This is a genomic window from Actinokineospora terrae, assembly GCF_900111175.1.
GTDB classification, from domain to species: domain Bacteria; phylum Actinomycetota; class Actinomycetes; order Mycobacteriales; family Pseudonocardiaceae; genus Actinokineospora; species Actinokineospora terrae.
Genome location: NZ_FOGI01000001.1, coordinates 173,015 through 288,357 on the forward strand (window position 1 = coordinate 173,015; position 115,343 = coordinate 288,357).

The 115,343-nt window shown below is 71.1% G+C and carries 105 protein-coding genes and 1 pseudogene (2 of these 106 running past the window's edge); 50 read left to right on the forward strand and 56 right to left on the reverse strand.

What is annotated here, in order from left to right; all coding sequences use genetic code 11:
• Positions 1-195: the 3' end of a hypothetical protein gene (locus tag BMY07_RS00680; protein ID WP_092774418.1), read on the forward strand. 1,488 nt of this gene lie to the left of the window's left edge; only the last 195 of its 1,683 coding nucleotides appear in the window; the start codon falls outside the window, past its left edge; its stop codon occupies positions 193-195.
• An 18-nt stretch (positions 196-213) separates the two neighbouring features.
• On the opposite strand, the gene BMY07_RS00685 is transcribed toward BMY07_RS00680, so the two are convergent.
• From BMY07_RS00685 to BMY07_RS00695, 3 genes are all read right to left on the reverse strand, one after another.
• On the reverse strand, positions 214-723 hold the full coding sequence (locus BMY07_RS00685; protein ID WP_092774419.1) for a hypothetical protein: 510 nt from the start codon (positions 721-723) through the stop codon (positions 214-216).
• A 39-nt stretch (positions 724-762) separates the two neighbouring features.
• Positions 763-1,263: a hypothetical protein gene (locus BMY07_RS00690; protein ID WP_092774420.1), complete on the reverse strand. Its 501-nt coding sequence runs from the start codon at positions 1,261-1,263 to the stop codon at positions 763-765.
• 104 nt (positions 1,264-1,367) lie between these two features.
• Positions 1,368-3,173 carry a chitinase gene (locus tag BMY07_RS00695; protein ID WP_092774421.1) on the reverse strand — a complete coding sequence of 602 codons (1,806 nt, stop codon included), beginning with the start codon at positions 3,171-3,173 and terminating at the stop codon, positions 1,368-1,370.
• A 764-nt stretch (positions 3,174-3,937) separates the two neighbouring features.
• Between BMY07_RS00695 and BMY07_RS00705 the strand changes: the two genes are divergently transcribed.
• On the forward strand, positions 3,938-4,873 hold the full coding sequence (locus BMY07_RS00705) for an alpha/beta hydrolase (protein ID WP_092774423.1): 936 nt from the start codon (positions 3,938-3,940) through the stop codon (positions 4,871-4,873).
• A gap of 5 nt (positions 4,874-4,878) precedes the next feature.
• Here BMY07_RS00705 and BMY07_RS00710 read toward each other — a convergent pair whose 3' ends face one another.
• Complete coding sequence (locus tag BMY07_RS00710; protein WP_218150555.1) at positions 4,879-5,952, reverse strand: alpha-hydroxy acid oxidase; 1,074 nt, start codon at positions 5,950-5,952, stop codon at positions 4,879-4,881.
• A 334-nt stretch (positions 5,953-6,286) separates the two neighbouring features.
• On the opposite strand from BMY07_RS00710, the gene BMY07_RS00715 reads away from it, so the two are divergent.
• The 9 genes from BMY07_RS00715 to BMY07_RS00755 are packed head-to-tail and all read left to right on the forward strand — an operon-like array spanning position 6,287 to position 14,594.
• Entirely contained in the window at positions 6,287-7,696 is a 1,410-nt protein-coding gene (locus BMY07_RS00715; RefSeq protein ID WP_245782106.1) for a class I adenylate-forming enzyme family protein, read from the forward strand.
• Positions 7,693-7,965, forward strand: a complete 273-nt coding sequence (locus BMY07_RS00720) for an acyl carrier protein (protein ID WP_092774426.1) — start codon at positions 7,693-7,695, stop codon at positions 7,963-7,965. Before BMY07_RS00715 ends, BMY07_RS00720 begins: the two co-directional genes overlap by 4 nt.
• A 2-nt stretch (positions 7,966-7,967) precedes the next feature.
• On the forward strand, positions 7,968-8,198 hold the full coding sequence (locus tag BMY07_RS00725) for a hypothetical protein (protein ID WP_245782107.1): 231 nt from the start codon (positions 7,968-7,970) through the stop codon (positions 8,196-8,198).
• Positions 8,191-9,237, forward strand: coding sequence for a beta-ketoacyl synthase N-terminal-like domain-containing protein (locus tag BMY07_RS00730; protein ID WP_092774907.1), 1,047 nt, complete (start codon positions 8,191-8,193; stop codon positions 9,235-9,237). The genes BMY07_RS00725 and BMY07_RS00730 overlap by 8 nt, the downstream gene beginning before the upstream one ends.
• The gene (locus BMY07_RS00735) at positions 9,234-9,746 is read left to right on the forward strand and encodes a hypothetical protein (RefSeq protein WP_092774427.1); all 513 of its coding nucleotides are present in this window, start codon (positions 9,234-9,236) and stop codon (positions 9,744-9,746) included. The genes BMY07_RS00730 and BMY07_RS00735 overlap by 4 nt, the downstream gene beginning before the upstream one ends.
• Positions 9,743-11,356 (forward strand): class I adenylate-forming enzyme family protein, encoded by a 1,614-nt coding sequence (locus BMY07_RS00740; protein ID WP_092774428.1) that lies wholly within the window; start codon positions 9,743-9,745, stop codon positions 11,354-11,356. The genes BMY07_RS00735 and BMY07_RS00740 overlap by 4 nt, the downstream gene beginning before the upstream one ends.
• Positions 11,353-12,636 (forward strand): beta-ketoacyl-[acyl-carrier-protein] synthase family protein, encoded by a 1,284-nt coding sequence (locus BMY07_RS00745; RefSeq protein WP_092774429.1) that lies wholly within the window; start codon positions 11,353-11,355, stop codon positions 12,634-12,636. Before BMY07_RS00740 ends, BMY07_RS00745 begins: the two co-directional genes overlap by 4 nt.
• Before the next feature lie 30 nt (positions 12,637-12,666).
• Positions 12,667-13,686 (forward strand): 4-hydroxyphenylpyruvate dioxygenase, encoded by a 1,020-nt coding sequence (gene hppD, locus BMY07_RS00750; RefSeq protein WP_092774430.1) that lies wholly within the window; start codon positions 12,667-12,669, stop codon positions 13,684-13,686.
• On the forward strand, positions 13,683-14,594 hold the full coding sequence (locus BMY07_RS00755; RefSeq protein WP_177215366.1) for a phytanoyl-CoA dioxygenase family protein: 912 nt from the start codon (positions 13,683-13,685) through the stop codon (positions 14,592-14,594). Before hppD ends, BMY07_RS00755 begins: the two co-directional genes overlap by 4 nt.
• Positions 14,595-14,739: 145 nt before the next feature.
• On the opposite strand, the gene BMY07_RS00760 is transcribed toward BMY07_RS00755, so the two are convergent.
• Genes BMY07_RS00760 through BMY07_RS00775 form a run of 4 tightly spaced genes read right to left on the reverse strand, consistent with a single transcriptional unit; the run spans position 14,740 to position 17,923 of the window.
• Positions 14,740-15,504 carry an ABC transporter permease gene (locus BMY07_RS00760; RefSeq protein ID WP_092774431.1) on the reverse strand — a complete coding sequence of 255 codons (765 nt, stop codon included), beginning with the start codon at positions 15,502-15,504 and terminating at the stop codon, positions 14,740-14,742.
• A 9-nt stretch (positions 15,505-15,513) separates the two neighbouring features.
• Positions 15,514-16,467, reverse strand: coding sequence for an ATP-binding cassette domain-containing protein (locus tag BMY07_RS00765; protein ID WP_092774432.1), 954 nt, complete (start codon positions 16,465-16,467; stop codon positions 15,514-15,516).
• Positions 16,464-17,642, reverse strand: coding sequence for a glycosyltransferase (locus BMY07_RS00770; RefSeq protein ID WP_092774433.1), 1,179 nt, complete (start codon positions 17,640-17,642; stop codon positions 16,464-16,466). The genes BMY07_RS00765 and BMY07_RS00770 overlap by 4 nt, the downstream gene beginning before the upstream one ends.
• On the reverse strand, positions 17,639-17,923 hold the full coding sequence (locus tag BMY07_RS00775; protein WP_143073289.1) for an acyl carrier protein: 285 nt from the start codon (positions 17,921-17,923) through the stop codon (positions 17,639-17,641). Before BMY07_RS00775 ends, BMY07_RS00770 begins: the two co-directional genes overlap by 4 nt.
• Positions 17,924-18,093: 170 nt before the next feature.
• On the opposite strand from BMY07_RS00775, the gene BMY07_RS00780 reads away from it, so the two are divergent.
• The 12 genes from BMY07_RS00780 (at position 18,094) to BMY07_RS00835 (ending at position 30,310) form a co-directional block, all read left to right on the forward strand.
• Positions 18,094-19,452: a condensation domain-containing protein gene (locus BMY07_RS00780; protein WP_092774435.1), complete on the forward strand. Its 1,359-nt coding sequence runs from the start codon at positions 18,094-18,096 to the stop codon at positions 19,450-19,452.
• Positions 19,449-20,381 carry a 3-oxoacyl-[acyl-carrier-protein] synthase III C-terminal domain-containing protein gene (locus BMY07_RS00785; protein WP_092774436.1) on the forward strand — a complete coding sequence of 311 codons (933 nt, stop codon included), beginning with the start codon at positions 19,449-19,451 and terminating at the stop codon, positions 20,379-20,381. The genes BMY07_RS00780 and BMY07_RS00785 overlap by 4 nt, the downstream gene beginning before the upstream one ends.
• 16 nt (positions 20,382-20,397) lie before the next feature.
• The gene (locus tag BMY07_RS00790) at positions 20,398-20,703 is read left to right on the forward strand and encodes a phosphopantetheine-binding protein (RefSeq protein WP_245782108.1); all 306 of its coding nucleotides are present in this window, start codon (positions 20,398-20,400) and stop codon (positions 20,701-20,703) included.
• Positions 20,703-21,566 carry a hypothetical protein gene (locus tag BMY07_RS00795; RefSeq protein WP_092774437.1) on the forward strand — a complete coding sequence of 288 codons (864 nt, stop codon included), beginning with the start codon at positions 20,703-20,705 and terminating at the stop codon, positions 21,564-21,566. The genes BMY07_RS00790 and BMY07_RS00795 overlap by 1 nt, the downstream gene beginning before the upstream one ends.
• A complete protein-coding gene (locus BMY07_RS00800) occupies positions 21,566-22,225 on the forward strand; it encodes a 4'-phosphopantetheinyl transferase family protein (RefSeq protein ID WP_092774438.1) in 660 nt (219 codons plus the stop codon). Before BMY07_RS00795 ends, BMY07_RS00800 begins: the two co-directional genes overlap by 1 nt.
• Positions 22,222-23,109, forward strand: a complete 888-nt coding sequence (locus BMY07_RS00805) for a class-II aminoacyl-tRNA synthetase family protein (RefSeq protein WP_092774439.1) — start codon at positions 22,222-22,224, stop codon at positions 23,107-23,109. Before BMY07_RS00800 ends, BMY07_RS00805 begins: the two co-directional genes overlap by 4 nt.
• The gene (locus BMY07_RS00810; protein ID WP_245782109.1) at positions 23,102-24,166 is read left to right on the forward strand and encodes a thiamine pyrophosphate-dependent dehydrogenase E1 component subunit alpha; all 1,065 of its coding nucleotides are present in this window, start codon (positions 23,102-23,104) and stop codon (positions 24,164-24,166) included. The genes BMY07_RS00805 and BMY07_RS00810 overlap by 8 nt, the downstream gene beginning before the upstream one ends.
• Before the next feature lie 15 nt (positions 24,167-24,181).
• On the forward strand, positions 24,182-25,159 hold the full coding sequence (locus tag BMY07_RS00815) for an alpha-ketoacid dehydrogenase subunit beta (protein ID WP_092774440.1): 978 nt from the start codon (positions 24,182-24,184) through the stop codon (positions 25,157-25,159).
• 2 nt (positions 25,160-25,161) lie between these two features.
• On the forward strand, positions 25,162-26,580 hold the full coding sequence (locus BMY07_RS00820) for a condensation domain-containing protein (RefSeq protein ID WP_245782170.1): 1,419 nt from the start codon (positions 25,162-25,164) through the stop codon (positions 26,578-26,580).
• 120 nt (positions 26,581-26,700) lie between these two features.
• The gene (locus BMY07_RS00825; protein WP_092774442.1) at positions 26,701-28,521 is read left to right on the forward strand and encodes an FAD/NAD(P)-binding protein; all 1,821 of its coding nucleotides are present in this window, start codon (positions 26,701-26,703) and stop codon (positions 28,519-28,521) included.
• Positions 28,522-28,529: 8 nt separating this feature from the next.
• Positions 28,530-29,849 carry a class-II fumarase/aspartase family protein gene (locus tag BMY07_RS00830; RefSeq protein WP_092774443.1) on the forward strand — a complete coding sequence of 440 codons (1,320 nt, stop codon included), beginning with the start codon at positions 28,530-28,532 and terminating at the stop codon, positions 29,847-29,849.
• Positions 29,846-30,310, forward strand: coding sequence for a DnaJ family domain-containing protein (locus BMY07_RS00835; RefSeq protein WP_092774444.1), 465 nt, complete (start codon positions 29,846-29,848; stop codon positions 30,308-30,310). Before BMY07_RS00830 ends, BMY07_RS00835 begins: the two co-directional genes overlap by 4 nt.
• Here the strand turns inward: BMY07_RS00835 and BMY07_RS00840 are convergent.
• From BMY07_RS00840 to BMY07_RS00880, 9 genes are all read right to left on the reverse strand, one after another.
• Entirely contained in the window at positions 30,307-31,200 is an 894-nt protein-coding gene (locus BMY07_RS00840; protein WP_245782110.1) for a TAXI family TRAP transporter solute-binding subunit, read from the reverse strand. The two genes, BMY07_RS00835 and BMY07_RS00840, sit on opposite strands and share 4 nt — an antisense overlap.
• Before the next feature lie 49 nt (positions 31,201-31,249).
• Entirely contained in the window at positions 31,250-32,590 is a 1,341-nt protein-coding gene (locus BMY07_RS00845; protein ID WP_092774445.1) for a sensor histidine kinase, read from the reverse strand.
• A 1-nt stretch (position 32,591) separates the two neighbouring features.
• Entirely contained in the window at positions 32,592-33,251 is a 660-nt protein-coding gene (locus BMY07_RS00850; RefSeq protein WP_092774446.1) for a response regulator transcription factor, read from the reverse strand.
• 2 nt (positions 33,252-33,253) lie between these two features.
• Complete coding sequence (locus BMY07_RS00855; protein ID WP_092774447.1) at positions 33,254-34,543, reverse strand: MFS transporter; 1,290 nt, start codon at positions 34,541-34,543, stop codon at positions 33,254-33,256.
• Positions 34,544-34,665: 122 nt separating this feature from the next.
• Positions 34,666-37,206 (reverse strand): LuxR C-terminal-related transcriptional regulator, encoded by a 2,541-nt coding sequence (locus BMY07_RS00860; RefSeq protein ID WP_092774448.1) that lies wholly within the window; start codon positions 37,204-37,206, stop codon positions 34,666-34,668.
• 70 nt (positions 37,207-37,276) lie between these two features.
• Positions 37,277-38,956, reverse strand: coding sequence for a condensation domain-containing protein (locus BMY07_RS00865; RefSeq protein ID WP_143073291.1), 1,680 nt, complete (start codon positions 38,954-38,956; stop codon positions 37,277-37,279).
• 126 nt (positions 38,957-39,082) lie between these two features.
• Entirely contained in the window at positions 39,083-39,805 is a 723-nt protein-coding gene (locus tag BMY07_RS00870; protein WP_092774450.1) for a VOC family protein, read from the reverse strand.
• 96 nt (positions 39,806-39,901) lie between these two features.
• Entirely contained in the window at positions 39,902-40,786 is an 885-nt protein-coding gene (locus BMY07_RS00875; RefSeq protein ID WP_092774451.1) for an AraC family transcriptional regulator, read from the reverse strand.
• Between the two features lie 17 nt (positions 40,787-40,803).
• Positions 40,804-41,451 carry a TetR/AcrR family transcriptional regulator gene (locus BMY07_RS00880; protein ID WP_092774452.1) on the reverse strand — a complete coding sequence of 216 codons (648 nt, stop codon included), beginning with the start codon at positions 41,449-41,451 and terminating at the stop codon, positions 40,804-40,806.
• A 116-nt stretch (positions 41,452-41,567) separates the two neighbouring features.
• Between BMY07_RS00880 and BMY07_RS35110 the strand changes: the two genes are divergently transcribed.
• Positions 41,568-41,873 carry an alpha/beta fold hydrolase gene (locus BMY07_RS35110; protein WP_245782112.1) on the forward strand — a complete coding sequence of 102 codons (306 nt, stop codon included), beginning with the start codon at positions 41,568-41,570 and terminating at the stop codon, positions 41,871-41,873.
• Here BMY07_RS35110 and BMY07_RS00890 read toward each other — a convergent pair.
• Positions 41,827-45,906 carry a tetratricopeptide repeat protein gene (locus tag BMY07_RS00890; protein WP_143073292.1) on the reverse strand — a complete coding sequence of 1,360 codons (4,080 nt, stop codon included), beginning with the start codon at positions 45,904-45,906 and terminating at the stop codon, positions 41,827-41,829. The two genes, BMY07_RS35110 and BMY07_RS00890, sit on opposite strands and share 47 nt — an antisense overlap.
• Before the next feature lie 70 nt (positions 45,907-45,976).
• On the opposite strand from BMY07_RS00890, the gene BMY07_RS00895 reads away from it, so the two are divergent.
• Complete coding sequence (locus tag BMY07_RS00895; RefSeq protein ID WP_245782113.1) at positions 45,977-46,750, forward strand: pentapeptide repeat-containing protein; 774 nt, start codon at positions 45,977-45,979, stop codon at positions 46,748-46,750.
• On the opposite strand, the gene BMY07_RS00900 is transcribed toward BMY07_RS00895, so the two are convergent.
• Positions 46,751-47,332 carry a hypothetical protein gene (locus BMY07_RS00900; RefSeq protein WP_092774456.1) on the reverse strand — a complete coding sequence of 194 codons (582 nt, stop codon included), beginning with the start codon at positions 47,330-47,332 and terminating at the stop codon, positions 46,751-46,753. It abuts the gene before it with no gap.
• Positions 47,333-47,861: 529 nt separating this feature from the next.
• Between BMY07_RS00900 and BMY07_RS00905 the strand changes: the two genes are divergently transcribed.
• From BMY07_RS00905 to BMY07_RS00920, 4 genes are read left to right on the forward strand one after another with little or no spacing between them, the layout of a single operon-like run.
• Positions 47,862-48,206: a YciI family protein gene (locus tag BMY07_RS00905; protein ID WP_092774913.1), complete on the forward strand. Its 345-nt coding sequence runs from the start codon at positions 47,862-47,864 to the stop codon at positions 48,204-48,206.
• The gene (locus BMY07_RS00910) at positions 48,203-49,372 is read left to right on the forward strand and encodes an RNA polymerase sigma factor (protein ID WP_245782114.1); all 1,170 of its coding nucleotides are present in this window, start codon (positions 48,203-48,205) and stop codon (positions 49,370-49,372) included. The genes BMY07_RS00905 and BMY07_RS00910 overlap by 4 nt, the downstream gene beginning before the upstream one ends.
• A 42-nt stretch (positions 49,373-49,414) precedes the next feature.
• The gene (locus BMY07_RS00915; protein ID WP_092774458.1) at positions 49,415-50,194 is read left to right on the forward strand and encodes a HipA family kinase; all 780 of its coding nucleotides are present in this window, start codon (positions 49,415-49,417) and stop codon (positions 50,192-50,194) included.
• Positions 50,178-50,567: a DUF3037 domain-containing protein gene (locus tag BMY07_RS00920; protein ID WP_092774459.1), complete on the forward strand. Its 390-nt coding sequence runs from the start codon at positions 50,178-50,180 to the stop codon at positions 50,565-50,567. The genes BMY07_RS00915 and BMY07_RS00920 overlap by 17 nt, the downstream gene beginning before the upstream one ends.
• Positions 50,568-50,582: 15 nt before the next feature.
• Here BMY07_RS00920 and BMY07_RS00925 read toward each other — a convergent pair whose 3' ends face one another.
• The 3 genes from BMY07_RS00925 to BMY07_RS00935 are packed head-to-tail and all read right to left on the reverse strand — an operon-like array spanning position 50,583 to position 53,884.
• A complete protein-coding gene (locus tag BMY07_RS00925; RefSeq protein ID WP_092774460.1) occupies positions 50,583-51,812 on the reverse strand; it encodes a UbiD family decarboxylase in 1,230 nt (409 codons plus the stop codon).
• Positions 51,809-52,495 (reverse strand): beta/alpha barrel domain-containing protein, encoded by a 687-nt coding sequence (locus tag BMY07_RS00930; RefSeq protein ID WP_092774461.1) that lies wholly within the window; start codon positions 52,493-52,495, stop codon positions 51,809-51,811. Before BMY07_RS00930 ends, BMY07_RS00925 begins: the two co-directional genes overlap by 4 nt.
• 33 nt (positions 52,496-52,528) lie before the next feature.
• Positions 52,529-53,884, reverse strand: coding sequence for a TrpB-like pyridoxal phosphate-dependent enzyme (locus BMY07_RS00935; RefSeq protein WP_092774462.1), 1,356 nt, complete (start codon positions 53,882-53,884; stop codon positions 52,529-52,531).
• Positions 53,885-54,286: 402 nt separating this feature from the next.
• Between BMY07_RS00935 and BMY07_RS00940 the strand changes: the two genes are divergently transcribed.
• Positions 54,287-54,877 carry a TetR/AcrR family transcriptional regulator gene (locus BMY07_RS00940; protein ID WP_092774463.1) on the forward strand — a complete coding sequence of 197 codons (591 nt, stop codon included), beginning with the start codon at positions 54,287-54,289 and terminating at the stop codon, positions 54,875-54,877.
• Between the two features lie 48 nt (positions 54,878-54,925).
• On the opposite strand, the gene BMY07_RS00945 is transcribed toward BMY07_RS00940, so the two are convergent.
• A complete protein-coding gene (locus BMY07_RS00945; RefSeq protein WP_092774914.1) occupies positions 54,926-56,398 on the reverse strand; it encodes an aminotransferase-like domain-containing protein in 1,473 nt (490 codons plus the stop codon).
• A 240-nt stretch (positions 56,399-56,638) separates the two neighbouring features.
• On the opposite strand from BMY07_RS00945, the gene BMY07_RS33330 reads away from it, so the two are divergent.
• Positions 56,639-57,130 (forward strand): hypothetical protein, encoded by a 492-nt coding sequence (locus tag BMY07_RS33330; RefSeq protein ID WP_143073293.1) that lies wholly within the window; start codon positions 56,639-56,641, stop codon positions 57,128-57,130.
• 148 nt (positions 57,131-57,278) lie between these two features.
• Positions 57,279-63,092 (forward strand): ExeM/NucH family extracellular endonuclease, encoded by a 5,814-nt coding sequence (locus tag BMY07_RS00950; protein ID WP_092774464.1) that lies wholly within the window; start codon positions 57,279-57,281, stop codon positions 63,090-63,092.
• Between the two features lie 164 nt (positions 63,093-63,256).
• Here BMY07_RS00950 and BMY07_RS00955 read toward each other — a convergent pair whose 3' ends face one another.
• Positions 63,257-64,462: a hypothetical protein gene (locus tag BMY07_RS00955; RefSeq protein WP_092774465.1), complete on the reverse strand. Its 1,206-nt coding sequence runs from the start codon at positions 64,460-64,462 to the stop codon at positions 63,257-63,259.
• 11 nt (positions 64,463-64,473) lie between these two features.
• A complete protein-coding gene (locus BMY07_RS00960) occupies positions 64,474-65,979 on the reverse strand; it encodes an alkaline phosphatase D family protein (protein ID WP_092774466.1) in 1,506 nt (501 codons plus the stop codon).
• Between the two features lie 121 nt (positions 65,980-66,100).
• On the opposite strand from BMY07_RS00960, the gene BMY07_RS34025 reads away from it, so the two are divergent.
• From BMY07_RS34025 to BMY07_RS01020, 13 genes are all read left to right on the forward strand, one after another.
• Positions 66,101-66,250, forward strand: a complete 150-nt coding sequence (locus BMY07_RS34025) for a hypothetical protein (protein WP_177215368.1) — start codon at positions 66,101-66,103, stop codon at positions 66,248-66,250.
• A gap of 5 nt (positions 66,251-66,255) precedes the next feature.
• Entirely contained in the window at positions 66,256-67,314 is a 1,059-nt protein-coding gene (locus tag BMY07_RS00965; RefSeq protein ID WP_177215369.1) for an MFS transporter, read from the forward strand.
• Positions 67,315-67,425: 111 nt separating this feature from the next.
• Complete coding sequence (locus tag BMY07_RS00970) at positions 67,426-68,295, forward strand: FG-GAP repeat domain-containing protein (RefSeq protein ID WP_092774468.1); 870 nt, start codon at positions 67,426-67,428, stop codon at positions 68,293-68,295.
• On the forward strand, positions 68,295-69,137 hold the full coding sequence (locus BMY07_RS00975; protein ID WP_092774469.1) for an FG-GAP repeat domain-containing protein: 843 nt from the start codon (positions 68,295-68,297) through the stop codon (positions 69,135-69,137). The genes BMY07_RS00970 and BMY07_RS00975 overlap by 1 nt, the downstream gene beginning before the upstream one ends.
• Before the next feature lie 234 nt (positions 69,138-69,371).
• The gene (locus tag BMY07_RS00980; protein WP_218150556.1) at positions 69,372-72,554 is read left to right on the forward strand and encodes a discoidin domain-containing protein; all 3,183 of its coding nucleotides are present in this window, start codon (positions 69,372-69,374) and stop codon (positions 72,552-72,554) included.
• A gap of 9 nt (positions 72,555-72,563) precedes the next feature.
• Positions 72,564-72,932, forward strand: a complete 369-nt coding sequence (locus tag BMY07_RS00985) for a DUF6153 family protein (RefSeq protein WP_092774470.1) — start codon at positions 72,564-72,566, stop codon at positions 72,930-72,932.
• 45 nt (positions 72,933-72,977) lie between these two features.
• Positions 72,978-73,478, forward strand: a complete 501-nt coding sequence (locus BMY07_RS00990; protein WP_092774471.1) for a DUF305 domain-containing protein — start codon at positions 72,978-72,980, stop codon at positions 73,476-73,478.
• 131 nt (positions 73,479-73,609) lie between these two features.
• Entirely contained in the window at positions 73,610-74,149 is a 540-nt protein-coding gene (locus BMY07_RS00995; protein ID WP_218150557.1) for an RNA polymerase sigma factor, read from the forward strand.
• Complete coding sequence (locus BMY07_RS01000) at positions 74,142-74,864, forward strand: hypothetical protein (RefSeq protein ID WP_092774473.1); 723 nt, start codon at positions 74,142-74,144, stop codon at positions 74,862-74,864. Before BMY07_RS00995 ends, BMY07_RS01000 begins: the two co-directional genes overlap by 8 nt.
• A 161-nt stretch (positions 74,865-75,025) precedes the next feature.
• The gene (htpG, locus tag BMY07_RS01005) at positions 75,026-76,930 is read left to right on the forward strand and encodes a molecular chaperone HtpG (RefSeq protein ID WP_092774474.1); all 1,905 of its coding nucleotides are present in this window, start codon (positions 75,026-75,028) and stop codon (positions 76,928-76,930) included.
• 106 nt (positions 76,931-77,036) lie between these two features.
• Positions 77,037-77,660: an ABC transporter ATP-binding protein gene (locus tag BMY07_RS01010; protein ID WP_245782115.1), complete on the forward strand. Its 624-nt coding sequence runs from the start codon at positions 77,037-77,039 to the stop codon at positions 77,658-77,660.
• Positions 77,657-78,898: a hypothetical protein gene (locus tag BMY07_RS01015; RefSeq protein ID WP_092774475.1), complete on the forward strand. Its 1,242-nt coding sequence runs from the start codon at positions 77,657-77,659 to the stop codon at positions 78,896-78,898. Before BMY07_RS01010 ends, BMY07_RS01015 begins: the two co-directional genes overlap by 4 nt.
• A 102-nt stretch (positions 78,899-79,000) precedes the next feature.
• Positions 79,001-80,305: a cytochrome P450 gene (locus BMY07_RS01020; RefSeq protein WP_092774476.1), complete on the forward strand. Its 1,305-nt coding sequence runs from the start codon at positions 79,001-79,003 to the stop codon at positions 80,303-80,305.
• A gap of 6 nt (positions 80,306-80,311) precedes the next feature.
• On the opposite strand, the gene BMY07_RS01025 is transcribed toward BMY07_RS01020, so the two are convergent.
• The 5 genes from BMY07_RS01025 to BMY07_RS01045 form a co-directional block, all read right to left on the reverse strand.
• The gene (locus BMY07_RS01025) at positions 80,312-80,503 is read right to left on the reverse strand and encodes a ferredoxin (RefSeq protein ID WP_092774477.1); all 192 of its coding nucleotides are present in this window, start codon (positions 80,501-80,503) and stop codon (positions 80,312-80,314) included.
• A 73-nt stretch (positions 80,504-80,576) separates the two neighbouring features.
• Positions 80,577-81,029, reverse strand: a complete 453-nt coding sequence (locus BMY07_RS01030; protein WP_092774478.1) for a carboxymuconolactone decarboxylase family protein — start codon at positions 81,027-81,029, stop codon at positions 80,577-80,579.
• A 61-nt stretch (positions 81,030-81,090) separates the two neighbouring features.
• Complete coding sequence (locus BMY07_RS01035) at positions 81,091-81,666, reverse strand: GtrA family protein (protein ID WP_092774479.1); 576 nt, start codon at positions 81,664-81,666, stop codon at positions 81,091-81,093.
• 404 nt (positions 81,667-82,070) lie between these two features.
• Entirely contained in the window at positions 82,071-82,811 is a 741-nt protein-coding gene (locus BMY07_RS01040; protein ID WP_245782116.1) for a dioxygenase family protein, read from the reverse strand.
• Positions 82,812-82,813: 2 nt separating this feature from the next.
• Positions 82,814-84,148, reverse strand: a complete 1,335-nt coding sequence (locus BMY07_RS01045) for an amidohydrolase (protein ID WP_245782117.1) — start codon at positions 84,146-84,148, stop codon at positions 82,814-82,816.
• A gap of 121 nt (positions 84,149-84,269) precedes the next feature.
• Between BMY07_RS01045 and BMY07_RS01050 the strand changes: the two genes are divergently transcribed.
• Positions 84,270-85,235: an aldo/keto reductase gene (locus BMY07_RS01050; protein ID WP_092774480.1), complete on the forward strand. Its 966-nt coding sequence runs from the start codon at positions 84,270-84,272 to the stop codon at positions 85,233-85,235.
• A 206-nt stretch (positions 85,236-85,441) separates the two neighbouring features.
• On the opposite strand, the gene BMY07_RS01055 is transcribed toward BMY07_RS01050, so the two are convergent.
• The 8 genes from BMY07_RS01055 to BMY07_RS01090 all read right to left on the reverse strand — a co-directional run bounded on the left by BMY07_RS01055 (position 85,442) and on the right by BMY07_RS01090 (position 92,524).
• A complete protein-coding gene (locus tag BMY07_RS01055) occupies positions 85,442-86,032 on the reverse strand; it encodes a TetR/AcrR family transcriptional regulator (RefSeq protein ID WP_092774481.1) in 591 nt (196 codons plus the stop codon).
• 157 nt (positions 86,033-86,189) lie between these two features.
• Complete coding sequence (locus BMY07_RS01060) at positions 86,190-86,780, reverse strand: nucleotidyl cyclase domain-containing protein (protein WP_092774482.1); 591 nt, start codon at positions 86,778-86,780, stop codon at positions 86,190-86,192.
• Between the two features lie 203 nt (positions 86,781-86,983).
• On the reverse strand, positions 86,984-87,646 hold the full coding sequence (locus BMY07_RS01065; protein ID WP_092774483.1) for a peptidylprolyl isomerase: 663 nt from the start codon (positions 87,644-87,646) through the stop codon (positions 86,984-86,986).
• A 50-nt stretch (positions 87,647-87,696) separates the two neighbouring features.
• The gene (locus BMY07_RS01070) at positions 87,697-88,740 is read right to left on the reverse strand and encodes an LLM class flavin-dependent oxidoreductase (RefSeq protein WP_092774484.1); all 1,044 of its coding nucleotides are present in this window, start codon (positions 88,738-88,740) and stop codon (positions 87,697-87,699) included.
• A complete protein-coding gene (locus BMY07_RS01075) occupies positions 88,737-90,080 on the reverse strand; it encodes an NtaA/DmoA family FMN-dependent monooxygenase (protein ID WP_092774485.1) in 1,344 nt (447 codons plus the stop codon). The genes BMY07_RS01070 and BMY07_RS01075 overlap by 4 nt, the downstream gene beginning before the upstream one ends.
• A 13-nt stretch (positions 90,081-90,093) precedes the next feature.
• The gene (locus BMY07_RS01080) at positions 90,094-91,290 is read right to left on the reverse strand and encodes an LLM class flavin-dependent oxidoreductase (RefSeq protein ID WP_092774486.1); all 1,197 of its coding nucleotides are present in this window, start codon (positions 91,288-91,290) and stop codon (positions 90,094-90,096) included.
• Positions 91,291-91,496: 206 nt separating this feature from the next.
• Positions 91,497-91,877 (reverse strand): hypothetical protein, encoded by a 381-nt coding sequence (locus tag BMY07_RS01085; protein ID WP_092774487.1) that lies wholly within the window; start codon positions 91,875-91,877, stop codon positions 91,497-91,499.
• A gap of 104 nt (positions 91,878-91,981) precedes the next feature.
• Complete coding sequence (locus tag BMY07_RS01090; RefSeq protein ID WP_092774488.1) at positions 91,982-92,524, reverse strand: CGNR zinc finger domain-containing protein; 543 nt, start codon at positions 92,522-92,524, stop codon at positions 91,982-91,984.
• Positions 92,525-92,647: 123 nt separating this feature from the next.
• Between BMY07_RS01090 and BMY07_RS36120 the strand changes: the two genes are divergently transcribed.
• Positions 92,648-93,505: an EamA family transporter gene (locus tag BMY07_RS36120; protein ID WP_092774489.1), complete on the forward strand. Its 858-nt coding sequence runs from the start codon at positions 92,648-92,650 to the stop codon at positions 93,503-93,505.
• A gap of 183 nt (positions 93,506-93,688) precedes the next feature.
• Here BMY07_RS36120 and BMY07_RS01100 read toward each other — a convergent pair.
• From BMY07_RS01100 to BMY07_RS01120, 5 genes and pseudogenes are all read right to left on the reverse strand, one after another.
• Positions 93,689-94,528: pseudogene (locus BMY07_RS01100) on the reverse strand (LysR family transcriptional regulator); the annotation flags it as partial.
• Between the two features lie 295 nt (positions 94,529-94,823).
• Complete coding sequence (locus BMY07_RS01105) at positions 94,824-95,579, reverse strand: iron-containing redox enzyme family protein (protein WP_092774491.1); 756 nt, start codon at positions 95,577-95,579, stop codon at positions 94,824-94,826.
• Positions 95,580-95,727: 148 nt separating this feature from the next.
• Positions 95,728-96,567 (reverse strand): carbohydrate ABC transporter permease, encoded by an 840-nt coding sequence (locus BMY07_RS01110; protein WP_092774492.1) that lies wholly within the window; start codon positions 96,565-96,567, stop codon positions 95,728-95,730.
• Positions 96,564-97,451 carry a carbohydrate ABC transporter permease gene (locus BMY07_RS01115; RefSeq protein WP_092774493.1) on the reverse strand — a complete coding sequence of 296 codons (888 nt, stop codon included), beginning with the start codon at positions 97,449-97,451 and terminating at the stop codon, positions 96,564-96,566. Before BMY07_RS01115 ends, BMY07_RS01110 begins: the two co-directional genes overlap by 4 nt.
• Entirely contained in the window at positions 97,448-98,728 is a 1,281-nt protein-coding gene (locus BMY07_RS01120; RefSeq protein ID WP_092774494.1) for an extracellular solute-binding protein, read from the reverse strand. The genes BMY07_RS01115 and BMY07_RS01120 overlap by 4 nt, the downstream gene beginning before the upstream one ends.
• A gap of 295 nt (positions 98,729-99,023) precedes the next feature.
• Here BMY07_RS01120 and BMY07_RS01125 point away from each other — a divergent pair, with 295 nt between their 5' ends.
• Positions 99,024-99,443, forward strand: coding sequence for a hypothetical protein (locus BMY07_RS01125; protein ID WP_092774495.1), 420 nt, complete (start codon positions 99,024-99,026; stop codon positions 99,441-99,443).
• Between the two features lie 21 nt (positions 99,444-99,464).
• On the opposite strand, the gene BMY07_RS01130 is transcribed toward BMY07_RS01125, so the two are convergent.
• The 3 genes from BMY07_RS01130 to BMY07_RS01140 all read right to left on the reverse strand — a co-directional run bounded on the left by BMY07_RS01130 (position 99,465) and on the right by BMY07_RS01140 (position 102,587).
• Positions 99,465-100,421 carry a hypothetical protein gene (locus tag BMY07_RS01130; RefSeq protein ID WP_143073294.1) on the reverse strand — a complete coding sequence of 319 codons (957 nt, stop codon included), beginning with the start codon at positions 100,419-100,421 and terminating at the stop codon, positions 99,465-99,467.
• A 102-nt stretch (positions 100,422-100,523) separates the two neighbouring features.
• On the reverse strand, positions 100,524-101,324 hold the full coding sequence (locus BMY07_RS01135) for an MHYT domain-containing protein (protein ID WP_092774497.1): 801 nt from the start codon (positions 101,322-101,324) through the stop codon (positions 100,524-100,526).
• Between the two features lie 645 nt (positions 101,325-101,969).
• The gene (locus BMY07_RS01140) at positions 101,970-102,587 is read right to left on the reverse strand and encodes a hypothetical protein (protein ID WP_245782119.1); all 618 of its coding nucleotides are present in this window, start codon (positions 102,585-102,587) and stop codon (positions 101,970-101,972) included.
• Positions 102,588-102,800: 213 nt separating this feature from the next.
• Here BMY07_RS01140 and BMY07_RS01145 point away from each other — a divergent pair, with 213 nt between their 5' ends.
• A complete protein-coding gene (locus tag BMY07_RS01145) occupies positions 102,801-103,148 on the forward strand; it encodes a DUF1801 domain-containing protein (protein WP_092774498.1) in 348 nt (115 codons plus the stop codon).
• Positions 103,149-103,189: 41 nt separating this feature from the next.
• Here the strand turns inward: BMY07_RS01145 and BMY07_RS01150 are convergent, their stop codons facing one another.
• From BMY07_RS01150 to BMY07_RS01165, 5 genes are all read right to left on the reverse strand, one after another.
• Entirely contained in the window at positions 103,190-103,594 is a 405-nt protein-coding gene (locus BMY07_RS01150; protein ID WP_092774499.1) for a DUF7144 family membrane protein, read from the reverse strand.
• An 80-nt stretch (positions 103,595-103,674) separates the two neighbouring features.
• Positions 103,675-103,839, reverse strand: coding sequence for a hypothetical protein (locus BMY07_RS34035; RefSeq protein WP_177215371.1), 165 nt, complete (start codon positions 103,837-103,839; stop codon positions 103,675-103,677).
• Positions 103,840-103,876: 37 nt separating this feature from the next.
• A complete protein-coding gene (locus tag BMY07_RS01155; RefSeq protein ID WP_092774500.1) occupies positions 103,877-106,459 on the reverse strand; it encodes a winged helix-turn-helix domain-containing protein in 2,583 nt (860 codons plus the stop codon).
• 391 nt (positions 106,460-106,850) lie between these two features.
• Positions 106,851-107,036, reverse strand: a complete 186-nt coding sequence (locus BMY07_RS01160) for a hypothetical protein (RefSeq protein ID WP_092774501.1) — start codon at positions 107,034-107,036, stop codon at positions 106,851-106,853.
• A 564-nt stretch (positions 107,037-107,600) separates the two neighbouring features.
• Positions 107,601-108,323 (reverse strand): inositol monophosphatase family protein, encoded by a 723-nt coding sequence (locus BMY07_RS01165; RefSeq protein WP_092774502.1) that lies wholly within the window; start codon positions 108,321-108,323, stop codon positions 107,601-107,603.
• A 75-nt stretch (positions 108,324-108,398) separates the two neighbouring features.
• On the opposite strand from BMY07_RS01165, the gene BMY07_RS01170 reads away from it, so the two are divergent.
• Entirely contained in the window at positions 108,399-109,313 is a 915-nt protein-coding gene (locus tag BMY07_RS01170) for an Lrp/AsnC family transcriptional regulator (protein WP_092774503.1), read from the forward strand.
• A 558-nt stretch (positions 109,314-109,871) separates the two neighbouring features.
• Here the strand turns inward: BMY07_RS01170 and BMY07_RS01175 are convergent.
• The 5 genes from BMY07_RS01175 to BMY07_RS01195 all read right to left on the reverse strand — a co-directional run.
• Positions 109,872-111,047 (reverse strand): cytochrome P450 family protein, encoded by a 1,176-nt coding sequence (locus BMY07_RS01175; RefSeq protein WP_092774504.1) that lies wholly within the window; start codon positions 111,045-111,047, stop codon positions 109,872-109,874.
• Positions 111,048-111,552: 505 nt separating this feature from the next.
• The gene (locus BMY07_RS01180) at positions 111,553-112,668 is read right to left on the reverse strand and encodes an MAB_1171c family putative transporter (RefSeq protein WP_092774505.1); all 1,116 of its coding nucleotides are present in this window, start codon (positions 112,666-112,668) and stop codon (positions 111,553-111,555) included.
• Positions 112,665-113,171, reverse strand: coding sequence for a hypothetical protein (locus BMY07_RS01185; protein ID WP_092774506.1), 507 nt, complete (start codon positions 113,169-113,171; stop codon positions 112,665-112,667). Before BMY07_RS01185 ends, BMY07_RS01180 begins: the two co-directional genes overlap by 4 nt.
• Before the next feature lie 4 nt (positions 113,172-113,175).
• Positions 113,176-113,619: a helix-turn-helix domain-containing protein gene (locus BMY07_RS01190; RefSeq protein WP_092774507.1), complete on the reverse strand. Its 444-nt coding sequence runs from the start codon at positions 113,617-113,619 to the stop codon at positions 113,176-113,178.
• 741 nt (positions 113,620-114,360) lie between these two features.
• Positions 114,361-115,343, reverse strand: the 3' portion of a protein-coding gene (locus BMY07_RS01195; protein WP_092774508.1) for a GGDEF domain-containing protein. It continues 547 nt past the right edge of the window; 983 of the gene's 1,530 nt are visible here — the last part of the coding sequence; its start codon lies beyond the right edge, outside the window; its stop codon occupies positions 114,361-114,363.

The following is a 115,343-nucleotide window of genomic DNA, read 5'->3' on the forward strand; positions in this document are numbered from 1 at the left end:
ACCGCCACCGCAGGCTTGCTCGACACCCTCGCCACCACCGCCCGCACCCGGGCCCGAGACCCCTTCGGCCGAGCCATCCCCGACCCCACCGACGCCTTCCCCACCGCCTGGCTGACCGCCGCCCTGCACACCAGGGAGTTCGCCCGCGCCACGGTCCGCCTCAGCTGGCTCCCGCCCGAACAAGGAGCCACGTGAGGTCAGCGGCCCGAGGTGTCAGCCGAAGACCAGCACCCCGAGTACACCCAGGACACCCAGGGCCGCCGCGATAGCCGAGGTGGTCAGCGACCACATCGCGGCGGTGCCGAGGCGCCAGTCGTCGTCGGCGATGGTGAGGGAACCGAGGTGGAGGGCGAGGCCGAGGACGAACGCGGCGACCGCCACCAAGAGTGGGAAGCTGACGGCGGCGATGGTCTGGGAGGGGAGGAAGACCTGGTCACCGACTCGGCGGACGTCCAGGCGGGTGCCCGGTGGATGCAGCTCCCTGGCGGGGGCCAGGCTGGGGGTCCCGACCGCGGCGGTCGAGTCGGCGGGGGAGAAGGTGCCCGTGCACCGGTGGACGTCGCCGTCCGGTGTCGACTGGGTCGTGCACCTTTCGATCTGGTACGTCCCAGGGTCGCCGCGGTAGCCGGCGCTGGTGAGGGCGGCTTGCCAGGAGATGAGGAACAGCAGCACCGACCCCACCGCGAGACCGATCGCGGCCACACCCCGGACGACCCTCAGCACCCGTGCCTCCGCTCCTGGTAGAGGCGGAGTATGGCGCCATCACCGCAGGACGTACAGCACCAGGGCCAGCACCAACGCCGGGACGCCGACCCCCAGGGCCGTCGTGAACCCCCGGCCGAGCACCTCCCACGTCTCCCACGGTTCCCGCCGCACCGCCCGCAACCACAGCGACACCGCGATCACCCCCAGCGCCGCGACCCCCATGAGCAGCGCCCCCACCATCAGCACCAGCCGCCACGGCACGCGCTGGCTGGCGATGTCCCCGTCGCGGTAGACGGTGATGAACTGGCCGGGCGCGATGCCGTGCACGTCCCCGACGCTCACCCGCACCATCGTCATGCGCGAGCCGTCCGGGGTGAACTCGCCCTGGCACAGCCGGGGCCCGCACTCCACGACCGCGACCGTCCCCCGCTCGCCGGTGAAGCCCGACAGCGCGAACGCCCGCGGCCCGAATAACAGCACCAACCCGACGGCGAGCGCGGCGAACAGCACCGCGACCACCGCCTGGGTGGTCGCGCGGCGCCGCCGACGGGGTGTCATGGCTCCATGGGTACCACGGAACCCCGACGAGACGGTGCCGGAAAGGTGATGGCCCACCCCGGGCACGAGAGGTGGGCCATCACGTCAGTCCTCGCTCGCCGCGGCTACGGCAGGGCGTTGAGGAACGGCCGGTGGGCGTTCTGGAACTCCCAGTTGTAGTACCTGTCCCAGTTGATCGACCAGGTCATCAGCCCGCGCAGGTTCGGCGACGTCCCGCCGCGCAGCGTGTAGCTGCCACAGCCCTGCCCCTTGACCAGGCACGTCAACGCCTGCTGGACGGCGGCGGGCGCGGTGTGCCCGTTCCCGGCGCTGACCGCGGCCGGGACGCCGAAGCCGAGCTGGTCGTCGCGCAGACCGGGGAAGGTGAACCCGGTGTTGGCCACCGGGAACCCGGCCCTGAGCATGTCGGTCATCGCGATGTGGAAGTCCGCGCCACCCATCGTGTGGTACTGGTTGTCCAGCCCGGTGACCGGCCCGGAGTTGTAGTCCTGCACGTGCAGCACGGTCAGCGCGTCGCGCAGCGCGTGGATGACCGGCAGGTACGACCCGGTGCGGTTGTCACCCGCGCTGGTGCCGCCGTAGAACTGGTAGCCGACCTGGACGAAGAAGGTCTCCGGGGCCATGGTCAGCACGAACTTGGCGCCGTACTTGGCCTTCAGCGTCTTCAGCGCCGCGATCAGGTTCACCACGACCGGCGTGGTCGGGTTGCGGAAGTCCTTGTCGCCGGAGTTCAGGTACAGCGAGTGGCCCTCGAAGTCGACGTCGAGCCCGTCGAGGCCGTACTTGTCGATGATCGCCGAGACCGACGAGACGAACTTGTCCCGCGCCGCGGTCGAGGTCAGCTGCACCTGGCCGTTCTGGCCGCCGATCGAGATCAGCACCTTCTTGCCCTTGGCCTGCTTGGCGCGGATGGCGGCGATGAAGTCCGCCTCGCTCTCCACCGAGGGGCACTCGGCCACCGGGCACTGGGTGAACCGGATGTCGCCGGAGGTCACCGAGGTCGGCTCGCCGAAGGACAGGTTGATGATGTCCCAGCTGTCCGGGACGTCCGCCATCTTGATGTAGCCGGAGCCGTTGGCGAAGCTGGCGTGCAGGTAGCCGATCAGCGCGTGCTTGGGCAGACCGGTGTCCGGGCAACCGGGGGTGGTGGCACTGGCCTCCTGGCTGCGCGCCGACTCGCCCTTGTCGTTGTACGCCGTCACCGCGAAGCCGTGCGTCGTGCACGCGGTGAGGCCGCTGATCGTCGCCGAGGTCCCGGTGACCGTCGCCTTGAGCGCCGAGCCCTCGTACACCTTGTAGCCGGTGACGGTCCCGGTGGCCGCGCCCCACGACAGCGCGATCGAGTTCGCGGTGACCGCGCCGACGGACGGGTTGCCCGGCGCGCTGGGCGCACCGCCGCCCGGGTTGTCGCCGCCACCGCCGGGGCCGTCGAGGACGAGGTCGTCGACGGTGAACGTGCCCGCCCCGTACCACCCGTGCACGTACAGCTCGGCGGAGGTCTGGGTGGCGGCGCTGGTGAACGACAGGGACAGCTGCGTGTAGTTCGCCGCGGCGGTCCAGGTGGAGCCGCCGCCGGTGATGCCGAGGTAGACCGGGTTGCCGCGCACCCAGGCCGACACCGTGTACTTGGTGTTGGGCAGCACGGACACCGTCTGCGCGCACCGGCCGTTCTTCGCGCCCGCCGCCGTGGAGGCCAGCGCGTTCGAGCCGGAGTGCACCGGGGTGCTCACCACGGCACCCGAGTCGCAGGTCCAGCCCGCGGTGGTGCCGGTCTCGAACCCGGGGTTGGTGAGCAGGTTGGCCGCCGCCGCGGGACCGGCGGCGAGGACGCCGGCCGCGACCGCGGCGACGGCGGCCAGCCCGGCCACCACCACCCGCCCGCCACGCCGGCGTCGTAAACCGAGAGCCATCACGACCTCCCTGATACCGCGGTGCGCAGGGGGACACCGCTGCCTATTGTCTAGACCAATGCAGTGGGGTTGTCCAGACCTCTCCGGAGCTGCCGCCGACGTGCCCGTTCCCGGTCCCTCGTCCGCCGAGGGATCCCGCGCCGCGCGGCCGCCCGTGGCCCGCTCGGACTTCTGTTGCCGAGGGGTAGCCCGATCATCCGACCACCTCGTCGACCCTGTGGTGCCGACCGAGGGGACAGGGGGTCGCTGTGTCAACTGTGGAGTGTCTGATGTAGAGCAATGATGTCCAGAGAGGACTTTACTGTCGAGTTAGGACAAATGCCGGGTGGGTCGAGGGTGGCCGGAGGGTGAACGGTGGACGGGGGTGCGAGGGGTTCGGGCAGGTCGTGGGGGTGGGTTGGGCTGTTCGGGGGTGTCGGCTGGGCGGGGTGGGGGAGTGTGCGCCGGGTGGAGCAGGGGGTTGCACCGTTCGGGTTGATCATCCTTAAAGGACAGACAATGGAGTGTCCATTCGGCCTAGTCGGGGGTTGGCGCCTTTTGGCGTATCGACTCCTCGCGCGGGGTCGCCATATGCTCACGCGGAATTCGGCGGTCCCGTCGATGATCGACTTCGGGGAGGTGACCTTGATGCGCAACGTCCGCGAGGTGTGATGACCCGGTATCGAGCAGGTGCCGCTGCCGGGGTGTGATCCCGCGGCGGTGTGAGCGCGGCGCGGCCGTCGAGCCTGGACGGCCGCGCCTGCTCGGGTGGGAGACGAACGAGCATGACCCTGGACCCCCAGGTGGAGCAGTACCGGGCCGAGCGCGAGCGGCGGCGGGCGACCCCGCTCTACGAGCTGACCCTCGAGCAGGCCCGCGCCGAGGACCTGCGGTCCATCCAGGACGCGGCGGGCGACCCGGAGCCGGTGGCCTCGGTGGTCGACACCGACGCCCGCGGCATACCGGTGCGGATATACCGGCCGACCGAGGAGGCCGAGCCGTCTCCCGTGCTGGTTTACTTCTTCGGCGGCGGTTGGACGCTGGGCACGATAGACACCGCCGACGCCATATGCCGTCGGATGACGAACGCCGCGGGCTGTGTCACCGTGGCGGTCGGGTACCGGTTGGCGCCCGAGCACAGGTTCCCGGCGGCCGTCCACGACTGCCACGCGGCCACCGAGTGGGTCTCCCAGCAGGACTGGGCGGGCCCCATCGCGGTCGGCGGGGACAGCGCGGGCGGCAACCTCGCCGCCGCCGTCACCCTGCTGGCCAGGGACAACGGCCCCGACCTCGCCCACCAGCTCCTCGTCTACCCCAACACCGACCACGGCGCCGACACCCCGTCGCTGCGGGAGAACACCGACCGGTACCTGTTCAACCGGCACTCCGTCGCCTGGTACTGGGACAACTACCTCGCCACCCCCGACGACGGCGCCGACCCGCTGGCCTCGCCGCTGCGCGCGACCGACCACAGCGGCCTCCCACCTGCGACGATCATCACCGCCGGGTACGACCCGCTGCGCGACGAGGGCGAGGCGTACGCCCGCGCGCTGTCCGAGGCGGGCGTGCCGACCGAGCTGACCCGGTTCCCCGGTATGGCGCACGGCTTCTTCACCATGTTCGGTGTCCTGCCCGCCGCTGCCCAGGCCGTCGCGCTCGCCGCGGCCCGGTTGCGCGGCGCGTTCGCCGACCACCCGCACCGGGCGGGCCGCTCCGGGTGATCAGCTCAACCCAGCACCGACCGGTCCACCTCGACCGTCGTCGGGCGACCGCACAGCGCCATGGCCTCTTCCAGCTCCTCCCGCAGCAACCTCAGCACGTGTTCGGCACCGGCGGCCCCGGAGTGCGCGAGTCCCCACAACACCGGCCGTCCTACCAGCACCGTTGCCGCTCCGAGCGCCAACGCCTTGAGCACGTCCGTCCCGCGCCGAACGCCGCCGTCGACCAGCACCGGCAGCCGACCGGCCACCGCGTCGACCACCTCGGCCAGCGCGTCCACCGCGGCGGGCACCCCGTCGAGCTGCCTGCCGCCGTGGTTGGACACCACCACCGCGTCCACCCCGTTCTCGGCGGCCAGCCGCGCGTCCTCGCCAGCCAGGATTCCCTTGAGCACCAGCGGGAGGCGGGTGCGTTCGCGAAGCCAGCCGAGGTCCGACCAGGTGATCGTCGGGTCGAAGCGCTCGCGCGAGTGCCGTTCGATGGCCGACACCCCGGCCTCGGCGACGTGGCTGGCCGCCATCAGCTCCGCGTCCAGGTTCACCGCGCGCACGTGCGGCGGGAGGGTGAACCCGCTGCGCAGGTCCCGCGCCCGCCTGGCCACCTTGGGCGCGTCCACGGTCAGCACCAGCGCCCGGTACCCCGCCTGCTCGACCCGTCCGACCAGCTCGAGCAGGGCGCCGCGGTCGCGCAGCCAGTACAGCTGCATCCACAGTGGACCGGTCGCCGCCTGGGCCATCCGGACCAGGCCGGTGCTGGCGAACATGCTGGCCACGAACAGCGCCCCGGCCGCGCCGGTCGCCTTGACCGTGGCCAGTTCCGCCTCGGGGTGCACCAGCGCGTGGTAGGCCATCGGCGCGACGCCCAGCGGTGCGGCCAACGACGAACCGAGCAGGTCCACCGCGGTGTCGACCGACCCGACGTCGACCAGCACCCTGGGCCGCAACCGGATCCTGCGGTACGCGGCGGTGTTCTCGCGCAGTGTCCACTCCGCGCCTGACCCGCCGTCGAGGTAGCCGAGCACATCGCCCGCGAGGGTGGCTTTCGCGTGCTCGGCGTAGTCGGCGACGTCCACGGGATTCACTCCAGGTCCTCCTTGATGGCTTTGCGCCGTTCGGGGTATTGCGCCCGGCATATCCTGTCATCCGCTATCCGCAATTTCCAAGATGGTCACGGACCGCGTTTCAGTTACCTTGTGGCGTGCGCGCCGCGTAGCCGGATTCGCCTGTGCACACAGTGAGAACCCCTGGTAGTGGGCTTGTCGAACCGGCCGGTATTAGGCCTTTCGGGCGACCTTGACTCTCGTTGAGGCGGTATGCGATTGTTTAGCCGGCCAGGGCGGCTAAAGGACTCTCGCTACGGCGTTCGGCCTAGCAAAAAATGTGAAGGAACCAATGGCGGGCGTGGAACTTCCGCTGGTGAATCAGCCTGCGGTGAACCCGGAATGGGTCGACGACGTGCTGCTCGGCGGGCCGGGCGACGCGGTCTGCCTGCGCCTGGACCGACCGGTCGACCGGGACGGTCTGCGCGGGGAGGTCGCCGACCGCGAGGCGCACCTGCGCGCACACGGCCTAGTCGCGGGTGGCACTGTCGCGTTGCGACTGCCGCCGTCGCTGGCCTTCATCGGGTTCCTGCTCGCCGCCTGGCGGATCGGCGCGCAGGTCAGCCTGCTCGACCACCGGCTCACCCAGCACGAGGTCGACGGCGCCCTGGAGCGGGTGGGCGCGCAGTTCGTGGTGCAGGCGCGGGAGAGCGCCGGGCACCGGCTCAGCGGTTACGCCGAGGTCGTCGCCCGAGTGTCCGCCCGGGAGGGTGGCCGCCCGGCCGGTACACCGCACGCGTTGGTGCAGTTCAGTTCCGGCTCGACCGGCGCCTCCAAGGTGATCGCCAGGACATCCGATGACCTGATCGCCGAACTGTCCCGTTACGACCGGTTGGCCGAGTTCCCCCGGGCGGGGGAGCGGGTGGTGCTGCTGTCGTCGATCGTGCACGTGCTCGGTCTGGTCGGCGGTCTGCTCAACTCGTTGCACACCGGCGCGGAGCTGGTGTTCCCGCGCAGGCTCACCGCCGAGGGCATCCTCGCCGCGGTCGCCGAGTCCGACCTGCCCACCACGATCATCGGCGTTCCGTTCCACGCCGAACTGCTGACCTCGCTGCCCGACCCGGCGCCGCTTCCCCAGCTGCGCCGGATGATCGTCGCCGGTGAGCTGGTGCGCCCCGCGGTGCCGCCGCGCTTCCGCGACCGCTTCGGCGTCCCGCTCGGCACGATGTACGGGATGACCGAGATCGGCGTCATCGCCACCGACCTCGACGGCGCTCACTGGCCGTCGGTCGAACCGGCGCACGGCCTCGAACTGCGGGTCAGCGCCGGTGAGCTGTGGATCGCGATGGCCGACTCGCCGTACCTCGGCGCGCAGGACCCGTCCCGCTTCGTCGACGGCTGGCTGTGCACCAAGGACGCCGCCGAACTCGACGCCGGTCTGCTCACCGTCCTGGGCCGCCTCGACTCGCAGGTCTCCATCGGCGGCCTCAAGGTCGACCTGACCGAGGTGGAGCAAACGCTCTCGGCGCTCGACTCCGTCCGCGAGGCCGTGGTGGTGCACGACTCCGGCATCCAGGCGTACGTGAGCCTGGCCGATGGCGCCGCGGTCGAGCAGGTCACCGCCGCGCTCACCGAGACCCTCGCGCCGTTCAAGCGCCCACGCAGGCTCGTGGTCCTCCCGGCGCTGCCGAGGACGACCACCGGCAAGGTCGTGCGTTCCGCCGCCGCGCTCGTCGCGGCCGAGAACGCCCATGCAGCAATGGAAGACAAGGAGAGCCAGCGATGAAGGACCAGCTCCGCGAGTTCGTGCTCGACACGCTGCGGGAGATGAACTACGACGTCAGCGAGGTCGAGGGGGACACCGACCTCGGGCCCGCGGGCCTGGACCTGGAGTCGTTGGCGCTGGCCGACCTGGCCGTGCAGATCGAGGACAAGTACCAGATCAAGTTCGGCGACGACGACATGGAGGCGTTGGCGCTGATGACCCTCGACGAGTTCGTCGACGCGCTCGCCGAGCGGCTCTCGGTCGCCTCCGGGTCGGACACCGCGTCCTGACCATGAGCGCACCCGACCGGGCCGAGGTGATCGGCATGCTCTCCGGCTTCGGCGACCGCGCCACCGGCGAGGTCGGCGAGACCCTCGACTCCCTGGAGCTGACCTGGCTGATCGCCCAGGTCGAGCAGCGCTACGGGGTCGAGTTGGAGCTGTCCGACGAGGTGTTCTCCGGCATGGCCACCGTCACCGGTGCCATCGACACCCTGGCCAGGGTGCTGCGTGACCATGGCTGACCACCCGGTCCACATCACCGCCGCCGCGGCCCGCACCGCCTTCGGCCGCGACCACACGCGACTGCGCGCCGACGGGTTCGCCGGTGTGCCCGCGTTCGCGCCGGTCACGCGCTTCCCCACCGAGGGGCGCCGGACGCGGCACGCGGCGACCCTGCCCGGGGCGCCTGCGCTGGTGGACGAGCTCGTCGGTGTCATCGATGAGGTGTACACCGGTCCCAAGTCGACGGTTCCACTCCTGCTCGCGGCGCACGCCGACGCGGGCAACCGCGCTCTGGCGGCCGAGGTCGCGGAGCGGACCGGTGTGGCGGGCGTGCCCCGCGTGTACACGGGAGCGTGTGTCGCGGCGACGTCGGCGGTGGCGGACGCGGCGACGATGATCGCCACCGGGCGCGCCGAGCGGGTCCTGGTCGCGGCCGGGTACCTGGTCGAACCGTCGACCTTCGCGCTGTTCGACGCCGGACGGGCGTTGTCGCGTGACGGTCGGGTGCGCCCGTTCAGCGCCGGGCGGCAGGGAATGCTGCTCGGTGACGGCGTCGCGGCCGTCCTGCTGGAGCGGGCGGGCAAGGACCCGCTGGCCAGGGTGGCCGGGTGGTCCCGCTCGGGGGACGCCTACCACGTGTGCAAGCCCAAACCGGACGGAACAGGCTTGGCCAGGGCCATCACCCAGGCCATGACCCGTGCCGGTGTGTCCACTGGGGACATCGACTACGTCAACGCGAACGGCACCGGCACGCAGTTCAACGACGCCGCCGAGGTCGCCGCGCTGCGGTTGGCCGGTCTCGACGGTGTGCCGGTGAGCTCGACCAAGTCCGTCCACGGCCACGCGCTGGAGGCGTCCGGCCTGGTCGAGCTGGTCGCGACGGTGCTGGCGCTGCGGGCGGGCGAACTGCCGGTCAACTCCGGCTACCTCGGCGCCGACCCGCACTGCGAGCTCGACCTGGTCGTGGACGCGCCGCGGCGGACGCGGGTGGGCCACGCGCTGACGGTGAACGCGGCGTTCGGCGGGGCCAACACGGCGCTCGTGGTCGGTGCGGCATGAGCGCTACCGTCGAGGCCGGTGTTGTTGTAGCGTCGGCGTACTGGCCCGAGTCCGATGTGGACACGGTCACCGCGGTGACCGGGTTCGTCGTCTCCGCGTTCAACCCGCTGGTCGCGGAAGTGGCCCAGCGGTGCATGAGCGCCTACGACGGGGAGGTCGTCGCCGACCGCACGGCCATCGTGCTCGCCAGCGTCGGCGGCGACCGGACCAGCGCGGACGTGGTCGCGGAAGCGGTGGCCGCGGGGACGCGGGTCGCACCGCTGCTGTTCTTCCAATCCAACCCGAACGCGGTGCTGGGGCACGTGGCCGCGCGGTGGGGGTTGGCGGGGCCGTTGGTGTGCACGAGCCCGAGCGGGGAGGCGATGGCGGACGCCATCGCGTGCGCGGAGTTGCTGTTCGCCGCCGGTGAGGCGGCGGCGGCATTGGTGATCACCGCCGAGGTGGCGGACGAGTCGGGTGGGAGCGACCGGGCGGAAGCCGTCCTGGTCATGGCGAGGGAGCGGGCATGAGGGCCACGAGCATCCGGGCCAGGCTGGCGAGCGCGCCGGAGGTGGGCGCCGGGAACGTGCTGACCACCCTGGTGGCACTGGGCGGGGACCTCGACCGGCCCGCCTTCACCTTCGACACCCCGGTCGAGGACGTCTCGGCGTGGACGGCGCTGACCGTGCGGGTGCTCGACGAACGCGTCCGGGCCCGCGCTGCGGCACTGCACGCACTGGGCATCGGGAAGCGCGACCCCGTCGCGGTCACCGCCACCGCGGCCGCCGACAACATCCTCACCTTCCTCGCGCTGGCCCGGCTCGGCGCCATCCCGGCGCTCATCAACGCCAAACTGGCCCCCGAGATCACCGCGCTGTACGTCAGCAGGCTCGGCGCCGTGGGTGTCCTCGCCGACGAGGCCCGCCGCGAAGCCCTCGCCCCGCACGGCGTGCACCTGCTGGCCCCGATCGAGGACCTGGGCCAGGCAGATCCCGCCGCCGCGCCCGAGCCGTACCGGTTCCACCAGGGCGACCCGGTCGCGATCACGCACTCCTCGGGCACGACCGGTGTGCCGAAAGCCGTGCTGCACTCGCATTCGAGCCTGTTCGCGGCCAACAAGCACCGGCTCCGGATGCCGAAGGCGCAGGGCACCGACCGCATCCTCTCCGCGCTCCCGGCCCCGCACGCGGCCACCCTCATCGCCCTGAACCTGGTGCTGGCCAGTGAGAGCCGGCTGCTCGCGCTGTCGACCCAGACCGGTCCCTCGGTGGTCGACGCCATCGAGCAGTGGCGGCCCAGCGGCGTGCTCGGCTTCGCGGCGACCTGGTCGGAGATGGCCAAGACCGACCTGCGCGGGCGTGACCTGGACTCGGTCGCGCTGTGGTGGAACACCGGCGACTGCGCGCACGAGGCCCACATCCGCAGGCTGATCTCCCTGGGCTACCGCGAGGTGTCCACACGGGAGGGGCGGGTCCGCAAGCCGGGGTCGGCGTTCATCGACGGCCTGGGCTCCAGCGAGATGGGCCACTCGCACTTCTACATCACCCACACCACCGAGACCGACCGGTACGGCCGCTGCATCGGCAAGCCGCACGCGTTCGCCGAACCCGTCGTGCTCGACCCGGACGGCACCGAGCTGGCACCGGGTGAGGTGGGGGAGTTGGGCACCAAGTCGCCCACGCTGTCGCTCGGGTACTGGAACGACTCGGTGACCACCTACCGCACTCGCGTCCGCGGCTACTTCCTCACCGGCGACCTCGTCTACCGGGACGAAGAGGGCTACTTCTACCACGTCGACAGGCTTGTCGACTCCGTCGACCTCGGCGACGGCAAGCGCCTGCACACCGCGCTGTCCGAGGAGCGCGTCCTCAACGCCTGCCCCGATGTCGCCGACTGCACGGTCGTCGCCGTCCGCACCGACTCCGGTGTCGTCACCGACGTCCTGCTCCAACTCGACGCCGCCGGTGACCCGGACGCCAACCGCGACGAGGCGATCCGCGCGGCACTCGGCCCGGACGTCGCCGCGACCCTGCGCGAGGTGGTCGTGGTCGACGAGGACCGGATCCCGCTGGGCCCCACCGGGAAGGTCCGCAAGGTCGCGTTGCGCGAGCAGTACCTGAAGACCCTGGCCGCGCGATGAGACCCGCCGCCGCCATCACCGGCATCGGGCTGGTGACCCCACTCGGGCGCAAACCGGCCGAGGTGTTCGACGCCCTGTGCGTCGGCCGCTCCGGCGTCGTCACCCCGCCCGAGGGCCACCCGCTCGCCGGGCTCCTCGACGCCGCGGGCATCGCCCCGGACATCGACCCGACCGAGGTCATGGACGCCAAGTCCGCCAAGGCCGTCGACCGGTTCGTGCTCCAGGCGATGGCCGCCGCCGACGACGCACTGGCCGACGCCAGGATCACCGTCGGCACCGACGTCGACCCCGAGCGGGTCGCGGTCGTGGTGTCGACCGGCGGCGCGGGCCTGGAGACCTACGAGCACTTCGCCGCCCAGCGCCGGGAACGCGGCCGCGCCAAGGTGAGCCCGTACCTGCTGCCCGGGATGCTGGCGAACATGGCCGCCGCCCGGATCGCGATCAAGCACGGCATCCGCGGGCACAGCGCGTGCATCGCCACCGCGTGCGCGGCCGGGGCGCAGTCGATCGCCGAGGCGTTGCGGCTCATCCGCGGCGGCGAGGCGGATGTGGTGGTGTGCGGCGGGAGCGACACCGCGCTGCACCCGACCGTCGCCTCGGCGTTCGCCAACGCGTGGGCACTCGCCCGCGGCTGGGGCGCGGACCCGACCGCCGCGAGCAGGCCGTTCGACAAGCGCCGCAACGGGTTCGTCCTGGGTGAGGGCGCGGGCATCCTGGTTGTGGAGCGAGCCGACTTCGCCGACGCCCGAGGCGCCTTGTCCTACGCGAGCCTGCTCGGCTGGGCCGTCAGCACCGACGCCCACCACCCGACCACCCCGCGCCCGGACGGCTCCGGCGCCGCCTCGGTCATGCGCCGCGCCACCGCCGACGCGGGCCTCACACCGTCCGATGTGGACTACATCAACGCCCACGGCACCTCGACCCCGCTCGGTGACGCCGCCGAGGCCGCCGCCGTGCGCACCGTGTTCGGCGACGACAGCCCGGCGGTCAGCTCCATCAAGGCCCTCACCGGGCACATGCTCGGCGGCTCCGGCGCGGTGGAGGCCGCGGTGACCGCGCTGTCGGTGGCGGGCTCCGTGCTGCCGCCGACCCACAACCTCGACGACCCCGACCCGGAGTGCGCGCTCGACCACGTGCGCGGCGCACCCCGGCCGGGACCGGTCCGCGCCGCGCTGTCGAACTCGTTCGCCTTCGGCGGCCACAACGTGAGCCTGCTGATCGGCCACCCAGGCACCCGACTGACCCGCACCGCCACCCCGTCTCCCGCACCAGCGCGCTGAACCCCAGCCCTTCCGGCCAAGAGGTCCACCATGCACGTACAAGACATAGACCACGTCGAGTTCTACGTCGGCGACGCCGACGAGGCCGCCGCCGCGCTCCGCGCCCAGTACGGCTTCCGGCTGCACGGGTGGGTGCGCGACCAGCCGGACCACTACTCGGTCCTGCTGCGCCAAGGCAGCATCCAGCTGCTGCTGACCAGCGCCCGCACCGGCGGACACCCGGCGGCGGACTACGTCGCGGCGCACGGCGACGGCCTGGCCACGGTCGCCCTGTCCACCGACGACCCGGCGGCCGCGCTCGCCGAGGCGCTGGCCAGGGGCGCCACGGCCGATGGCACCAGGGTCACCGGGTTCGGCGACGTCGGCCACGTGTTCGTCCGCCCGGGCGAGCTGCTGTCCACTGTGGAACTCGCCACCGAGTCCGCCGACGACCCGCTCGACCTGCTCGACGCCGTCGACCACATCGCGGCCTGCGTCGCGCCGGGCGAGCTGGACCCGACCGTCGCCTACTACGAGCAGGTGCTCGGCTTCAAGCAGATCTTCGAGGAGCACATCGAGGTCGGCGGCCAGGCGATGAACTCCAAGGTCGTGCAGAGCGTGTCCAAGGAGGTCACGCTGACCCTGCTCGAACCGGACACCACCGCCAGACCCGGCCAGATCGACGACTTCCTGGCCGCCCACCACGGCCCCGGCGTGCAGCACCTGGCCTTCCGCACCGCCGACATCGCCACCGCCGTGCGCACCCTGCGCGGGCGCGGCGTCGGCTTCCTGAGCACCCCGGGCAGCTACTACGACGCGCTGGCCGAGCGGTTCGAGCACGTCGCCGTGCCCGTGGAGCAGTTGCGCGAGCTCGACATCCTGGTCGACCAGGACAACGAGGGCGAGCTGTTCCAGATCTTCACCCAGACCACCCACCCCCGGCGCACGCTGTTCTTCGAGGTCATCGAGCGCCTCGGCGCGCTCACCTTCGGCAGCGCCAACATCAAGGCGCTCTACGAGGCCGTCGAGCGGGACCGCGCCGGGGAGCACGTCCGAGGAGCAGCCCAGTGACCGCCGAACTCACCCACGCCTTCGCGCTGACCGACGCCGACCGGGCCCTGCTGCCCACCGACGACGAGGTCGCCGAGTACGGCAGACGCGGGTGGTACCTGTCCCGCAAGCTGTTCACCGACGCGGAGATGGACACCCTCGTCGAGGCCACCGAGCGGTTCTACGCCGGGCACACCGACCGGCGGCTGCCGCTGCGCCCGCCGAACCTGGCCTACTGGACCCCCGAGAAGGGCGACGTCCAGCGGCACAACGACTACATCCACTACGAGAGCGACGAGGTCGCCGCGATCCTGCGCAAGCCGCTGCTCGGCGCGGTCGCGGCCCGGCTCGCCCAGGCCGAGGAGATCCGGGTCTGGCAGAGCACCCTGATCTACAAGCCGCCGCGGCCCGAGGAGCAGTCCAACCAGGTCCCGTGGCACATGGACCGGCACTACTGGCAGACCTGCACCTCCGAGCGGATGCTCACCGCGTTCATCCCGTTCCACCACTGCGACGAGCGCATGGGCACCATCACCATGGTCGACGGCAGCAACACCTGGACCGAGATCCCCGGCGACGACTCCACCCGGCACTTCGCCCACCGCGACCGCTCGGAGCTGGAAGACCTGCTGCACGCCAACGCCTCCCACAACGGCGCGGTGGTCGACAAGATCCCGATGATTATCCCCAAGGGCCACGTCAGCTTCCACCACTGCCGCACCTACCACGGCAGCGGCGCCAACCTCGCCGACGCCCCCCGCCGGGCCATCTCCCTGCACCTGCAGGACGGCGACAACCGCTTCCGCCCCTACCTCAAACCGGACGGCACCCCGGTCTTCTACAACCACGACGTCCTGGTCCGCCGAAACGACGAGGGCCTCCCCGACTACACCGACCAGAACTACTGCCCCACCCTCTGGCGCGAATAACAGTTCGGTCCTGGAGGAAATAGCCCGGAAGGCCACCTCCGGGCTATTTCCGCTGCCCGGAAACCGGCCGATCCCGGAACAAGGAAAAGGCCCCGGTGAGTACCCGGGGCCCTTTCTCGTACAGCTCAGCGGATCTCGCGCAAGCTCAGCGGACCTGGCGGGCGAACATCCTGGTGGCCCAGGTGACCGTCAGCGCGGCCAGCGCGATGACGATCAGCATCCCGGCCCACACCGACACGTCCCCCGGGTTGCCGGTGAACAGCGACCGGGTGCCGTTGGTGGTCCAGTAGATCGGGTTCCACTCGGCGATCGCCACCAGCCAGCCCGGGGCCAGCGACAGCGGCAGCAGCACGCCGGAGAGCAGCGACAACGGCTGCGACACGCTGTTGATCAGCGGGCCGAGCGCCGCGGGCGACGGGATCAGCATGGCCATCGCGTACGACAGCGCGCAGGCCATCAGCGCCATCAGGGCCAGCATCACGTAGGCCAGCATCAGCCAGCCGAAGTGCACCGTCAGCCCGAACGGCAGCGCGACCACGGTGATCACCACCGCCTGCCCCATCAGGGTCACGACCTCGGAGAACGCCCGGCCCAGGATGAGCGCGGTGCGGCTGACCGGGGTCACCCTGGAGCGCTCGATGACCCCCGAGCGCAGCTCGCCGAGCAGCCCGAACCCGGCGAAGAAGCCGCTGAGCAGCACCAGCACCACCAGCAGGCCGGGCACGTACACCCGGTAGGCGTCGGCGTAGGTCTGCGCGCCGGTGGGGGCCAGCGCGGTCTTGAGCAGCGGGGCGAACAGCACCAGGTAGGCGATGGGCTGCACGAACCCGATCACCAGCCGGGCCGGGGTGCGCCACACCAGCAGCATCTGGCGGGTGAAGACCAGCCAGGTGTCACGGAGGAACTTCATGTCCAACTCCTACTTGTCCCGCAGCGAGCGGCCGGTCTTGATCAGGAAGACGTCGTCGAGGCTGGGCCGGTGCAGCTCCACGGTGTCGAAGTGGATCTCGCCCGCGTCCAGCACCCGCATGATCTGCGGCATCGCGGTGGTGCCGTCGTCGACGTAGAGCCGCAGGCCGTCCTCGCCGAGTTCGAGTTTGCGCACGTAGTCGCGCCCGTCGAGCAGCTCGGCCGCCCTGGGGCCGCTGCCGTTGAGGCCCACGGTCACCACGTCGCCCGCGACGCCGTGCTTGAGCTCGGTCGGGGTGCCGATGGCGACGATCTCACCGTGGTCGATGATCGCGATCCGGTCGCACAGCGCGTCGGCCTCCTCCAGGTAGTGCGTGGTGAGGAAGACGGTCATGCCCGCGTCGCGCAGCCTGCGGACCTCGTCCCACAGGTGGGCCCGCGACTGCGGGTCCAGGCCGGTGGTCGGCTCGTCGAGGAACAGCACCTTGGGCTCGTGGATGATGCCCATCGCGATGTCCACCCGGCGGCGCTGGCCACCGGAGTAGGTGCGGCACTGCCGGTCGGCGAACTCGGTCAGCTCGAAGGCGGCCAGCGCCTTCTCGGTCCGCTCGACCGCCTCGGCCTTGCCGATCCCGTACATCCTGGCCTGCAGGACGAGCTCCTCGCGGGCGGTGACCTCGTCGGTCGTGGTGCCGCCCTGCGGGACGTAGCCGACCTTGGTCCGCACCGCGCCGGGGTCTTTGCGCAGGTCGGCACCGGCGATGACGGCCTCGCCGCCGTCGGGTTCGAGCAGCGTGCACAGGATGCGGGCGGTGGTTGTCTTGCCCGCGCCGTTGGGGCCGAGGAAGCCGAAGATCTCCCCCTCCGCCACCGACAGGTCGACGCCGCGCACCGCCTCGACGGTGCGGGTCTTGCGCCGTTTGCCCAGCGTGAAGGACTTGCGCAGTCCCTTGACCTCGATCATGACGTGCTCCTGCTCATGCCGGCTGCTGCCGGCGACCGGGTGGCCAGGTCCACCAGTGCCGCCGCGGCGGCGTCGGCTCCGCCCGCCTCGGCGAACGACTCGCGGACCTGGGCGGCGGCGACCCGGTGGGCCGGGTCGCCGAGGACTGTGGTGATGGCGGCGCGCAGCGCCCCGGCGTCCGCCCTGGCGAAGCCGACCCGCAGGCCCGCGCCCGCGGCTACCACGCCGTTGGCGTTGATCGGCTGGTCGTGCCGGATGGGGGCGACCACCAGCGGGACGCCGTGCGCGAGCGACTCGCAGACGGTGTTGAGGCCGCCGTGCGAGACGACCAGGTCGACGCGCGGCAGCAGCGCCAGCATCGGCACCCTGGTCCGTGCGATCAGGTGTGGCGGCAGGTCGGGCAGCACCTCCGGCGGGGCGACGAAGATCGCTTGGAGCCGGTCGCCCAGCGGGGCCAGCGCGGCGGCGGTCTCGCGCAGGAACCGCGCGGAGACGTCGTCGGCGAGCGTGCCCACGGACACCAGCACGTGCGCTCTGCCCTGGTCCAGCCACTCCCAGGGGAAGTCGGGCTGCCCGGGGCGCTCGGCCAGGATCGGGCCGACGCCGATGACGTCGTCCGGCAGGGCGGCGGTCAGCGCCCTGGTGGTGCAGGCGAGCGAGAGATACGGGGAGAACCGCAGGTCGAAGTACTCGTCGGCGGGCATCCCGGCCTTGGCCCACAGGTGCCGCAGCCTGCCGTGCAGCCAGTCCAGCACCCGCGGCATGTCGGCCAGCGGCTCACCCAGCTCCATCGTCGAGGCGGCCAGCGTCGCCCACGGCACGCCCAGCCGGTGCGCCGCTATCGCCCCCGCGGGGGAATGTTGGTCGACGACCACCACGTCCGGTCGCGCGTCGAGCACGGCCTTCTCCACGGCCGGGAGGCTGAAGCGGGCGAACGGCACGATGAACCGGTCCCACACCGAGCGGATCGCGGCCGTGCCGTGGTCGGCCTGCGGCCGGTGCAGCCTGGTGCCGGTCGGGTGGACCACCGCGTCCTGGCCGAGCATCGGGCGAAGGTGCAGCTCAGGGCCGCACCAGGCGACCTCGTGGCCCCGCGCCGCCAGTGCCGCGCCGAGCCCGATGGTGGGGTTCACGTGGCCCGCGAGCGGGGGCACGACGAACAGGAAGCGGCTCACGCGCGCGCTGCTCCATCCCAGACTCGGTTGGTGACCTGCTCGACGACCTGCTCGACGGTGAAGGTGCTGATGGCGTCGAGGTCCAGGCCGCGCACGTGCTCGGCCAGTCCGACCTCGGTGCCCAGGTGGGCCGACAGCGCCGCGTCCACCCGGACCAGGTCGAGGCTGTCGAACCGCAGATCACCCTCCAGCGTGGCGTTCGGCGTAATCTCCGGCGGGCATCCGCCGCACGGGCCCACGACCTCTCGGAGTATTCCGGCGACTTCCTCGAATAGCGCCACGCGCGCCCTCCAAACAACTGCCCACTTGCGCGTCAAGGTACCGCACCGACCTAGGGCAGTCACGAAGAATCTGGCCGCGGGTGAATGGTCGGCATGTGGAGTATTGACACTTTCCGAGCGGCTCCCAACAATGCCCGCTAGAAGCACGACGCGGCGGGGAGTAAAGCAGGATGACGGAGAAGATCCTCGTCGATTTCCACGGGACCGGCTCCGGGGTGGGTGAGCTCACCTGGGGCCAGCGCACCGTGTGGCGCACGGTGGTCAAGACCGGCCGCTCGGAGACGATGGGCGGTGTCACGCCGCTGCCCGCGGGCTCCACCATCGAGCAGTCGGTGCTGGTGCTGCGGTACGTGATGGGCAGGCACGAGTCGCTGCGCACCCGGCTGGTGTTCGACGGGCCCGATGGCGGTCCGCGCCAACAGGTCCACGCGTCCGGCCAGGTCGCGCTGTCGGTCGTGGACGCGGGCGGTGAGGACCCGGCGGCGGTCGCCGAGCGGGTCCGGTTGGAGTACGAGGACACCGACTTCGACTACGCCGACGAGTGGCCGGTGCGGATGGCCGTGATCACCGAGGGCGGCGTGCCGACCCACTCGGTCGCGGTCTACAGCCACCTGGCCATCGACGCGCACGGCCTCGACGCGCTGGTCACCGATCTGTCCACGATGGACTGGACGACCGGCGAGCCGACGCTGCCGCTGGAGGCCACGCAGCCGCTGGCGCTGGCCGAGCAACAACGCAAGCCCAACGTGCTGCGCAACAGCGAGGCGGCCATCCGCTACTGGGAGCGGGTGCTGCACACCGTCTCGGCCAAGCGGGTCGAGGGCGAGTCCGACGACCACCGCAGCCCGCGCTGGGGCGACCTGACCCTGCGGTCCCCGGCGGCGTGGCTGGCGACCAAGGCCATCGCGGCCCGGCTGCGCACCGACACCTCGCCGATCCTGCTCGCCGGGTACGCCAGCGCGCTGGCCAGGACCGTGGGCAACAACCCGGTCGCGGTGCAGATCGCGGTGAACAACCGGTTCCGGCAGTCGCTGGTCGGCTCGGTCAGCACCATGGCGCAGACCTGCCCGCTGATGGTCGACATCGCCGACGTGACCTTCGACGAGGCGGTGCACCGGGCGCGGCAGGCCACCATGGTCACCTACAAGTACGCCTACTACGACCCGGAGCGGCGCGCCGCCATGGTCGACCGGGTCGCCGAGGAGCTCGGCGGCCGGGTCGAGATGGACACCTACTTCAACGACCGCCGCCCGCCCGGCCGCGACGAGCGCGACATCACCGCGCCGCCGGTCGAGGAGATCCTGGCCGCCCGCGAGCAGACCTCCCACGAGTGGGTCATGTGGACCGATGTCGACAGCCCGCTGCTCTACCTCGACGTGGACGCCGAGCCGGACGCCGTGGTGTTCACCCTCACCGGCGACACGACCCGGGTCTCGCCCAAGTCGATGCTCTGGCTGCTCACCGAGATCGAGTCGGTCCTGGTCGACGCCGCGCTCGACCCGACCGCGACGACGGGCGTGCGGTCGTGACCGCGCTGGTCGAGGTCGCCGCGCACCTGCCACCGGACCGCGTGTCCCTGGAGGAGCTGGCGCCGCGCTTCGGGTTGACCGAGCGCCAGGTCCGGCTGTTCCGCCGCTTCCACGGGCTCGACCAGGTCTGCCTCGACACCGGCGGCACCCTGCTCGACCTGCTGGTCGCGGCCACCGACGGGCTGGAGACGTTGCGCGGCAACGAACACCGGGTCAAGTACGTCCTGTACGCGCGCGGGATGCCGGTCGCCGTGCCGTACCCGGTCAACCCCCTGCGCGAGCTGTGCGCGAAGCTCGGCCTCGACCACGCGCTGTCGTTCACCGTGACCCACCAGGCTTGCGCGACCGGCCTGCTGGCGCTGGACGTGGCGGGCAGGCTGCTGGCGTCCGACCCCGATCCCGACGCGTTGGCGCTGGTGGTGTCTGGGGAGAAGACCTTCACCCCCGACGCGATGCTGGTGCCGGAGACGGCGGTGTTCGGCGAGGGTGCCGCTGCCGCCCTGGTCGCCGCGAACGGTCCGGCCGACCGGGTGCTGTCGTACGCCACGAGCGTGCGGGGCGACTTCGACGGGAGGCTGATCATCGACCCGGACCTCGCCGCGCGGTTCCAGTACGAGTACCCGCGGCTGCTGTCCGAGGTGCTGCTGGCCGCCGTCGAGCGCGCCGGTCTCACCCTCGACGACATCGCGCTCCTGCTGCCGCACAACGTGAACTCCGTGTCGTGGCGGCGGGTCGCCAAACGCGTCGGGTACCCGGTGGAGCAGGTGCTGCTCGACAACGTGCCGGTCACCGGGCACAGCTTCGCCGCCGACCCCTTCCTGAACTACCGCACCGCCCTGGACCGGGGGCGGCTGCGGCCGGGGGACCGGTACCTGGTCGGCGCCGCCGGGCTGGGCGCGACGTTCTCCGCGATGGTCTTCGAGCACTAGCGTGATGGGAGGACCCGTGGGGTCTGTTGAGGCAGTTGAAGCCACCGAATCCACTGTGGACGCCGAGCTGCTCGGCCGGGTCGCCGACAGCATGGCCGAGTTGTTGCCCAGGGTGCTCAAGCGGGAGGTCACCGACCTGGGGGCCGACACCAAGCTGTTCACCGAGCTGGGGCTGAGCTCGGCGAGCACCCTGGAGCTGCTGCTGGAGCTCGAGGACGAGCTGGAGATCCAGATCGACGTCGAGGAGATCGACCAGGCCGACCTGGAGACCGTCGGCACCCTCGCGGCCTACATCGCCGCCCACACCGTCGCGGACGAGTGATGTTCACTTCCGGCCCGCCCGGACCGCCGGTCGGGACCGCCCGGCTGGTCTCCGCGCACGCCAGGGTGTTCGCGGAGACCTCGCCCACGGCGCTGGACCCGGCGTTGCGGCCGTTCCTCGCCGACCTGGTGCGCCCGTACGGCAACACCCTGCGGGAAGACCTGTTGACCGAGGGCGTCGGCCACTCGTTCGGCGAGATGGCGGAGGCCATGCTGCCCGCGGCTGTCGGGCCGGACGAGCCGGTCGACCTGCTGGTGCTCGCGTTCGCCATGCACGACCTGCGGCTGGGCCGGGCGACGGCCTGCTACCTCAGCGACCAGTGCCCCGGCACGCCGATGGCGTTCGCGGTGTGCGACCAGGGCAGCGGCGCTGCCTTCACCGCGCTGCGGCTCACCGAGTCGTACCTGGGCTCGGGGGCGTGCGAGCGCGCGTTGGTGGTCGTTGTGGAGCAATCCGCGTTGCACTACGAACTCGGTGAGCCCGCGCCGATCCCGGACCGGCACACGGGAGTCGTCCTCCGCTTGGAGGGCAACGGAAATCCCCTCCGCGTCGGACAGCACACCGGTGTCGACGCCCAGCGCGTCGCCCGTCTGCTGCGCGAGGACGTGGACCGGCTCGGGCGGCAGGCGACCGTGATCGCCTCGTCCAGGTTGGCCGAGGCGGCGCCAGGCGTGGCCGACGTGATCGCCGACGCGGGACAGCCCTACACCGGGATCTGGTGGGAGCTGGCCGAAGGCGGCCACGACGGCCTCGTGGTGCTCGCCGACTACGAGCCGTCCCTCGGGCTGCTCTGCGCGGCCACTGTGGACCTCTCGACCGTCGATCATTCCGCTGTGGACTCGACAGCGGTCGCGGTGGCATGATGGACGACGTCGACGTCTGGTTGGTTGATTCCGTTCTCCCGCAAGAGGTCCTCGACGAGCTGCACGGCTACCTCGACGAGGGCGAGCGGGAACGGGCGGCGGGATCGCACCCCGCGCGGCGGCGCGAGTTCATCGCCGCGCACGGGGCGGCCAGGGTGCTGACCGGGCGGGCGCTCGGGATCGCGCCGGGCGCGGTGCGCTGGCGGATCGGGCGGCACGGCAAGCCCGAGGTCGACGGCGTGCGGGTCAGCCTGTCGCGGTCCGAGGGGATGGCGATGGTCGCCTGCACCCCCCGGCGCGCGATCGGCGTCGACCTGCAATGGATCGACGGGGGACTGGACGTGGCGCGGGCCGCGGCCAGGTACTACCCGGGGGACGAGGCCAGGCACGTGGCCGAGTGCCCACCACCGCACCGACCGGCGCGCTTCACCGGGCTGCTGGCCCGCAAGGAGGCGTGCGTGAAAGCCGCGGGCGGGCGGCTGTTCCCCGGTCTGCGGCTCCCGGTGCGCGACCGCGGTGTGGTCCACCAGGCGGACGGGCCGTACCGGGTGCGGGACCTGCCCGCGCCGACCGGCTACGCGGCGGCGGTGGCGCTGGCGGGCGAGGACGACTACCTGGTGCGAGAGCACCACTGGCCAGGACAGGGAGTGGCGCCATGAGTTCGGGACTGGGTGCGGGTCTGCCGCTGGGGACCGGGGTTCCCGGCGTGTTCTTGTCGCCGCCGGGCTTCGAGCGGGTCATCGGGCTGCTGCGCGACGGGATCGCCGCGCTGGCCGCCGACGAGCCGTTCCACCGGCTGGTGATCCCGCCGGTGATCTCCCGGGCGACCATCGAGCGCGCGGGCTACGTCGCCGCGTTCCCGAACCTGCTGGGCACCGTGCACGGCTACGGGGGCACGCCGAACGGGTGGGCCAGGCTGAAACCACTGGTGGAGCAGGGTGGTGAGTGGCACGCCCAGCAGCAGATCGGCGACCTGGTGCTGTTGCCCGCCGCGTGCTACCCGGTCTACGCGGCGCTGGAGGGCAAGGCTCTCGACGAGCCGGCGAAGGTGACCGTCGAGGCGTCGTGCTTCCGGCAGGAGGCGACCAGCGAGCCGGGCCGGATGCGGTCGTTCCGGATGCTGGAGCTGGTCACCGTCGCCACCGACGAGCACTGCCTGAAGTGGCGCGCGGCCCGGCTGGAGCAGGTCGAGGGCTGGTTCACCGAGCTGGGTCTGGCCGTGTCGGTCGAGGTGGCCGACGACCCGTTCTTCGGTCCCGGCCGCAAGGTCTACCAAGCGGCGCAACGGATGCAGGAGCTCAAGTGGGAGCTGCGCGTCCCGGTCGCCGACGGCACCGTCCAGGCGGTCGCGTCGGCCAACTACCACAAGGAGCACTTCGGCGACACCTTCGGCATCACCGCCGGTGGCGAGCCCGCGAACACCTCGTGTGTCGCGTTCGGACTGGAGCGGCTGGCGATGGCGCTGATCACCCGGCACGGTGAGGATTCCACGCAGTGGCCCGCGGACGTCCTGGCCGCGTTGGGCGGTGGTCGCCGTGCCTGAGGGTGTCGTCGCTCCCGTCAAGGTCGCCGAGGGGCTGGAGGTCGCCGGGATCACCGCGGTGCCCACCAGCGTTACGGTTCCCGTCGCCGTCGCTGACTCCGTCGAGCTGTACCGGACCATGCGGTTCATCCGCCGGTTCGAGGAACGCGCCATCGACCTGGTGCGCGCCGGGGAGATCTTCAGCGGCATCCACCCGTGCATCGGGCAGGAAGCTGTCGCCGCGGGCGCTTGCGCGGCGCTCGACCCGGGTGACATCGTCTTGTCCAGCCACCGCGGCCACGGACACCTGCTGGCGAAGGGGACCGACCCGAGCCGCCTGATGGCGGAGATGGCGGGCAGGGTCACCGGGATCGACAAGGGCCGGGGCGGCTCGTTCCACCCGTCCGACTTCACCGCGGGCGTCTACAATTCGACCGGCACGGTCGGCCACGGCGCGGGCATCGCCGCGGGAATCGCCTGGGCCGCAGCGAAAGCGGGCGACCCGAAGGTCGTGCTGAGCTTCTTCGGCGACGGCGCCGTCACCCAGGGCGCGTTGTTGGAGGGATTCAACCTCGCGGCCCTGTGGCGGCTCCCGGTGGTGTATGTTTGTGAGAACAACCGTTACGCCACAACGCTTCCGGTGGAGGCGGCGGTGGCCGGGACGATCACCGGCCGTGGCGAGGCGTTCGGCATCCCGTCGTCGGTCGTGGACGGTCAGGACGCCGAGGTGGTGCACGCGGCGGTCGCGGAGGCGGTCGAGCGGGCCCGCCGCGGCGGCGGACCGTCCCTGCTGGAGATGCGGACCTACCGCTACCACGGCCACCACACCTTCGAGATGCTGGTCCGCCTCCGCTACCGCGAGCAGGCCGAGATCGACAGCTGGAAGGAGCGCGACCCGCTCGACATCCAGGCCACCAGGGTCGCCGAGGCCGACCGCGCGCGGATCGACGCGCAGGTGGAGCTCGAGCTGGACGAGGTCGTCCGGTTCGCTGTGGACAGTCCACGGCCGGACCCGGCCGACGCCACGGACCACTACCACGCCGACGGTTTCCGACCGAGACCGGGCGTCTCGCTGTAGGGAAGGGGGTGCGCCATGCCCAAACTGTCCTACCTCAAGGCCCTCAACCGGGCGCTCGGCGACGAGATGGACCGCGACGAGTCGGTCTTCGTGCTAGGCGAGGACGTGAACTTCGCGCTCACCAACATCACCGCCGGGTTCCTCAAGCGCTACGGCCCGGACCGCGTGGTCGAGGTCCCGCTGACCGAGCAGGGGTTCACCAACTTCGCCACCGGCGCGGCGATGGCCGGGCGCAGGCCGGTGATCGAGTTCCAGATCCCGTTCCTGCTGCTGCTGGTGTTCGAGCAGATCACCAACCAGGCCAACAAGTTCCTGATGATGAGCGGCGGGCAGCGCAGCGTGCCGGTCACCTACCTGATGCCCGCCGCGGGGTGGCGGGCCGGGTGGGGCGCGCAGCACTCCGACCAGCCCTACAGCCTGTTCGCGCACATGGGCGTCAAGACCGTCCTGCCCGCGACCCCGACCGACGCCTACGGGCTGCTGACCACCGCGATCCGCGACGACGACCCGGTCGTGTTCTTCGGGCCGCTGGCCTCGCTCGGCGTCCGCGAGATCGTCGAGTACGCCGACCTGGCACCGATCCCGCTGGGCAGCGGCCGGGTCCACCGCGCCGGGACCGACGTCACCGTGGTCGCCCTCGGGCACCTGGTGCACGAGGCGCTCGCGGTGGCCGAGGAGCTGGCCGACGAGGCGTCGGTCGAGGTGTGGGACCCGCGCTCGGTGTACCCGTTCGACTGGACCGGGCTGGCCGAGTCCGTCGCCCGCACCGGGCGGCTGGTGGTGTTCGACGACTCCAACCGCGCCTGCGGCATGGGCGCGGAGATCCTCGCCACCGCGGCCGAGGAGATGCGGCTGGTGGCCCCGCCCAAGCGCGTGACCAGGCCGGACGGCGCCATCGTCGGCGCGGTCCCCGAGCTGGACGTGGCGCTGCAGCCCACCAAGGCGCAGCTGGCGGAGGCCGTGCGCACGGTGCTCAAGAGCACGGGCTGGTGATCATGCGAGTGGAACGCGTCCCCGTTCCGTTCGACGGCGACGGCAGCGGCGAGGCCGAGCTGACCTGGGGTCAGATCGGGATCTGGCAGGCCATCGCCCGCTCGGGCGAGTCCAGGACCATGGGCGGGCTCACGCCGCTGCCGCCCGGGGTCACCGTCGAGCAGGTCGTGGCCACGCTGCGGTCGGTCGTCGGCAGGCACCAGGCGCTGCGCACCCGGCTGGTGTTCACCGACGGCAGGCCGCGGCAGAGCCTGGTCGCCTCCGGCGAGGTCGTGCTGGAGGTGGTCGACGCGACCGGGTCCGACCCGGCCGCGGTGGCCGCCGCCGTGCAGGAGCGCTACGCGAGCGTGCCGTTCGACTACGAGCACGAGTTCCCGGTGCGGATGGCCGTGGTCCGCGCCGAGGGGGCGATCACCCACATGGTGGCGGTGTACCTGCACCTGGCGATGGACGCCGGTGGGCTGGAGGTGCTGATCCGGGAGCTGGCCAGTGACCCGGCGACGCTGCCGCCGGTCACCGCCGTGCAGCCGCTGGAGCAGGCCCGCGCCCAGCAACAACCCGCCGCGCTGCGCCAGTCGGCCGCCTCGCTGCGCTACCTCGAACACGTGCTGCGGACGGTGTCGCCACTGCGCTTCGGCGAGCCGTCGGAGCCGCGGGACCCGACCTACCGGATGATCCGCTACCGCTCGCCCGCCACCCGGCTGGCGGTGGACGCGGTCGCCAGGCGCGCCGGGATCAGCACCTCGCCGGTACTGCTGGCCTGCTTCGCGGTCGCGCTGGCCAGGGCCGGGGCGAGCAACCCGGTGCTGGCGATGCTGATGGTGAGCAACCGGTTCCGGCCGGGGTTCGCCGAGTCGGTGAGCACGATCGTGCAGATCAGCCCCTACCTGATCGACGTCGCAGGCATCACCCTCGGCGAGGCGGTCGGGCGGGCCGCGCGCAGCACCATGAACGCCTACAAGCACGCCTACTACGACCCGGACGCCCAGGACGAGGTGGTCGACCAGGTCGTCGCCGACCGGGGCGAGCCGATCGACTTCTCCTGCTTCTTCAACGACCGCCGCGCCGCCGACCGGGCGCCCGCGGCGGGCCAGGAGCCCACGGCGGACGTGCTGGCCTCGGCGCTGCCGCGGTCGTCGGCGCACTGGGAGGACGAGCCGGGCATGCCGCGGCAGAAGCTCTACCTGCACGTCGACGACGACCAGGGGTCCGCGTCGAGCCCGGCTGCCATCGAGCTGACCATGTCGGTGGACACCCGCTACTTCACCGCCGCCGAGACCGAGGCCGTCGTGCGCGGCATCGAGTCGGTGGCGGTGCGCACCGCGCTCGACCCGGACACGCCCACCGGCGTGCGGGGCGGGCCCAGGCTCCCGGCCACAGCGGTGGTCGGGGCGGACACTGGCGAGGGAGGTGCCCGATGATCGAGATCAAGTGAACCGCGCGGTAGCGCGGGGGCCTTTCCGCGCTCACTGAACGCCCAGGGTGCGGGGGCGGGTCGTTGGTGGACCCGCCCCCGCACCCACGCAACCCGGGAAGTTCGCATGCACAGGTTTGGCCCGGTCCGGCAGGTCTGCGTCATCGGCGCGGGCCCGCGCGGCCTCAGCGTCGTCGAGCGGTTGTGCGCCAACGCCGTGCAGCCAGTGGTCGTGCACGTCGTCGACCCGCACGTCGGGAGCGGCGGCCGGGTGTGGTCCACGAGCCAGCCCGCGTCGCTGCTGATGAACACGATCGCCTGCCAGGTGTCGATGTTCACCGACGCCACGGTGGACTGCGGCGGCCCAATCCGGCCTGGACCGAGCCTCTACGAGTGGGCGGTCAGCGGGCAGGCACCCGCGGACGAGGCCGCCTTGCTGACCCCGAACTCTTACCCCACGCGGGCGTTCTACGGGCACTACCTGGACTGGTTCCTCGACCATGTCCGGCAATCGGCGCCACCGTATGTCGAGGTCCGGTTGCACCGTCTTACCGCTGTCGCGGTCGATGACTTCCCTGACGGCAGCCAGTGCGTGACGTTGTCCGATGGCACCGCGCTTACCGATCTGTCCTCCGTGGTGTTGGCGCAGGGACATGTGGACATGCCTCTTGGCGCGGTCGAGGCTCGGTTGTCCGACTTCGCTGACGCGCGTGGGCTTGGTTATGTGCCGCCGGGCAATCCGTCCGAGGTGGACCTGTCAGCGATCATGCCCGGCGAGGTCGTCGCGGTGCGTGGCATGGGCCTGGCGTTCTTCGACTACCTCGCGCTACTTACCGGCGACCGCGGCGGGCAATTCAAGGAGCGCGCTGACGGGTCCTTGGCCTATGTGCCGTCGGGTCGAGAGCCGGTGATCGTCACCGGGTCGCGGCGCGGGGTGCCATACCACGCGCGCGGGGAGAACGAGAAGGGCGCGTTCGGGCGGCACGAGCCGGTGTTCCTGACTGCTGACGTGATCGCGGAGTTGCGCTCTAGGCCTACCGTGTCCTTCCGGGACGACATCTGGCCGTTGGTCGCGCGCGAGGTCGAGCTTGTGTACTACCGGACCCTGCTGGGGGATGAGTTCGCGGCCCGGTTCATCGCGGGGGAGCCCGGGGTGGTCGAGGAGTCCGGGGTCGAGCCGTGGGACTGGGCGGCGGTGTCGAACCCGGATGGTGGGCGGCGGTTCGCCTCACCGGCGGAGTTCGAGGACTGGCTGCTGGAACTGCTGCGGGCGGACGTGCCGGGTGGGAACGTCACCGATCCCGTCAAGGCCGCCCTGGACGTGTTGCGGGACATGCGCAACGAGATCCGACTCGCGGTCGACCACGGTGGCATCACCGGCTCGTCTTATCGCAACGACCTCGACGGCTGGTACACCCCGCTCAACGCCTACCTGTCGATCGGACCACCCGCGCATCGAGTGGCCGAACTGATCGCGTTGATCGAAGCCGAGGTCGTGCGGGTAGTGGGGCCGGGCATGCGGGTAGACCTAGCCGACCGAGGTTTCCTGGTCAGCTCACCTCGGGTCGGGGGCTCCGCGGTGATGTGCACGACGCTGGTGGAGGCACGGCTACCGGAGGTCGACATCCGGCTGACGACCGACTCTCTTATCGCGTCCATGCTCGAACGGGGCGACTGCGTCCCCTACCACATACCGGATCCGTGTGGCGCGGTCGAGACAGGCGGGCTTGCCGTGACCCCCCGCCCATACCGGCTGTTGCGCGCGGACGGCACGCCCCACCCCAGCCGATTCGGATACGGTGTCCCTACCGAGTCGGTGCACTGGGTCACCGCGGCGGGGATCCGCCCTGGGGTGAACTCGGTGATCCTGGCCGACGCGGACGCCATCGCCAGGGCGGCGTTGGCGGCGACCAGCACCGCGCGGCCCCCGGTCGCGCGGCCGGCCTGAGGAGCTGCGTGACCGGTACCGACAGCGGCCTGCTCGCCCCGGTGTGGGCCGGTGCCGAGGCCGCCGACCTGGTGACCGACGAGGCGTGGGTCGCCGCGATGGTCGAGGTCGAGGTGGCCCTGGCCCGCGCGCAGGCCGCGCTGGGCGTGATCCCCGAGCCTGCCGCCGAGGCCATCGCGGGCGCGGTCGCCGACATCGACGTGGTCGACCTGGCGGTGCGGTCCCGGGGCGGCGCGAACCCGGTCGTGGCGTTCGTCACCGCGTTCACCGCGTGCGTGCCCGAGGACGCCCGCGAGTACGTCCACCGCGGCGGCACCAGCCAGGACATCCTGGACACGGCGGCCATGCTGATCACCCGGCGCGTGTTCGCCGTGGTCGAGCGCGACCTGCTGCGCGTGGCCGAGGCGCTGGCGCGGCTGGCCGACGAGCACCGGCACTCGGTGATGGCCGGGCGGACCCTGACCCAGCACGCGGTGCCGGTCACCTTCGGGCTCAAGGCGGCGGGCTGGCTGTCGTCGGTGCTCGACGGGCTCGACCGGGTCCGCGCCGTAGTGCTGCCCGCCCAGCTCGGCGGCGCGGCGGGCACCCTGGCGTCCTATGTGGAGTACGCGGGAGACCCGGGGCACGGGCTAGTGCTGAGCGCGGAGTTCGCCTCGGTGCTGGGACTGCCGGAGGCCGTCGTCCCGTGGCACGCGCTGCGCACGCCGTTCGTGGACATCGGGTCGGCGGCGACGGTGGTCACCGGCGTGCTGGGGAAGTTCGCGCTGGACGTGCAGGGGATGTCGCGCACCGAGGTGGGCGAGGTCGTCGAACCGTCCGCCGAGGGCAGGGGCGTGTCGTCGGCGATGCCGCAGAAGCGCAACCCGGTCCTGGCCACGTTGATCATGGCCGCCGCCCGGCAGGTCCCGCTGTACGCCACGGTCCTGGCGCAGTCGATGATCGCCGAGGACGAGCGCGCGCCGGGTGCGTGGCACGCCGAGTGGCAGCCGCTGCGCGAACTCTTGCGCTGCCTTGGCGGCGCCGCGTCGACCGCCGCGGAGTTGGCCGAGGGCCTGGAGGTCTTCCCCTCACGGCTGCGGGCGAACCTATCGCTGACCGGTGGCACTATCGTGTCCGAGCGCCTCAACGTCGCGCTTGCCCCTGTGTTGGGCAAGGTCGAGGCCAAGAAACTCCTGGCCCGCCTCTCCCGCTCACCCGACTTCTCCGAGGCCCTGCGCTCCGCCCCCGAACTGGCCTCCGTGGACGTCAACGCCCTCTTGGACCCATCGGCCTATCTAGGCGCCACCAACGCCCTCATCGACAGGGCCCTATCGCGCCCCCGCTCATGACCAAACGCAAACCCCCCGGCGTCAGCCCGGAGTCGTGGGTCGAAGCCCAAATCCGGGAAGCCACCAACCGCGGCGCCTTCGACAACCTCCCCGGCGCGGGCAAACCCCTCCCCAACCTGCACGACCCCCAAGCCTGGCTCACCGCCTACCTCCGCCGCGAGGGCGTGGAAACCGAGGCGCTGCTCCCCGAACCCCTCCGTCTCCGCAAGGAGATCGATCGCCTCCCGGACACCCTCCGCACCGCCCCCACCGAACGCGTCGTCCGCGAGGTGGTCGGTGACCTCAACACCCGAATCCGCACCTGGATGCGCAACGGCCAGGACACCCACTTCATCGTCCCCCTGGTAGACGAAGCCGAGGCCGTCGCCACCTGGCACACCACCCGACCAGTCGTGCCACCCGCTGCGCCGCCTTATCCGCCCGTGAAACGCCCTTGGTGGCGCCGCAAGGGGTCTAGTTAGCCTCGGAGGTCTCGGTACATGGCCGCTGCTGCTGGGTGTAAGGGCGCGGGGATGGTGTCTATGAGGGAGCGGACGTCGAGGTATTGGGTGCCTAGGGCTTGTTGGGGGACTAGGTGGGTGGCTTGGTCTACCAGGACGCGGACGGTGGTTCTGATGGTGGGGGTTGAGAGGGCGGGGTTGGGGACTAGGAGGTTGGGGACGCCGATTGTTGTGGTGGGGGTGGGGGAGCGGTAGGTGTTGGCGGGGATGGTTACCGCGTCGTAGACGGGGCCGTAGTGGGTTCTGAGGGTGGGGGCGTAGGCGGCTAGGTCTAGTAGGCGGATGCCGATGGCGTTGTCCAGGTCAGTGAGGGCTGGTGTGGGGAGGCCGCCGGACCAGAGGAGGGCTTGGACTCGGCCGTTGCGTAGGGCGGAAGTGGCGTCGGCTAGGGGGTGGTGGTCCACGATGACGGGGACGCCAGCGGTGGTGACCAGGCGTTCGCCGAAGAGGGCGGCGCCGGAGCCGGAGGCGCCGAGGGAGACGTGGTGGCCGGATAGGTCTGACAGGGCGTGGATAGGGCTATCGGCGCAGACGACGAGCTGCATGTAGTTCTCGTAGACCCGGCCCAGCGCTGTCAGAGCTATCGGCGAGTGGAACGGCGGCGAGCCCGCGCGGGCGGCAGCCAGAGTGTCGGCGAGGACCAAGCCCAGTTCCGCCTCACCAGCCGAGATCCGCGCGATGTTCATGACGCTCCCCAGCGTCTCCACCACCTCCACCCGCAGCTCGGGCTCCGCCGCGTTCATCTCCCCAGCCAACAACCGGGCGAACTCGACATAGAACCCACCCGCCTCCCCAGCGGCGATCCGCACCCGCCTGCTCGGCCCGGTGTAAGAGCACCCGACCGCCCCCATCACGCCCAGTAGAAACCCGCGTCGAGACAGTCCCATCACCAAACCCCCATCACGAACCTCCCGGGAGTACGACAGTCACCGCCAACCCATGGGGCTCCGCCAGCGCGATCCGCAACTCACCGCCATAGGCCGTGACCAGCCGGTCCGCGATAGCAAGCCCCAAGCCCGACCCAGGCGCCGGGGACGCACGCCAGAACCGGTCAGTCAGCTTGGGTAGATCCTCCGGCTTCACCCCAGGGCCGTCATCGGTGACCGTAACGACCCCTGGTGGCCCTACCGACACGCGAACGGTCCCACCGGGCGCGTACTTGATGGCGTTGTCCAGCAACACATCCAGCACCTGAGCCAGATCCGACTCCGCACACGTCACCGGCACGCACGAGATCTCCTCCACCACGGTCACCCCCGCGCGATCAGCAGCGGGCAACCACGAGTCAACCCTGTCCTTGACCACCGCTCCCGCGTCGCATCTAGCGTCGAAACCAGCCGCCAACTCCGTTGCCGCTGTGTCGGCCGACGCCAACAAGAGCATCGAGTCGAGCAGCGACTCCAACCGGTCCAACTCCGCGACCATCGACGAGTACGTGATAACACCGTCCGCAGACACGCGCCCCGCCAACGAGTCCATCCGAAGTCGTAGTGCCGCCAACGGATTGCGCAGCTGGTGAGACGTATCCGCCACCAGCGCGCGCTGCCGGTGTGCCGACTCCGCCACCGCGTCCGACATCCGGTTGAACGACGCCGCCAGCCCGCGCAGCTCCGGCGGCCCCGAGGCGCGCGACACGTGCGCCCCCGGCGACCCGCCGCCGACCGCCCGCACCCCGCGCTCCAGCTCCGCCACCGGCCGCAACACCCACCTGGCCAGCAACAACGCCAGCGCCACGAACGCCAGCGCCGCGCTCACCACCCCCGTCAGCACGATGCCCCACGACCCGCCGACATCAGCCGCCGCCCGATCCACACTGGACCGCAACGCGACCGCCCCGGTCACCCTGGTGCCGCTGCCCACCGGTCGCGCGAATAACACCGTGCCGGACGACCAAGGCAACACGTCCGGTGGTATTGACGCCGGCTGGTTACGCAACGCGGCATCTAGCGCTGCCTTCACCGCAGGCTCGTCAGCCCGCATCCCCGTCTCTAGCACCGGTGTACGCCTAGCGTCGATGACGACCACCGCGTCCCCATAGAGGTCCACATGTGCGCGAACCTCGGCGACGAGCCGCTCACCGCCAACCGACGCCAGTTCCGCGAACCGGTCCAGGTCGGCGGTACGGCCGAGCACGAACCGCTGGGTGCGCTCGGCGGAGGTGCTGTGCAGCAACGGCCATGCGAGCCCGGCCAGCGCCGCCAGCGACAGCCCGAGCAGCACCAGCAGCAGGCGCCTGCGCACCTCAGGCCTCCAGGCGGAAGCCGAACCCGCGGATGGTGCGCACCAGGTCGGGGCGACCCAGCTTCGCCCGCAGCGCGGCCAGGTGCACGTCCAACGACCGCGACACCGCCAGGTACGCGTCGCCCCACACCTCGTCGAGCAACTGCTGCCTGCTCACCGCCACGCCCGCGTGCCGCGCCAGCACCGCCAGGATCTCGAACTCCAGGTTGGTCAGCGCGATCGCCGCACCCGCCACCGACACCCGCCGCGCGTCCAGGTCGACCGTCACGTCGTCGACCTCGACCACCCCAGGGCGGACGCCCTCGGCGGCGAGAGCGCGCCGGGTCACCGCCTCGATCCTGGCCAGCAGCTCGATCAGCCGCACCGGCTTCACCAGGTAGTCGTCGGCGCCCAGGCGCAGGCCGCGCACGACGGTCCGCTCGTCGCCGTGCGCGGTCATCACCACCACCGGCGTCGAGGCGAGCCTGCGCAGCTTGCGCAGCACCTCCAGCCCGTGGATGTCGGGCAGCCCCAGGTCGAGCAGCACCATGTCGGCGTCGCGGTGCCGGATCAGCGCGTCGGCGCCCCGGGTGACCCGCTCCACGGGGTGCCCGTGCGCGGTCAGCACGTCGTTGACCGCGGCGGCCACGCCGTCGTCGTCCTCGACCAGCAGCACGCGCATCGTCAGTCCCGGTCCTCGAGCGGCGAGTCGGCGGAGGTCTCGCCCATCACCGAGTAGACCACGAGCGAGACCAGCACACACCCCGCCACGTAGTAGAAGAACACCGACTCGTGCCCGGCCTGCTTGAGCCAGAGCGCGATGTACTCGGCGGTGCCGCCGAAGATGGCCACCGTGAGCGCGTAGGGGAGACCGACGCCGAGCGCCCGGATCTTCGTGGGGAACAGCTCTGCCTTCACGATCGCGTTGATGGAGGTGTAACCGGTGACGATGACGAGCGCGCCCAACATGAGCAGGAACGCGAAGACGGGCTGACTGGTCCCAGCGAGCGCGGTCAGAAGAGGCACCGTGCACAGCGTGCCGAGAACGCCGAAGCCCAGCAACAGTGGCCTACGCCCGATCTTGTCCGACAGCGCCCCTGCGAGCGGTTGCAGCACTACGAACACGGCGAGCGCCAGGAAGTTGATCCAGGCCACCGTGCTCTTATCGATGTGACTGGTGTTCACCATGAACTTCTGCAGATAGGTCGTGTAGGTGTAGAACGCGACCGTGCCGCCCAAGGTGAGACCCACGACCAGCAGGCACGACCTCGGATGGCGCAAGAGGGCCTTGATCGTCCCGCGGGTCTCGTTACCGCGCTCAGCCTCGAAACTCGGCGACTCGTCCATCGTGCGCCGCAGCCACATGACGACTAGAGCCCCGAGCGCGCCCACGCCGAACGCGATGCGCCAGCCCCACGAGTCCATCTGTGCGGGGGACAGCACGTTCTGCAGCACGATCTGCAACCCGAGCGCGGTGAGCTGGCCCGCGGTGAGGGTGACGTACTGGAAGCTGGAGAAGAACCCGCGCCGCCCCTTGGCCGCCATCTCCGACAGGTACGTCGCCGAGGTGGCGTACTCGCCGCCCACCGACAGCCCCTGCAACAACCGCGCCAACACCAGGATGATCGGCGCGGCCACTCCGATCGTGGCATAACCGGGCGTGAGCGCGATCATCAGCGACCCCAGCGCCATCAGTGTCACCGACACCGTTAGCGCTAACCGCCGCCCGAACCGGTCGGCGAACCGCCCCAGCAGCCACCCACCGATCGGCCGCATCAGGAACCCCACCGCGAACACCGCGGCCGTGTTCAGCCACTGCGCCGTCTGGTCGCCCTTCGGGAAGAAGGTCGACGCGAAGTAGATCGAGAACGCGGTGTAGGCGTACCAGTCGTACCACTCGATCAGGTTGCCGATGGACCCCTTGGCGATGTTCGACAGCACCCGCCGGTCCGCGGCCCGCTCCGTGACTGCCATGTCCCCTCCCGTGGATCAGGTGATCGGGACCACAGTGCGGGGAGTAGTCGGCGGTCGACAAGGCGTCGCCGGGCAACCTTACAGTCCCTTAGGGCGAGCAGGTCTTCAGGACGAGCGGGCCCTCAGGACGAGCGGGCGGCGAGCCGCTGGGCCACGCCCATCCGGGACTTCACGCCCAGCTTGGTGAACACCCGCGCCAGGTGTCCCTCCACGGTCTTGCGGCTCAGGAACAGCCGGGTCGCGACCTCGCGGTTGGTCAACCCGGTCGCCACCAGCTCGGCGATCTCCAGCTCGCGCCCGGACAGCGCCTCCACCGTCCCGTGTGGACGGCGCGGCCGAGGTGCCCGTGCGCCCAACCTGGTCTCGGTAAGCCGAACGCGCGTCGACAGCCAGGTCGCCCCACACGCCAGGTAGCCCTCTTTGGCCTTGCCCAACTCCACGCGCGCGGTGCCTAGATCGCCCCCGGCGGCTAGATGCTCGGCCAGCAACTCCCTGGCTCGTGCCTGCCGGACCGGTCCGCCGGTGATAGCGCGGACTGCCTCGTCCCTGGCAGCGGCGGACAGCCCTAACGCCGCGAACACGTGCGACCGGGCGTAGTGGCCGCTCGCGCTGCCCCGCGACACCGCTTCCTCGGCGAACCCGGCCGCTTCATCGACCCGGTCGAGACCCACCAGCGCGACCGCGAGGTGAGCCGCCCACGTCCCCCGGTCCCGCCCGCTGGCCCGGCCGAGGTCGGTGCCGACCGCGTCCGCGATGTGCCGCACACAGGCCGCGTAGTCGCCCGCGACCAGGTGTGACTCCGCGACCGCGAGACCCGCGATCTCGCCCCACCACGGCGACCGGGGCGCGGGGACGGCCGCCAGCGCCTCTTCCGGCCCGTTCTGCCACAACACCGCCGACAGCTCGACCGCGGCGGCCAACGCCGCGAGCTCCGCGCTGCCCATGTCCGTCGCGACCGCGCGCGCTTCCGCGCAACTGGTGCGGACCCGGTCGAGGTGACCGGACCGCAGGGCCAGCGCCGCGTCGACGGCCAGCAACTCCGGCACGCTCGACCGGCGCCCCGTCCCGCGGGCGATGTCGAGCCCGCGCCGCACGTGCCTGGCGGCCTCGGCGGACCGGTCCAGCGCCAGCTCCACCCAGGCCAGGCCCGCCAGGTGGTCGCCGACCGCGGCGTCCGGCAGGCCGTCCACCAACCGGACCGCGGCCCACGGGTCGTGGCCGTTCTCCTTGGTACCCGCCTCATCGCCCGCGTCGCCGCGCAGCCCGGTGCGCACCGCGGCCAGCGCCACCAGGACATGACCCGCGACCTCGTCGCCCTCGGCAATGGCCCTACGCGCGTGGACGACGCAGCTCTCGGTGTCGTCGAGCAGGACCGCGATCGCCGCGCGTTCGGCGGCAGTGCCCGGAGTGTCGGCTCTAGCGAGTAGAGCCTCTGCCTCGGTGTACCGGCCTAATAGCCGTTCAGTGCGCGCACAGGCGCGAACCACCTCGGGCTCATCCTTCGTCGCCAAGGCTTGGTGCAGGACGTCCCGCGCGCGGGTCAGGTCACCGCCGAGACCTAGGGCGCGACCTAGCAGCGGCACGAGTCGCTCACCCGCGCCGTGCGGCAGTATCTGCATCGCCCGGTCCACCCACCGCGCGGCGGTCGCGGGCGAGGAGTCGAGTACTACCTCGGCGGCACTGGCCAGGGTCGCGGCAGCGGCGACATCGCCGTACGTGGCCGTGCGGGCGGCGTGGAATGCCTGGAGCGGCAACGGCCCGCCCTTGGCGCGCAGGTACTTACCCGCGCGACGATGCGCCGCCGTCCGCCAGGTGACACCGGCGGACTGGTAGGCAGCCGCCCGGACCAACTGATGCCGGAACGCGATCCGTGAGCCGTGCGCGCGCACAAGTCCGATCGCGACAAGGTCGTCGAGCGCGCGCAGCACGACTGCCTCCGGTATCCCCGCCGCCCGAACAACGACGTCGAGATCCGCAGGGGCGCCGGAGGCTGCTACCGCGTACGCGACCTCCCGCTGTACCTCGTCCAACGCGAGAACCTCACTCGCGGCGACCGCGAGCACCGCGTCCGGAAGAGGAGTCTCGCCGAGTCCACGCGGGTCGATCGCCGAGAGCACCACCTCCGGCGATACCCCTGCCAGAGCCGAGAGGAAGAGAGGATTACCGCCGCTGGCGGCGACTAGCTGCGCGCAGACATGGCGCGGCGTACCGGGCATGAGCGCGGCTACAGCGGACGTGTCCAACGGTCCGGGGGACAGGCGCGTCACCTGCCACGGCGACCGCGCCAACGCGGCGGGCAGCCACTGGCAGCCGTCGCGGTACGCCAACGCCACGAGCACCGGACCGGACGGCGGGACCCGCAGCAGCGATTCCAGCCATTCCGCCCATTTCACGGCGTGCGCGTCATCAATCACCAGCACCGCCGGGGAATGCTCGGAGATCCGTTCGCTCGGCGGTCGAGACACCTCGGCGAATCGCACCGGCAGGCCCGCGGAATCGGCGGCCGCGGCCAGTTCGGCGAGCAGCCTGGTTTTGCCCGCGCCCGGCTCCCCGTGCACCGCCACCACCAGCGACTGCCCCGCGACCAGCGCGTCGAGTGACCGCCGGAGTGCGGAAAGTTCCTGCTCGCGACCGGCGAGGGGCTCGCGAGCGGGTCTGCCCATCCGCCACCCCCAGTATCGCTAATCGAAAGGCGGAATCGCCGATCTCGATTGTCGATCTTAGGTTACCGCGTTAATCGGCGGCAGCGGTCGGACGTCCCGAACCGGACTCCAGAACACGGCCCTGGATGTCGTGGATCACATAGTCGTGCGGGGCCATCGCCCCCGGGCGACCGGGCAGCGCCGCCAGCACCCCGGCGTGCAGCCCGGCGGGCGTCGCGGCCGGATCGGACACCACCGCGGTGATCCGCCCGTCCTCGACCGCCACCCGCACCGCCGCGCCACCCGCCGCCTCGGCCACCGCGGCGCCGACCTCCCGGGGGTCCACCCAGGACGAGTCCACCCGCTGCCACGGCTCGGCGCGCTCCACCGGCGCCATCCCGGTCACCGCGGCGATGTCGCGCACCCGCACCACCCCGGTCGCCGCCGTCACCAGCAGCCGCTCCAGCGACAGCAGCACCGAGTCGACCTCGTCCGCGGGGAAGCGCGACGTGTCGACGTGCAGCCGGATGTCGGCCGCGGTGCTGCTCACCCCGCCTAGCGTCAACAGGAACGCCGTAGGCAGTGTTCGGTCCGGCATCGGCTCTATGGTCGTGTCTTCTAGGGCCGCTACCGGATCCTCTGGCGCGTCGACCGCCGCTGACGCTGACGTGGCACCCAGGTCGTTGAAGACCGCGTCCCGGTGGAAGTAAGTGCCGCGCTCACGGCCGACGGCGTCGATGACCTCCCACAGCTCAACCGAGTCGAACTGTGCGTAGCGGTAAGCGTTGATGGTGGTCGTCTGTACCTGACGGACCACCTCGTCGAAGGTGGCGTCCTCGTCGAGGGTGAACGGAACCAAGGCGTCCTGCGCGAGTGGACCCACGTACTCGCGCCACGCTGACCGGAACCGGTTACCGCAGATCGACACGATGACACCGTCCGGCGTCGATGTCCTTACACCGAGCAGCGCCGCAGCAGCGGCCAACACCACACTGGAATGACTCGCGCCGGTACGACCCACGATGGTCCGCAGCGCGGAAGCGGCCGCGGTCGACACCATCCGCCGCTCCAGGTTGCCCGGCGTCCCGGCCGGGTGCGGGGGCAGCGCGCACATCGCCTGCGGGACCTGCCGCAGCCTGGTGTCCCAGTACCGCAACGCCGACCGGGTGCGCCGCCTGCCCACCTCGGACTGCTCCCACTCGGCCTGGTCGAGCGGCTGGTGCCCGCGCTCCTCGGCGAGGTCGTCGCGCCCGGCCAGCAGCGCCCGCAGCTGCTCGCCCACGATCGCCGCCCCGGCCGCGTCCACCGCGACGTGGCAGAACAGCAGCACCGCGATGGTCGGCACCTCGCCGGTCGTCACCACCAGCACCCGCAGCGGCAACCCGGTGACCACGTCGAACGGCACCCCGAGCTGCTGGTAGACCAGCTGCCCGACGAACCCGACCAGGTCGGCGCCGCCCGCCTCGTACACCTGGAGCTCGACCTCGCCCTCGACCAGCACCCGCTGCGTGGGCCCGCCCGCCGAGTCGAGCACGAACGTCGTGCGCAACGCCTCGTGCCGGGCGACGAGCACCCCGAGCGCCCCCACGATCTCCGCGACCGTGTGCCCCGGCGACAGCTCCACGAACACGGGTAAGACGTCCGACCGGTCCCCGTCCGTCCCCAGCCAGCGCAGCACGTTGCGCTGCCCGAGCGTCACCGGACCGCTCCCGCCCCGCGCCCCCCGGAACCGCACCGGCAGCGTGGCCACCACCGACTGCCCCACCGTCATGGCGAACACCCCTCACGTCCCGGCGACGAACCCAGCTGGACCCTAGGCAGCCCGCCTGCGCCGAACATGGGGGAAATCCCCTATCTTGACCGATCCCACCCGCCGGAACGCGTCCGTCCGGACGCGCTAGCGGGGCGTCAGCACGCAGAACTCGCGGCCATCCGGGTCGACCATGACCACCCAGTCCACGTCGCCCTGCCCGATGTCCGCCCGGCGCGCGCCGAGCGCCAGCAGCCGCTCGACCTCCGCCGCCTGGTCTCCGCCCTCGGGTGGGGCGATGTCGAAGTGCAGCCTGCTCTTGCCGACCTTGGGCATCAGCGGCGGACCGCCCCAGGTGAACTTCGGACCGCCGTGCGGTGCCCGGATCGCGGTCTCCTCGTCCTGGTCCCACACCAGCGGCCACCCCAGCGCCGCGCTCCAGAAGTACCCGACCTGCCGGGATCCGTCCCCGGCCAGCGCGCCGATGAACCCGCAGTCGGCGAGGAAGTTGTTGCCCGGCTCGATGACGCAGAACTCGTTGCCCTCGGGATCGGCGAGCACTACATGCTCCTCCTCCGGCAACTGCCCGACGTCGATATGCCTACCGCCGAGCTGCAGTGCCTTCGCGACCGTCCGCTCTTGGTCTACCAGGGACGCACTGGTCAGATCGAAGTGCGCGTGGTTCTGACCGACCTTCGGTAGGTCGGTCGGCAGGAACCGGATCCGGAACCCACTGTCATCAGCAGGCAGCAACACCACGCCGTCTTGGGGGTCGTCCGCGAGCTCCCAACCCAGCACCCCTGCCCAGAACCGCCCAACCACCACCGGCTCGTTAGCGTCCACACAGAGCGCGACCAGGTGACAAGTCATGCAGCTCTTAGCCTTCCGAGACCAGGGCACCTCTCGCGCCCTCCGGAGAGGACCACGCTAGATGCCCTGGTAACGGCCACGCAAAGGGATTGACCGCTACGCCGGTTCGACTGGTAGCCACAACTCGCAGGTGGCGGTACTGAAGTCGTCGGCGCGGTCGAGGATCGTGAGGATGGACGGGCCGGGGCGTAGGCGCCAGGGGTTGGCGGGGAACCACTCGGTGGCAGTGGCGGCCCAGGTGTCCTGCAGGGCTTGTGGGTAGGGGCCTTCCGAGCGGAAGACGGCCCACCGGCCCGGGTGGACGTCGATGGCGTCGAGGTCGTCGGGGACGGGGGTGTCCCGGGTGATGGCGACGCCGTGCAGGTAGGTCAGTTCGGTGCCCTCGGCGCTGTCGGGGTCGATGTCGTCGCTGACCTGGAGCAGGCCGGCCGGTTCGGTGTCGCCGAGGGACTTGAGCCGGACGTGGGCCTGCGGTGGCAGGGCGGTGATGTGCCGCTGGATGTGCGGGTTGACGCCCCGGTGGATGAGCGGGACGCGGGCGGCGTGCCCGACGAGGCGGAACGCGGGGCGGTCGACGACGCGGGTGTCCATGGGTGAGCTCCCTTCGACGCTCAGGCGGAACCTGAGCTGCGGTTGTGCGCGGAGGGGACCCCCGTCCCGGCGGACCTCGCCGGGGGTGGCGCCGTGGACCGCCCGGAACGCGCGCCCGAACGCCTCGGTCGAGCCGTACCCGTGCCGGACCGCGATGCCCAGCAGGTCGTCCGCGCCCCGGATGACCTCGGCGGCCGCCACCGTCATCCGGCGACGCCGCACGTACTCCGAGAGCGGCATGCCCGCCAGCGACGAGAACATCCGCCGCAGGTGGTACTCGGTCGTGCCCACCGTCAACGCCACCTCGGCGACGTCGAACTCCCCGACAGCGACCGCCGCGACGAGGTGGTCCTCGACGAGGTCGACGAGCCGGTTGAGAGCCGAGATCATGGGGTCTCCTTCCGCCGTCAACGCTGCCCGGCCGCACCCCCACCGCGCCCGACCGTTGTGGACCGATCCGATCCGAACAGTTGGTCCAGCCGGTGCTCGACGAGCGCCGTCGCCCGATCGGTGTCGTAGGCCCTGATGAGCATGCCGGTGAGCAGCCCACCGGCCATGGTCGCGAGCGCGTCGGCCTCCAGTTCGGGGTCGAGGTTCGCCGGGACCCGTTCGCGCGCTTGGGCTTTCTGGAGCTGCTCGGTGAGCGCGCGCACCAGGTGCGGTACGAGGGCCTCTTGCTCTGGGTCCTGACTGCCGCGGGTTACGTCAACGGCGAAGTACGCGATCTGCACCGCACCAAGCACACGGCCACGTTCGTCCGTGGGGAGCACACCGAGCAGGTAGGCCCTGATCACCGCCCGCTCGTCCCCGGTCTCCAGCGCCCGCGCGATGCCGACCCCGGCGCGTTCACCACCCAGCTCGGCCACCCGCTGCCAGCCGAACCGCAGCATCTCCTCCTTGGTCGGGAAGTAGTACTGGACCAGGTTCATCGAGATGCCCGCCTCCGCCGCGACCGCACGCAACGTCACCGCTTGCAGTCCCTGCGCGGCTGCGATCCGGAACAACGCCTCCGCGATCCCGCGCCGTCTCTCCTGGTGGTCAACGCGTTTGGGCACCGGACCACTCTGCCACACCGGCCGGTACGGGCAGCCACGAACTGTTATGGTGCGGATGCACTATAAAACTCCGGGAGGGGGACCGATGCTGGGGGCGTTCGCCAACGACCAGGCGCGTGAGTTGGTACCCGCACATCGCCGACCTGGCCGCCCACCACGACGTCTACGCCGTCGACACCATCGGCGAACCCGGGCACTCGGTCCAGACCCGCGCCCTGGAGACCGCCGACGACCTGGCCGACTGGCTCACCGACCTGCTCGCGGGCCTCGGCCACGACAAGGTCCACCTCGTCGGCCTCTCCCGCGGCGGCTTCCTCGCCCTCACCCTCGCCATCCGCCGCTCGGCATCCACGCGGAGGTCGTGCCGGGCAGTCCTCACTCGCGGCGCGGGAGTTGGCCGGTGGGGCCGGTCGTCACGGTGAAGCGGCCGGGGCCGAAGGTGACCTGGCCGGTGGGGCCGGGGGAGATGGGGCCGGTGCCTGCCTGCAGGTCCGCTTCGAAGCCGGGGAGCTTGAGGCGGATCAGGGAGGGGAGGAGCACGGCGATGGTGAAGAGGCCCACCAGGACCGGTGTCGTGGTGGTCAGCATGACGGCGGTGACCTTGGTGGTGGTGAAGAAGGTGATCCAGAGCGTGGCAAGCAGCGCGATGGAGACCACGGCGACTGCGTAGCCACCCCAGATCGCTGGGGCTACCGCCTTGAGTTCGCGTTCCAGTAGGTGGAGGTTGCGCTGGGCGTCAGCGTGGCCGGGGTCGCGCTTGAGGCACTCGCGTAGGTGTGAGAGGGCCCGTTGGCGGTACCAGAAGCGGCCTCGGGCGTCGGCGGCTAGAGAACCCATGCGGTGGTGGGCCACGCCTGCGACGAAGTGCGGATCTGCTTCCTTGTCGGGAGCGGTTTCGAGAGCGCCTTGAGCGTGGGCGTAGGCCTCGGCGTGAAGGTCGGCGTTCTGTTGCTTGTCGCCGCGTTGGACTAAGAGGCGGGCAATGGCGAGGTTGGTGCGCCAGCGGGCGGGGGCGTCTTGGCGTAAGAGGGCCGCGCGCAGAGTGGACTCTGCCTCAGCCTCGTCACCGGCCTTCGCCAGAGCCTGCGCGACGCCGATCGCGGCGGCCCCGGAGGCAGGGTCAACGGCGAGTGCCTGACGGAACTCGCGCTCTGCCTCCGGAAGACGGTCCGTGCGCAACAGCAGCGCGCCCAACTCCACATGCGCCGCCGCGTCGTACCAATCCCGCGCGATGGCCCGGTTCAGCTCTACCTCAGCCTCTTCATAGCGTCCCATCTGGACATAGAGGGCACCGAGATCGGCGTGGCTGCCGTGGTATGGGTCGATGTCCAACGCCCGCTTGAAGTGGTACTCCGCAGAAGCGAGTTGACCCTGCCGGAACGCGGCGACCCCTAGGCAGATGTGCGCCGACGGGTCATCACGCAGCTTGACCAGTTCCGCCGCGATCGCCTCGCCCTCCCGCCACCGGCTTACCCCGTCCTGCCTGGTCAACGCCCACGCCAACGCGAGCCGGTACGCGAAGTCCGTCTTGGGCAGCAGCCGGAACTCGGCCTCCGCCGTCGCGTGGTCGCCCGCGCTGAACGCCACCCAGCCCAGCCCGTAGCGGGCCGACCGGCGCTCCCGCTCGTTGACGGCGTCGTCGAGCAGGTCCTGGAACACCCGCCGCGCGTCGGCCAACCGGCGTTCGTCGTGGTGGATCCACCCCAGTTCCGCCCGCGTGTCCCTGCGGTGCGGGTGCGTCCTGATCACGCCCATCGTGACCCGCTCGGCCTCGCCGTAGCGCCGCAGCGACCGCAGGGTCGACGACAGCGCCACCCCGCAGTCGGGGTCGTCCGGCACTTCCCGCATCGCCGCGGTGGTGCACTGCGCGGCCGCGTCGAACGCCAGCCGGTGCTCGTGCACCTTCGCCAGCGCGAGCTGGAGCCCCAGGTTCGTCGGCTGCCGCTCCTGCGCGGCCCGGATCACCCGCTCCGCCTGGTCGACCCGGTGCAGCCGGAACAGCGCCAGGATCTTGTGGTCCAACGCGTCCGAGTCCCGGGGACTGATCTCCAACGCCCGGTCAGCGGCCACCAAGGCCCCCTCGGCGTCGTCCAGTTCTAGCCGCAGCCACGCGTCGGTAGCGTGAACATCGACGTTGTCCGGCCTTAGCGCTAACGCGGCAGCGGCAGCAGCTTGCGCGTCCGCGAGCCGATCCGCCTTATGCAGAAGCCACACACGCGTGGTCAGAGCCCAGACGTAACGGGGTGCGGATCCAAGAGCCCGTTCGCACCAGGCGATCGCGCCCTCGTCGTCCCCCATGTCGGACGCGAGCCAGGCGCGGGTGATGAGCGCGTCGGCGTCAGGCGAGCCGCCGAACGGCTCCCACATGGCCAGCGCCTCGTCGAACCGCCGCGCGTACCGCAGGAACTGGATCAGGCTCTGCCGCGCCCACAGGTTGGTCGGCGACAGCGCGACCGCCCGTCGCCCCAACTCCGCCGCCGCGCCCTCGTGGCTGAGCATGCTCCTGAGCCACGCCACGCCCATCAGCACGTTCGCGTCGTCCGGGTGCGCGGCGACCGCCTCGTCGGCCAACGCCGCTGCCTCGGCGAAGCGGTGCGCGTTCGCCAGGTAGCTGAGGTGCCTGCGCAGCGCCCAGGTGTACTCGGGCAGGTCGGCGCGCACCCGGGTGACGAGGGCGATCGCCTCGGGGTAGCGGCTCTCCGAGTGGAACACCTCGGCCTTGGCCATGCGGAGCGTGATGCTGTCCGGCTGGTCGACCAGCGCCTGGTCAGCCACCTTGTGCGCGTCCGCGAACCGGCACAGGTAGCGCAAACAGTCGACGTGCTTGACCAACACGGATGTGTTGGTTGGGTCGCCCGCCAAGGCCTTCTCGGCTTGAGCTAGAGCGTCTTCGTAGCGGTCGTGCGCCATGTAGGCGTTGATTGCCGCTAGCTGCAAGGCCGCTGAGCCAGGGTGAAGAGAGAGACCGCGTGAGGCAGTGTCACAGGCGTCTTCGTATCGAGAGAGATAGCGCAGGTAGTCGATGCGGGCTGCCAGAGCACCTGCGTGATCCGGGCGCACGGCCAGCGCCCGGTCAACGAGCTCCAGTGCCTTGGTCTCGTCGTCCAGGCTGCTGTAGTGCGCCGCCGCCATGACATTGATCTCGACGTCGTCCGGACGTCGGCTTAGCGCGACCTGTACCGCCTCGGCTACCTCCGCCGTGCGCCCTGTCTTCTGCAGGTGGCTGACCCGTGTCCGTAGCAGGTTCGAGTGCAGCGGGTGCGTCTCCAGCGCGGTCGCCAGCACCTCAAGCGCCCGGTCCGGCTGTTCCGCCTGCTGGAAGGTCGTCGCCGCGGCGATCGCGGTCCACGGACTCGGCGGCCGCAGCCGCAACGCCTCTTCCGCCGCGGTGACCGAGTCGGCCAGTCTGCCCGCCAGCCGCAGGATCGCGATCCGCGAGTTCACCGCCTGGCTGTTCCTGGCGTTCAGCCGCACGACGTCGGTGATGGCGGTGACCGCGTCGTCGTCATCGTTGTCGCGCAGGGCGAGCCACGCGGCCGTCAGCCTGGCCGAGGCGGCCAGCGGGCGCAGCGCGATCGCCTTGCCCACCGCGGTGGCGGCGGCCTCGTGGCGCAGCCGGTAGCTCTCGAAATCGGCCAGGCTGCACAACGCCCAGTTGGAGCGCGGATCGAGCGCGATCGCGCGTTCGGCCAACGGGACCGCCTCGTCCTCGCGGTCCTGGATGCTGAACGTCCACGCCGCCGACACCAGCAGGTCGCTCGCGCGCGGGAACCGCTCGATCGCCTTGGCCTCCCACTCCTGGGCCTCGGCGAACCGCGACATCTCGACCAGCGCCGTGCCCCGGTACTGGTAGGGATAAGAGAAGTCAGGATCGAGTTCGATCGCCGCGTCGAAGTGGGGGAGCGCCTCTTGTGGGGCGTCACGTTTGAGGTGGATCTGCCCGAGCGTGTGGTGGCACTTCGCGACGGTCGGGTACTCCGCCACCAGCCGCTCGCCAGCGATAACCGCCTCAGACCACCGATAGAGGTCGGCGAGTCCCAGTGCGTACCAGCGAGCGGGACGCCAGTCGGATGGCGACAGGGCTGCCGCGGCGGCATACAGCTCTAGTGCTTCTTCCTCGTAGCCGCTACCGGAGTAGGCGCGGCCTAGAGCGACACGGGCCAGGGCGTGGTCCGGGAAGCGTTTGATGGCCTCCAGACCGAAGGCGATCGCGTCCTCGTAGGCACCTGACTGCGATAGGGCCACCAGATGCCAGGTGGAGATCGAGGGGTCCTCCAGCTGCCGTGACGTGAGCTCGGCCGCGTCGTCCTCCCGGTTCATCGCGAGTAAGACCCTCACGTGGGCCACGACCGCCTGGGGATCGTGCGGGGACTCGGCCAAGGCCCGCTCACTCGCCGCCAGAGCGGTGGGGAGTTCCCAACGACGACGGAGGAGGTCGATGTCGGCAGTGGTCACGGCGCCCCTTACGCTCGGTCTCCCATCTGGTCGTGAACCCTCTCACGTTCAGTTACCACACGGGAGCGCTGTGCCAAAAACGCAAGATCCGTTCGGCGCTCTGCGCGCGGATTGCGCCAACTGCCACGCGCTGTGCTGTCGGGTACCCGCGTTCTCCGCCTCCACGGACTTCGCCATCGACAAGCCCGCGGGCCGCGCCTGCCCCAACCTGCTCGCCGACCACCGCTGCGGCATCCACGACCAGCTCCGCCCCAAGGGCTTCGTGGGCTGCACGGTCTACGACTGCTTCGGCGCGGGCCAGAAAGTCACCCGGGTCGCGCCGGACGCCGCCCAGACCCTGTTCCCGGTGATGCGCGACCTGCACGAACTGCTCTGGTACCTCGCCGAGGCCCGCGGGATCGCCGCCGCCGCACCGCTGCGCGCGGACCTCGACCGCGCGCTCGCCGAGACCGAGGCGCTCACCGACTCGGGCGTGGCCGTGCTGAGGACCCTTGACGTTCCCGCGCATCGGCACAAGGTCAACGCCTTGCTGCTCAAGGTGAGCGAGCGCGCCCGTGCGGGCAGCCGGGGCAAGGACCACCGCGGCGCGAACCTGATGGGCGCCCGGTTCCGCCGAGCGGACCTGCGGGGTGCGAGCCTGCGCGGTGCCTACCTGATCGGCGCGGACCTACGAGAGGCCGACCTGCGCGGCGCGGACGTCATCGGCGCGGATCTACGCGGCTCCGACCTCAGAGGCGCGAACCTCACCGGCGCCCTGTTCCTCATCCAGTCACAGGTGGACTCCGCGCGCGGCGACAAGACGACCAAGCTGCCTACGACCTTGTCCCACCCGCGGCACTGGTGACTACGGGGCGAACCTCTTAGGCCCGACCAACGCGGCAGCGCCGATCAGCACGTAGCCGACAACGGGGCCGAAGGCACCCACGCTCAGGTTGTCGAGACCATCGGCCAGGTCGGCCACCGCGGCCACGTGCACGCCCGACAGTGCCAACAGGATCAGGCCGGCGACCCGCCGGAACATGCTCACCGCGGTCTTCACCACGAAGATGACCACGACGGCCACCCCGACCGCGGCCACGGCCACCACCACGTCCCGGGTGCTGAAGTCCTGCTCGACGCCGAACAGGCCGGTCATCGGGCCCACGCCGAAGCGCAGCAGCAGGAACCCCACCCCGAGCAGCACCAGACCGGCCCACACGACCTTCATCGCGACCGACTCGAGCACCGCGGAGAACGACAGCAGCACGCCCAGCACGACCAGCGGGTAGCTGAACAGCACCACGTACCAGTCGCCGAAGCCGTGCGGCTGGCCGTCCGACAGGTCACCCACCAGGCTGACCAGCGACTTCGGGTCACCGCCGTGCGCGATCCACGGCAGCAGCGTCAGGCTCAGCAGCTGCACCAGCGATCCCACGATGGCCAGCACCAACCCGACACCCGGGATCCGGCGCGGCCCGGACGATCGCGACGGTGGCGCTGCCTGCCGCTGCGGGGCCTGAGCGGGCCGCTGCGCTGGTTGCGCTGCCTGCCGCTGCTGGGGTTGAGCGGACGGTCGTTGCCCACCGGCCGGGCGACCACCCTGGTCGTACCGGGGCTGGTCATAACCGGGCTGCTCGTACCCCTGCTGTCCGTACTCTGGCTGTCCATAGTCTGGCTGCCCATAGTCTGGCTGCCCATACCCGCCTTGCTGGTACCCGCCCTGCTGGGGGTGGGGCTGGTCCTGCTGACCGGGCCGGTACGGGCCGCCGCCCAGGGGCGGACCGTAGCCACCCTGGTTCGGGAACCGGGGGTCGTGTGGCGGCGGTTGCGACATGAGCGAACCGTACAGTCAGGACCGCTCGAAAACAGCTGTCCCCGAGGTGTCGATCCGCGACATAGCCGTTCGTGTAAGAGGTGCGGGTAGTCGAACCCGCCAGAAACCGGACACGCCGTGGTCCAGACCCGGAGGAGCCGACATGACGCAGTACCTGCTCAGCATCCAGCAGCCCGATGGCGACCCGCCGCCGCCCGAGGTCCTCGACCCGATCATGCGCGACCTCGCGGCGTTCAACGCGGACCTCCGGGCCGCCGGGGCCTGGGTGTTCAACGCGGGCCTGCACCCGGCGCACACCGCGACCGTCCTGCACCCGAAGGACGGCGACGTCCTGGTCACCGACGGACCCTACGCGGAGGGCCGCGAGCACGTCGGCGGGTTCTGGGTCATCGAGGCGTCCGACCTCGACGCGGCGCTGGCATGGGGTCGCAAGGCGGCGCTGGCGGTGACGTTGCCGATCGAGGTCCGGCCCGTGGCAGGCGAGTGAGCGTCGAGCAGGTCTTCGCCCGGGAGTACGGGCGGGCGGTGGCCGTGCTGACCCGCGTCCTCGGCGACATCGACCTCGCCGAGGACGCGGTCCAGGACGCCTTCACCCAGGCCCTGCGCACCTGGCCGGAGCGGGGCGTGCCGCCGAGCCCGGCCGGGTGGATCATCACCACCGCCCGCAACCGGGCCATCGACCGGCTGCGCCGCGAGGCCGACCGCGACGACCGGCACGCCCAGGCCGCCCTGCTGCACGCCACGACCGAACCAGCGCAGGAGGGGCCCGTGCGCGACGACCGACTGCGGATGGTCTTCACCTGCTGCCACCCGGCTCTTGCCCGACCTGCGCAGGTAGCGCTAACGCTGCGGCTGCTCGGTGGGCTCACCACAGCCGAGATCGCCCGCGCGTTCCTGGTCCCCGAGCCGACCATGGCCCAGCGGCTGGTCCGGGCCAAGGGGAAGATCCGCGCCGCGCGCATCCCGTACCGCGTCCCCGCTGACGCCGACCTCCCGGAGCGCCTGCGGTCGGTGCTCGCCGTGGTCTACCTGGTGTTCACCGAGGGCCACGCCCGCCGCCGCGCCGACCTGTGCGACGAGGCCGTCCGGCTGGCCCGGCTGCTGGTGGAGCTGATGCCCGACGAGCCGGAGGCGCTCGGACTGCTGGCGCTGGTGCTGCTCACCGACGCCCGTCGCGCCGCTCGGGTGGACGACGCGGGGGCGCTGGTGCCGCTGACCGAGCAGGACCACGCCAGATGGCACCACGTGATGATCGCGGAGGGCCATGACCTCGTCCGACGCTGCCTCCGCATCGGCCTGCCCGGGCCGTACCAGATCCAGGCCGCGATCCACGCTGTCCACACCGACCCGCCCACTGACTGGCCCCAGGTCGTGGCGCTCTACGACCAGCTCCTCGCGATAGCTCCGACGCCAGTCGTCAGGCTCAACCGTGCGGTAGCGGTCGCCGAGGTGTTCGGTGCCGGCGAGGCTCTCGCGTTGGTCGAGGAACTGGATCTGGACGGCTACCCGGTCTTCCACGCGGTAAGAGCAGATCTCCTGCGGCGACTGCATCGCGTGCCGGAGGCGGCTGCCGAGTACACCCGCGCGATAGAGCTGACTCCGGACGACATCGAGCAGGCCCACCTGCGTCGCGTGCGGGATGCCCTGGGTTGACCAGGTGGCGCGGTGGCGGCGGTCGCACGGCATGATTCGGGAGTGCCATCGCCGCTGCGTGCCGTCTCCGCCACCCGGTATGTGACCCCGCTGCGTGAGGGCGGATCGCTGCCGGGGCTGGTGGAGGCCGACGACCTGGGCATGTACGTGCTCAAGTTCCGCGGCGCGGGCCAGGGCCTCAAGGCGTTGGTGGCCGAGGTCGTGGTGGGGGAGTTGGCGCGCGCGTTGGGCCTACCTGTGCCGGAGATCGTGCTCATCGACCTCGACCCGGAGCTGGGTAGGGCGGAACCGGACGAAGAGGTGCAGCAACTGCTGCGCGTCAGCGGTGGCCGCAACCTCGGCCTGGACTACCTACCCGGCTCGTTCGACTTCACGCCGCTGGTCCGCGACCCCGGACCTGACCTCGCCGCGCGGGTCCTTTGGCTGGACGGTCTGGTTCTCAACGTCGACCGCAGTTGGCGCAACCCGAACCTCTTGCTCTGGCACCGCGAGGTATGGCTCATCGACCACGGTGCCTCTCTCTACTTCCACCACCGGTTCGCCGAGGGGTGGCAGCCCGCGTCGACCTACCGGTACGACGCGGCCGACCACGTCATGCTCCCGGTGGCGGGCTCGGTCACCGAGGTCGACGCGGAACTGGGGCCCAAGGTGCCGGCCTTGCTCGACGACGTCCTCGCGCTGGTCCCCGACGACTGGCTCGACGACGTGTTCGGCGCACCCGACCGGACCAGGGCGGCCTACCGGGCGTACTTCGAGGCGAGGCTGGCGGACGCGCCGCGCTGGGTCAGTGAGTTGGAGGCGGCTCGTGTCGCACGTGTTTGAGTACGCGCTGCTGCGGGCCATCCCCAGACAGGACCGCGGCGAGGCCATGAACGTCGGCGTTCTGCTCTACTGCGCCGACTTGGCCTACCTGCGGTGCCGCACCCACGTCGACCCCGACCGCCTGCGCGCCCTAGACCCCGACCTGGACGTCGACACCCTCGCGGCCGCGCTGACCCTCTTGTGCGGTGCGTGCGACGGTAGCGACAAGCGCACGCCGGTCACCGGTATCTCGCTCGGGCAGCGCTTCCGCTGGCTCACCGCACCCCGCAGCACCCTCGTGCAGACCTCACCGACCCACACCGGCCTCACCACCGACCCCGACGCGGACCTGGAACGCCTGTACCAACGACTGGTGCTCCCCGTAGGGGCCTAGTGCTGTTGCGTGGGCCTAGCGGGACTGGGACGCCGTGCGTCCGAACGGGACGGTGGCGTCCACGAACGCGCGCCCACGGGACCACTCGGACCGGTGCGTGCCCCTGGTCGCGATCGCCCACAGGACGTCCTCCGCGCAGGAGATGTCCACGTCGTCGTCGGTGAAGACGATCAGCTCGCCGTGCTGGTGGTGCTCGAACACCCGGCGCGCGATCTCGGGGAGCCGGTGGTCATCGTCGGGGCACCGCTTGTGCACGGAGATCACCAGCAGCGGGGTGCCGCCCGCCGGGCTGTGGTGGACGTCGGTGACCAGGTCGTCGCCGAGCGCGTGCGCCACGGACAGCGCGCCCGCCAGGCCCAGCACGACCGAGCGCTCCCGGCCCGTCTCCAGCAACGCGTGGTAGGTCGGGTCGGGCCGGGTCGTCATCGCCGTCACCGTGAGCACCGGGTGGCCGCCGTGCACCGTGTCGTCGAGGTAGCCCTCCAACACGATCTCCGAGTCCGCCAGGATGGTGGCGCTGACACCCGCGGACAGAGCCAGAGGCGCCCCTGCGAGCGCACCGGCCATGGCGGGCCTACCTGCCGGCCATAGCGGCGACGCGAGTGTGGCCGCCACCATCGCCGCAGGTGGTGGACCCAGGTTCACCGACACCGCGAGCCGCTCCCCGGCAGCCATCGCATCCGCGTGTAGAGCGAGCAGCCCGTCCTCTTGCCCTACCCAGAGCATCAGGTGCGTCTTGTCCAACACCACCATGCGGTGCGCCGACATCGAGGTGACCCCGCACTGGTTCGCATAGACGACCCCCATCGTGATGCTGGGCTTGGCGTTGCGGCACGGGAGTACCGGCAACACGTTCAGGTCTACCTCGGGCCACCGCTCTCTCGGGCGCATGACGTACACAGGTGGCGCTGCCGCCCTGGCCAGTACGGCGACAGACTCGTGGTTCGCCCGGTCGGGCAAGCCAGGTAGGCAAGACCGCACACGGTTGACGTCACCGTAGAACCCCAGCGTCACCGGGATCAGTGAGTCCGGTACCCGGTATCGGACCACCATCTCCGACCGCGACGACAGCTTCGCGGGGACACCGGTGGACCGCTCGGTGAAGTCAGCCGCGATCTCGTGCCGCTCGAACACCCGACCCGCCAGCCGGTGCTCCTCCAACGGCACCTTGCGCACCGCGGCACGCAAGGACAACGCGGTCGGTTCGTCGGCAAGAGGGGACCGCGGCGCGGGGATCCCCGTCACCTCGGCGCCACAGTGAGCCGGGACAACCAGGTCGCGGGGTCAGGGGAGCGCAAGAGGACCGTTCCGACCAACACCGCCACGAACCCTGCGCGCACCAACCTCGCGGCCTGTGCAGGATGGTCGATACCGCTAGCGCTAACCGGCGCCAGACAGCCAGTGGCCCGGATGGCGGGCAACAGGCGTTCGCTGCGACTCAGGTCTGCCGGACCCCGTTCGTGAACCTGGATGTCCTTGTTGTTCACCGCGATCACGCACTCGTTCGCGTGCGGCACAGCATTGACCTCGGCCTCGTTCACCACCTCGACGAACGGAGTCAGCCCTAACACCAACGCCTTGTCGACCAGCGTGGCCAGTACCCGCTGCGGCAACAACGCCGCAGTTAGCAGTACCGCGGCCGCACCGAGTTCGCGTGCCTGGATCAGTTGAGCCTCTCTCGTCAGGAAGTCCTTTTGTAAGACCGGCAACCCGCTTCGCGCGGTCACGTCGGACAGCAGTCGCAGGTCACCGCCGAACCACCGGCCCGTCACCACCGACAGGCACCCCACCCCGGCGGCCTCGTAGGACGCCGCGATCGCCACCGGCGACCGCTCACCCACCAGCGACACCCCGTCCGCGGCCCGGACCTTCACCTCCGGGATCACCGGGATCGCCGCGCCCACCACCGCGTGGATGAACCTGCTCATCGCCGCCACCCGGCCGCCACGGTGCCCCTACCGTCAGACATCCGGTAGCTCCGCCAGCGCGGCGGTCATCTTGTCCGCCTCGAACCGCCCGTCCCGCAGGGTGCCCGACAGGTAGTCCTCGTAGGCGCCCAGGTCGAAGTGCCCGTGCCCGGACAACCCGAACAGGATCGTCCGGCTGACGCCTTCCTCGCGGCACCGCAACGCCTCCCGGATCGCGACCTCGACCGCGTGGGTGGACTCCGGCGCGGGCACGATCCCCTCGGTGCGCGCGAACCGAACCCCCGCCGCGAAACACGCCGTTTGCGCTACCGCCACCGGGTCGATCAATCCCTGCGCCACCGCCTCGCTCACTAGAGGCGCCATGCCGTGGTACCTCAACCCGCCGGCTTGCAGCGGCGGCGGGATGAAGCCGTGCCCCAGGGTGTACATCCGCAGCAGTGGGGTGAATCCGGCTGTGTCGCCGAAGTCGTAGGCGAGCGTGCCCTGCGTCATCGATGGGCACGACGCGGGCTCGGCAGCGATCACGTGAACCGGCCGACCACCGCTCAGTTGCGCCCCGAGGAACGGGAAGGCCAACCCGCCGAGGTTGCTCCCGCCGCCCGCGCACCCCACAACCACGTCCGGGTAGTCATCCGCCATGGCGAACTGCACGATCGCCTCTTGGCCGATGACGGTCTGGTGCAGCAACACGTGGTTGAGGACGCTGCCACCCGCGTAGTTCGTGGTCGGGTCGTTCGCCGCGATCTCCACCGCCTCCGAGGCGGCGATACCGAGACTGCCGGGGGAGTCGGGGTCCCTGGCCAGAATCGCCCTACCGGTCTCGGTCTCGGTACTAGGACTCGCCACGCACCGCGCACCGTAGGTCTGCATCAACATCTGGCGGTAGGGCTTCTGGTCGAAGCTGAGCCGAACCATGTAGACGCTGATATCCAGGCCGAACAGCGCGCCCGCAAGAGCCAACGACGACCCCCACTGGCCCGCTCCCGTCTCCGTGGCCAGCTTCGTGATCCCGGCCTGCTTGTTGTAGTACGCCTGGGCGATGGCCGTGTTGGGCTTGTGGCTGCCGGTAGGACTAACGCCTTCGTACTTGTAGTAGATCCGCGCGGGCGTGCCCAATGACCGTTCCAGCCCGCGCGCACGGATCAGTGGGGAAGGCCGCCACCGCGCGTAGATCTGACGCACCGGCTCAGGTATCTCCACCTCCCGATCCAGCGTCAACTCCTGCCTGGCCAACTCCTCCGGCACGATCGCCAACAGGTCATCGGAGGTGATGGCCCTACCCGAGGCAGGGTGTCGAGGCGGGGCCAGGTCGGGCAAGTCGGCGGCGAGGTTGTACCAGGCGCGCGGGATGTCCGCCGCGCTGAGCGAGAACCGCACACGGTCGTTCATCGGACGGCTCCAAGGTGTCGGTCGGTACCGCCCAGCTTGCGCGACCGCGAGCCGCGACACAGGCCCACCGGTGCCCTCCCTCCGCTCGCCGCGCCGACCCGGGCGCGGTATCCACAGTGGACGAACCGGCGCGGGAGCGCGTCAGGCTGCCCAAGCTAGGGCCGGGGCGCGGGTGGGGCATGGGTGCGGGCTACCCAGATTCGCCCGGGCCCGCGACGCCGAGCGCCACCGCGTCCCCCGGTCAGGTGTCGCCCAGCTGGGCGGAACGCCGGAATGGGCGTGGTTTCCACCCAGGACCCGAATGGTCCGACCACTGCCGAGGGTACCGGGGTACCACCCCGTTGACGGCCCGGTACGATTCGGGGGACAACCCCGCGGAACCGCGCGACGGAGGAACCCCCAGTGGCGTCCAAGCCAGCCCCGCAGCAAGTCCCGGTCGAGGAAGCCCTGCCCGAGAAGGGGATGCGGGCGCACGCCAAGCGCAACCACGAGAAGCTGCGCGCCGCCGCCGGGATCGTGGTCGCCGAACAGGGCGCCGACGCCTCCCTCGAGGAGATCTCCCGCCGCGCGGGCCTCGGCTCGGCCACCCTCTACCGGCACTACCCGACCCGGATCATCCTGCTCGACATCGTCTTCCACGACCGGGTCGAGGCGCTGGTCGCCGAGACCACGCCGCTGCCGACCGCCGCCGACCCCGGCGACGCCCTGGTCACCTGGCTGCGCACCCTGGTCCGGCACTTCACCGCCCACCTCGGGCTGGCCAAGTTCCTCGCCATGGCCGAGGCCGCCGAGGACCTCACCAGCCCGCACGCCCAGGTCCGCGAGATCGGCAAGAAGGTGCTCGGCCGCGCGCAGAAGGCGAAGGCGGTCAACCCCGACGCCACGCTCGCCGACCTGCTGCGCCTGGTGAACGCGATCGTCGCGGCCGCGGAACGCGAACCGGCGACCGTCACCCGACTCCTGGAACTCGCCATCACCGGTGTCCGCGCCTAGGTCCTTGGCGCCAGGCCGAGAGCCGTCCTCTTAGACCAACAGGGCCTCTTAGACCACCGGGGTCGAGTCGGTGACCGGCCCGTGCCGCTGCAGGTCCGCCCACGCGCCCGCCAGCCTGCGCACCAGCTCGGTGATCACCTCGATCGGGAAGGTGAACGGCACCCGGATGTGGTTGTCGTGCGCGCCGGTCGGATCCGTCGCCGAGCCGGGCACCGCCTCCACCCCGTGCCGCAGCGCCACCTGCGCGAAGATCTGCGCGCTGGTGTCGGGCAGCTCCACCCACAGCGCCGACCCGCCGTCCGGGGTCTGCCACCGCCAGCTCGGCAGCTGCTCGGCCAGCAGCGCCCTGGTGTGGTCGAGCCGGGCCCGCATGGTGGCCGCGCGGGTCGCGGTGATCTCCTCCAACCGCGGCAGCAACCGGGCCGTCAGCGCCTGGTCGAGCACCGGGCTGCCCAGGTCGGCGCGCACCTTGTAGCGGGCGAGCCTGGTCACGATCGCCGACGGTCCGCGGACCCAGCCGATGCGCAGCCCGCCCCACACGGACTTGGCCACCGAGCCGACGCTCAGGATCTCGGCGTTGCCCCTGGCGAACGCGCCGATCGGCGGCGGCGCGGCACCGGTGCGGCCGTGGAAGCCGCTGTAGGCGTTGTCCTCCAACACCGGCACGTTGTACCGGGCGGCCAGTTCGGCGACCCGTCTTCGGCGCGCGGCCGACATCATCCGCCCGGTCGGGTTGTGGAAGGTCGGCATCAGGTAGGTCAGCACCGGCCGCTCCTCGGCGAACACCGCGGCCAGCCGGTCCGCCCGCACGCCCTCGTCGTCGAGCGGCACCCCGACCAGCCGCGCCCCGGCCGCCCGGAACACGTCCAGGCACCCCGGCCAGCTCGGCGACTCCACCACGACGGTGCTGCCCGGCCGCAGGTACATCTGCGCGACCAGCCCGATGACCTGCTGCGCGCCGGTGGTGATGAGCACCTCGTCGGCCTCGGTGGGCAGGCCGACCGCGGTGTAGTGCTCGGCGACGGCGGCCCGCAGCGGCGGGTAGCCCCTCGGGTGGTAGCCGACGTCGGTCATCAGCTCGGTCAGCTCGCCGCCCTCGGCCAGGTCCCGGTACACCTCGGCCAGTTCCGGCGCCGCGGGCTCGATGGCCATCGCCAGCGAGATGATCGGGCCGGGGCCGTCGGCCAGCCGCTGGAAGATCGAGGTCGCCCGGCCGCCGGGCACCCGCCCGTGCGCGCCGTTGACCCTGGGGCGCGCGCTCACCCGGGTGCCGCTGCCGCGGACGCTGTCGACAAGGCCCTTGCCGCGCAGTTCGTCGTAGGCGGCGACCACGGTGGCCCTGCTGACGGTGAGCAGCTTCGCCAGGTCGCGCTCGGAGGGCAGGCGCTCGCCCGCGGGCAGGTCGCCGACCTCGATGCCCTTGGCCACCGCCCCCGCCAGCTTGCGGTAGAGCGGGCCACCGGCGGTCGTCCAGTCACCGAGCAGCTCGACCAGGCTGTGCGCGTCGGAGAGGCGGTCCATGATCATCAAGGTACCGGTCCGGGGCGGTTCGACACCGGTCCACTTCGGGCTGTATTGGACTGGTCCTGGGGTGGATGGCGGAAACCGGCCGATCCGCGGGCGATCGGGCGTTCCCGCTGGAGATCACGGGTGTCGTGGGGCGGATCGGCGAGTTGGCAGCGGGGATCCGGACGCCGGTCCACGGGGGTCGCGGCGGACCCCGGATCGCGTCGTCGAGACCGGGCTGAGATGATCGACGCCGTGCCGAACCCGACCCCGAGTCCCGCACCCCGACCGCCCGCGCCCAGCCCGGTACAGCACGCGGCCACCGTCCGGTTCGCCCCGGTGGTCACTGCCGCACCGGTGATCCCCACCCAGCAGGTGCCGCCGCAGAGAGTGCCACCGCGCCAGTCGACCGTGGACCTGTTCACGCCTCAGCGGGACCTGTTCACCCCTGTCGTGCCCTCCGACGCTGACGTTCCCCTTGACGGTGTCGTCGCACCCCCCGCGAGCGTTTCACCCTCCAGCCCCGTTCCCGTCGTCGGCTCCGTACTCGCTCCTAGTCCTGTGCCGGTCGCTCCCAGCCCGGTGCAGGTCACGCCGCCGCCCGCGCCTGTTGAGCCTGCCTCGATCGTTGACGCTGAACCGCCTGTAGCTCCGGCAGCGGCCAGCGCGACGGGTGAGCAGAAGCCGTTGCTGCGCCGGGTAGTGCGCCGGATCATCGGGCCGAGCCTGTTGCAGCGCCGGGACTGACCGGTCAGGGTTGGCGGGGCGTTCACCGCCACGGACGGTGGATGCACGCCTGTTGAACGTTGCCCGAACAGGTCTATCGCCCCCTCGTTCGACGATCTACTTTCAGCCGGCAATGTCGGTCGAGATCTGTGAACGAAGAGGAGTTGACGTGCGCTCACGTCCGCGACGTCTCCTCGGCGGACTGGTGGTGACCACGCTGGCGGCCTCCGTCGTCGCCGTGGTGACCGGTCAGTCCGCCGCGGCTGTCGGGTTCGCGCCGGGGAACATCGTGGTGGCCAGGGTGGGGACCGGTGACGGCGCGCTGAGCAGTGCGGCCACGGCGGTCTTCCTCGACGAGTTCACCCCGTCCGGCACCCTGGTGCAGTCGGTGCCGCTGCCCACCGCCCCGGGGCCGGGCAAGCGCCTGACCCTGAGCGGCTCGGCCACCTCGGAGGGCGCCCTCGCCCGCTCCGCGGACGGCCGCTACCTGACCATCGCGGGCTACGACGCCGACCCGGGCACGGCGGGCGTGGCGGGCACCACCTCGGCCGCGGTCAACCGGGTCGTCGCCCGTGTCGACGGCTCCGGCGCGGTCGACACCACCACGACCGTCACCGACACCTTCAGCGCCAACAACGTCCGCGGTGCGGTTACCGACGACGGTTCGCGTTTCTGGGTCGTTGGCGCCAACGGCGGCGTTCGCCTGGCAGCTCTCGGATCCACCGGCGCGTCCACGCAGATCAACTCCGCAGCGCCCACCAACATCCGCGCGACTGTTATCGCGGGCGGGCAGCTCTACATCAGCACGGGTAGCGGTACCACCGGCGTCTACTCCGTCGGCACCGGCTTCCCTTCCACTGGCGGACAGACCCCGGCGCTGACCGTTCCCGCCCCGAGCCCGTACGCCTTGGCCGCGCTGGACCGCGACCCGGCCGTCCCGGGTGTCGACACCATCTATGTCGCGGACGACTCCACGACCGGTGGCATCCTCAAGTTCTCCAGCGACGGCACCGCGTGGACCGCGCGCGGCTCGTTCCGCCCGGCCAACAGCGCCGTGCGCGGCATCACCGGTGAGGTCACCGGCTCCGGCGTGACCCTCTTCGCCACGACCACGAACAACGTGCTGGTCAAGGTCGACGACACCGCCGCCGCGGCCGCACCCATCGCCGCCACGTCCACCACGCTGCGCACCGCTGCCGCGAACACGGTCCTGCGCGGCGTCGCGCTCGCCCCGGCCGCCTCGACCTCGGCGCCCGCGATCACCGCGGAGCCCCAGGACGCGTCTGTCGCCTCTGGCGCTACCGCGACCCTTAGCGTCACCGCCTCGGGTACGGGCCCGCTGAGCTACCAGTGGTACGCCGGTGCCTCCGGCAACACGGCCAACCCCGTCAGTGGCGCCACCGCCGCGTCATTCACGACGCCCGCGCTGACCGAGACCGCCACCTACTGGGTTCGCGTGACCGGCCCCGGCGGCCAGGTCGACAGCCGCACCGCCACCGTGTCCGTCGCGGGCACCGTGAACACCCCGCCGACCATCACCGGCACCCAGGAGTTGGCGCTGACTGCCGCCGACCCGGACAACCCGCCCGCCGTCCGCACCGTGACCGTTGGCGACGCCGAGACCCCGTCGAGCGGGCTGACCGTGACCGTCACCAGCAGTGACCCGGCCATCGTGACCGGTGGCGCTACCGGCAGCGGCGATGTCCGCACCCTCACCTTCGCTCCCGCCGCCGTGGGCCGCGCGACGCTGACCGTCACCGTTTCCGATGGTGCCGCCACCGCGTCGACGACCCTGCCTGTCGCCGTTTCCGCTGCCCTGCCCGCGGGCCAGCGCAGCTACTACGGCGCCGCCGACGCGAGCACCGCCATCGACCTCGGTGGTGGCGCCATGGTCGTGTCCGACGACGAGACCAACGTGCTGCGCGTCTACGACCGCGAGCACTCCCGTTACCCCGCGCAGGCGTTCGACGTCCGCGCCGCCGGTCTCGCGCTGCGCGACACCGACGTGACCCGTGAGATCGACATCGAGGCCTCGGCCCGCGCCGGCGACACGATCTTCTGGATCGGCTCGCAGGGCCAGAACTCCTCGGCCAAGACCCGCCTCAACCGCCAGGAGCTGTTCACCACCACGGTGACCGGCACCGGGACCGGCGCGTCCCTCGCCCTCGGCGGCAGCTACCAGACCCTGCGCGACGACCTCATCGCGTGGGACCGCGCCAACGGCGACACCCTGGGCATCGCCGCCGCCGCGACCCGCGCCCCCGAGGGCGACGGCGCGGGCGGCCCCACCGGCGTCAACATCGAGGGCGCCGAGTTCGCCGCTGACGGCACCACGCTGCTGCTGGCCTTCCGCGGCCCGCTCACCAGCGACGGCAAGGCCATCGTCGTGCCGGTGACCAACGCCGCCGCGCTCGTCACCGCCAACCCGACCACCGGTGTCACCGCCTCGTTCGGCCAGGCCCTGCGCTGGGACCTCGGCGGGCGCGGCATCCGGGAGATCCGCCGCAACGCCGCGAACCAGTACCTGCTCATCGCGGGACCGTCCGACGCGGGCACCGGCGCTGCCGGGGAGTACAAGTTCTTCACCTGGGACGGCGACGTCACCCACCAGCCGCAGCCGCGCGCGGGCTCGCTCGACGCGTTCAGCCCGGTCGGCAAGCCCGAGGTCATCGTCGATGTCCCGAACCCGCTCACGGACACCGCCACAGTGCAGGTCCTGACCGACGACGGTGACACTGTCTTCTACGGTGACGGCACCATCGCCAAGGAACTGCCGCAGTGGCAGCGCAAGGCAGTGGGCGCCACCGTCGCCGTTGGCGCCGGTCCCGCTTGCTCCACTCCGGTCATCACCATCGGTTCGGTCCAGGGCACGACTGACATCACGCCCAAGGCAGGACAGACCGTCACTGTTCGCGGAACCGTCGTCGGTGACTACGAAGGCGCACAGCCCGCTCTGCGCGGCTTCTACCTCCAGGACAGCGGAGACGGTGACCCCGCCACCTCCGATGGCGTCTTCGTCTTCGACAACGGCGCCAACCTCGTCGCCAACGGCGACGTGGTGCAGGTGACCGGTGTCGCCTCCGAGTTCCAGGGGCAGACGCAGATCACCGCCGCCACCACCGGCGTGCAGCGCTGCGGCACCCAGGCCGTGGTCACCCCGACCGCGGTGACACTCCCGCTGCCCAGCGCCACCGACCTGGAGCGCGTCGAGGGCATGCTGGTGAAGGTCGCGCAGACCCTCACCGTCACCGAGCACTTCCAGCTCGGCCGGTTCGGCCAGGTCGTGGTGTCCTCCGGTGGTCGGCTCCAGCAGCCCACCTCGGTCATCCGGGCCACCGACCAGGCCGCCGTCGCCGCCAAGCAGGCCGAGAACAACCTCAACCGGCTGATCATCGACGACGCGACCAACGGCCAGAACCCCGACCCGATCGTCTTCGGCCGGGGCGGTCAGCCGCTGTCGGCGCAGAACACCCTGCGCGGCGGCGACTCGGTCACCGCGCCGATCGGTGTCCTCACATACACCTGGGCGGGCAACGCGGCCAGCGGTAACGCCTACCGGCTCCGTCCCATCGGCGCGCTCGGTGGCACTGCCGTGTTCGACGCGGCCAACCAGCGTCCGACCGCGCGCCCTGACACGGGTAACGCCACCCTGCACGTCGCGGGCGCGAACCTGCTGAACTTCTTCAACACCTACACCGGCTGCAAGCTCGGCACCCAGGGCGCGGTCACCGACTGCCGCGGCGCGGGCGACGACACCGAGTACCAGCGCCAGCTCGCCAAGGAGGTCGCCGCGATCCGCTCGCTGGACGCCGACGTCACCGGGGTCATGGAGCTGGAGAACGACGGCTACGGCCGGGGCAGCGCCATCCAGGCGCTGGTCGGCGCGCTCAACGCCGCCGAGGGTGCCGCCGTCTGGTCGTACGTGGACGCGGACGCGGCGACCGGAGTGGTCGACGTGGCCGGGACCGACGCGATCAAGGTGGCGCTGCTCTACCGCGCCGACCGGGTGAGCCCGGTCGCGGGCACCACCGCCGTCGACCAGAACGCGGTCTTCGAGCGGCGTCCGGTGGCGCAGACCTTCGCCACCGCCGACGGCGCCCGGTTCACCGTGGTGGCCAACCACTTCAAGTCCAAGGGCTCCTGCCCGACCAGCGGTCCCGACACCGACCAGGGTGACGGGCAGAGCTGCTGGAACGTCCGCCGGACCGCGCAGGCGACCGAGCTGGCCCGGTGGCTGCGGGAGACCGTGGTCCCGGCTGCGGGCGACGAGGACGTCCTGATCGTCGGTGACCTCAACTCTTACGCCGGTGAGGACCCGATCGCGGTTCTGGAGCAGGCCGGTTACGTCAACCTGGCCAAGGCCTACGGTGGCGCTGACGCGTACTCCTACGTGTTCGACGGCCAGTGGGGCTACCTGGACCACGCCCTCGCGTCGCGGTCGCTGGTCCCTCAGGTCACCGGCGCGGGCGAGGCGCACACCAACGCCGACGAGCCTTCGGTGCTCGACTACAACACCGACTTCAAGACGGCGGCGCAGATCGAGTCCCTCTATGCGCCGGACCGGTTCCGCACCAGCGACCACGACCCGGTCCTTGTCGGTATCCGGCCCGGTAGTGCTGCCGCGATCACTGGCACTCCTACCCCGGCCACTGTCGGTGAGGCCTACACCTTCGGCTTCTCCCTCAGCAGCCCCGCTGTGGTGTCGCTTGCTTCCGGCACCTTGCCCGCTGGGCTGTTCCTGAGCGAGGAAGGTGTCATCAGCGGTACGCCTACCGAGGCAGGCGAGCGGACCTTCACCGTTCGCGCTACCAACAGCTACGGCTCCACTGAGGCTGTTGCGACCATCCGCGTCGCGAAGGGTGCTAGCGCTACCGCATTGACCGCGACGCCTAACCCGGTCGCTGTTGGTGCCGAGGTGACGCTGTCGGCTCGTGTCAGCGGTGGCGTTGCCGCTGCTGGCTCGGTGACCTTCCGCGATGGCACCACGGTTCTCGGGCAGGCCCCGGTTGCCGATGGGGTTGCCGTCCTGAAGGTGACGACGCTGCCTGCTGGCTCTCGCGCTGTCACAGCCTCTTACTCGGGCTCGGACGCGCTGGAGCCTTCGACGGCCGCGGTAACGGTGTCGGTGCTCGCGCCGGTCTCCGTGGAGGGGACCTTGGCGGATGGCCGGGTCGGTTCGCCCTACACGGGCGCGTTGACCATCACGGGCTCGCCGCAGACCGTTAGCGCTACCGGCCTTCCGCAGGGCTTGTCCCTCGGCCAGGACGGTCGCGTCACGGGTACCCCTGCGGCCGCGGGCACCTTCACGGTGACGGTTACCGCTACCAACACGGTGTCGTCGGTGACGAAGACGTTCCAGCTGAAGGTCCTCGCCGCCGCCACCACGACCACCGTCGCCGGTGACCCCAACCCGTCGGTGATCGGCGGCCAGGTCCGCTTCACCGCCCGGGTGACGGGCCCGGCGGGCACGACCCCGACCGGCACGGTCCAGTTCGTCGTGGACGGCCGCCCGTCCGGCTCCCCGGTCGCGCTCGTGGGCGGTACCGCCACCAGCGCCCCGGTGTCGGCACTGACCATCGGCCAACACCAGGTCCGCGCCGACTACAGCGGCTCGCCGTCGTTCACCGCCAGCGCGGGCACCACCACCCAGGTGGTCCAGATCGGCGTCAAGTTCCTCGCCCCCACCGGCCCGGTCCGCGCGGGCGACATCATCCCGATCCGCTTCCAACTCCTCGACGCCAACGGCACCCCGATCCCGCCCCTGGCCTCAGCCCTGCTGATGCTCAGCGGCCGAATCTCCGTGTCGGTCGACGGCGTGCAGCAGCTACGCCCCACCGCCCCGCTGTACGACCCGTTCAGCGACTCCTTCGTGGTCCTGTGGAAGACCGCCAAACGCCCCACCGGCGCCACCACGGCCACCGTGTCCATCACCTACCCCGACGCCCCCGTCCAGCGGGTCTCCACCAGGATCACCCTGAGCTGACCCCACCAGTCCGATGGGGCGCACCCGGCGCGGGGTGCGCCCCATCGGCGTTTCTTGACCCAGACAAGCCCTAACAGGTCTCTAAGCCCGCCCGCGTCACCTAAGCCTGAACATGCGCGCACCCGGCCACCCCTGAGGGTGACCGGGTGCGTGGGTGGGATGGCCTACCAGGTGGAGTTGATCAGGCCGGTGCCCAGGTAGATCTGGTCGAACAGGTTGCCGTCGTTGTCGTCGGTGTAGGTGAGGGTGATCTGGCCGAAGGGGCTGACGGCGAGGGCGGGTTCGGTTTGGGTGCCGGTGATGACCGTGTGGACCCGGAGGCGGGGGAGGCGGCCGGTGGTGGTGCCGTTGGGGTTGAGGCCTTGGGCGTAGATGTCGGCGGCGTCGGTCCAGGTGACCACGACGGCGAGTTGGTCGTCGATGCCGATCTGGGGGTCGGTGCCGGGGAGGAGGGTCTCGGCGGCGGCGCGGGGGGTGCCGGTGGCGGTGAACGACCTGGCGGCGTTCTGGGTGTCGGACTGCCACGCGATGGCGAAGTCGCCGTTGAAGTTGGCGGCGACGGAGGGGCGGCGCTGTTGGCCCGCGGTGGTCGTGTTGGCCACGCCCTGGGCGAGCTTCACGCCACCGGCAGGGGTGACGATCTTGCGGCCGATGTTGAACGAGCCGTTGGCGTCGCCGTCCTCGTCCCAGGCGACGATGGCGTTGCCCGCGGCGCCCATCGCGACGTCCGGGCGCTGGTGGGTGCCGCCCGCGTTGTTGACCTGCACCTCGTAGGTCTTGGACGTGACCGAGGCGAAGCCGGACAGGCGGACCGTCTCGGCCGCGGTGCCCTGCTTGTCCTCGAAGGCGACGGCGAACGCCGGGCCATCCGGGTCGGCCGCGACCGAGGGGTTGAGCTGCTGGCCGTCAGCGCTGGCGTTCGCGATAGCAGAACCCGTGACAGTGCCCGCTGTGTTCACTACGCGCACGGCGATGTTGTAGTACCCGTTGGCATCCGGGTCCTCCGACCACACCACCACAGCACTACCGTCCTCATGCAACGCGACATCCGGCTGCACGTGACGCCAGTTGCCCGTCCCGCCCGCGGACAGCTTCTTCTCGTATAGCGACACACCATCCCGGTACAGGCGAAGGAAGATCTCGCTGTGGACCGCGTCGGTCGGGTTGGTGTCATCGCGGTCGTCTTCCCAGACGACCGCGGTGTAACCGGTTCGGACAGTGGCAACGGCCGAGTTGTCCTGGTCCCCGGTCGCGACCGAGTTCGCGGTGACCCACGTGACGTCGGCCGGGGTGGTGCCGTCGGCGAGCGCGTTGCCCGCGAACAGGATCGAACAGACGGCGGTAGCGCCCGCCACGACTAGTGCACGCATGGTTCTCCTGTTCACGGCGCCTGCAGGCCGGGGGTGCCTGCCTGGATCACGTAGCTCTGCGCGGTCTTGATGGGGTAATCGCGCACCGTTACCTTGTCCAGCACGCGGAAGTCGACGGTCATCTGCGCCGGTGTGGTCACCGTGCGGACGTACCCGCGCTGGTTCTTGTAGAACTTCACGTGCGGGTTGAGGCTCGACGTGCCCGTCTCGGCCGCGTTGCCGTCACCGCTGGAGGTGACAGACGTGGTGACCAGCTCAGTGCCGATCACCTTGTTCTGCGTGGCGTAGTTGTCCATGATGTTCGACGCCCAGTGGCGGTGCACGTCACCAGTGAGCACTACCGGCGTGTTGCCGCGTGCCTGCCAACCGGCCTGGATGCGCCCCCTGTTGGCGGTATAGCCGTCCCACGAGTCCATGCTCTTGGACCCATCGGCCGCCGCGAGCTTCTGCGCGAAGAACACCTGCTGCCCGAGGAAGTCCCACGTGCCGAGCCGCTGCCCCAGGCCGTCGAGCAGCCAGGACTCCTGCGCCGCGCCGGTCAGCGTGCGGCCGGGGTCGTCCGCGGCCGGGCACAGCTTCGTGCCGTCGCCGCAGGCCTGGTCGTCGCGGTACTGGCGGGTGTCGAGCATGTGGAACGTCGCCAGGCTGCCCCACCGCAGGCGTCGGTACAGCTGCAGGTTCGACCCGGAAGGTGCCTGCGCGGACCGCAGCGGCATGTGCTCGTAGTACGCCTTGTACGCCGCTGCTCGCCGGGCCGCGAAGTCACCACCGGCGGGGGAGTTGTCCGCGCGCACCAGGTTCGCGTAGTTGTTCTCCACCTCGTGGTCGTCCCACACCACCAACCACGGCGCGGCGGCGTGCGCGGCCTGTAGGTCCACGTCGCGCTTGTAGAGCGCGTGCCGCACCCGGTAGTTGGCCAGGCTGGTGATCTCCCCGGACGGTTGGTGCGTACGCACCCCCGAGCCCGCGCCGCCCTCGTAGATGTAGTCGCCCAGGTGCAGGATCAGGTCCGGGTTCTCCTCGGCCATCCTGCGGTACGCGGTGAAGTACCCGGCCTCGTAGTGCGAGCACGAGGTGAACAGCATCGTCAGCGCCGGGGACGACCCCACCGCGGGTGCCGTGCGCGCCCTGCCGACCTGCGAGATGTGCCCTAGCGCCCGGAACCGGTACCAGTACTCGCGGCCCGGCTGGAGCCCTGTCAGCGTCACGTGCACGCTGTGCGCCCACGCCTGGGTGGCGGCGACCGTGCCGGACGCGGCGATCTGGGTGAAGTTGGCATCCGTGGCGACCTGCCACTCCACGGCGGCGTCCGCGCTCGTCATGCCCCCGAGCCCATCGGCGTTGAGCGGGCTGGGCGCCAACCGGGTCCAGATGACGAAACCGTCCGCGGCAGGCTCACCGGACGCCACGCCCAGAGTGAACGGGTACGCCACCGCGGTGGCCGCGGTCGAACCCGCCAGCACCACCCCCGCGCTGGCAAGACCACCGATGAGGAAGGTCCTTCGTTGCAGAGTCATACGTTCGTTCCTACGACGCCCCCACTGTGGGAACCAGCCCCCGCACCTGATGTTCACGAGATCCCCGACCAGCGGTCCGGTATCCCGTCGTGGACCGTACGGGTGCCGGCACTATCGAACAATGGCTATAGGGGGTGTGCTCCGCAACCGCAACGCATCGCTCTACCTCGGCGCGGTAGTGATATCCAGCTTCGGCAGCGGCGCGATGCTGCTCGTCGCCGGCGTGTGGGTGATGACTCTTACCGACAACAGCGCTCTAGCAGCACTCTGACGGTGTTGGTCTGGGCGCCGACGCTGGCAGGTCCGGTCATCGGTGCCGCGATCGACAAGGTCGGTCGCCACCGTGCCGCACTCATCGGCATCATGCTCACGACCGGCGCGCTGGTGCTGAGCCTGATGGCGGTGCGCTCGGCAGGCTGGTTGTGGCTGATCTTCACGGTGATGCTGGTCTACGGCATCGCCTACGTCGCTGTCTTCGCCGCCGAGTCCGCGCTTCTGCCGACAGCGATACCGGCGGACCTGCTCGGTGACGTCAACGGGATGCGGATGGCAGCGGCGGAGAGCACCAAACTGACCGCGCCTCTGGTCGGCGCCGCGTTGTTCACGGCATGGGGTGGGGGAGCGGTAGCCGCGCTCGACGCCGCGACCTTCGGCTTGGCCGCTGTTCTCTTCTACTTCCTGAGGCCCGTGCCAGCACCCAGACCGGTGTCCCGAGAGCGGACCAAGGTACGTGACGGTTTGCGCTACCTCGCCTCTATGCCGTCTCTTCGCGGAGTCGTCGTCTCCGCAGGTGTTGCGCTTGCCTTGGCCGGCTTGGCGGGAGCGATGACGTTCGCGCTGGTCGACGAAGGCCTGGGCTTCGCACCCGCGTTCGTCGGTGTCCTCGCGGCGATACAAGGCGCAGGATCAGTGGTCTCCGGTCTCTTGTCAGGAGCCGCTTTACGCCGGATCTCCCCACTCGGGTTCGCTGCCATCGGGCTCGCCCTGTTCGCGGTCGGTGTGTTGTTGCGGATGACGAGCCTCTTGCCTCTAGTACTCGTCGGTACCGTCTTGGCCGGGATCGGCTTGCCCGCGCCCTTGGTGGCGGCGAGCACGGTCGTGCAGACCGACAGCCCACCTGAGCTCATCGCCGGGATCACCGGCACCGTGCAGCTGGTCATTTACGCGCCGAACGCGCTCGCCCAGGCGCTCGGTGCGGCGTTGGTCGCTGTCGTCGATTTCCGGGTTCCGCTGGGGGTTGTCGGTGTCCTGGGTCTCGGAGCCGCCGGTAGGGCGGCGTGGACCGTCCTGGGCAGCCGGAAAGGCCGTTCGCTCGTGGGTGGGGGGAGTTCCTAGCCCGGGTGGCCGAACTCCGCGCGTCGGCCCCAACGCCGGGGTGGGTGGGGGCGATCTTGGCGGTGGACGGTCGCAGCCGCGGCCGGGCCGTCGCCGATTCATGGGGAGACCATGCGCAAGCTCAGAACCGCTGCATTAGCCGCCCTCGTCGCGCTCGCACTGCCCGCCGCCCTCGCGGGTGTCGCGGAGGCCGGGACCACCGCCGCCGGGACGTTCCGCGGTGACGTCAACGGGGACCGCATCGCCGACCAGGTGACCCTCGGCCCGAACGGCACCACCAACTCCTGCACCGTCAAGGTCGCCTACGGGCGCGCCAACGGGACCCTCGGCGCACCCGTGGAGTCCCGCTACACCTCGCCGCTGGTCGCCGCGCCGTACTGCCCGGACATGGGCGTGGTCGTCGACCTCGGTGGCGACGGCAAGCCCGAGATCGTCACCACCGGGTTCAGCTGGGGCGACGCGAGCAAGGCGTTCGTGGTGCTGCGCAAGAACACCAGCGCCAACACGGTCCGCCTGGTCACGACCTACCCGGGTTTGGCCTACCCGAGCACGATCCGGACCGCGGACTTCACCGGTGAGGGCCGCGTGGACATCTGGGTGTCCTCCGACCAGAGCGTGCGGTTGCAGTCGTTCAACAACACCGCCGCGGGCGGCTTGGAGCTCGGCGCGATCGATGTCTGCTCCCGCCGCCCCATCCCGCAGCACGTGATCGCGGACTTCGACGGTGACGGTGGCCAAGACCTGCTGCTGTCGAGGCAATGCGGCTTCGCTTACACCACCGCCGAGTTGAACTTCGGCAACGGCAAGCCGCCGGTGACCTTCGCCCGCGACGACGAGGGCATCCTCCAATACGAGGTCTACGCGAACCACCAGAACGGTGACGAGGCCCTCGACGTCGGCGTCATCACCAGCGGCGACGGTCCCACGACCATCCGCCGCTTCCACAACGACGGCGCCGGTGCCTTCACCGAGGTGGCCTGATGCCCGAACTCCGGAAGCTGGCGCTGGTCGCGCTGGCCGCACTCGTTCCGCTTCTAGTCCCAGTCGACGCCGCTGCGGGAGGTCGCGCGCAACCGGTCATCGGTGACGTCACCGGTGACGGGTTGGCTGACCGGATCACCTTCCAAGAGGCGTGGGACAACTACTGCGACGTCTTGGTGGAGCCAGGCCAATCGGGCGGTGGCTACGGCAGCGCCACCTACCACCGGTACGAGTCACCGGTGGCGTACGCGCCCTACTGCCCGGACATGGGCGAGATCGTCGACCTCGGCGGTGACGGCACCAAGGAGATCGTCGCCACCAACTTCTGGGGCGAGGAGTACTCCCTGGTGGCGTTGCGCCCCAACGGGTACGCCGCCGATGTCATCGGTACGTACCAGGGTATCAACTACCCCAAGTTCATCCGCCAGGTCGACTTCACCGGTGACGGCCGCCAGGACGTCTGGCTCTACAGCGACCAGAGCTTCCGGTTGCGCTCGTTCAACAACACCGCCGCGGGCGGGCTCGTGCCGGGATCCATCGACGTGTGCAGCGATGGCCTACCACAGCACGTGTTCGCGGACTTCGACGGTGACGGTGGCCAGGACATGCTCGCCGCACTCAACTGTGGCAACCGATCAGCGTCGCTACTGTTCGGCGGAAGCAAACCGGCCCGGAGTTTCGGTTCGGTCAGCGGTCCCGGACCATCCTTTGTGGTGGCTCTCGCCGACCACAACGGCGACCAGTACCCCGATCTGACGGTGCGCGTGCCGCAACCGAACTACACGCTCGTCACGGAACGGTATGTCAACGACGGCACCGGGGGATTCACCCTGCTGCCGTGAGGTTGCGCCGATCAGCCGCTACCCCTGCCCCCACAGGGGTAGCGGTTTCGTGAGCTGGGTCTCACCCGGTAATGATCTCCGGATGTCGACGACGAGACGATCATGCGCGTCGGCCGATTAGTCGTGGCACTGGCAGTCGGGGTTGTTTGCACCCCTTACCTCATGCAATCACTGGAGGAACATCCGGACTCGCATCCTCTTGACCATCAACACATTGTCGCCAACGCGGACGCTTTGATCCCGACCGCGACAGAGCTACCGCGCGACGGCTGGGAAGCCGTCGCCAGCACCGAGGAGACCGCCGGGGAGAACGGCCGCGCGGCCAACGTCCTCGACGGCGACCCGGCCACGTTCTGGCACAGCCAGTGGACCGCGCCCGCCCCGCTGCCGCAGTCGATCACCATCGACACCAAGGTCACACAACGGTTCTCCGGCGTCGTCTACACGCCTCGACCCGGTGGCGGCAACGGCACCATCGGCCGCTACGAGGTTCGCCTCAGCGTGGATGGCACGACGTGGGGTAACCCTGTCGCGGCCGGTACCGCTGCCGATGATCCCTCGGTGAAGACCTTCAGCTTCGCCGTTAGCGGTGCCAGGTTCGTTCGGCTCATCTCGCTGACCGAGGCGGGCAACCGCGGTTCGTGGGCCAGCGCCGCGGAGATCGGACTACTCGGCGACCCGGGAGCGCCACCGCAGACGGTCACCCTACCGCGTACCGGTTGGACAGCCACGGCGAGCGATGAGGAGACCGTGGGGGAGAACGGCCGCGCGAGCAACGTGCTGGACGGCAACCCCACCACGAGGTGGTACAGCAGGTACGACGTGCTCACCCCGCTCCCGCATAGCATCACCATCGACCTCAAGCAGCCGACCGTCCTCAACGGACTGGTCTACCGACCGCACCCAGAGTCCACGCGCAACGGCTACATCGGCGAGTACCGGATCACGACCTCCACCGATGGCACTACCTTCGGTGCGCCAGTGTCATCCGGCCGCTGGGCCGACGACAGTACCTTGAAGCACGCGCTCTTCGCCGGACCCACCACCGCGCGCTACCTGCGACTGACGGCATTGACCGAGGCCGGTAACCGCGGACCATGGTCCACTGCCGCGGAGATCGAACTGCTGGGTTCGCCGACCACGGTCGACCCGCCGTTGCCGCGTACGGGCTGGGTCGCGACCGCGTCCTCGTCCGCTGCGGGACACCCGTCGGGTGACGCCCTGGACAACCGCCTCGGCACGTACTGGCAGAGCGCGACCACCACCGGCACCCACACGTTCACCGTCGACCTCCAGCGCGAGCAGAAGGTGTCCGCGATCGCCGTCACCCCGGGGCCGGCGACGGCCAGGATCACCACCTACTCGGTCGCGCTGAGCACCACCGGGTCCACCTTCGGCACTCCCGTCGCGCAAGGCACCTGGGCGACCGACGGGAGTCCCAAGTCCGCCCGGTTCACCAGCACCAACGCGCGCTACATCAGGCTGACCGTGGCAGGTTCCATCACCGAGTTCCACGGCTACGGTCCGTCGACGGCGCCCGGCTCGGTCGCGCCGCTGCCCCGCACCGGGTGGACGGCGGTGGCCAGCGACGAGGAGACCGTCAACGAGAACGGCCGCGCGAGCAACGTCCTCGACGGCAACGGCCGCACGATCTGGCACTCCCGGTACTCGACGACGACACCGCTGCCGCACTGGATCACGATCGACATGAAGTCGGCACGGTCGGTCGCCGGGATCTCCCTCACCCCGCGCGGCGACGACGGCAACGGCAACATCGGCCAGTACCAGGTGCACGTCAGCAATGACGGCGTCACATTCGGAGCCCTCCAGGCAGACGGGACTTGGCCGGATAGCTCCAACGTGCAGACGGCCATGTTCGGCGCAACGGTGACGGCGCGCTATGTGCGGCTGACAGCGCTATCCGAGGCACGCAACCGAGGTCCGTGGACCACCGCCTCGGAGATCAACGTGCTCACCCCGGCCCCGGCGCCGGACCCCAGCACGGTCGGGTCGTGGGGACCGATGATCGGGTTCCCGATCGTCCCGGTCGCCTCCGCGCTGCTGCCCAACAACAAGCTGCTCACCTGGTCCGCTTACGCCGCGGACACCTTCGGCGGCGCCAACGGCTACACCCAGACCGCGATCTACGACCTCACCACCGGCCAGGTCACCCAGCGCCGCATCGACAACACCGGCCACGACATGTTCTGCCCCGGCACGTCGACCCTGCCCGATGGGCGCGTCCTGGTCACCGGTGGCAGCAACGCGGACAAGGCCAGCATCTACGACCCGTTCAACGACACCTGGACCGCCGCGGCCCCGATGAACGTCGCCCGGGGCTACCAGGGGCAGACCACCCTGGCCAACGGTGAGGTGTTCACCGTGGGCGGTTCGTGGAGCGGGCTAGAGGGTGGACCCAGGCCCGCGGAGGTCTACTCGCCGACTACGAACTCGTGGCGCACGTTGCCTGGTATCCCCGCGGACCCGTTCTTCACCGCGGACCCGCGCGGCGCTTACCGCGCTGACAACCACACCTGGCTGTTCGCGGCCTCCGGCGGGCGGCTCTTCCACGCAGGCCCCAGCAAGCAGATGCACTGGATCACGACTACCGGCAACGGGTCCGTCGTCAACGCCGGTCTACGCGGTGACAGCCAGGACGCGATGAACGGCAACGCCGTCCTCTACGACGTCGGCAAGATCCTGACTGTCGGTGGCGCTACCGCCTACCAGGACGCTGATGCCACGACCCGCGCGTACACGGTCGACATCAACGGCTCCAGCCCGGTAGTGGCAAGAGTCGGCGATATGGCTCTAGGGCGCGCGTTCGCCAACAGCGTCGTCTTGCCGAACGGCAGGGTTGTCGTCATCGGAGGTCAGCAGCGGCCTGTGCCGTTCAGCGACCAGACCGCCGTGTTGACGGCAGAGCTGTGGAATCCGGCTACCGGCACCTTCACCGCTCTAGCACCGGTCGCCGTCCCCCGGACCTATCACAGCGTCGCCAACCTTCTCCCTGACGGCCGCGTCTTCTCCGGCGGCGGCGGACTATGCGGGAACTGCGCCACCAACCACTTCGACGGCCAGATCCTCACCCCGCCCTACCTGCTCAACCCGGACGGCTCCCTCAAGGCCCGGCCGACCATCACCGCGGCGCCCACGACCGCGGCCAACGGCGCGGCCATCCGCGTCACCACCGACCGCGCGGTCACCAGCTTCGCCCTGGTCCGCACAAGCTCCGCCACCCACTCCGTCGACAACGACCAACGGCGCATCCCTCTTACCCCGATCTCGGTCGGCCAGAACACCTACCAACTGACGATCCCCACCGACCGAGGTGTCGCCCTACCGGGCCACTACCTGCTCTTCGCCCTAGACGCAGCAGGCGTGCCCAGCGTCGCCCCGGTCATCAAGATCGGCTAGATTGCCCGGGTGGACCGGTCGATAGCGCGGTGGGTGCTGCTGAGCGCCCTACTGCTGGGCGTGGTCGGCATGCACCACCTGACCGACCATCCCACCTCGACCGGTCACCCGGGCTCCCACGCCACTCACACCACAGAACCGGCCGCTCTTACGGTAGACACCGAAGTACCGAACGAGCCGGTGCCCGCGCACGACCTGCTGCACCTGTGCCTCGCTGTACTCGGTGCCGCACTCGGCCTCGGGATGCTGTGGCTGGTGCTAGGAACCGCGGTGACTACCGCTCCGGCTCGGCGGTCGTCAGGCATTGTGGTCGCCCTGGCACCCAGGGCGCCACCGCCGGGCCGGTTACTCCTCACCCTCTGCGTGTCCAGGCGCTGACAGACAGGTTCGTCCCGACCTGTCCGCCCAGCACAGAGGAACCCCATGACCAGCAAACCCCTGGTCAGGTTGGCGCTCGCCCTCCTGATCGCACTTCCCGCCTGCTCAGCTCAAGAGCAGCCGGATCACAACCAGGCCGACGTGGTGTTCGCGCAGGGGATGGTGCCGCACCACCAGCAGGCCGTCGACATGGCCGGGCTCGCCGCGGGGCGTACCACCAACCCCAAGGTGCTCGCCCTCGCCGACCGGGTCGCGGCCGCGCAGGACGCCGAGATCACGACCCTCACCCGGTGGCTCGACGACTGGGGCGTGTCGCCTCAGAACGGCCACGGCGGCCACATGGACGACTCGCGGCTGCGGGTCAGTACCGGCGCCGACTTCGATGAGGAGTGGCTCATCCTCATGACCGCGCACCACGAGGACGCTGTTGCCATGTCCCGTGCGCAGCTCGACGAGGGTGTCAACGCTGACGTCAAGGCCATGGCGCGGCGCATCATTGATGCGCAGCAGGCTGAGATCGACCAGATGCGAGACCTCTTGCGTTAGACAACCTCGGCCGGGGTCCCGTTCGCGGGACCCGGCCGAGTGGAACCAACCCGACGAGCCTGGTGTAAGAGCGGGCATGGGGTTCGACAACGCCGAGGGTTGGGGGCGTCACGGACGAGGACGGGGAGTTGGTGGCGCGGACGTGCGCCGGGGACTTGAGCGCGTTCGCCGAGATCGTGCGGCGGCACCACTCCGCGGCGCACCGGCTCGCCCTGGTGTCCGGGGCCGGTGACGACGCGGACGACGTCGTCCAAGAGGCGTTCGTGCGTGCCTACAACGCGTTGGCCCAGTTCCGGGCCGACTCGGCGTTCCGGCCGTGGCTGCTGCGCATCGTGGTCAACCTGACCCGTAACTCCTACCGGTCGCGGGTGCGTAGGGCGGGCCTGGTGTTCCGGGCCGCGCAATTGCGCGCTGACGGCTACGTGCTCGATCCGCAAGGTGTGGTCCTGGTGGCCGAGCGGGACAAGAGGCTGTTGGCGATGCTGCGCACGCTGCCGGACAAGGACCGGCAGGTGCTCGGGTGCCGGTTCCTGCTCGACCTGTCCGAGGCCGAGACGGCGGAGGTGCTCGGCTGGCCGCGCGGCTCGGTCAAGTCGCGGACCTCCCGCGCGCTGGCCCGGCTGCGGGTCCTGGTGGAACCGGAACTGGCGGGGGAGCGGCGACATGGGTGAGCACGAGGAGTGGCTGCTCGGCAGGGACCTGGTCGAGCTCGGCCGCGCCATGGACCGCCCGCCGTCCCCCGGCGCGGTCGCGACCATCGTGGCCAAGGCCGCCGAACGGGCCCCCCGACCGCCCCGGATCCGCGTCCTGCTGGCCGCCGCGGCCGTCGTCGGGGTGCTCGTGCTCAGCGTCCACGCCGACGACCTGCTGCGCGTCGATACCGACAGCACGGGCGCGCGCCCCGGCCCCAACGCGGGCGACTGCTCCGCGTGGGCGGCGATGGACGTGGTCTCCCGCACCGACCTGACCGTCGAGACCGGCTGGTCACCCCCGGCGGACGTCGGTATGTGGACCGCGCACCAGTACTTCACCCGACCGACCAGCGCGAACAAGCCCGCTGCCATGGTCCAGTACACCCGCGGCGAGGACATGCTCACCCTGGAGTTCTACCCACCGCCGATGCGCATGGACCCGCACCCCATGGGCGCGGGCGACGTGGAGCCAACCGAGGTCGGTTCATACCCGGCGCAGTGGGCACGACCTCGGACCGACAGCTTCTACCGGGTCAACACGACCATCGAGTCCTCGACCGGCGTCCTCGACCGCGTCTCCATCATCTGCGACGGCAGCCGCCTCACCTGGCTCACCCCGAACGGCACCATCTTCGCGCTGTCCGGCACCGTCCAGGAGACGACGCTGGTCGAACTGGCCACGAGCATGCCCTGACCTGGGGGGCGGGTGGCGTGCCGCGCGCCGCCCGCGGGACCGGGGGCCGCACCCAAGGGGGAGCGGGTGCGGCCCCCGGTCTGCTCGCGGCCGACGAGAGCTGTGCCACACGGGTGAGCGGCGGCGTGCGACGGCGGGCGGTGTCGCCGGGTTTCGCTACGATGCCCGCGCTGTTTCGCAGGCCGGACGAGAGGTTTCCCGTGAGCGCGAATGTCGAGACGCTCGAGTTTCAGTCCGAGGCTCGCCAGTTGCTGCAGTTGATGATCCATTCGATCTACTCGAACAAGGACACCTTCCTGCGCGAACTGGTCTCCAACGCCTCGGACGCCCTGGACAAGGTGCGGTTGGAGGCGTTCCGCGACAAGGAACTGGCCGCCGACACCGAGGACCTGCACATCGACCTGGAGGTCGACCCCGGCGCGCGGACGCTGACCGTGCGCGACAACGGGATCGGGATGAGCAGGGACGAGGTGGTCACCCTGATCGGCACGATCGCCAAGTCCGGCACCGCCGAGTTCCTGCGCAAGCTCAAGGACAGCCAGGGCGGCCAGGACCTGATCGGCCAGTTCGGCGTCGGCTTCTACGCCAGCTTCATGGTCGCCGACAAGGTGACCCTGCTGACCCGCAAGGCTGGGGAGACCGGCGGCACCCGCTGGGAGTCCACCGGCGAGGGCACCTACACGATCGAACCGGTCGAGGACGCCCCGCAGGGCACGACGGTGACCCTGCACCTCAAGCCGGAGGACACCGAGGAGCACCTCTACGACTACGCCTCCCGCGGCAAGGTCGTCGAGATCGTGCGCCGCTACTCCGACTTCATCACCTGGCCGATCCGGATGGCGCCCGAGGGCGGCGGCGAGCCGGAGACGGTGAACTCCCGCAAGGCGCTGTGGGCGCGCTCGCAGAGCGAGGTCACCGAGGACGAGTACACCGAGTTCTACAAGCACGTCAGCCACGACTGGACCGAGCCGCTGGAGACCATCCGGCTCTCCGCCGAGGGCGCGTTCGAGTACCAGGCGCTGCTGTTCCTGCCCAAGCGGGCGCCGTTCGACCTGTTCACCCGCGACCGCAAGCGGGGGGTGCAGCTCTACGTCAAGCGCGTGTTCATCATGGACGACTGCGAAGAGCTGATGCCCGAGTACCTGCGCTTCGTCAAGGGGGTCGTCGACGCCCAGGACCTCTCGCTCAACGTCTCCCGCGAGATCCTGCAGCGCGACCGGCAGATCCAGCTGATGCGCAGGCGGCTGGTGCGCAAGGTGCTGGCCACGGTCAAGTCGCTGATGGCCGACAAGCCCGAGTCCTACACCACGTTCTGGTCGGAGTTCGGCCGCGCGGTCAAGGAGGGCCTGCTCGACGACGCCGACAACCGCGACGCCATCCTCGACATCGCCTCCTTCGACTCCACCCACGACAAGGAGCGGCCGACCACCCTGGCCGGCTACCTGGAGCGGATGAAGGACGGCCAGGAGCACGTCTACTACCTGACCGGCGAGTCCAGGGCGGCGCTGGAGAACTCCCCGCACCTGGAGGCGTTCCTGGCCAAGGGCTACGAGGTGCTGCTGCTCACCGACGCCATCGACGAGATGTGGGTCGGCTCGGTGCCCGAGTACAAGGGCAAGAAGCTGCAGTCGGTCGCCAAGGGCCAGGTCGACCTGGACGCCGACGAGGACAAGGAAGCGGCCAAGGAGCGCGAGGAGGAGTTCGCCGACCTGCTGTCCTGGCTGACCGACCAACTCGGCGACGCGGTCAAGGAGGTCCGCCTCTCCTCCCGGCTGACCACCTCCCCGGCCTGCGTGGTCGGCGACGAGTACGACCTGACCCCCACCCTGGAGAAGATGTACCGGGCGATGGGCCAGGACATGCCCCAGGTCAAGCGCGTCCTCGAACTCAACCCGGCGCACCCCCTGGTCACCGCCCTGCGCACCGCCCACGCCGAGCAGCGCCCCGACCTGGCGGAGACCGCCGAGCTCCTCTACGGCGCCGCTCTGCTGGCCGAGGGCGGAGACCTCCCCGACCCGACCCGCTTCGTCCGGCTGCTCGCCACCAAGCTGGAGAAGGCCCTCTAGTCCCCGTCAGGGTGGGGCGGCCTCTTACCGGGGCCGCCCCACCCTGACGTTGACGGCTGGGTGTCCACTCTGCGCCACTGTCACATCAGGCCCTACGGTGGTGGCCGTGGGTGGGACGGGCGTTGAGGCGCTGGCTATCGCCGCGAAGGTGGGCGGCGCGGTGTTGTTCGAGGGTGTCAGCTTCACCGCGGGGCCGGGGGAGTGCGTAGTGCTCTCCGGTCGCAACGGCTCGGGTAAGTCCACCTTGCTTGGTTGCCTCTATGGCACGCACGAGGTCTCAGCCGGGATCGTTCGCGTAGGCGGCTCGGCACCCGATGAGCGCAAGGTGAGGTTTCGGCGGCAGGTCTCGGTAGTGCTCGACGACTCCGCCCTGTTCAACCACCTGACCGCCCGTCAGCACCTCGACCTCCTGCTGCGCTCCTTCCCGGCCGTGGACAGCCGCGGCGTCCCGAACTGGCTCGTCGCGGCGGGTCTGGACGAGCGGGCGGACGTTCCGGCGATCGACCTCTCGGCGGGGCAGCGGCGACGGCTGCTGCTCATCGGCGCGGTAGCCCGTTCCCACGACGTCCTGCTGTTGGACGAACCCGAACGCGCCCTCGACACCGCGGGCCGCGAGTGGATGACCACCCTCATCGCCGCCGATGCCCGCCGCGGGGCCGCTGTCGTGGTCGCGAGCCACCACAGGTCTCTGGCGGAGCGGGTAGCTGCCACCCGAATCGACCTCGGGTGAGTGACACCGTAAGTCGGGCTCTCGCGGTCGTCCTCGCTGTCGGTGTTGGTGGGGCGCCGTTCTACCAGTCCGACGCCACGCGCCTAGCCCTGTTGGGCGACACCGTTCCGACGTCGAACGCCGCCCTGGTGGTGATGTGCCTCGGTGTTGCCGTGGCCTGGTGGTCGACTCAAGGGCGCGGCTACCTCTGGGCCGACCCGGCGAAACTGACCTGGGACGACCTGACCGCGCCAAGATCCGTGGTACTGGGCAGACGGCTCGCGCGAGGATGGGCAGCCAGGTGGTCTGTGCTCGCCTACGGCGCGGCCGTGTCAGGCGCGGTCCTAGGCTGGCATGAGATCCCTTACACCGCTGTCCTTTTCGCCGGTTTCGGCCTTCTGGCCATGTCCGCCGCACGCCTCCGTTCGCCAGGGGTATGGGAAAGCGCCCTCCCGTTGCTGTTGGCGGCACTGGGTTCTTACGCCGCCTTCGAGATCCCACTCGCCGTCGCCGCCCTAGCAGCCGCCGTTGTCGGATTCTTGTTGCTACGCAAGACACCGCTGGCCGAGACCGTTGGCCGCGAAGAACTCGTCCGCAACTTCGCCGCCCGTATGACCCAACGCGTCTCGGTCGCGTTCCTGGACGTATGGGGCCTACTCCCGTCAGCGCAACCTCTTGCCCTGCCAAGGATCTTCGCCGGTAAGCCCGTCCTGCTCCGCTACCTGCTCGCTGGACTCTTGGCGCGCCCGAGGGCGTTGGTAGGTGCCGCGTTGATCGCCCTTATCGCGGCCGCCCTATACCGCGTCTTCCCGGCCGTACCGCCCGTCTGGTGGATAGCCATAGGCGCTTACCTGGCGGCGATCCCGTTCGCCGCCCCCGTCGCCCAACTACGCCGCACACCAGGACTTCGCCGCTGGCTCAACAACTCCATGCTAGCCGTCAAGCTCACCGCGGCCGTCGTACTGACTCTTGTCTCCACCTTGTGGCTGGCCGCCGTGACCGCGCTCGGCATCGACTGGAACACCACATCCTTGGTCGCGGTAGCTCTAGCGGCCGCCGCGGCCGTGCGGTCGGTTACCCGCGACCCCATCGACTTCGCCAACATCGGTGTGGTCGACCTCGGCGGTGTCCTGGTGCCCATGGGACTCGTGGTGCAGGTGGCGCGCGGCCCCGACGCCCTCGTCCTCGGTGCGGTCCTGCTCGCGGCGGGCCAGGTCCCGGTGGTCATCGCCCTCGGCGCGGCAGCATTGCTGGCCTAGCCGGGAAATCCCGCAGCTGAGAGTGCGCGCGCTGGTACCGTGGGTTAACAGCCCCTAGACGCTACGGGTCGGCTGGGGATCGGCCCGGGAACAGGAGCTCCCATGGCCACGCCGACCACCACCGCACCCGAGAACCCGCCGGTTCCCGAGCAGCCGCGCTCCGCCCGACTGCTCGGCCTCCCGCGGGACCTGACCGAGCGGCCCGCAGGCTGCCCGTTCTCGCCCGCCGCCAAGCTGACCGCGCTCAGCGCCACCGGACCCGTGCACCGCGTCGTCGGCGACGACGGCGAGGACATCTGGGTCGTCACCGGGCACGCCGAGGCGCGTGCCCTGCTGTCCGACCCGAGGTTCAGCTCCGACCTGTCCCGCTCCACCGTGGCGATGAACCGGCTGCCCAAGCTGCTGCGCGAGCGGTTCCTGTCGCCGCGCAACCGGGCTGGCAACTTCCTCGGGATGGACGCCCCGCAGCACACCCGCTACCGCAAGCTGCTCACCGGCCAGTTCACCGTGCGCCGGATGCGGCAGCTGGAGCCCAGGATCACCCAGATCGTCACCGAGCACCTCGACGCGCTCATCGCCGCCGGGCCGTCGGCCGACCTGGTGCCCGCCTTCGCGCTCCCGCTGCCGTCGCTGGTCATCTCGGAGCTGCTCGGCGTCGACTACGCCGACCGGGGCGCCTTCCAGCAGAGCACCGCCAAGCTGCTCAACCTCGACACCCCGCTCGACGAGGTCGTCGAGCAGGCCGAGGCGCTGCGCGAGTTCATGCGGGCGCTGGTCGAGGCCAAGCGCGCGACGCCGACCGACGACCTGCTGTCCGGTCTCGTGCACGCCGACCAGGACACCCCGCTGACCGACGACGAGCTGGTCGGCATGGCGAACCTGCTGCTCATCGCGGGCCACGAGACCACCGCGAACATGCTGGCGCTGGGCACCTTCGCGCTGCTGGAGCACCCGGACCAGCTCGCCCTCCTGCGCGACGACCCGGCACTGATCGGCACCGCCGTCGAGGAGCTGCTGCGGTACCTGACCATCCTGCACCTCGGCATCCGGCGCACCCCGCTGGTGGACGTCGAGCTGGCGGGCCACCACGTCAGAGCGGGGGACAACGTGATGATCTCCGCCCAGATGGCCAACCTGGACGAGGAGCACTACAAGCACCCGGACACCCTCGACCTCACCCGGCCGCGCGGCCCGCACCTGGCCTTCGGGCACGGCATCCACCAGTGCCTCGGCCAGCAGCTGGCCAGGGTCGAGATGACCATCGGGTTCACCGAGCTGCTGCGCAGGCTGCCCGGGCTGCGGCTGGCCGTGCCCGCCGACGAGGTGCCGCTGCGCGACAACATGGCCATCTACGGCGTGCACGCGCTCCCGGTCACCTGGGACGCCGACGCCGCCCGGGCCACGTGAGCGCCGTCAGGTCGTGCTGATCGCCTGGGCCGGGCAGGACTGGACGGCGGTGAGCACGTCCCGCTCCTGCTCCGGCCCGGGCTCGGCGCGCAGCAGCACGACCGTCCCGTCGTCCTCGTCCTGGTCGAACACGTCGGGCTGGGTGAGCACGCACATGCCCGACCCGACGCACCGGTGGCTGTCCACAACGACCCTCATCGACCGACCTCCCCAGAGATGGTGTTACCCCACCATCATGCACGCGCCGCGCCCACCCGGGCACGCGGAGTGCTCAGAAGGTCCCGGCGACCTGGTGCACGGCCGCGTTGAGCCGGTTCCACACGTTGATGTTGGCGATCGCCACCAGCAGCGCCGAGGCCGCGCGCTCGTCGTAGTGCGCCCGGACCCGCCCCCACAGCTCGTCGGTGACCGGGTTCGCCGTGTCGGCCAACCGGGTCAGCACCTCGGTGAGCTCGAGGGCGACCCGCTCCGGCTCCGAGAAGAACGGCGCCTCCCGCCACGCCGCGACGGTGAACAGCCGCTCGTCGCTCTCGCCCGCCTTGCGCATGTCCCGCGCGTGCATGTGGACGCACGCGCTGCACCCGTTGACCTGGCTGGCGCGCAGCTTCACCAACTCGATGGTCGACTCCGGCACGCCCTTGCCCGCCGCGGTGTTGCCGAACGCGACGAGCGCCTTCATGGCCTCGGGGATGACGATGGCCGGATTGTCCATACGTGCCTGCATGTCCTGTTCCCTTCACTCGCTGTCCTGGGGAAGACGGGGCGGCGACGGGGGACGTGACAGGTCAGTTCTTGCTGGCGGTGTGATCCACGACACTCGCGGGCGCCGGGTAGGGGACCAGCTTCCCGAGCCTGCGCTCCCGCCGCGGCGCCCGGGCGTCGGCGTTCGGGAAGACCCACTTCTTGAAAGCCCACCAGCGGAACAGCATCGCGATGACGGTGCCCACGATGGACCCGAAGAGAAAGTCCGCGACCTCTTGCGACACCGCGCTCACGTGCGGCTGCTCCAGGTCGAGGACGTACCGCGAGAGGTAGAGGGGAGCGGTGTAGAAGAACAGCGACGCCCCGCTGATGGCGAAGAACAGCGCCGCCTCGTGGTGGCGCTCCCGCCCGCCGCGGGTGTCGAACGACCACTCGCGGTTGAGGATGTACGACACGATCGTGGCCAGGATGACCCCGATGGCCTTCGCCGCGACCGGCTTGGGCTCGAGCACGGTCAGCTTCAACAGGTACCAGGTGCCGTTGTCCACCACATAGGCGACACTGCCCACCACGGCGAACTTCAACAACTCCCGGTGCTTGAGCGCGAACGGCCGCACCCGGGAAGGCAACACCCGCAAGACCGCGGCGCGAAGGGACATGCGCTCAGGCTAACCGAACTGCCTTTACGCGGACCTGTACGAACGCAAATTGGTCCAGACCTTTGGGGTGGGTCTTGCTGGGGATGCACCTGTTCATGGGGCGTTTCGGGGTTTGAGCAGGTTTCCGCGGTTGCCCCCTGGTCGGCCGCTCCTGCTGGCGCCCCGCGTCCCCGGTCTGTCCACAACCCCGCGACCTGTCCACAGCCCGTATCGCACCCCTATTGACAAACCGGCCGGCTCGATAGTTTCAGAGATGGGGCCCCGGGCCCCGGGAGGGAGGGCCCCGGCCGCGGAGTGGATCTTGGTCGGCGGACGATTCCGTGCCGGGTGCCGGGTGCCGGGTGCCGGGTGCCGGGTGCCGGGTGCCGTCGGGGCGGCTGGCGGGTGGTGTCGGGGCTTGGGGGTCAGGGGGGTGGGGTGGGGAAGAGGCCCGGGGCCATGGCGTCGGGGGCGGCTACCTGGGGGTTGGTGAGGTCCAGGGCGAGGGCGAACGTGGTGCGGTAGCCGGGGGAGGGGGCGGCTGGGGTGGGGGTGGGGAGGAGGAGTTGGTCGCCGTTGAGGGTGTAGAGCTGGTCGGTCTTGTTGGTGGTGTCGGCGGGGCCGTGGGTGTTGTAGGGCGCGGTTGCCAGGTACTGGGCGGTGAACTCGTCAGGTAGGTACAGCTGCGAGGTGAACTCGTACGGCTTGCCCTCGGGCGTGGTGGTGCGGATCTTGAGGTGGATGTGCACCGTCCTGCCCTCGTACCAGCCGGGCAGGACGGTGGTGAAGGTGACCGCGCCGTGGGGGTCGGAGAGTTGGAGGCCGCGGAGTTCCTTGCGGCCGGTGGTGCCCTCGCTGGCGATGTCCGAGTAGTTCCCGGCGGCGTCGCAGTGCCAGATGTCGATGACGGCGCCGGGGAGGGGGACGCACCGGTCACCGTCGACTCGCGACACCGTCAAACCCAGCTGCAACCGGGTGCCGACCGCCTGGGTGCCGGTGTCCGGGTCGGTGCGGATGTCGGAGCGGTCCAGCTTCTCGTCGACGAAGTACGGGCCCTCCATCTGCTCGGGCCGCACCACGCAGTCGACCGCGGCGGGGGAGCAGCCGACGACCCCCAGCGCCGCCAGGCCGAGCAGCACCTGCCGCCTGCCCAGCACCGGGTCCACCGTCAGGCCTCGAACACGACGCGGCCGTCGACGACCGTCATCGTGACGCCGATGTGCGGCAGGTCCGCTGGCGCCGCGTGCAGCGGGTTGGCCTCCAGGACGCACAGGTCGGCGGCCTTGCCGATCTCCAGGGTGCCCTTCCACGACTCGGCGCCGTCCTGCACGGCCGGGGTCACGGTGTAGGCGCGCAGCAGGTGGCGCATCAGCTCGGGGCTGGGGGCGGCGGCCATCCACTCGGCGGCCGCGGCGACCCAGCGGCGCCAGTCCGGTTCGATGACCGGGGCGTCGGAGCTCAGGCAGACGCGCACGCCCAGGTCCAGGGCCCGGCGCAGCGGCCACGCCCCGGCGGCGGCGTCCTCGTCGAGCGCGGCGGCAAGCCACGGGGCGGTCAGCACCGCTATGCCCGGCTGGGTGTTGAGGCCGATGCCCAGCCCGGGCAGCCGCGCCAGCACGTCCGGGCCGACCAGGTCGCCGTGGATCAGGTAGTGCCTGCCCGCGTGGCCGTGCGCCTCGATCGCGTCGGCCATCGCCGAGACGGTGACCTCGATGGACCGGTCGCCGGTCGCGTGCACGCCGATCTGCGCGCCTGCCCGGTGCGCCAGGTCGATCATCTTGCGCAGGTTGGCCTCGCGCTCGGCGGGGTCGGTGCCGTCGACGAGCAGGTGGCCCTGGCTGCCGTCGGCGTAGCAGCGGTGCGTCCACGCCGAGCGCATCGGCGGGATGCCGTCGGCGAAGATCTTCACGCCGGTGATGTCGAGCCAGCGCGGGTCGGTCGCCGGGACCCGGCTGGCCATGCCGCGCTCGAAGTCGGCCAGCGTGCTCGGCCCGTCCAGCTCGCCGAACAGGCGCAGCACGGTGACCCTGGCGCGCAGCAGGCCCTCGGCGGCCATCGCGGCGTACTCGTCGAGCACGCCGGTGGAGAAGCAGCCGGTCTGCCCGCTGTCCTCGCCGGGGCCCAGGCCGGGCTCGGTGTAGCTGGTGATGCCCAGCGCGGCGACGATGTCGCCCGCCTTGGTGATGGCGGCGCGGCGCTCGGCCGGGCTGGTCAGCTGCGGGGCGGCCGCGCCCTCGCCCATCCCGCCCGCGCCCATCAGCGTCCCCGGCCATAACGCGCCGAGCCAGGCGCCGTGCAGGTGCGAGTCGTTGATGCCGGGCAGCACCGTGCGGCCGTAGAGGTCGACCACCCGGGTGTCCGGGCCGACCAGGTGGTCGACGTCGCCGAGGCCGATGACCCGGCCACCGGCCACGGCGAGCGCGGTGCTCTCGGTGCCGGCGGCGTCGAAGGTGAGCACCGTGCCACCGGTCAGCACGAGGTCGGCGGTGATCTTGTCGGCCACGGTGTCCTCCGTCAACAGGCGTAGATGAAGCTGGGCCAGTATAGGGTCATCAGCCGGAATATCCCCGTTTTTCGTCTATACATGTAGACTAACGACACGAGTTCAGTGCCGAGGAGGACATATGGCGCAGGTCAACGGCATCCCCGTCCGGCCGTTGGGACCGGGTGGGCCGGAGGTGTCGCTGTTCGGTCTCGGATCGTGGAACACCTGGGACCGGATGGAGCCCGACGACGCGGTGGCGCTGGTGCACCGGGCGATCGGGGCCGGGGTGACCCTGTTCGACGTCGCGCACTACAACATGGGCCCGCACGCCGAACAGGCCCGCACGGACATCATCTTCGGCGAGGTCACCAGGGCCGCCGGGCTGGCCCGCGAGGACTACCACCTGTGCGGCAAGCTGTGGCTGTGGGAGTACCCCACCACGAGCTTCGAGCAGCAGATGACCACCTCGCTCGACCGGATCGGCACCGACCGCGCCGACAGCGTCGTGGTGGGCGACTACATGTCCCCGCCGGACATCGCCCAGATCGTCACCGACGTCAACGAGCAGATCCGCGCGGGCCGCTTCGCGCACTGGGGCGTCAACAACTGGGTCGCCGCCGACCTGCAGCGCGCGCTCGACTTCGCCGCGGCCGAGGGCATGGCGCCGCCGATCTTCGCGCAGCTCAAGTACAGCATCGCGCGCCGCACCATGGCCGAGGGCCCGTTCTACCAGCCGCACTTCACCGACGGCAGGCTGGCGCTGCAGGCGTCGGACGTCTTCGAGGGCGGCATCCTGGCGGGCCGGAAGTTCCCCGAGCGCAAGATCGGCGCCGACCCCGGCGGCATCCGCGACCGCATCCGCGAGGCCGCCGACACCGTCGCCGAGGTGGCCGCGGCGCACGGGGTCACCGCCGCCCAGGTCGCGATCGCGTTCTGCCTGCTCAACCCGGCGGTGTCGAACGTGCTGTTCGGCGTCAGCAGGATCGAGCAGTTGGAGGACAACCTCGCCGCGATCCGGCTCGCCGACGAGCACGGCCCCGCCCTGCGCACCGCCCTCGACCCGCTGTGGGCCGACAAGGCGGTCAACGCCGACGGCACCTGGTGACCACCCGGCCGCCCGTGCCCGGACCTGATGGCCCCGGCTTATGCCATCCGTCCACAGTGGAACCCACGGCGGCCGCGGTTCTTCTTTGACCGGTTTGCGTCTACGGTTGGGGACCTGGACACCAGGTCCGACCGTGGTACCGCGCGGCGACGCGCGGGCGGGTGGGGGACTTGCCTGTCGAACAGGTCCCCCACCCGGTCCCCGGCCTAGGCGCTGGTGATCCGGTCGAAGAAGGCCTCCAGGTGGGCCTTCTGCAGCTTGCGCGTCGAGTAGCGGGCACCGACCAGGCTCATCACGTTCGCGCCCGCGTGCAGCAGCACCAACTCGTCGACCAACTGCGCGTCCGGGACCGGGGTGCGGATGTCGCCCTCGGCGCGGGCCCGGCGGATGTGGTCGGTGAGCAGCCCGCGCCACGCCTTGAGGTGCACCAGGTAGCGGTCGTGCAGCCGCTTGTTCGACAGCGACATCTCCCAGAACGCGAGCAGGACTCGCCCCGCGGTCACCCGCTTGGTGTCCAGCGGCATGGTCACGCTGCACAGCGCGCGCAGCGCCTCGAGCCCCGACTGGCCCTCCGAGACGTCCACCTGGGTGTCCACCATCGTCAGCGCCCGCTCGAAGGTGGCCTCCACCAGCACGTCCTTGCTGGGGAAGTACCGCTTGAGCGCCCCGTTGGCGAACCCGGCGGCCTCGGCGATCTCGCGCATCGTGGCGGCTTCCAGGCCGCCCCGCATGATCAGGCCCCAGGTCACCTCCACGATGTGCGCGCGACGCTCGTCGTGGTCGATGACCTTGGGCATCGTGCTCCTTCGGGTGTGTCGGCCGATCAGTCGCGGTAGTGTAACGGTCAACAGGTGGGATGTGCGCACACATCCGGGGGACTCGCGACGCTTTTCCGCCGACCGGGGGGTGGATCCGTCCACTGGGAACGTCCACGACCGGGGACGCACGAACCGCTCACCCGCCGCAAGCCGCCGGGACGGTGACCCTGGCGGCCACATCGGCCTCCTTCACCACGATCCGCACCGGTGCGTACGCGGCCGGGTCGATGCCCCGGTACCCGTGCCGCACCACGCCGTCGTGCACCCGTTCGGACACCACCAGCACCAGGTCCGCGCCGGTGCGCGCCAACTCCCGGTACAGCGGCTCACCGGCCACCAACCGGCAGGCCAGGTTCACGTCCGCGCTCACCCACCCGGTCCTGGCCCGCAGCACCTCGCCCGAGTGCACCGCCACCCGCAGCCGGATCCGCGGCCCCGCCCCGGCGTTGTGCGCGCGCAACCCGGCGACCAGCGCCGGGACCAGCGGGTCCAGCAGGTCCACCTTGGACACCGACGGCGGCACCAGGATGATCATCCCGTCGCCGCGGTCCTCGACCGCCAGCCGCCACCAGGCCACCCCGGCCCGGCGGAACGCCCGCCGGACCAGCCGCTGCAGCGCCGCCCGCGCCTGGAACTGGGCCAGGTTCCCCCACCGCGACGACCCCACCATGTCCACGACCACGATGGACCGGTGCTCCGGCCGCACCCGCTCGACCACGTCGACCACTCTCCCTCCACACCACCGATGCTGACCGGGACGTGGCGGGCGGCGCGGCGATCTCCCTGAGAGGAACCCAAGAAAAGGGGCCGGTCGGATGACCGGCCCCTCCGGGCGACACGCACGTCAGCCAGGCGCGACCCGGCCCGGCCACCGCCGAGCCGGGCTCGTCACCACCTGAATCGGGCTCAGCAGCCGCGTCCGACGCGGGCTCAGCAGTCGCGTCCGACGCGCACGTCGTAGATGCGCACCGGCCGCTTCGGCGCCCCGTCAGTGGCCCCGTCCGGCGTGATCCCGGCCGCCACGATCCGGTCCAGCACCTCGATGCCCCGGGTCACGTGACCCAATACGGTGTATACGGGACTGATGTTGGCCACGGAGTGGACGATGAACCACTCGCTGCCGTTGGTGCCGGGCCCCTGGTTGCCCATCGCGATCGTCCCGCGCGGGTAGGTCTCCTTGCCGGTGACCTCGTCCGGGAACTTGTAGCCGGGGCCGCCTTCCTCGGCGCGGTAGATGTCACCGCACTGCAGGACGCCGAGGCGGGCGCTGTTGGTCAGCCGGAAGCACTGCGAGTCGTCGTAGAAGTCGGCTTTCGCCAGGTGCACCAGGTTCTGCACGGCGCAGGGCGCGTTGTCCCGGTCCAGCAGCAGATCGATGCGGCCGTAGTTGGTGCGGATGGTGACCTCGACGTCGCCGTGGGCCTTGACCCGCGCCTTGGGCACGGTCACGGGACGGGCGGCCGGGTTCTCCGGGGTGGGGGTGAACTGGCACTTCACGGTCCCACCGGCGAGGGCGGGGGAGGCGAGGGCGGGGACGGCGGGCAGGGTCGTGGCCGCCAGCGCCAGGGCAGCGACAACCAGGATTCGCTTCATGCCCCGCACGCTAGCGGCCGGCGCAACCCCTGCCCGGTCTCGGAAACGGTTCAGCCGAGCCAGTGCGGGTCCGGGATCGCCTTGGACAGCACCGGCGCGACCTCGGACTGGAACAGCTCCAGCGTGGCCCGGTGCTGCGCGGGGGTCAGCCCGTCGCGGTCCGCGCTGATGTGCAAGACCTGGTGCCCGAACCGCTCGTGGTACCGCCCGACCTTGTCCACGACCTGCTCCGGCGAGCCCACCAGCGCCGAACTGCGCTCGACGAAGTCCTCCAGCGTCGTGAACACCGGCTCCAACCCCAGTCGCAGCTGGAGGTTCTGCCTGGCCTCGAACACCGGCCGGTACACCGCCAGCGCCTCTTGCGAGGTCGGCGCCACGTAGAACCCGGCCGTGCCCGCGCCGACGATCGCCTTCGCCGGGTTGTGGCCGTAGTGCGCCCACCGCTCCCGGTAGTACGAGATCAGCTCCGCGTACGGTTCGATCGGGTTGGTCACGTTCGCCGAGAACAGCGGGTCGCCCCACCTCGCGGCCAGGTCGACCGAGTCGCGGCTGGTCGCGCTGCCGTGCCACACCCGGATCGGCTGCTGCAACGGCTTCGGCCACACCTCGGCGTCGACCAGGTCCGGCCGGAACCGACCGGACCAGGTGACCTTGTCCTCGCGCCACAGCCGCCGGAACAGCTCGTAGCCCTCGGCGTTGCGGTCCCACTGGTCCTCGGGCGTGACGTGGAACAGCTCGCGCTGCGCGCTCCCGTTGCCCTTGCCGATGATCAGCTCAAGCCTGCCGTCGGACAGGTTGTCCAGCGTCGCGTAGTCCTCGTAGGCGCGCACCGGGTCCAGCAAGCTCAACGTCGTGACCGCGGTGAACAGCCGGATCCGGGACGTGCGGGCGGCGATGGTGCTCAGCACCACCGGCGGCGACGACGAGATGAACGGCCGCTCGTGCCGCTCGCCGACGCCGTAGCCGTCGAACCCCAGTTCCTCGGCCAGCACCGCGGTGTCGACGACCTCGCGGAACCGGTCGCGCGCGCTGAGCTGGATGCCGGTGACCGGGTCCGCGGTGTAGGTGATCAGCGTGATCAGCAGGAACTTCACAGCGGGTCCAGTCCCAGGTGCTCGCGCAGCGTCGTCCCGGTGTACTCCTCGCGGAACACGCCCCACTCCTGCAATAGCGGCACGACCGTGTCGGCGAACTCGTCGAGCCCGCCCGGGGTCACGTGCGGCACCAGGATGAACCCGTCGCTCGCGTCGGCCTGCACCAGCTCGTTGATCCGCGCCGCGATGGTGGCCGCCGAGCCGATGAACGTCTGCCGCCCGCCGACCTGGATGATCACGTCCCGGATGGAGAGGTTCTTCGCCTCGGCCAGCGCCCGGTACTCGCGTGCGGTGGCCACCGGGTCGCGGTGCATCCGCACGCTCGCCCGGCCCTTGGCGATGGTGTTCTCGCCGACGACCGGGTCGAAGTCCGGCAGCGGCCCGTCCGGGTCGTAGCCGGACAGGTCGGCGTTCCACAGCTGTTCGAGCAGCTTGATCGCGGTCTGCCCGCTGACCTGCTGGCGGCGCACCACCACGGCCCGCTCCTGGGCGTCGGCGTCGGTGTCGCCGAGCACGAAGGTCGCCGCGGGCAGCACCACCAGCTGGTCGTGCCGCCGCCCGTACTTGGCCAGCCGCCCCTTCACGTCCGCGTAGAACGCCTGCCCCGCCTCCAGCGTGCCGTGCCTGCTGAAGATCGCGTCGGCCGAGGCGGCGGCGAACTCGCGGCCACCGTCGGAGTCACCGGCCTGCAGCACCACCGGCCTGCCCTGCGGCGACCGCGGCACGGAGAACCGGCCCGAGATGTCGAAGTGGTCGTCCTTGTGCTGGAACGACCCCGCCGCCGCGTCCCGCAGGTACACCCCGGTGGCGGCGTCGGCGGCGATCTCGTCGCCGCGCCAGCTGTCGAACAGCTCCAGCGCGGTGTCCAGGAACGTCTGCGCCCGGGTGTAGCGCTCGTCCTGCGGCAGGAACCCGCCGCGGCGGAAGTTCTCGCCGGTGAACGCGTCCCAGGAGGTCACCACGTTCCACGCGGCCCGACCGGCCGAGAGGTGGTCGAGCGAGGCGAACTGGCGGGCCACCTCGTAGGGCTCGTTGAACGTCGAGTTGATCGTCCCGGCCAGCCCGAGCCGCTCGGTCACCGCGGCCAGCGCGGCCAGCACGGTGAACGTGTCCGGCCGCCCGACCACGTCCAGGTCGTAGATCTCGCCGCCCTGCTCGCGCAACCGCAGGCCCTCGGCGAGGAAGAAGAAGTCGAACTTGGCCCGCTCCGCGGTCTGCGCCAGCCGCACGAAGGACTCGAACTCGATGTGGCTGCCCGCCTCCGGGTCGCTCCACACCGTCGTGTTGTTCACCCCGGGGAAGTGCGCGGCGAGGTGGATCTGCTTGACCGGCTTGCTCATCTGCTCGTCCTCCTCAGACTGCCGCGTAGCGGTTGGCGGGCCTGCCCAGCCCCAGCAACCCGCGCAGGGTCTTGGCCTCGTACTCGGAGCGGAACGCGCCCCTCGACCGCAGCTCCGGCACGAGTCCACCGGTGATCGCGGTCAGGTCGTGCGGCAGCGCCGCGGGCCGCAGCCGGAAACCGGAGAGCCCGGCGGCGTGCTGGTCGAGCAGGTCGTCGGCCAGCTCGGCGGGGGTGCCGACGAAGATCCGGGTGTCCGAGGCGTACTCGGCGCCCGCGAGGTCGTCGAGCCGCGCCTTGTGCTCCCTGGCCGCCGCGGCCGTCTCACCGAGGAACACCACCAGGTCGCCGAACACGTGCAGCGTCTCGCTTTCCCGACCGGCGTTCGCCTGCTCCTGGCGCACCACGGCCAGCGTCTCGGCGGCCTCGGCGCGGTCGTTCGGCGTGATGTAGACGACGTCGGCCGAGCGCGCGGCCAGCCGGTACGGGATCACCGCGTGCGCCAACGAGGTCACCACCGGCTGCCCCTGCGGCGGCCGCGGCGTGATCGACGGCCCCTTGACCGAGAACCACTTGCCCTCGAAGTCGATGTAGTGCAGCTTGTCGCGGTCGACGAACCGGCCGGTCGCCGCGTCGCGGATCTCCGCGTCGTCCTCCCAGCTGTCCCACAGCCGCCGCAGCACCTCGACGTAGTCCGCGGTCTCGTCGAACAGCTCCGACACCGGGCTGACCAGGTCGCCGTCGTGGGCGTCGTCGAGGTCGACCGCGCCGATCTCGCGCCTGCCGAAGAGCCGGTTCTCCTCCTCCGTCCAAGCGACCCGCACCCGCACCCCGGCGCGGCCGGAGCTGACGTAGTCGAGGGTGGCGATCGCCTTGGACAGGTGGAACGGCTCGGTGTGGGTGACCACCGCGGTCGGCACGATGCCGATCCCCGAGGTCAGCGGCGCCACCCTGGCCGCGACCAGCACCGCGTCCAGGTGCCCGACGACCCGGTCGGTGCCGTCCCCGCCCGGGTTGAACGCGTCGGTCCTGGGCCCGAGCGTGTCCTCGATGGTGACGAAGTCCAGCCGCGCCGCCTCCGCCGCGCGCACCAGGTCGACCCAGTACCCCGCGGTGAGCAACTCGCCGGGACGGGCGTCCGCCGCCCGCCACGCCGCGGGGTGCCAGCCCGCGCCGTCCAACGCCACCGCCAGATGTGGTCCGGTTGTCACCGGCGGCTCCCTTCCCTCGTGATCGTCCCGAACCGGATTGTGCGCCGCACGAGCGCACCGGGGCAGGGACGGCCACGGGGTGGGAATCCGACCTGGGCCGGGAATAAACCGCCAGTGCGCCACCCCGCGCAGGCGGCGCGAGTGCCGACCCGGCCCCGCCGAGTCGGCAACGGTGCCGGGCGGGGACGAGGGGGCGGGAGGAAGTGCTACAGCGAGAGACCGGCGTACAGGTAGGCGCCGGTGTTCGGGTCGGCCACCAGCAGCACGGCCTCACCCTGGCGCGGCACGGTGATCCTGGGCACCACGGTGCGCAGCGGCACCGGTCGCCGCGGCCCGGCCTCCAGCCGTACCAGCAGGTCGACCACCGGGTCGCTGTCGACCACGTGCCCGGTGGCGGTGACCGACTCGACCCGGGCCCTGGTCGCCTGCGCGCCCATGGCCAGCAGGTGCTGGGCGGTGGCGGGCAGCGACGCCGACGCGCTCAGCGCCGCTTGCGCGCCCGCGACCGAAACCCTTGCCGCACCGGTGTTCGGCTGCCGTTCACCCGCGTGTCGCCCGAACTTGCGCTCCCGGCCGAACAACCCCATCCGAAGCCCCTCCCCGAGCCGTGCGTGGTCCGGACAACCAGCACTCAAGACTGTCCGAAGTGTACGGCCGGGCGCGGATGGGGCCGCCGCCGGGCGCCGCGGGGTCAGCCCGCCATCGCCATCGCCCGCTGCCTGGCCCGGTGCCGGACCGCGTTGACCCGGTTGGCGCACCTGGTGGTGCAGAACTGCCGGTTGCCGCCCTTGGAGATGTCGATGAACACCACCGCGCAGCGGTCGTCGGCGCAGCGGCCGAGGCGGTGCCCGCCCTCGTCGCAGAGCACGTAGGCGAGCCCGGTCGCGGTGACCGCGCGGACGCGGTTGACCACGCCCTCGCCCTCGCCGTGGTAGTGCAGGTGCGGTGGCTGGTTGTCGTGGGTGGAGATCATCGGTCGGCTGGCCGCCTGCTGCAGCAGCGCGTTGATCACGTCGACCCGGCGCTGCTGGGACATCTCGCCGAAGGCGGCGTCCAGCTGCTGGGTCCACTGCATGATCCGCGCGGCCTCGGGGCCCGCGGGTTCGGGGAGGGTGGGGGCGTGGCGGTGGATGACGGCGGCCACCTGCTCGCGGTCGAAGGTGCCGCCCCGGCCGAGGTTGACCAGGTCCGCGGCCATCGCCGCGGCCGCTCCGCCATAAGTGTTGAAGCGCATATTGCCATTACTCCACACTCCCGGTGTGTTTGGCAATGACCAACCCGGTGCCGACCTCCCGGCCTTGCCCGTTGCGCCGAGCGCCCCACGCCGGTCGGCCCCGCGCGCCGGGGGGCGCCGGGGATGAGCCGGGCGCCGACCCCGGGCGCGGCCAACCCGCTGGTGCTGGTGGCCGTGCAGATGCTCAGCCTGCAGGTGGGCGCCGCCGTCGCGGTGGGCCTGATGGCGCACGTCGGCATCGTCGGCGCCGCCTTCGCCAGGGTCGCGCTGGCCTGCGCGGTGGTCGGCCTGCTGCTGCGGCCCCGCCCGCGCGTCGCCGACCGCCGCTCGCTGCTGCTGGCCACCGCGCTCGGCGTGGTGATCGCGGTGATGAACACCGCCTACTTCGGCGCCGTCGTCCACTTGGGACTCGGGCTGGCCACCACCATCGAGTTCCTCGGGCCGTTCCTGGTCGGCCTCGTCTCGGCCAGGCAGGCCGCCGACCTGCTGTGGTCGATGGTCGCCGCCGCCGGGGTGGTGCTGATCGCGGGCGTGGGGGAGGTCAGCGGCACCGGGCTCGCGCTCGGGCTGCTCGCCGCGGGCTGCCGGGCGGGCTACATCGTGCTGACCCGCGCGGTCGGCGACCTGTTCGACGGCGCGTCCGGGCTGTTCGTGGCGCTGCTGGTGGGAACCGTGGTGGCCGCGCCGTTCGCGGTGGGCACCTTCCCCGGCTTCGGCGACGTCGGGGTGCTCGGGCTCGCGGCCGCGGTGGCGGTGCTGTCCTCGGCCGTGCCGTACCTGTGCGACATGGCGTCGCTGCGCAAGCTGCGCACGTCGTCGTTCAGCGTGCTGCTGGCGCTGTCACCGGCGGTGAGCGCGCTCGCGGGCCTGGTGCTGCTCGGGCAGGACCTCTCCCCGCCGCAGTGGTGCGGGGTGGGCGCGGTCGTGCTGGCGGGGGCCGCGAGCGTGCTCACCGCGCCGCGCGTCGAGGAGACCGGCTGACCCGTCCGCGGGCGCGCTGGGCAGCTGCACCGACCCGGGGTGCCCCGGCACCGGGTGCGCCCCGACGGGGTGCGCGGTACCGGAGTGGTGCGGCAGCATCGCCGCGGTCTCCCGCCCCGCCTGGCACAGGCCGCGCACCGCCCGGTGCACAGCGGAACCATCCGCGGTGTCGGTCGTCGAGCGCCACGCGACCACGAGTTCGGACTCCGCGCCCTCGATAGGGATGAACCGCAGGTCCCGGTGCACCGAGTCCCACTCGGCCAACCGCGGGCACAGCGCGAGACCGACCCCGGCGGCGACCGCGGCCAGGGTGTCCACCGCGTAGTCGGCGGTGTGCTCGACGAACCGCATCCCGGCCACCGGGAAGGCGTCCTCGACCCCGATGCGGATCAGCCGCTCCGCGCCGACCTCGGCCACCACCACCGACGAGCGGCCCGCCAGCGCGTGGTCCCACGGCACGACCAGGCAGGTGGGCACCACGGCCGCGGTGGCCTCCTCGACGTCACCGTGGGACTTGGGCAAGTACGGCCGCCACAGCAGCGCGGTGTCGACCTGGCCGTGCCGCAACTGGTTGAGCTGGTTGCCGAAGTTCGTGTACGTCGGCACCAGCTGCACCGGTTCCGGCGCCAACACCCGCGCCGCCCTGGCGATCACCTGCCCGGTGCCCCAGCCGACGTGGCCGATGCGCACCTGCGGCCTGCCCGCCCCCGCGCGCCTGCGCACGTCGGCCAACCCGGTGTCCAGCACCGAGATCGCGGAGGTGGCGACCGCGAGCAGGTCCCTGCCCGCCTCGGTGAGCCGCACCTGCCTGGTGCTGCGGTGGAACAGCCGCAGCCCGATCTCCCGCTCGAACGCCGCGATCTGCTGGCTCAGCGCGGGCTGGCTCAGGTGCAGGTACCGCGCGGCGCGGCCGAAGTGCAACTCGTCGGCCAGCACCAGGAAGGACCGCACCTTCTCGGTACCGGGGAACCGGTCGCTCACCACCACCGCACCGCCTCGGCGTTCGCTCACCGCAATGGGCATGCCACACCCGAAGTCGGCGTGTTCGCGCTGATCAGTCCACCCTGTCTGGGTGTCACCACCGAAAAGGGCGGGTCGAGGCTTAAAATATCGACGCGGAACTCCACGCGGCTACCGCCGATCGGGTGACCACATCCGTTGATCGCCGGATTGTTTCGCACTGGGCAGTCTAACCCGCACGAGGCGTGACCTGGCATTTTGCCGGCTACCGCCGGGTGTATTCGGACCTTTTTCCGGCGGTGTTCCCAGTTATCCGAAGAAATAGTGCTTTAGGTCACCCGAGAATGTGCGGGGGCGCTCAGGCGGCCGCGGCGGTGACCGCCTGGTGCACCCCGCGCCAGTAGTCGGCGGTGAGGGTGACGAAGGTGTCGTAGGCGCGCAGCACTACCGCGAAGTCGGCCTCGGTGCGCGACACCGCCGCCGCGGAGACCACCGCCTCGCGCTTGTGCTCCTTCTCCGCCTCGCCGATGTGGACGTAGAAGTACTCGCACGCCTCGTGGAAGTCGTCCTCGCGCGGCCACAGGGGCTTGTAGTTGCGCACGCCCTCGTAGAGCCGGGTCAGCATCGCGAACGCCAGGTGCTCCTGTGCGAGCAGGGCGCCCTGCACCACCCGCTGGTCGGTGGCGGAGAACAGTTCCCGCTGCCCGGCGCTGAACGCCGTCGTGCTCGGCAGCGGCTCCTCCAGGGTCAGCTCCCCGGTGCTGACCTCGCGGCCCGCCAGCCGGGAGAGCAGGTCGGCGAGGAAGTTCTCCAGCAGCACCAGGTGCGCCTTCTCCGCGTTGCCGTTGCCGTACTCGGAGTACAGGTTCTTCACGCATTCCACCCGTGCGGCGAGATCGGTGGTGTTGAGCACCGACAGCGCGACCATCACCGCGGTGAACCTCGTGCGCGCCAGGTATTCCCTGGCGAACACGGCTACCGCCGAGTAGGGCAGCGGGCCGCCCATCCACAGCCGGTAGAAGTCGTTGTCGATGGCCGCCGAGGTGTCGATGTCGGCGACGGTGGCGGCGATGCGCGCGGCGCGGTCGGCCGTGGGTTGGTGGACCAGCGTCATCGGAGGAGGATCCCCTTCGCTCGTCGCGGCGCCCGAATGGCGCCCGTGCCCGGCGACCGTATCCACGGCCCGCTCCGGCAGTCCAGTCGCATTGCCTGATGACCATTATTCCATTCCGCTATCGGCGCCGGTCAGCCCTTCACCGCCCTCACCCCTTCACCGAACCGGCGAGCCCGGAGACGAGCCTGCGCTGGACCAAAACGAAGAATACGAGGACCGGGATCGTCATCAGCGTGGAACCGGCCATGATGGCGCCCCAGTCGTTGTCGTCGGGCTTGACGAACACCTGCAGCGCCAGCGGGAGCGTCTGGTTGTCGGCGGCGGAGATGATGAACGTCTTGGCGAACAGGAAGTCGTTCCAGGCGTGGATGAAAGACAGCACGCTGGTGGCCACCAGACCGGGCGCCACCAGCGGGAACAGCACCCCCCAGAGGAACCGGAACCGGCCGGCGCCGTCGAGGGTCGCCGCCTCCTCCAACTCCACCGGCACCGCCGCGACGAAACCGCGCAGCATCCAGATCGCGAACGGCAGGCTGAACGCCAGGTGCACCAGCACGAGCGAACCCAGGTGGTTCAACCCGAACGCGGGAACCGATTGCCCCACCGAGCGCATGAGGAAGAACAACGGAACGGTCAGCGCTTCCACCGGCACCATTTGCACGACCAGCAGCATGACCAACATGGTCGTGCGGCCGCGGAAGCGCAGCCGGGTGAGCGCGGCGGCGGCGAGGAACGCCACCAGCATGCTCAACGCCACCACCGCGACCGCCACGACCACGCTGTTGAGGAAATAGCGGCCGAAGTCCTGCACGGTCAGCGCCCGCACGAAACTGTCCAGGGTGGGCCGCGTCGTCCACGGCCGCGGCTCGGTGGAGATCACCTCGCCGCGCGGTTTGACCGCGGTCAACACCATCCAGAACAACGGGAACGCCACCACCCCGGCGGCGACGACGGCCACCGCCTCGGCCAGCGAGCGGCTCGCCTTCACAGGACCTCCCCGGACCGGCGCAGCGCGCGCAGGTAGAACACCGTGATGGCAAGGAGGATCAGGGTCGTCACGACGCCGATCGCCGCGCCGAGCCCGTACTCCGACGCCGCGAACGCCTCCTGGTAGGCGTAGACGTTGAGCACCAGGTTGCGCCCGGCGATGCCGCCGCCCCCGGTCATCACGTACACCTGGGTGAACACCTTGAAGTCCCAGATGATCGACTGGATGGTCACCACGATCAGCAATGGCCGCAGCAGCGGCAGCATCACCGACCGCGCCGTGCGCCACCCGGACGCGCCGTCGAGGGCCGCCGCCTCCAGCACCTCGGTCGGGATGGCGCGGATCCCGGCGTAGAGGGTGATCATGACGAACGGGAACGAGCACCAGATGACCTCGGCGGCCACCAGCCCGAACGCCGTCCACTTGCCGTAGGTCCAGGAGAACCCGTCGAGCCCGAGCAGGCTGTTGACCAGACCGAAGTTCGCGTCGAACAGGAACAGCCAGATCGTCGACCCCGCCACCGCGGGCGTGGCCCACGCGCCGAGCGCGGCCAGGAACAGGCAGGTCCGCGCCCACGGCCGGATCCTGGTGGACAGCACCGCGAGCACGGCGCCGACCACCAGCGTCCCGGAGACGCACACCGCGGCGAACCCGACCGTCTGCCCGAGCACGGACCAGAACTTCGCGCTGCCCAGCAGTGTCGAGTAGTTGCCCAGCCCGAGGAACTCCAGCGGCGCGCCACCGCTGACCTGTTCCTGCCCGTAGTCGAAGAACGAGATCACCACGAGCTGGTACACCGGGTAGCCGAGCAGCGCGACGAGCACGAGCAGGGCGGGGCTGAGGTACGCCAGCGCCGCCCTGCCCTGCCCGCGGGCGGTGGTCACGACGAGAACGCCGCGTTCATCGCGTCGGCGGCGGTCCTGGTGGCGGTGTCGACGTCCTTGCCGCCGCTGACGATCTCCTGGAGCATGGTCGGCAGCACGGCCTGCGCGTCGATCTTGGCCCAGCTCGGGGTGACCGGCACGAACCGGGTTCCGGACTCGAGCGTGGTGGTGAACGGCTTGAGGAAGGGGTCGGCATCGGCGACCGCGCGCTGCACGTCGGCGAAGGTGGGCAGGTTGCCCATTGCGTCGTACATCTTGCGCTGGTACTGCTTGCCCGCCAACAGCCTGGTGAACTCCGTCGCCAGCGTCTTGCGCTTGGTGCCAGACAGCACGCCGAGCAGGTTGCCGCCGGAGAACGCGGGCGCGACCGAGCCGGGGTCCTTGCCCGGCAGCGGAACCACCCCGTACTTGCCCGCCGCCGCGCTCGCGTCGACCGACTTGCGGTTGAAGTCGCCGCCGATGGTCATCGCCGCCTTGCCTGCGCGGAAGTTCTCCACGCTGGCGTCACCACCGTTGCCCGCGCACTGGGCCGGCGGGCAGATGTCGTCGCGCAGCAGCTCGGTGTACTTCGCGATACCGGCCTTGGCCTGCGGCGAGTCGATCGCGGCGGCGAACTTGTCACCGTTGTTGGTCGCGATGTCACCGCCGTTGGCCCACACGAACGGCAGCGCGCCGTAGACGTACTTGCCGCCGACGGAGATGCCGAGCAGCTCGGGCCTCGCGGCCCGGATCCGGCGGGCGAGCGGGGCGATCTCGTCCAGAGTGGACGGTGGCTGGACGCCGAGCTCGGTGAACACGTCGGTCCGGTAGTACAGCGCGCGAACCCCGACGTACCAGGGGATCCCGTGCACCTTGCCGTTCACCTCGGCCGTGTCGAGCACCGCGGGCACCAGGTCCTTGCCCTCGTCCCAGGCCGCCACGTCGGCGGTGATGTCGGCGAACCCGCCCGCGGCGACGTAGCCCGCGAGGTCGGTGTTGCCGAACTCGGCCACGTCCGGCGCGCTGGCCGGGTCGCTGAACGCCGCCTTGAACCGCTCGGCCCGCGACTGCACCTGGATGTACTGCACGTCCACGCTGACGCCCGCGTGCCCGCCCTGGAACTCGGCGACCGCCTCCTGGATCACCTTCTCCTTGGCCGAGCGGTTGACCTCGTCGAACAGCCACACCCGCAGCTGCCCGGACTTCTCGTCGGTGTCCGAGGCGGCCGGGCCCGACTGCACCGGCGCGCACCCCGCGGCCACGACCAGCGCGGCCAGTCCGGCTAATACCTTGCGCATCTCTCGACCCCGTCCCCGGTTGTTGCGCTTGACGCAATTTCCGTTTCATGGAGAGCAACGTGTCGGCGATCGTAAGAGGGATGCCGGAGCATGGCAAGGTCTGGACCATTCGTGTGAATGCTCACCGGGCGCCCCGGCGTGGCACGATGGAGCGCGGTCCGCCCGGTGATCCCGGCGACCAGGCCCCCGCGCGGACCACCCACCGCGTCCAGGGCACCCACCCGCGCCGGGCGTCCGCCGTCCCCGGGATGGGTTGTCCCATCGGCGTTGTGGTCCGGACCCCGGAGGAAGCCGCATGCTCGCGGTGAGCACCTACAGCCAGGAGTACATCGACACCTGCCGCGCCAGGGTCGCCGACCACGTGTCGGCCTACCGCGCGATGACCGCCACCGGCGACGGGCCCGAGTTCACCGCCGCGGTGGCCGCGTTCGAGCCGGTGTTCTTCACCAACCTGGTGCACGTCCTGGAGACCTCGTTCGTCCACCGGTTGCGCGGCAAGGAGAACAAGGACGGCAACCCGCTCAACGAGGTCCGGCTGATCAGCGCCTCTGTCCTCGCCGATGACGGGGTGCTGCGCGTCGACAAGGGCATCAAGTGGGACCCGTTGTCGACCGTGCTGGGGTACGCGCCGGGGGACCGGATCGAGGTGCGGGAAGCGGGGTTCCTCGCATTGGCCGAAGCCTTCTTCACCGACCTGACGGCCAAGTACGCATAGCGGCCAGGGCGTCCGCTTGACCTACCGGCCGCGCCGTTCGTTGAGGCAGGCGACGCACAGCGGTTGGCCGGGTAGCCGCTCGTACCGCTTGCAGCGGCAGAGTTCGGGGTTGGCCCGGTAGGTCGACCGGGTGTCGGTGCCGACCATGCGCCGCGGGTCGGGGTGCAGCGCCTCCATGACCTGCTGGGTGCGCTGGTCCGCCTCGCGCTTGGCGTGCACGGTGCGCCGGTACTTCCAGCGCTCGTCGTGCACCTGCCGGGTGCCCCGCCAGCGCTGCACCGTGTCCCCGGAGGCCGACGACTCGCGCCTGGCCCGCTCCCGGCGCTGGGTGACGGTCCGCTCCCAGGTGGCCCCCGCGATCGGCGGCGAGTCCCGCCTGCTCTCCCACGCCGAGAGCCGCGACCGGATCTGCTCGATGTTCTCCGCCGTCGCCGGGTACTTGGTGCCCTTGGGCCGGTTCTCCACCGCCCACACGATCGCCGCCGGGCACCACCCCGCCGCGAACCACGGCGCCAGCACCACGACCAGCGACTTCAGCGCGCCGAAGGTGGACCACCCGCAGGTGAACCGCATCCACCGCGCGGCCCGGAACACCTGCACCGGATCGGTGGGGATGGTCTTGTTCCCCCAGTCGTCGCGGACGGTGTGCTCGCTGTCGCGGCGGAACTGCGCGGCCAGGGCGATCCCCAGCTCGTGGCCGATGACCGGGGGAGAGGACCACGCCGACCACCGCCGCGCGGTGTCCTGAGCCGAGGTGGGGGGTTGCCCGTAGCGGGTGTTGTCCGGCCGGAACACGACAGCCCTGGCGACGGCCTGGTTGCACCAACCACGCCGGTACAGGTCCTCAAGCCGTTCGTTCAACGCGGCCGCGGTGAACTGCACGGCCCAGCTCTGCCCCGCCCGCAGCGCCTCGGTCGCCAGCCGGACCTCCTGGTCGCCCACCGGAACCGCCACGTCCGGCCACCGCACCTCGGTCACCGGCACCTCCACCCGCTCGCCTTGAGCCGCAGAGACTACTCCGCGCCCCGGCCGGGGCCGCGCGGTCCGCGTCGGCGTGTCGGGTGCGTGCCCCGGTCGTGGTCAGTTGTCGGCGCGGTCGCCGAGCAGGGTGCGGAGCTGCTGCTCGGCCCAGAGGTCTTCCTCGATCTCCTTCTCGGTGGAGCCGATGCCGACCGCGAGCAGGGACAGCGCCGTGAGGACGCCGAGGACCATGGCCAGCGGGCCGAAGAAGGCGTACGCGTCGAGGCCCGTGACGGTGCCGGTGCGGCCGGTCGGGGTGGTGACCTCCATGGCGGCCATGCCGGTGTAGTGCATGCCGTTGACGGCCACTCCCATGATCAGCGCCGCCGCCGCGGTCGCCGCGATGCCCCGCACGTTGAGCGTCGCCCACAGCGCCGCCGTCGCCGCGACGACCGCGATCACGATGGACAGCACGAGCAACGCGACGGTGTAGGTGACCGACGCGCTCATCCGCATGGCCGAGATGCCCACGTAGTGCATGGACGCGACACCGATGCCGGTGATGGTTCCCGCCCCGACAAGCCGTGCCCACCCGGCGTGCCCGTTGACCACCGCGCTGAGCCCGATCGCCACGATGCCCACAGCCAGCACCAGGCTGATCACGGTGCGGAACAGGTCGTAGCGGATCTCGGTCCCGTCCACCGCGAAGCCCATCATGGCGACGAAGTGCATGACCCAGATCCCGGTGCCGCCGATCGACACCGCCCCCAGCGCCAACCACGCCCGCCGCGACCACCCGCTGTGCGCCCTGGCCCGCTGCATGCTCATCAGCCCGAGCGCACAGCCCAGGCACGAGATGAGGTACGACAACGCCGGGGTCACCGCGCCCGCCGAGAAGTGGTGCACGTGGTCCATGGTCATCCGTTCGACGGTCGAGGAGTCCCGGCGAGCAGACCACGCCCACCCCCACCACTCCAATTCCCCGACGTGAGAGATGACTCATGCTCACTGTCTCTTGTGGACCCCTCGGACCAGGGGGTATATCCACAGAATCCCGCACCCCGGCACTCGGCCGACCACGGACCGTCACCCGATCTGCTCGTGGCCGTCGCGGGCCGCCTGTCCACTGTGGACGCGATTCGGACAGGCGGGCGACTTGTCGATCTACCTCCGCACGACTTGCCCCCGCGCCACCACCCCGACCGCGCCTCCAGGCCCCTGACCAGGCGTTTCCTGTCGCTACCCGCCGAGATATTCACCCGTTCCAGCGACAGAAGTTATCCACATGTGGATCTCCAACGCCCCATTCCAAGATCGACTGTCGGTGCCCCCCGATAGACTGGCACCGGGACGCCCCCCGGAGTGGGTGGGGGCTGGGGAAGGACTGGCGTGCGCGCGAGGCGGGGCGCGGTGCGGTGGGGCGGAGCTAGGCGGGGCGCGGCGGGGCGCGGTAGAGCGGGGCGCGGCGTGGTGGAGCGCAATGCGGTGGGGCAGGGCTAGGCGGTGCCGGGCGCGGTGGGGTGGGGCGGCGGGGTGGGGCGGATTACGAGGCGACGGGTGGGGCGGTCAGCGGCACGGGGGGCGGTAGCCGTCGACGGTGAGGCCGTGGAAGGTGAGGGTGTTGGCGGTCTTGCCGACGAAGACGAGGCCGCGGGCTTCCTTTGTGGCGGTGCTGAACGGGTGGGTGGGTTTGCCCAGTTCGGGGAGCCATGTCCAATTGTCGGGGGACAGGCTGAAGAACTTGCGCACCACTGTGCCGCCGGTCGACGGAATGAGGGTGAGCCATTTGTCGCCGCCGCTCCACGCCGAGGCCGGGCGGAGTTGGACGTGCAGGTCGGCGGTGGCGCTGTAGGTCAGCCAGAAGCCCTTGGAGCGCGACAGGTCCGCCTGGGCCTCGAACTGGTTGGCCAGCCACAGGACCACGACGTGCCACTCGGCGTTGAGGAAGGTGACCTTCGCGGTGTACTGGCGGCCGTCGCGCACGAGCAGGTTGCCGGTGGCGGGCACCGTCGTCCCCTCGCCGGAGGCGAGCCACTGCTGGTACCGGTCGATCGACGGGGTCGCGCACTCGCACCCGTGCCGCGCCGACAATCCGCTCTCGGCCACCGCGACCGTTCCCGAACCGAGCACTGACCCCGCCAGCACAAAGGCGGCGAATACCTTGCCGAAACCCGATGAGCGCATTCCCGGAAATTAGCACACAGCCCAACCCGGAGAATACGTCGACTCATCCACAATCTCGCTCACCACCATTTCCCGCCGCCCCGCGTTCCCTGTCACATCCCCCAGCCGACGTCCGGGCAAGCACCCACCGGGAGACCACCCCGAGATGACCTCGACCGCTCTGACAGCCCGGGGCAGGCGGTCACACCCGATCACTGGAGAGCAACCCCCACCATGACCACCGTCTCCGAGTACAACGCCGCTCTGCCCGCGCACCAGAAGGAGATCGCCGACGCCCTCGCCGCGGTGATCGAGTCCGTCCTGCCCGGCAAGGGCGCCGTCTGGCACGGGGCACCCGTGTGGAGCCTGGGCCCCGCGCCGGGCAAGCAGCCGGTCTGTCTGGTCAAGGCCCACCCGCGCCACGTCACCTTCGGCCTCTGGCGCGGCCAGGAGCTCGCCGACCGTGAAAGCCTGGAGCCCGGGTCCCGGACCATGGCCTCGGTCAAGCTCACCGCGCTCGCCGATGTCGATGCCGCGCGGGTGGCCGACTGGGTGCGGCAGGCCCGCGACCTCGAGGGCTGAGATGAGGAAACGCCCGGGACCGCCGGGCGTTCACCTCAGGCTCAGGCCAGTTCCCTGCCGTGCACGACCACCGCCCAGATCACCAGGACGTCCAGCGCGACCGCGATCATCGACCAGGCCGGGGACGCGGGCAGGAACGCGATCTGCGACAGCGCGTTGATCCCCGCGAGCAGCACCGCGACGACCCTGGCCCACACCGCGCCGGTCAGCAGGGCGATACCCGCGGCGGCGGCGACGGTGCCGATCACCAGGTGCGTCCACCCCCAGCCGGTCAGGTCGAACACGAGCAGGCCGCCGGGGGTGGCGGTGTAGTAGTCGCCGTGCAGCAGGGCGACCAGGCCGTAGACGATGGTGAACAGCCCGACCAGGACCATCACGATCGCGGCGAAGAGGATCCAGCCCGTCCAGCCGGTCGGCCGGGTGGTCTGGTGTGCCGGTGTGTTCATCGACTACCTCCGATTCGTCGTGTCACCGTGGACTCTTCGCCGCCCGCGCCGCCCGCGCATCGCCCGATCCCGGTGAGCGGCTACCGCGTCAGCAGCCGCCCACCCCACTGCCACACCTCGAACGCGCCGAGCACCACGCTCGCCACCGGGTCCGGTGGGTCGTCCGGTCGTGCCGACCGCTTCTGCGCCGCCAGCACCACCAGCACGAACAACACCGACATCAACGCCTTCCCGCGAACCCTCACGATGCCTCCCTAGCTCCTCTGTGGACAAAGAGGTCCCTCACAGCAGGCCCTGCCGCCTGGCCACCACGACCGCGTCGCGCCGCTGGCGGACGCCGAGTTTGCGGTAGATGCCGCGCAGGTGCGTCTTGACCGTGTTCGCCGAGACGAACATCGACTCGGCGATCTCGTCCACCGTGCGCATCGACGGCAGTTCCAGCAGCAGCTCCAGTTCCCTGGTGGTCAACGGGTCCGTGGTCGACGCGGCCGCGGGCAGCGCCGACAGCGTGCGCACGGCGAAGCCGTCCAGTCGGCCGAACCGGCCCGCCCCCTCGGCGAGCAGGTCCCGCACCGACCGGCGCGCGGTGAGGAACGGCCGCACCGCGCTGAGGGGTTCGGCTACCCGCAACGCCTTCGCCAGCGCCTCGTGCGCCCGGTGCGGGTTCTCCGCCCGGTCGACCAGGGTCGCCTCCAGCAGCCAGGCGTCGATGGTCGTGGTGGCGACCAGCGGGGGCATCGTCCCCGCCAACACCGGCACCAGCAGCCTGCGTGCCTGGCTGACCCGACCGTGGTGGGCGTGCAGGATCGCGTGCAGCACCGACAGTTCCGCTCGACCCTCCAATGCGGAATGTCCACTGTCGACCAACTCGACCGCGCGACCGGGTTCACCGACCCGCAGCGCCATCCGCACGAGCGTGGGCAGCAGCAGGGCCGACACCCGGGGGCAGACCCGCTTCCCGCCCAGCCGGTGCCAGTGTCGCGCGGCTGTCCGCACCACCGCGTGCGGGTCGTCCGAGCCCTCGAACTCGACGAACGCGGTCAGGCTGTGCGAGGCCAACGCGATCGTCGGCTCCTGGTGCGCGGGCGCTGTCTGGACCGCCAGCGCCGCCAACCGCTTGGCCTCGGCGGTGTCGCCCTGCTGGTAGGCGTACGCGCCGAGCACGACATAGACCACCGAGCACGGCCAGCTCAGCTGCCACCCGCGCGTGTTCGCCAGGTGCAACGCCCGCCGCGCCCGCCGTTCCATCTCCGGCAGGTCTGACCGCATCGCCGCGGCTACCGCGAAGTGCGCCTTCGCCCGCAACGCCAACCACGGCAGGTCGTCGCGCAAGCACGTCTGCTCGACCCGGCTCAGCTCGGACTCGGCCGCCTCCAGGTCCCCGGCCCACAACGCCGACACGCCGCGGGCGTGGCGCGACAACACGTCGATGTGCGTGTCACCGGTCGGCTTCGCCCTCGACTGCCGCGGTACGCGCGTCGCGTCGAGGTGCGAGCGTCGTGATTGGACAGTGTCGTGCAGCGCGCGATCCTCGTCCGGCCACGGTGTCGCGTCGGTGCCGTCTATCCGGGACAGGAATCTGTCCGCCGCGAGCGGGTCCGGGATCTCCAACGCCGCCAGTGCCGCGATCACCGCCATCCGGGGCTTTGCCAACCGCTCCTCGGGCAGCGTCGCCACCACGGCGGCGAGGCTCGCGCCCTGCCCCCGGGTCACCGCCTTGACCCCGTCCGACTCGACCAGCTCCGTGGCTAGGTCGGAGTCCTGGGCCAGCTCGGCGTGCCGCAGGGCGGCGGCGAGATCGCCGTCGTCGCGGAACCACCGGGCCGCCGTGCGGTGCAACCGTTGCGGCGCGCCGGGCCTGGTCCTGGCCAGCTCGGCCCGCAGGTGGTCGCGCAGCAGCGGGTGGTAGCGGTACCACTCACCGGGGACGTCGTCGCACCGCACCACCATCGAGTTCGTCCGCACCAGCCCGGGCAGCACCGTCCCCGCGTGCCGCAGCCCGGACAGTGCCGTGGCCAGCTCCGCGCTCACCCGGTCGCACACGCTCGTCGACAGCAGGAACTGCCGCGTGTGCGGGGGGTGGGCGCCCAGCACCTCCTCGGCGATGTAGGCGGTCGCGAACGGGTCCTCCGCGGGGAACCCGGCCAGGTCCCGGTCCTCGCCCGCCAGCCACCGCGCGGCCAGTCGGGTACCGGCCACCCAGCCCTGGGTCCGCGCCAGCAGCGGCTCGACGTGCTCCTGGCTCAACCCGGCGGCGTGCTCGGCCAGCAGCGCCGCCGCCTCCGGCCCGGTCATCGCCAGCTGGTGGCCGTCGACCTCCCGCAACCGGCCCTCCAGGCTCAGCCGGGACAGGTGCACCGGCGGGACGCGGCCCGCGAGCACCAGCCGCAGGTTGTCCGGTGTGTGCCGGATGAGCGTGGCCATCGCCTGCACGACAGCGGGTTCGCGCAGCTCGTGCACGTCGTCGAGGACCAGGAACACCGGGTCCGACAGCGCGGCCACCGCGCGCACCAGGTCGCCGATGTGGTCGCCCCCGCAGGTCGTCTGGCTGGGCACGCCGAGCGCGGCGTGGATGGTCGCCCACAGCAGCGCGGGCTCGTTGTCGCGCTGGTCGAGCGTCGCCCACCGCACCGGGTCGGTCGCCGCGCTCGCCCACGCCGCGAGCGCGGTGGTCTTGCCGGACCCGGCGGGCCCGTGCACCACGGTCACCGGCGGCGGCGTGCAGGCCGCGCGGACGTTGCGCTCCAGCACCGCGGCCAGCCGGTCCCGCCACGGGCCCGCGGCTGAGGTGGTCGGGACGCGCACTTTCCCGGCTGGGACGGCCCGGTGGTCGTCGATGACGAGGATCTGGTCGTGCTCGGACATCGGTTGTCGCACTCCTGTTCGCTGTTTCGCCCGACCCCGGGTTATCCGTCGCGAATAGCGGGGCCGATATCTTCTTTTCGGCGAGTAGAGCGGTACGACTGAATGACCGGCGTCACCTCCGACGGGCGAAAGACCAAGATCGTGTCCGCTCGGATCGGTTTGTCCGTCCCGATTCGGTGCCCGCGGCGCTCACTCTGTGATTCACGCCTCGTACCTCGACCGCGAATCCGGCCCGAATGACCGACATCCGACCCTCCGGGCATTCCCAGTATTCGGTGGTAAATGGGAACGAGCCGCCGGAATCACCCGGCGCGGGTGAGGATCCCGGCGGCCGAGCGCGCGCGAACGCCCCGCGTCCTGGCCGGACACGGGGCGTTTCGCTGGTGCGGGGTCAGCCCGCGAACACCCGGGCCGCGGTGGCGACCGAGGGCAGCGCGGCCACGGCCAGCGCGAGGCCGATCGAGCACGACAGCAGCAGCAACCTGGCCGTGGCCCGCACCCGCCGCCTGCCCCGCCTGCGCGGCCTGCGCGGCTGCGACAACGCGTAGGCCGCGTCCAACGACGTCCTCGTGCTCATCGGTCCTCCTCCGTTTCGCCGCGACCCCTGTCGGTCGCGCTATTCGCTGTAAGGCCGGGATGGCGTGCCGCGGGGCCCTGGTGCCCGCGGACCGGTGTTCGGCGCGGATGGCAATGACCTGATATGTCCGTGGTTCACCGAGTGCCCCGGGATCCGCGTCGCGTCGTGCTGACCGCCGAGTTCGGGTGCGTCGTCGATGTGTGGGTGGTTCGACTGTGTGTGCGAGTGGCTTGGCGGATTCGCGACGTGCGCCTCGGTTTGTCGATAGGCCTGCCGCTCGATTCAGGCGCGGCGGCCGCGGCCATATCGCCCGCGGCAGGCTGGTTCCGGGGGATGGACGGTGTTGATGCCACGGCGTCGCGCGTGGATCGGTGGTGGTCGTGGGTGGTTTACCCCCGGTGTCGGGTCGGCCGCTGGGCTGCGTGGTCGCGACCCCGACTTCGCTGCACGCGCCTCGGGCGGCGGACCCGACACCGGGTGACGGGGACTCGGGGACCTCGGTTCCGTGGTGGTCCCGGTCGCGCCGTCTGGGACAAGTCTGCCGCGGCGCGGCAGCGAAGATCATCACCTGGAGCGGGGGAGTTCCGGTCCGGCCAGCGCGGCGACCGCGGCCGCGTGCAGACCCGGTGCGGCCACGAGGAACCCCGGTGCGTCGGGCGTCCACGGCGACCCGTCGACCGAGGACACGACGGCCCCGGCCTCGGTCGCGACGAGACCGGCGCCGAGCAGGTTCTCCGCGTCCCGGCCGAACACCCAGAACAGGTCGACGCGGCCCGCGCCGACGTCGGCGACCTGCCACGACGTCGGACCGAGGTTGCGCAGCGCGGCGACCCGGTCGAGCATCCCCGGCAACGCCCGGCCCGCCGCCGCGTTCGCCTCGGGCTGTTGCGTGGCGGGGTGGCTGGAGCAGGCGAGGGCGGCGGCGAGGGACACCTTGGCGGACGGGCGGATCGGCTTGCCGTCGCGCCAGGCGCCCTTGCCGCGTTCGGCGGAGTAGGTCTCGCCGAGGGTGGGGGAGTGCAGCACGGTGAGGACTGCCTCGCGGTTGTCGACAAGGGTGACGGTCACGCACCACTGGGGCAGTCCCTGGAGGTACTGCACGGCCCCGTCGATGGAGTCGACCACCCAGTCGCCCGCGGGGAGGCGGTCGCGGAGCTCGGCGGTGAGGGGTCGGTCGAGGTCGGCGAACCGGGCCAGCAGTTCGGGCAGGGTCGTGGCGGTCGACGTGGTGGGGGCGGGGATCCGGGAGGCGATGTCCTCGACGGTCTCGATCACGGTGGTCAGCATGGGGCGAGGATCGCAGCGGGTGGCTGATTCGCGGCTTCGCTTGGCGTCGGGTGAGCGGAAGTGGACACTGGGGGCGTGGAACTGACCGAACTGGACCAGCGCGTGGTGTCGGCGCTGCAGGTCGACGGGCGGGTCGGGCCCGGTCGGATCGCCGAGGTGCTCGGGGTGTCGGCGCGGACGGTGGCGCGGAGCCTCGCCCGGGTCGCGGGGGCGGTGCGGGTGGTGCGCGTGCCGGACCGGGCGACGCTGCCGGAGGTGGCGCTGCTGCGGGTCCGGGTGCTGCGCGGGCGGGTGGAGGTGCTCGCCGACGCGCTGGCCCGCCGCCCCGAGGTCCTGTTCGTCGACGTCCTCACCGGCGGCGAGGAGATCAGCGCCGTCACCCTCGGCGGCACCCCCCGCCTCCCCACCACCCAGGCCATCACCAGCGTCCGCACCCACTGCGTCCTGCACGTCTTCTCCGACGCCGCCGACTGGCGCACCGGTCTGCTCACCCCGGGGGAACTCGCGGCGCTGATGCCCCCGCCGCCGGTGGGCTCGCACGTTCCGGACGAACTCGACTCGCGTGTGCTCGACGTCCTGTCGGCCGACGCCCGCACACCACCCGGCGCCGTGGCCGCCGCGGTGTCCGCGCCTGAATCGACGATCCGCCGCCGCCTCGATCGTCTGGCGGGCGCGGGGTTGTTGCGCACTTGCGTGGTCGCGGACCCGAGGCTGTTCGGGTTCGCGGTGGACGCGAACATCTGGATGACGGTGCCACCCGGCCGCCTGGAGGAACTCGGCAGGCGCTTGGCGTCGTCACCGGCGGTACACGGCGTCCTGGCCACTACCGGCGTCACGAACCTGATGGCGGCGGTGTTCTGCCGAGACCTGCCGGAGCTGTACCGCTTCGTTTCCGCGCTGGATGACGTGCCATCGGCCGAGGTGACGGTGGTGAGCGGGGCGGTCAAGCGGGCGGGACACCGGCATCTGGGTGTGCGGGGGCCGTTCTGAGCAGCCCCCGTTTCCCTCCTTCCAGTTGATGGCAGCGGGTAGCCAGACCCACGGTGCTGGCTGTGGATAGGCAGAGCGGATACGCCCCTAGCCGGCGACCCTCCGTCTAGCTCGTTCCGCCCCGCACGCTGCCTGCCAGCGTGGGAATCTCGGCCCCTGCGATTGTCCCCAACCCGTCATCTTCTCCACAGCCCGCACACTGCCTCTGGCTTCGCCCAGCCCACCCACGGAAGGAGGGAAACGGGGGCTGCTCGGAACGGCCCACCCTCGGCACCCGTCAACCGCACACACCCCATTCGCCGATCCTCCGCCGCCAGGTCACCATCGGCCCGCCGCGAATGGTCCTCATCGGACAGTCGCGGGGCGCTCGCTCGCCGCGCGATACCCTGCCGTGCCCCCTGATCGCGTCGCGACCCTCACCTGCGCAGCAACCCGAGCCTGGCTCTGTCCTGCGCGGCGCCTGCGACTACATCCGATCCGAGGTCGTCGCCGTGTCACCATCCCCGACGCAGGCCACGCGGTCGCCCCGTCGAGGAAATCGTCGGCTTGCTGCGGTGATCAGCCCAGGAGCAGCGGGAGTTCGGTGAGGCCGCGGTTGCGGAAGGACGGCTGCCACTGGAGGTCGGCCAGGTCCACCGCGGCGCGGAAGCCCCGGGCGAGCAGGGCGGAGAACGCGGCGGCGGCCTCGGCCTGGCTGAGGCGGGAGCCGAAGCTGCGGTGGATGCCGTGGCCGTAGCTCAGGTGCGGGTTGGGATCGCGGCGCAGGTCGAGGGTGTCCGGGAGGTCGAAGACGGTCTCGTCGTGGTTGGCGGAGGCGATGCCGAGCAGGACCGTGTCACCGGCGGGGACCTCGACGCCCGCGATGTCGAGTTCGCGGGTCGGGAAGCGGCGGATGGCCCACTGCAGCGGCTGGTCGAACCGGGTCAGCTCCTCGATCGCGCGCGGCAGCAGCGCCTCGTCGGAACGCAGGTCGGCGAGCTGGTCGGGGGCGGCGAGCAGGGCGCGCACGCCGTTGCCGATCAGGTGGACCAGGTTCTCGTACCCGGCCCACAGCGCCAGGAACGCCATGGACACCAACTCGGCCTCGCTGAGCCGGTCCTCGTCGTCGCGCACCGCGATCAGACCGGACAACAGGTCGTGCCCCGGCTCGGCCCGCTTGGCGGCGACCAAGTCCACCAGGAACCCGTGCATCGCCACGACCGCGTCACGCGCCGCGGTCGGCGGCTGATCAGGACCAGGGGTCAGCAGCGTCGTGGTCCAGCCGCGGAACCGGGCGCGGTCGGCGGGCGGCACCCCGAGCAGGTCACCGATCACCCGCAACGGCAACGGCGCCGCGAACCCGGCGATCAGGTCCACCGGCTCACCCGAGGGCAACCCGGCCAACAACTCCCGCGCCGCCGCCTCGATCGCGGGCACCAGCTCGTGCACCCGGCGCGGGGTGAACTCGCCCGCGATCAACGTCCGCAACCGGGTGTGGTCCGGCGGGTCCAGGTTGAGCAGGTTCGCGTCCAACGCCGGTGGCAACGAGAAGCCCCGGTACCCGGCCCCGGCGTTCGACCGGTCCACCGACAACCGCGGATCGGCCAACCCGGCGCGCACATCGTCGTACCTGGTCACCACCCACGCCGCCGCACCATCCGGTGTGGACACCTGGCGGATCCCACCCCCGGCGCGCAACCGCGCGTAGATGGGGTACGGGTCGACGTGGAACGCCCGCCCGAACAACTCGCTCATCCCTGCTCCGTCACCGTGCGCTCTGGATCGCCGTGCTGCCACTCGTCACCGCCCACCACCCGGACCCACGGTGACGTCCCCCAACCTGTGGATCGCCCCCCACCAGACCCCCGTTTCGCCCGGCCACCACATTGTGGATCATCATGCCCAGCACCCGTGACCCGAGTCGCCACGCCGCAGGCGCGCACTCCTCCCCGGCGGTCACAACACCACTTATCCCCAACCCCTCCAGCCATCCACAGCCCTTCCCCACCCCCTATTGACAAACCGCCGCGCTCGATAGGTTCAGAGATGGGCCCCCGGCCCCCGGGAGGGAGGGCCCCGGCCGCGGAGTGGATCTTGGTCGGCGAGGTGCTCGGGGCCGATTCGGTGTGGCTCGGAGGTGGGTTGGGCCTGCCGTGGTTGGTATTTCACGCTTTCGTGGCCCCATGCCTCCCGGCATCTTGAGACACCCCGTCGAGCAGCCGCACTGCCGCCCCGCGAGGGAGGGGCCGGCCGGGGAGGCTCAGCCGGATCGGGGGTTGAGGGTTGTGTAGGCGTGGGCTACTCGGACCAGCCAGGTGGTGTCGGTGTCGGGTGGGGGTGGTTCGGCGACGGTGTGGGGGGTTGGTGGGGGTGGGGTGTCTGCGGTCAGGGCGTCGGTGATGGCGAGGGCGGTGAAGTGGGCTCGGAGGTCCGGGTCGGGCGGTAGTGGGGTGGCGTGGGTGGGGTTGAGCCAGCGGAGGCCGTCCTGGATCTCGATCACCCGGCGGTGCAGGCGGAAGTTGAGGTCGCGGCCCGCGCGCCGCCCCGCCCCGCGGTCGAGGGCCAGGGCGGGGTTCGCGGTCATCAGGGCCGACCACAGCGGGTACAGCGCGCGGTAGGACCGGCGGTCGCGCCACGCCGCGCGGACCCGACCGACCTGCGGCCCCCACCCGGGCAGGCTCCAGCCGATCAGCGTGCAGATCCCGCCGAGCCCGGCCCCGAGCCGCGCGACGATCTCCCACCGCTGCGGGTCCAGACCCAGCGGCGCCGCGACCACGTCCGCGTACCGCGCCAGCACGTAGGCCAACCCGCCCACCGCGCCGATCGCCGCCAACCGGAGCCCGCGCGAGAGCCAGGCCCCGTCGACCGCGCGGGCGTAGCGCAGACAACGCACCACGATCAGGTACTCCGTCACGGCGAACGCGGTCACGTAGAGCATCAGGTACACCGAGTACAGCCCGTGCCCCGCGTACCGCACCGCGGCCGTCGTCGTGTCCTCCTCGGTCAGGTCGGCGAGGGTGAACAGCACCGCCATCGCCGCCAAGACCGCCGCGGAACCCCAGATCTGGCGCCGGACCACCGGTCGCGCGCGCTCCGGCTCGCGGTCCCAGAACGTCAACGCGGCCAACTGGCTGGCGGCCACACCGATCACGCTGCCCTGCGACAGCAGCAGCGCCAGGTTCGGCACCCCCGTCGCCCGGTCGAGGGCCGCCCACACCCGGGGGTCACTGATGGTGAACGTCAACCCCATGAACAGGTAGAAGAACCCGACCGCCACCGCCGCCGGGCCGCGGTCGCCGCGCGCCAGCGCCGGGAGCTTGAACAGCAGGCTGACCCACGCGATCCCCGCGCACAGCGGGTAGAGGACCCCGTTCATCCCGTCGAGTGGTCGAGCGAGTCGGCGATCCGCGCGGCCAGGCCCTGGTGCCGCGGCGCCGCCGTGCCCAGCCGCCTGGCCAGCAGGTACGCCATGACCTCGGCCTGCTGCTCCTGCTCGTCGCTGTAGTCCTTGCGCGCCAGCATGTCGCGCACCAGGTCCGGGTCGATGTCGGGGAAGAACACCGCCGCGGTGTCCTCGTCGAGGTGGCCGCCGCCGCGGTGGCAGCAGATCATGTGCCCGATCTCGTGCAGGATGATGTGCTCCCGGTGCGCTCGCGTGGTGGTCTCGTCGTAGAAGATGAAGTCGGCCTCCCGGGTCGCCACCCAGAGCCCGCACGGCTCCGACGCGCGCATCGGCACCGGCACCACGTGCAGCGGTCGTCCCCGCGCCGCGGCCAGGTGCGCGCACAGCGCGGTGAGGTCGAGCCGCTCGGGCAGGTCGAGCCCGTCGAGCAGGTCCGCGCACGCGCGCCGCAGCGCCCGCAGGTCCCGCCGCGACACCGGGTCACTCCCCGGGGTCTGCGTCGGTGACCGGCGGCAAACCGCGTTGGCGGCGCGCCTGGTCGAGCAGCGCGGTGATCAGGTCCAGGTTCGACCGGGGCAGCCCCATCGCCCGCTGCGCGATGCCGACGACGCCCCGGTCGCGCAGCATCGCGAGTTGCTCGAGCTGGTCGCGGACGCGTTCGCCCTGGCCGTCCTCGTCGTCGAAGAAGTAGCTGGGGTTCACCCCGAAGAACCGCGCCAGCGCCACCAGCAGGTCGGTGGACGGGCTGGTGCGCCGCCCGGTGCGCAACATCGACAGGTAGGCGCCGCTGACCCGCAGGTCCGGGTCGAGCCGCTTGATCTCGGCGGCGACCTCGGCGTTGGACCACTGCCGCCCGCGGGGCCTGCTCAGCCGGAACAGCCGGTCCAGGCGCGCGGTCAACGGCGTGCTGGCGCCGTCGGACATCCCATTCCCCCTGCGGTGGGTCGTCGCTGCGAACCCGACCAGTGTCGCAGGGTAACTGTCAGTTGACAATCCGCCCACACCGCTGGCTACGATGACCCACAAGGGTTAACTCCCAGTTAGAGCGCCAACCGTCGGTGTCCCCAAGGCGGTGGGTGTGGTGCGGGCCTGGTGCGCGGGCCCGTCGCCGGTGAAGCCCTTGTGTGTGGGGGTGTGCCGTGTGGCGGGGTCCAGGGGGTACCTCGCCACACGGTGCCCGCACCCATGACTCAGTGCCCGCTCGTCTGACTCAGTGCCCGCTCATCGCCGTGCCCCGCACCCAGTGCCCCGCTCGTGGCCTTGTCCGCTTGCGGCATGCCCGCTCATCGCCTTGTGCGGCAAGGACTCGGCGTGGACGGGCGCTCGACTGGCGGGGGCGTGAGAAAGAAGGAGTTCCGCGCTCAACCGGCCTGGGGGTTACCGGGAGCGCGGAACTTCAACTAGCGTAGTACGCCGATGGCCTCCCTGCACAGCGGCGCGGCGAAATTCGTTCTCGGGCGTGTCGCCGGGGCCGGATCGGTCCCGTTCCGGTCACGCCGCGCGCACGGCCGAGCCGCGGCCGTCACACCCGTCCCCACCACGGCTTCTTGACCTTGGACGGCCGTCCGCACTGCTAACGTCCGAGGGTCCTCGGTTTGTGACACCAGCCGCCAAGATGCGACGAAGGTCACTTCCGCGAGCGGCTTCAGGTCCACAGTGGACAGATCAGCGCGGCTCGGTGTCGGATGACCCGGGGTCGGGGACCTCGTCCCCGACGACGACCACCCGGTCCCGGCCGTCGCGCTTGGCCGCGCCCAGCGCGCGGTCGGCGAGTTGCTGCAGGTCGACCAGGGCGACGCCGTGCTCCGGCGCGCACGCGACGCCGATGGACACCGTGCACGGCGGGACGTCGTGGCCGAGCTGCACCCGGGGGCCGCCCGCGGGCAGATCGACGGAGGTGTCCAGGCGGCGCACGGCGGTGCGGATCCGTTCGGCCGCCTCCCGTGCCTGCTCGACGGTCGTGTCGGGCAGGACCACCGCGAGTTCCTCCCCGCCCCACCTCGCCAGGAGGTCGCCGCCGCGGGTGCTCGCGCGCAACGCGTCGGCCACGGCGCGCAGCACCTGGTCGCCGCCGAAGTGGGTGAGCCGGTCGTTCCACCGTTTGAAGTGGTCCAGGTCCAGCATCAGCACCGCCGTCGACCGCTCCGCCTCCCGATCGGCGGCCAGCACCGCGGCGGCCGCCGGGTCGAACCCGCGCCGGTTGCGCAAACCGGTGAGCGGGTCTGTCGTCGCGTCTACGCGTAACTGGTCGCGGTCCGCGGTACGCGCGGCCAGCCTGCCCAGCATCCGCGTCTCCATCACCGCCACCGCCAGCACGGCGAGCAAGGCGACCGGGGTGACCACGGCAGCGACCACGGCTCCGAGCGCGATCAGCAGCGTGTGCGCCATCAGCAGGTTGTCTTCGCGTGTGCCGAAGGTCGCCGCCGGATCCCACCTGTGGAACCGGACGCCCCGGTAGAGCGCGACCACCGCCGCGTCGACAACGAAGTACGCGACCGCCGCCAGCACCAGCACCGCGCCGAACCACAGGCCGTTGCCGGTTGTCAGCACCGTGACGTCCGCGGGCAACGCCGGGCCGGTCAGCGCCCCGCGCACCAGTCCCGCCGCCATGACCGCCAGCAACAGGGACCCCGTGCTGCCCACCCACA

Coding starts and splice junctions, on each gene's coding strand:
- BMY07_RS01190 (WP_092774507.1), bottom strand. CDS start 113,619: ATGTCCGACGGCGCCAGCACGCCGTTGACCGCGCGCCTGGACCGGCTG.
- BMY07_RS00840 (WP_245782110.1), bottom strand. CDS start 31,200: ATGGGGGCGGTCGGGTGCTCTTACACCGGGCCGAGCAGGCGGGTGCGG.
- BMY07_RS00905 (WP_092774913.1), top strand. CDS start 47,862: ATGACGCAGTACCTGCTCAGCATCCAGCAGCCCGATGGCGACCCGCCG.
- BMY07_RS00800 (WP_092774438.1), top strand. CDS start 21,566: ATGGACGACGTCGACGTCTGGTTGGTTGATTCCGTTCTCCCGCAAGAG.
- BMY07_RS01120 (WP_092774494.1), bottom strand. CDS start 98,728: ATGCGCAAGGTATTAGCCGGACTGGCCGCGCTGGTCGTGGCCGCGGGG.
- BMY07_RS01125 (WP_092774495.1), top strand. CDS start 99,024: ATGCTCGCGGTGAGCACCTACAGCCAGGAGTACATCGACACCTGCCGC.
- BMY07_RS01090 (WP_092774488.1), bottom strand. CDS start 92,524: ATGCGCTTCAACACTTATGGCGGAGCGGCCGCGGCGATGGCCGCGGAC.
- BMY07_RS00760 (WP_092774431.1), bottom strand. CDS start 15,504: ATGAAGTTCCTCCGTGACACCTGGCTGGTCTTCACCCGCCAGATGCTG.
- BMY07_RS00870 (WP_092774450.1), bottom strand. CDS start 39,805: ATGACTTGTCACCTGGTCGCGCTCTGTGTGGACGCTAACGAGCCGGTG.
- BMY07_RS00970 (WP_092774468.1), top strand. CDS start 67,426: ATGCGCAAGCTCAGAACCGCTGCATTAGCCGCCCTCGTCGCGCTCGCA.
- BMY07_RS00955 (WP_092774465.1), bottom strand. CDS start 64,462: ATGCGTGCACTAGTCGTGGCGGGCGCTACCGCCGTCTGTTCGATCCTG.
- htpG (WP_092774474.1), top strand. CDS start 75,026: ATGCCCGCGCTGTTTCGCAGGCCGGACGAGAGGTTTCCCGTGAGCGCG.
- BMY07_RS00850 (WP_092774446.1), bottom strand. CDS start 33,251: ATGCGCGTGCTGCTGGTCGAGGACGACGACGGCGTGGCCGCCGCGGTC.
- BMY07_RS00795 (WP_092774437.1), top strand. CDS start 20,703: ATGTTCACTTCCGGCCCGCCCGGACCGCCGGTCGGGACCGCCCGGCTG.
- BMY07_RS00825 (WP_092774442.1), top strand. CDS start 26,701: ATGCACAGGTTTGGCCCGGTCCGGCAGGTCTGCGTCATCGGCGCGGGC.
- BMY07_RS00815 (WP_092774440.1), top strand. CDS start 24,182: ATGCCCAAACTGTCCTACCTCAAGGCCCTCAACCGGGCGCTCGGCGAC.
- BMY07_RS00865 (WP_143073291.1), bottom strand. CDS start 38,956: ATGACGGTGGGGCAGTCGGTGGTGGCCACGCTGCCGGTGCGGTTCCGG.
- BMY07_RS01105 (WP_092774491.1), bottom strand. CDS start 95,579: ATGACGCTGGTCCACCAACCCACGGCCGACCGCGCCGCGCGCATCGCC.
- BMY07_RS01165 (WP_092774502.1), bottom strand. CDS start 108,323: ATGCTGACCACCGTGATCGAGACCGTCGAGGACATCGCCTCCCGGATC.
- BMY07_RS00730 (WP_092774907.1), top strand. CDS start 8,191: ATGGCTGACCACCCGGTCCACATCACCGCCGCCGCGGCCCGCACCGCC.
- BMY07_RS00945 (WP_092774914.1), bottom strand. CDS start 56,398: ATGGACCGCCTCTCCGACGCGCACAGCCTGGTCGAGCTGCTCGGTGAC.
- BMY07_RS01065 (WP_092774483.1), bottom strand. CDS start 87,646: ATGAAGCGAATCCTGGTTGTCGCTGCCCTGGCGCTGGCGGCCACGACC.
- BMY07_RS01075 (WP_092774485.1), bottom strand. CDS start 90,080: ATGAGCAAGCCGGTCAAGCAGATCCACCTCGCCGCGCACTTCCCCGGG.
- BMY07_RS00855 (WP_092774447.1), bottom strand. CDS start 34,543: ATGGCAGTCACGGAGCGGGCCGCGGACCGGCGGGTGCTGTCGAACATC.
- hppD (WP_092774430.1), top strand. CDS start 12,667: ATGCACGTACAAGACATAGACCACGTCGAGTTCTACGTCGGCGACGCC.
- BMY07_RS00725 (WP_245782107.1), top strand. CDS start 7,968: ATGAGCGCACCCGACCGGGCCGAGGTGATCGGCATGCTCTCCGGCTTC.
- BMY07_RS00745 (WP_092774429.1), top strand. CDS start 11,353: ATGAGACCCGCCGCCGCCATCACCGGCATCGGGCTGGTGACCCCACTC.
- BMY07_RS00695 (WP_092774421.1), bottom strand. CDS start 3,173: ATGGCTCTCGGTTTACGACGCCGGCGTGGCGGGCGGGTGGTGGTGGCC.
- BMY07_RS00720 (WP_092774426.1), top strand. CDS start 7,693: ATGAAGGACCAGCTCCGCGAGTTCGTGCTCGACACGCTGCGGGAGATG.
- BMY07_RS00960 (WP_092774466.1), bottom strand. CDS start 65,979: ATGACTCTGCAACGAAGGACCTTCCTCATCGGTGGTCTTGCCAGCGCG.
- BMY07_RS01155 (WP_092774500.1), bottom strand. CDS start 106,459: ATGTCCGAGCACGACCAGATCCTCGTCATCGACGACCACCGGGCCGTC.
- BMY07_RS01180 (WP_092774505.1), bottom strand. CDS start 112,668: ATGAACGGGGTCCTCTACCCGCTGTGCGCGGGGATCGCGTGGGTCAGC.
- BMY07_RS01175 (WP_092774504.1), bottom strand. CDS start 111,047: ATGAGCGAGTTGTTCGGGCGGGCGTTCCACGTCGACCCGTACCCCATC.
- BMY07_RS01140 (WP_245782119.1), bottom strand. CDS start 102,587: ATGCGCTCATCGGGTTTCGGCAAGGTATTCGCCGCCTTTGTGCTGGCG.
- BMY07_RS00930 (WP_092774461.1), bottom strand. CDS start 52,495: ATGAGCAGGTTCATCCACGCGGTGGTGGGCGCGGCGATCCCGGTGATC.
- BMY07_RS01030 (WP_092774478.1), bottom strand. CDS start 81,029: ATGCAGGCACGTATGGACAATCCGGCCATCGTCATCCCCGAGGCCATG.
- BMY07_RS01160 (WP_092774501.1), bottom strand. CDS start 107,036: ATGAGCACGAGGACGTCGTTGGACGCGGCCTACGCGTTGTCGCAGCCG.
- BMY07_RS01135 (WP_092774497.1), bottom strand. CDS start 101,324: ATGACCATGGACCACGTGCACCACTTCTCGGCGGGCGCGGTGACCCCG.
- BMY07_RS00820 (WP_245782170.1), top strand. CDS start 25,162: ATGCGAGTGGAACGCGTCCCCGTTCCGTTCGACGGCGACGGCAGCGGC.
- BMY07_RS00780 (WP_092774435.1), top strand. CDS start 18,094: ATGACGGAGAAGATCCTCGTCGATTTCCACGGGACCGGCTCCGGGGTG.
- BMY07_RS01035 (WP_092774479.1), bottom strand. CDS start 81,666: ATGTCCCTTCGCGCCGCGGTCTTGCGGGTGTTGCCTTCCCGGGTGCGG.
- BMY07_RS00860 (WP_092774448.1), bottom strand. CDS start 37,206: ATGGGCAGACCCGCTCGCGAGCCCCTCGCCGGTCGCGAGCAGGAACTT.
- BMY07_RS01150 (WP_092774499.1), bottom strand. CDS start 103,594: ATGAACACACCGGCACACCAGACCACCCGGCCGACCGGCTGGACGGGC.
- BMY07_RS01055 (WP_092774481.1), bottom strand. CDS start 86,032: ATGCCCAAGGTCATCGACCACGACGAGCGTCGCGCGCACATCGTGGAG.
- BMY07_RS00835 (WP_092774444.1), top strand. CDS start 29,846: ATGACCAAACGCAAACCCCCCGGCGTCAGCCCGGAGTCGTGGGTCGAA.
- BMY07_RS00805 (WP_092774439.1), top strand. CDS start 22,222: ATGAGTTCGGGACTGGGTGCGGGTCTGCCGCTGGGGACCGGGGTTCCC.
- BMY07_RS01020 (WP_092774476.1), top strand. CDS start 79,001: ATGGCCACGCCGACCACCACCGCACCCGAGAACCCGCCGGTTCCCGAG.
- BMY07_RS00740 (WP_092774428.1), top strand. CDS start 9,743: ATGAGGGCCACGAGCATCCGGGCCAGGCTGGCGAGCGCGCCGGAGGTG.
- BMY07_RS00975 (WP_092774469.1), top strand. CDS start 68,295: ATGCCCGAACTCCGGAAGCTGGCGCTGGTCGCGCTGGCCGCACTCGTT.
- BMY07_RS00735 (WP_092774427.1), top strand. CDS start 9,234: ATGAGCGCTACCGTCGAGGCCGGTGTTGTTGTAGCGTCGGCGTACTGG.
- BMY07_RS01025 (WP_092774477.1), bottom strand. CDS start 80,503: ATGAGGGTCGTTGTGGACAGCCACCGGTGCGTCGGGTCGGGCATGTGC.
- BMY07_RS00935 (WP_092774462.1), bottom strand. CDS start 53,884: ATGAACGACCGTGTGCGGTTCTCGCTCAGCGCGGCGGACATCCCGCGC.
- BMY07_RS01050 (WP_092774480.1), top strand. CDS start 84,270: ATGGCGCAGGTCAACGGCATCCCCGTCCGGCCGTTGGGACCGGGTGGG.
- BMY07_RS00690 (WP_092774420.1), bottom strand. CDS start 1,263: ATGACACCCCGTCGGCGGCGCCGCGCGACCACCCAGGCGGTGGTCGCG.
- BMY07_RS36120 (WP_092774489.1), top strand. CDS start 92,648: ATGAGCCGGGCGCCGACCCCGGGCGCGGCCAACCCGCTGGTGCTGGTG.
- BMY07_RS01000 (WP_092774473.1), top strand. CDS start 74,142: ATGGGTGAGCACGAGGAGTGGCTGCTCGGCAGGGACCTGGTCGAGCTC.
- BMY07_RS01085 (WP_092774487.1), bottom strand. CDS start 91,877: ATGGGGTTGTTCGGCCGGGAGCGCAAGTTCGGGCGACACGCGGGTGAA.
- BMY07_RS01145 (WP_092774498.1), top strand. CDS start 102,801: ATGACCACCGTCTCCGAGTACAACGCCGCTCTGCCCGCGCACCAGAAG.
- BMY07_RS00990 (WP_092774471.1), top strand. CDS start 72,978: ATGACCAGCAAACCCCTGGTCAGGTTGGCGCTCGCCCTCCTGATCGCA.
- BMY07_RS00765 (WP_092774432.1), bottom strand. CDS start 16,467: ATGATCGAGGTCAAGGGACTGCGCAAGTCCTTCACGCTGGGCAAACGG.
- BMY07_RS00705 (WP_092774423.1), top strand. CDS start 3,938: ATGACCCTGGACCCCCAGGTGGAGCAGTACCGGGCCGAGCGCGAGCGG.
- BMY07_RS34025 (WP_177215368.1), top strand. CDS start 66,101: ATGGCTATAGGGGGTGTGCTCCGCAACCGCAACGCATCGCTCTACCTC.
- BMY07_RS00875 (WP_092774451.1), bottom strand. CDS start 40,786: ATGATCTCGGCTCTCAACCGGCTCGTCGACCTCGTCGAGGACCACCTC.